Origin of the sequence: Nostoc sp. PCC 9305, assembly GCF_963920915.1 — a bacterium.
Lineage (GTDB): Bacteria > Cyanobacteriota > Cyanobacteriia > Cyanobacteriales > Nostocaceae > Nostoc.
In genome coordinates this window covers 1-115,343 of the sequence record NZ_CAWUDN010000005.1, presented here as the reverse complement: position 1 = coordinate 115,343, position 115,343 = coordinate 1, and the positions used below count along the sequence as shown (strand labels likewise).

Here is a 115,343-nt window from a genome sequence, read left to right as displayed (position 1 = left end):
AAAGTTGCCTTGCTGCTCGCTCTACATCACCTTTGTAACGATGCTCTGCTAAAGCGTGTAAATAGGTATCTCCGGTGTCTGATGTTGAATCGAGTTGGTAGCGGGACTGTAATGGTTTTTTTGGTAATAAATCTCCTGCTACAGCTTCTAAATAGTTGAGTAAATCCACTAAGGCTGCTGCTACTAACTGGTTATCGTAAGATGCTTCACCGATATCATCACAAATAGCTAATTTCAAGGCTGCATCTTGGTCTTCTAATCTTAGAGGAATGACACCAGGAGCATCTAGCAATTCTAAATGTTCTGAAATTCGCACCCAGCGTAGTTGGCGAGTTACCCCAGGGCGGGCTGCACTTTCCACGACTCGCTTTCCTAACAGGCGGTTAATTAAAGCTGATTTACCGACATTGGGAAAACCAATCACCACAGCCCGCACTGGACGGGGTAACATCCCGCGATCGCTTCTTCTTTGATTAACTTCTACCCCAGCGGCTTGCGCTGCCCGCGCTACTTCTGCTATACCTTTACCATGTTGAGCGTTGGTAAAATAGGGGACTTCTCCTTGACGTTTAAACCAATCAATCCATAGCGATCGCATTTGTGGTGTAATCATATCTACTCGGTTAAGTATCAACACCCGTGCCTTACCTTCTACCCACTCACCTATTTGGGGATGGTGAGTCGCTAAGGGAATCCGAGCATCTCGTACCTCAAACACCACGTCTACGCGCTTCAGCTGTTCTTTGAGCTTCCTTTCAGCTTTCGCAATGTGACCTGGATACCATTGAATCAGGTTTAATCTATAGTTTTGAGTTATAGCCATAGTTAATTACCAAATAAATTATTATCGCTTATCAATTATCATTCACTATGGCTTGATGTAAAATCAGACGGTTGCCATCAGGGTCATAAGCATATATTTCTCTGCCGTGGGAAGCAATGGAAATGTCTCCTGGTGGAGGATAGCCCAAAGCAGTTAGGTAAGCGATCGCATCTTCTAAGTTATTCACCTCTAAACACAAACTTATCTTACTTTTGGCAATCGCTTCAAATTCCGATTCGTTTGTGTTTTTTGGTTTAAAAATACCTAATCGCATACTAACTAAATTAAACTCAGCATAGACGTTCGGAACCAAAGGAACCGGCTTTTGCTCCAGCAATTTGGTATAGAAATTCACTAAATTCTCGAAATTAACCGATGCTATGGTGACAAATGCGTTAATGTATTGAACAACCATATGAGCTTGAAGTTATTTAATTTTTTTGAGACTCTCACTTTTCTAAAGTTCTTAGATTCAGCACTTGCGGCGGTGTCGAATCTGGTGGATAAATCACATCTATACAAAAATCTGCTGTAAATTTAAAACAAAACCAGGGAGAACATCTTCACCCGATAAACTTGTGGGAGATTGTAAAACTTCCGGTGCAAGATTTAGGCGATAAATTATTACTTGTTTATCTTTAGGATTAATTAACCAACCCAGTTGTAAACCATTTGCTAAGTATTCCACCATTTTGGCTTTAGTATCTTCCACATCATCAGTTTCAGAAACCAATTCCACTGCAAAATCAGGACACAAAGGGAGAAATTTCTTTCTTTGTTCTGGGGTAAGAGCATCCCATCTTTCTATGCTGATCCAAGAAGCATCAGGGGAACGAGTTGCCCCATTTGGCAATTTAAACCCAGTAGAAGAATCAAAAGCTTTTCCCAAATTATTTTGATTGCTCCAAAACCATATCTGACCTAATAAATCAAAATTACGGTTTCCCGTTTCTCCCCCAGTCGGTGACATGATAATTAATTCCCCTTCAGCAGTTAACTCTAGTCGTAATTCTTTATTCACGGCTACAATTTGTGCAAATTCCTCATCAGTAAATTGCAGATTAGAAGGTAATTGTAAGGTTAAAGCAGTCATAATTAATTGCGCTCCACAAAAATCCTAGTTGCATCAAACCCATGTGCTGCTAATAGGGAAGATTTAGCCTCTACTTCTACTTTAAGAATTCCCCCCAACAAATGCCCCATTGTTTTATTTTTTAAGACAATTTTGGGGTAGGTAATAGGGGTGAGAGACTGAATGAGAAAACAAAATCTCTAGTATAGTGTTATGTCAACCACCACATACGTACACTAATTTTTGTATTCCAGACTATCCGTTGCCATTCTTTCTCATGATGTAAACTAGGTTTATCCCATGAGAGAAAATAACCTCTCGATTTTGTGGTTAGTCTTGTAAAGGTGTCGATTGCCAAATTATTTGACCACTTGACAAATTAATGTCTTCAAATATATTTAACTTAAAACCCTTACTTGATAAGGGTTTTACTATTTTAGCCTGAAAATAGGCTACTAGAGGCTTGTTGCCAAAATACCTGTCCTCTTTTGGGATTTTGACAAAATATCTGTCCTTTCTTCAAAAACGCTGTGAGCCTACATTTTTATAAAAATTGACAAAATAAATGTCCCTGAAATAGTACAATACAACTACGTTTGTATTAAACAATTATGTAAAAATGCTGAACGATCATACCAATAGCGATCAAGAGGCAGAAAAGGATGAGATTGTGACGGAACTCTCAGCAGATGATAGGCATTTGCTGGATCTGATTCAGCAATTACTAGAACCGTGCGATCGCATCACCTACGGAGAAAAACAAAGGGAAGTAGCAGCCAAACTAGGCAAGTCTGTGCGGACGGTACGGCGGCTAGTAAAAAAATGGGAACAGGAGGGTTTAGCTGCACTCCAAAGCACGACACGGGCTGATAAAGGTAAACATCGAATAGATTCTGATTGGCAGCAGTTCATCATCAATACATATAAGGAAGGCAATAAAGGTAGTAAGCGAATTACTCCCCAACAAGTTGCGATCAGAGTACAAGCAAGGGCGAGTGAATTAGGACAAGAAAAATACCCCAGCGATCGGACTGTGTATCGAGTTCTACAACCAATTATTGAGGAGCAAGAGCAAAAAGCGAGTATTAGAAATCGGGGTTGGCATGGTTCTCGATTATCAGTTAAAACCCGTGATGGCAAAGACCTATCTGTGGAATACAGCAACCATATATGGCAGTGTGACCACACTCGTGTAGACCTATTGTTGGTAGATCAGCATGGTGAACTTTTGGGTCGTCCTTGGCTGACAACAGTTGTAGATACTTATTCTCGTTGCATCATTGGCATAAACTTGGGTTACGATGCACCAAGTTCGACTGTTGTGGCATTGGCATTGCGTCATGCAATTTTACCAAAGCAGTATGGGTCAGAATATGGACTCCATGAAGATTGGGGAACCTACGGCAAGCCAGAACACTTTTATACTGATGGCGGTAAAGATTTTCGCTCAAACCATTTGCAACAGATAGGTGTGCAGTTGGGGTTTGCTTGTCATTTACGCGATCGCCCAAGTGAAGGTGGTATTGTTGAGCGTCCTTTTGGCACTTTTAACACCGATTTATTTTCCACTTTCCCAGGATATACAGGGTCAAATGTACAGGAGCGTCCAGAGCAAGCTGAAAAAGAAGCTTGTCTTACTTTGAGGGAATTAGAACGTCTGCTGGTGCGCTACATCGTGGACAAATACAACCAACGTATTGATGCTCGATTAGGTGATCAAACTCGTTATCAACGTTGGGAAGCAGGGTTAATTGCTTCTCCTGATGTAATTTCAGAAGAAGAATTACGTATCTGTCTGATGAAGCAAACTCGACGCTCAATTTACAGAGGTGGGTATCTGCAATTTGAAAATCTGAGTTACCGGGGAGAAAACTTGGCAGGTTATGCAGGTGAAACCGTTGTACTGCGTTATGACCCTAAAGACATTACAACTGTGTTGGTTTACCGCCAGAAGGCTAATAAAGAAGAGTTTCTAGCCAGGGCATTTGCTCAGGATTTGGAGACTGAGCAATTATCTCTGGATGAGGCTAAAGCTAGTAGTCGCAAGATTCGGCAGGCAGGGAAGATGATTAGTAATCGCTCAATGTTGGCAGAAGTGCGCGATCGCGAAACCTTCGTTCCTCAAAAGAAAACTAAAAAGGAACGCCAAAAGGCAGAACAGACCATAGTTCAAAAGGCTAAACAACCATTAACAGTTGAACTAGAAGAAGAAATTGAAGTGGCATCTGTTGACAGTGAGGCAGAATACCAGATGCCGGAAGTCTTTGATTACGAACAAATGCGCGAAGATTACGGGTGGTAGAAAATGACTTCAAAACAAGCTCAAGCAGTTGCTCAACAGTTGGGTGACATTCCGGTAAATGATGAAAAATTACAAATAGAAATTCAACGATTGAACCGGAAGAGTTTTATTCCCCTGGAACAAGTGCAAATTCTCCATGATTGGTTAGACGGGAAGCGGCAATCAAAACAATCTGGTCGTGTTTTGGGAGAGTCAAGAACGGGTAAAACAATGGGCTGTGATGCTTACCGACTCAGGCATAAGCCCAAACAAGAAGCGGGAAAACCCCCAACTGTGCCTGTTGCTTATATCCAAATACCTCAAGAGTGCAGTGCTAAGGAGTTATTTGCAGCAATTATTGAGCATTTGAAGTATCAGATGACAAAGGGAACGGTAGCAGAGATTAGAGACAGAACGCTGCGAGTTCTCAAGGGGTGTGGAGTGGAAATGCTGATTATTGATGAAGCTGACCGCTTGAAACCCAAAACTTTTGCTGAAGTGCGAGATATTTTTGACAAGTTGGAAATTGCAGTGATTTTGGTGGGTACTGACAGATTAGACGCTGTAATCAAGCGAGATGAGCAAGTTTATAACCGTTTTCGTGCCTGTCATCGGTTTGGTAAGTTTTCTGGTGAAGATTTTAAGCGAACTGTGGAGATTTGGGAAAAACAAGTTTTAAAACTGCCAGTAGCTTCTAATCTTTACAGTAAGACAATGCTGAAAACCTTGGGTGAGGCAACAGGAGGTTACATTGGATTGCTGGATATGATTCTTAGAGAATCAGCAATCAGGGCATTAAAAAAAGGATTATCAAAGATTGATTTAGAAACCCTGAAGGAAGTAGCAGCAGAGTACAAATAATGGAAGCCCCAGAGATTCAACCTTGGCTGTTTCAAATAGAACCTTTAGAGGGAGAAAGTTTGAGTCACTTATTAGGGCGTTTTCGACAGGCAAATGATTTAACGCCTACTGGGTTAGGTAAAGCCGCAGGACTTGGGGGAGCGATCGCCCGATGGGAAAAATTTCGGTTTAATCCCCCACCGTCTCGCCAGCAATTAGAGGCATTGGCTAAGGTTGTAGAGGTTGATGCTGATAGGCTAGCGCAGATGTTACCGCCTGCTGGGGTGGGGATGAAGCTTGAGCCGATTCGGTTATGTGCAGCTTGTTATACTGAGTCGCCTTGTCACAAGATTGAGTGGCAGTTGAAGGTAAAGCAGGGGTGCGATCGCCACAAGTTAACATTACTTTCGGAATGCCCAAACTGTGGGGCTAGGTTCAAAATTCCAGCATTGTGGGTTGACGGTTGGTGTAGTTCCTGTTTTCTACCTTTTGGAGAAATGAGAAAATCACAGAAGATTATTTAGCAGCGATCGCTCGCGTTCTACAACTCCAGCAATAGTGAGAAGTTTTATAGTAAAAGCTTGACATAAATCGCACGTTGCTAGCAGTAATTTATCTATTCATTTATGTCAGGAATGCCAAGGCGTTGATATAATTCTTCCTGCTTAGGATAGAGGAAAGAGTCTTTATAAGTTTTGTGGGTTTGTGCAGCTAACTCTTTTAGCACATTATTAAATGTTTTTTGTCCTAAATTTTGAAGGACTTGAGATAAGTGAATTCCTTCTACCAGATGAGGTTGTAAACGTTCTAGCTCACCTATTGAAAGTATTTGCCAATCAAGATTAATGATGCCTTCATTTCTTAATAAATCATTAATATGATTACGAAACCAATCACTATTAATTAGATACACTTCCTCAAGAGAGACTAATACAGGCTTGAATTTGCTACATCCGTAAAATTTTTCAAGACCAGGCAATTTTTTTTGACAAGCTTTTATAAATTCATCTAATTGCTTCAAACCTTTTATTACTTGCTTCAAACTTTCATTTATGTCTTCCTCGGTAGCCATAGTCTTAGCATCTTTCTTTAACTTAACTGCCTTGCATTCAAAAAGAATAGTCATACTACCGTCAATAATTGCGTAGTCTGGCTTCTTGCCACTATAGGAGCTACTTATTTGATTCTCATCAAAAATTAGCTCAGAAGTAATACAATTATTTAATACAATCCCTAAATAATTTTCTAAAACATGACCAAAGTAATCGGAAAAGATATTAGTAAATTTATTAAATAGCTGGTAGTATATACCAATACAATTTCTTCTATCTATTAAATCAGGTATAGGCGCACTTATAATATTATTACCATAATCTGTAAATCCTGTACCTCTACAAGGATAGATTATGGGAAATTCTAAGAGTGGACTTATATCATACATTTTAAAACGACGGTCTCCTGCTTGTCGCTTTTCATAGAGGTTAGTTAACTGCTTTTGATCGCCTGCTATCTGACTAATAGCTAGAGATATACCCTGCTCATCTGGAATATTAATTCCCTTTATACGCGCTTGACGTACTATATCATCCAGCGAAAAAGTTGAATATTGGCGTAAATATGAAGATATAACGACCATCAAATTGATAAACTCAGGAACAGATACACCATTGAGATTCTCAAATTCTTTAATCAAATCAAACTTAGGTACTCCTTTCTTGCCAACTAAAGTAGGAGGAATTTCATGATATAGGAATATTGGTCTAGTAAATTGGCTATACTTAGAAATATTAAAGGGGAATTGCTGGTTTACTACTCTAATTAAGAGAAATATAGGATTGGAGGCATTGAAATCAGTGTGTAAGTCATTATCGAAAATTATTGGATCTATGCTCTGATATTTCCAGATAAGATTAATAAGTTTAGTTAGATTTCCTGAAGATATACCTTTTTTTTGCTGTATATTTTTGCTTGGCAGCGAGAATCTAATAGCAAATAAAGCTGCTCCTGCAATTACAAAAGGATGTTCTGCTGTTTTTCCATAAATATGTAACGAGTGTAAAATGTCTCCCAATCTAAATTTTCTGAATTCAGAACCTATTTTAGATTCAAACTTATCCAAATCATCTAAAGTGTTAATTTTCATCTTTTATTAACTTTTTTCTGTAACTGTTTTTCTGAATCTTCCCAATCACGTAGATAAGCTGACATGAAGCACTTAAACAACTTACCGTGATTGGGAACGAGTAAATGCACCAATTCATGAACAATCACAAACTCGCCTAGTTCTTTTGGTAAGTCTAACAGTTCAGTATTCAAGGTTAAGCGTCCTGTAGTGGAGATAGAAGCCCACTTGCGCTTCATAGGACGCAGTTGAATTTGGTTGATTGTAACTTGAATGCGATCGCACCATTCACCCACAGCATTTTTTAGTTCTTGTGCATCTTTCCAGTGTGGCTTATCGTTAGTTGAAATTATCATTAGACTTGTTCTAATTTCAGTAATTTGTAAATAATTTCAATCGTTATCCAAAAACGTTGTAATGGAGTTAACTATAAGCATATTAACTTGCATAAGCTTGACTCAGCAGCGTAAAAAGTTTATCAACAACTGCTGTTACTTGATCCAAATCATCGATTTCAGCAAAAATTGCAAAAGTCACTTCTTTCCGCAACTCTCTTAATTCTGCTTCACTAGTTCGCCAATTGGGATACTCGATGAAGGCTTGTTTAATTTGATTACTCACGGCTTCAGGATTATTAACGCCTGCATCCTGTAGGGTTTGAAAGACAAAAAACGTTAAACTATCAAAGCCTCGCCTAGCCTGTTCTTTCTTACGCTGCTCATTTTGGGTAATTTCTTCCAGTAGTGTCTCTAAAGATTCTTGAGTATTACTCTGGCGGTTCTCAAAATTTTCTTGAACGGTTTTGGCTCGTTCTGCCATTGCTATGAGGAAAGGGTCATCGGGGTTTTCGTCGGCAGCTTTTGCAATACTTTTGATGAGGTTGATGACTTTGGTGGTTTCTCCCCCTTGTTTGGCTTTGATGACTTCCAGGGTTTGAGCATTGATTTCAACGAAATCTGTTACAGTTGCGATCGCAGTTGTGCCAATATGTTTTTGTACGAGTTCATCGGTCTTGCGCTGCAATGCTTTATCGACGTAAACCCTTTTGCTGTAAGCTCTGCGGATTACTTCATAGATAGAGGACAGGGTAGCATAGTCGTCCATGTACGGGCGCAGAAAAGCATCAGGAGAGATAATTTCATAGAGCATTTCTAGCTCTTTATAAGCTTTAAAAAAGGCTTTTCTGCGTTCTTGATCACGAAAATTCTCAATGATATCATCTACGTCTTTATCGTTGAAATTGTGTTGAATCAAGCTCAAATAGGTTGGGGCTAACTGCTCCATTTTGTTTTTGAACAAGGTTTTGAGCAAGTGCAAATCTTTGATAATGGCATTAATCTCTTCGCTGTCGAAAGCAAGGGCTTTTTCTAGTTTGTCGAAAATACCCACAAAATCCAGCACAAAACCATGTGGTTTCACCATCTCCTGCGCTTCGCTTTCATAGGGGCGGTTTACACGAGCGATCGCTTGTAACAAGGTATGATCTCGCATGGGTTTGTCGAGATACATAGCATAGAGCAGAGGAGCATCAAACCCAGTCAGCAGTTTCTCGGTAACAATCAGTATTTTGGGATATTCCCCAAATTTGGTGAAGTTTTTACGAATTTGCTTTTCGGTTTTGTCATCGATGTGGTGGGCTTTGAGTTCTTGGGTATCGTTATTGTTTCCCGTATAAACAACTGCGGAGTATTCAGCAGGCAAATATTTATCTAAGGCTTGTTTATATTTAGCGCAGGCGGGACGGTCAACAGCGACTAAAAAGGCTTTATAACCAAGTGGTTCAACGTTTTGGGTGTAATGCTTGGCGACAGATTTCGCTACCTCATCTACTCGTTGGTCAGCTTTGAGGAAGTTTTTTAAATTGACGGCACGATCTAGAATTTTATTTAGCTCGGCAATATCATTAATGCCTTCGGTTGCTGCCAAGTTAAGAAATTCCTCTTCCATGATTTGGCTTGGTACAAGCATCTTGTTGGGAGCAACATTGTAGTAAAGAGGTAATGTTGTTCCGTCTTCGATACTTTCGGCAATAGAATATTTATGCAGATAGCCCTGTTCGTCATCTGTACCGAAGGTTTTAAATGTGCCTTTACCGTAGCTAGTTTTATCTACGGGTGTGCCAGTAAAGCCGATAAAGGTGGCATTAGGTAGTCCTGCCATCAAGAATGTTCCTAAATCACCCCCGGTGGTGCGGTGTGCTTCATCAATGAAAATATAAATATTTTTTCTCAGGTTAATCTTGGCGGGCATATCGCGGAATTTATGGATCATGGTAACGATAATGCCCCGATAATCATCTTTTAGTAGTTGATTAAGGGTGGTAATGCGATCAGCGTGTTGAACGTTATTCAGCCCCAAGTTACTGAGGTTCCTGAGCATTTGATCTTCCAGTTCGTTGCGGTCAATCATTAGCAAAATCGTCGGTTTATCGCTCTGTGGGGATTTAAAGAGCATTTCCGCCGTTTTAATCATGGTGAAGGTTTTACCACTGCCTTGGGTATGCCAGACAAGTCCTTTAGTGTGTTCAGGATCGTGACAGCGTTCAATGACATTCTCAACTGCGGTGGTTTGGTGTTGATGCAGAATAAATTTTTGCAGAGTTTCTTCTTTTTCTGCAAAGAGAATATAGTTTTGCAGGAGTTTGAGAATATAGTTAGGCTGACAAAAGCTCTTAATTTTTGCCTCTAGTTGACCGATTTGTTCTGCTTTCCAGTTAAAGATGTTGCGCCGTACAATATTCCATGTCACCCCGTAAGAAAAGCCAATAGCTTCGGTGGCGGTAAAAATCATTTGAGGGACGAATAACTCCGGGGTTTCGTCATGGTAGCGACGGATTTGGTCAATGCCTAATGCTATGGCTTCATCTTTAGTGGCGTTTTTGCATTCGATGACCAAGATAGGAATACCGTTGATCAAAAAAACTACATCTTCCCGTATGCCGTTTTTGCCATTATGAATATAGTATTCTTCGGTGATTTCGTAGGTGTTTGCGGTTAGGCTAGGGTCGTTATATTCAATCAGTTTTAGATCAAGTTCCCGATTTTCGGCAGCGTAGAAATATTTGCCTTGGTTACGGAGATAGGTGAGAAAGTCTCGATTTCCAAAGATGTCAGTAGGCAGGTTACTCAGTAGGGCAATAAGTACCCCTTGGGCTTCGCTGTACTTGGGGTTAAATTCGCGGACTTTTTGATAGAGGATATCGTTAAAATAGATAGAAGCTTGGGCAGCTTTGTCTTGAATCTTGCCACTGTGGTTATTAAAGCCTCTCCTGGTTTCGGCTTCGTGACGAGATACAAATTTCCAGCCGATTTCTTGGGCGTAAAGAATAATACGGCTTTGAACGGTCTTGTGTTCCCCTGGTTTGGGCATGATAGTAAATTTTAGGTTTAAGTTAATAAAAAAGCTTAATCTAGGTTGGTTTAGGTGGCTCTATATGTTTGTTGCGGACTATTGGAGGGCTTTTCTTGTTTTAGTTTTTCTGATCGCAGAAGTGGAGTTAAATATTGAGTTTGTAAATAATCCTGATTACGATCTAAAATTGTGGCGATCGCAGAAGAAGATAAGCTCTTCCAGCTACAAAGCTCTATAATGGCAGTTTTTACCTCATCATGATTTGAACGTCTACCCAGTTTTTGAATCTTAGTTCTTAACTGCTCAGGCATCTGTACAAGATAATTTTGACGCTCATCAGTCTTGGAATGGTCTTCCTGGTCTTCTAACGGTAGATTTATAACTAGCTGCTTATGCTCTTGATGTTGATTGTTATGTAGGGAGTGACTCCCTAGATTAGATTCCTCTGGCTTGGTTAACTCCCTAGATAAGCCGTTATCTAGGGAGTCACTTCCTAGATTAGATTTCTCTGGCTCGGTTAACTCCCTAAATAAGTCATTGTCCACTAATGCTGAAGCGAGAGTGTAGCAAGTAGCTGATCCTTTGCCTTGTTGTTCGAGTAGTCCAGCATCCCGTAAGCGTCTCAGGTGTTGACTGGCTGTGAGAGTATCAACATCATTGGTGACACGGTAAATCAAATTATTAATACTTCCAGCTTTTCTCAGCACGACCAATGCTTTGGCTTCATCATTGCTTAATCCATAGTCTTTAAATTGTTTCAGCCACTCAATATCTTCTGTGTCAAGCAGATGATGGGTGAAAAGGGTAACGTGAAAATAATCTCTATCTCGATTTGAAACAAACAGAGGTAGGGTCAAATTTGCTTCCAGCATTGTCTCTAGCATCACCTTTCCTCCAGATCCTTTCGTTTCTGCAATACCTACTTCATGGAGAACTGCGGCAATTTTTTCGTTACAGAGTTTTTGAGCCAGGTTGGTCAAGTTCATCTGTAGGTTTGAGAGAATAACCGGGATTACGAATTTCCAGACGATCAGAGAAACGAATAATCTGGACAGGACTCCGTTCTCGATAGTTACGGTGCATTAAGGCATTAACGATCGCCTCTCGGATAACTTTACGAGGAATAAGGGGGGTTTCTCGGCGGTGAATGCCATTTTCTGAAAGGTTGAAGGCTTTGGGAAGATCGTTAAGGATGAGGGTGGTTAATTTGGGAATGGCTAATAGTAGAGGTTCACGGATTTCGAGACTTTGATAACGCTTATCTGGATCTGAAACCCACTCTTTACCTTCTATAAGGATGTAGTCGATGCGGTGCATGGGAAAATAACGCCGCAGGGCGATTGCTTTCCCAAATAATATTAATCCAGCGATGGTAGGACAGTATTCTCCTTTTTGTGTTGGATGTCGGGCGATCGCATTTAGAGCATAGAGCAATTGCTGATCGTCAAAATTAAGTTCACTGGCATTGGAGTTTAGAGCTTGTCTTTCTCTGCGGTAAGTGGCGATCGCTTCTGGATCTAAATCGTCGAGGGTGGCATCTGGGAAAATTGTAGTGTCGTAGGTTTGGGCATTACGTTCTTGATAAAAAAGTTCAATATCTCTATCAGTGCATTTTTGATCTGTTGAAGCAATACGTCTAAATGCACCTTGGGGAAGTCCTCTTTTAGTAATATAGACAGGTTTTTCTGATGGTTGAACTTCTGGGATAAAAGCAACAATCACGATTTTTCCGTCTTTGTTAGCAGTTTCTGTTTGGGGACGAATAGTGATATTAAAGACTTCTCGGCATTGGGTGGCTAAATCTCGTTGTATTTTATCAGGATCTGCTATTCCTTCAATTTCATAATTATTGGTATCACTTTCTTCTGATGATTTGATACCAAGTATAAGATAACCCCCTCCTAGACTAGATTCATTAGAAAATGCGCTAATAGTTTCCCAGCAACTTTTACCAACCTCTGAGCATTTTTTTGCTTCTATTTCTACGCCTTCATCTTCGATAGTGAGGAGTTCCCAGAGTTCATCAAAGTTAAGCATTTTTATTAATCTCCTCCCTGTAGTTCGAGATTTAGGGTGGAAATATTAAGGTTATCAACTCGGATTTGGGCGGTCATGAGTTGATGGAGTAAAGTATAGAATAAGTCTTGTAATTGTTTTTTTATTAATAAATAGTTAGTAATTTGTGTGTCAAGCTTTGATAAAATATCAGCTATTTCTATCTGCTCATCTAAACTTGCTTGTGGGACAAGCATTCGCTGTAAAGTCCCTGAATTAATATTAAATTTTCCATCGGCTGTGCGAATTGCTTGGCCTGAAAGAAATGAAGTTCCGATATCAGTCCGTGTATATTCATCTAAAAAAGTAGGCAATAGTTTATCTTTATTAAGGCGAACCCGAATTAGGTATGATGCAAAATAGCAATCATTTCCAAGTTCATCTCGATATATTGAACATCTTCCCGAATTCTCTTTAGTGCCATTAGTCCTTACAAAAAGAAGATCACCATCAAGCAACTTAAGAGATTGAATTTCATTAGGCTTAGGCTGACCATACTTAAGATCAGATATATCTATATAACCACCAATTACATTAGGAATTCTTAAAACAGGTTTACCATCCTTATCGTAATCACATTTTACAGAAGTTCCATACTGAAATGATTCAGCAGTATCTTTAAGTTTAACAACATCCCAACTATGAGGAATAAAACCTATTTCAGTTTTCTTTTGCGGTTCACCACGAGTTCCTTCTGTGAATAGTTTCTGCATTAGAGCTTTTTTCAGTTCAGTTGTAAGGGTGATGAGTTGCTCTTGTTGTGCGATCGCATCCTGCACCAATGACAACACCCCCGCAATTTTTCGCTGTTCTTCTAGGGGAGGTTTTGGAAGATAAGCAGGTTCAAGGTCTTTTTTATTTAGTTGAGGTAAACAACCAGGCTCGGTAAACTTAATAAGATCAATTGTTAAGAAATAATGATATAAAAACTCTGGTATAAATTCTTCACTTGGAATCACAGCTATAAGATTCGGATCAAGAATTGCTATCTCTCCAAGTAAACGCTTTTTATTTGTTGCTATTGCAGCACCTCTTTTAGGGAAAATAATAGCTTTACGTGGGATACACTTCCCAAAATTAAATCTAGATGGATCTGGATAAAATTCAATATTAGATTTGGTTATAGTATATTTATTTACGTCTGAATTCATGTCAGAAACTTTAAGAGCTAGAACACGAGGAAAATCTGGATTTCTTGTGTCAATATTCTCAATCTCTTGAAATGATATTGAACTACTTTTTACCTGACATAACTTGCCTAATAGAACGAAATCCCAATTCTCTGGAATACAACTAATATCTGTTTGCTTTTTAGAGTCATTACAATTTATCTTCATATTTAAAAAAGCCTCAATCTCAATCTTTACCTAAACCTTCCCAAAACTTTTTTCAAAGCTTCATTAGTCGCTTCTGCTTCTTTCTCCAATACCTCCAACTCATCTAAAATCTCCGCAATCGGTCGAAACTCCTCCTCTTCCGCCACATGAATATAACGGGATGGCGAAATATTATAATCGTTACGGGCAATGTCATCCTTAGAAACAATGCAACTAAATTTATCCTCCTCCTGCCAACTTAAAAACGTGCTGGCAATACGCTCAATTCCCTCATCAGGAATGTAGTTTTTCGGATCGCCCTTGGCAAATACCAAACTTGCATTGATCAAAAATAGCTTACCTTGTCGTTCTTTGGGTTTAGCCCGATTCAAAAACAAAAGAACCCCTGGCGCAGAAGTGTTGTAGAACAGATTTTCTGGTAAATAAATCACTCCTTCAATCAAATCTTGCTCTACAAACCACTTCCTAACTTCCTTCTCTTTATTCTTATTGGCATTCCCCGAACCCCGTGACGCTGCACCTGTATCCAAAACGAACGATCGCCGCTTTTCCGGTTTTATCTAAAGATGCCGAAATATGCTGCACCCAACCCCAATCAGCCGATGAACCTGGATAACCTGCTCCCTTGGGGAAACGTCCCAACTCATCCCCGTCATAATCCTTCTCTATGAACCATTTTTGATTCCACATGGGATTAGCCACCACTCGCTCAAACTGAGCTAATTTCCCAGCTTGCATGAATTTTGGATGGCGAAAGGTATCCCCAATTTCGATTTTCCCCTCCATATCGTGGATAATCATATTCATGTTTGCCATTGCCCAAGTATTTCCCGTGTATTCTTGCCCATAAAGTTGCAAAGGTGCAAACTTTTCTGTTAAACCTTGGGATTCTTGCAATACCAACTGACACTTAATCAACAAACCCGCCGAACCACAACAGGGGTCATAAATCGCCATCCCTGGCTCTGGTTGCATAATCTTGGCCATGATTAGCCCCACTTCCTTGGGTGTGTAAAATTCCCCTGCTGACTGTCCCGAACCTTCGGCAAACTTGCGAATCAAATACTCATAACTGCGTCCAATGACATCTGGCTCTACGTCCTTTAACCCCAGACGCTTCTGTGAGATTTTTTCAATCAGGTTCGAGAGGCGATCGTCATCCAGGTCACGCTGTCCGTGAGTAGTGGCATTAAAATCAACGCGATTAATAATCCCATTCAATAAAGGATTAGCCTTAGCAATTTCGCGCAAATAATCCGTTAACTTCTCCCCAATCTTGTCCGAAAGCTTGCGAATCAAAGACCAAACTGGATCATCAGGATTCTGTGGTTGCAGTGGCAAATAAAACCTCACTAAATTATGATCCATTGCCACCAACTTAAACGCCTTGGCACGAGAACCTACCTTCTCGGCAATCCGATTTAGCTCATCATCGAACACATCACATAGTCGTTTAGTAAAAATCAACGGCAGAATAAAATCCTTATACTTCGCTGCTTCCTGCGCCCCGCGAATACTACAAGCGGCATCCCATATCCAGTTTTCCAGGGACTTATCCCCATTACCATTACGTTCAACCATCTATGTTTTCGTAGCTCCTTTAAGCTTTTAATTTTTGCTGTAGTTGCTGATAAATCTCATCCAACCACACCGGAATCACAGGCTGACCTTCATCCAAAGATGCGATCGCCTTTTTTCTGTCAAACTCCATAAGCTCAAGCGATCGCTCCTGTGCTTGGGACAACAACATAAACCGCTTACCTTTACCTGAAGTAAATAACTCCGGCTCTTGGTCTTTCAGCTTTTTCAGTGTGGTGCTGGCTATGTCAAAACTTAACCCCACAGATAGCCAATATGACATTGCAGCCAGTTCCAACAAATTAGACTTTGAGTAATAAATACTACGTCCTGTCCCAGTATCACTGATTACAGGAACAATCACCCCCCTCTCTCGCCAATACTGTAGCTGACGAAGGGTGCAGCCTGTGATTTCAGCAGCTTCCTTGCTTGTAAAAAATGTCTCCTGCATACAATTTATTTTACAGAAGACTTGTTTAATACAAATATGTTAGTATTAGACAATATTGTTTTAACCCGATGAGCCAAATCACTATTCAGTGTCGTCTTGTAGCCTCAGAATCATCACGCCACCAACTATGGAAGTTGATGGCAGATTTAAATACGCCACTGATTAATGAACTATTGCATCAGGTAAATCAACATCCAGAGTTTGAGACTTGGCGACAAAAGGGCAAACACCCCAATAGTGTCGTCAAAGAACTCTGCCAGCCCTTGAGAACTGACCCACGCTTCATCGGTCAGCCTGGACGGTTTTATACGAGTGCGATCGCATTGGTGAACTACATATATAAATCATGGTTTGCCCTGATGAAGCGATCACAGTTCCAACTAGAATGCAAAATTCGCTGGTTGGAAATGCTCAACAGTGATGTTGAATTGGTAAAAAGCAGTGGTGTCAGCTTAGATAGTCTTCGCATTAAAGCTGCTGAAATTTTGACTAAACTTGTTATCCTCGATAATGCTGACACTCAATCAACTAATGGGAAAAAAGCTAAAAAGCCCAAAAAAGCTCAAAATTCAGATAGCAACAGTTTATCAAAGAACTTATTTGAGTCCTATTTCAAGACAGAAAATAACTTGACTCGTTGTGCGATCAGCTATTTACTCAAAAATGGTTGCAAAATCAGCGAGAAAGAGGAAGACCCTAAAAAATTTGCTCAACGTCGCCGTAAAGTTGAAATTCAGATTGAACGCCTCAGAGAACAGCTAGAAACACGAATTCCCAAAGGTCGAGATTTAACTGATACTAAATGGCTTGCAACTCTTTTCACTGCTACTCACAACGTTCCAACCAATGAAGCCGAGGCAAAATCTTGGCAAGACAGTCTTTTAAGGCAATCTAGCAAAGTACCTTTCCCAGTAGCTTACGAAACCAACGAAGACATGACTTGGTTTAAAAACCAGTTTGGGCGCATCTGTGTAAAATTAAGCGGTTTGAGTGAGCATACTTTTCAAGTGTATTGTGATTCTCGCCAACTTCACTGGTTTCAACGCTTCCTAGAAGATCAACAAATTAAGAAAAATAGCAAAAATCAACACTCCAGTAGCTTGTTCACTCTGCGTAGTGGGCGTATTGCTTGGCAAGAAGAAGAACGCAAAGGTGATCCTTGGAAGGCTAACCACTTAACCCTCTACTGTTCTGTAGATACCCGCCTATGGACGACTGAAGGAACCAATCAAGTAAGAGAAGAGAAAGCCGAAGAAATCACTAAAACAATCACCAATACAAAAGCCAAAGGCAACCTCAATGAGAAACAGCAAGCTCACATAAAACGGAAAAACTCTACCTTAGACAGAATTAATAACCCTTTTCCTCGCCCCACTAAACCTTTATATAAAGGACAATCTCATATTCTTGTTGGTGTTAGCCTCGGTTTAGAAAAGCCTGCAACAGTAGCAATAGTAGACGGGACTACAGGTAAAGCCCTTACCTATCGCAGCATTAGACAACTACTTGGTGATAACTACAAACTGCTAAATCGACAGCGACAGCAAAAGCACTCTTTATCCCATCAAAGCCAAGTAGCTCAAACGCTTGCTGCACCAAATCAGTTTGGAGAATCGGAGTTAGGGGAATATATAGACAGATTAATAGCTCAAGAGATTGTGGCGATCGCCCAAACATACTCTGCTGGAAGTATTGTTCTACCTAACTTGGACAATATGCGTGAACAAGTTCAAAGTGAGGTTCAAGCCAAAGCTGAACAAAAATCAGACTTAATAGAAGTTCAAAAAAAGTATGCCAAACAGTACCGAGTTAGCGTTCATCAATGGAGTTACGGCAGATTGATAGCAAATATTCACTCGTCAGCTGCTAAAGCTGGAATTGTTATAGAGGAGTCAAAACAGCCAATTCGAGGTAGCCCACAGGAGAAAGCGAAAGAATTAGCGATCGCTGCTTACCATTGCCGCAAAATAAACTGATTGACAAAACACCGAACCTTGACAATAAAATAAGAATACTCAACAGCGCCGCAGTTCATGCTTGTTACAAGCCTCTGTGCTGTGTAAATGTGGGTTAGTTTGACTGCTGTTAAACAGTCTTGCTTTCTGACCCTGGTAGCTGCCCACCTTGATGCTGCTATCCCTTGTGGATAGGAATTAGGTGCGCCCCCAGTAATAGAGGTGCGGGTTTACCGCAGTGGTGGCTACTGAATCACCTCCGACCAAGGAGGAACCCACCTTAATTATTTTTTGGCGAATCGAAGCGGGGTCAATTTCCCTGGGGATCTGCCAAAACTTCAAATCGCTTATTGATTAAGGCTTGTAGCTTTTCTTGTGTCAGTTAATTTACTTTTTGAAGTGTTAACAGACAGGCGATTTTGGGAGACTTGCCAAAAATGCATTCAGAACTGTTGGCAAATCAAGGGTTTGGAGCGCAGGGTTTCAACACCCCTCCCAGCGAGAGGCGGGTTGAAAGGTCGAAGATTGGATAGCTCTATATCCCAACCTACTCAGTTTCAACACCCCTCCCAGCGAGAGGCGGGTTGAAAGTCGCTACGACTTTCGCTGTCAATGGGTATGTCCTAGTACATTAAAAGCTTTATTGAGTTTTGGAATTTTTCCAGTGTTCATAGCAAACACTTTTTAGGTGGGTTGAAAGGATAGAGCAACAGATTCTTTGTTTGAAGAGCTTGATTTTAGCTCTAATATTGAAACTGATTAATTACCCTATAAAAAAGAAGAGTTTTGCCATACTGTATGTATAGCAGGGTGTTGTAATGATGTACAATTTGTCAATGCGGACAATAATTTGGCACACGGACATTAATCTGTCAACGCGGACAAATAATTTGGCAATCGACATCAACGAGCGCGGAGGGATTTGAACCCCCGACCCACAGAACCGGAATCTGTTGCTCTATCCACTGAGCTACGCGCCCTTAATCTTTTGGATTATAGCACGTCTGTGATCAAATTTGTAGCTTTAAAGATAATTAGTTGGGTCTACAGGTGTACCATTCCGACGAACTTCAAAATGGAGGTGGGGCCCAGTCGATAAACCTGTGGAACCAACAGCAGCGATCGCTTGTCCGCGTTCAACTGCTTGTCCCTCAGAGACATACAACTCGCTGGTATGACCGTAGAGTGTAGTTATGCCATTACCGTGATCGATAATTACCGCTCTACCATAGCCACCATACCACCCAGCAAAAATTACTCTTCCCGAATCGGCTGCCCGAATTTTACTACCATAGCTAGCGGCAAAATCTAACCCGGCATGAAAGCGACGATAGCCAAGAATTGGGTGTATCCGCCAGCCGAAGGGACTGCTAGTAGAAGCATCGCTAGGATATGCCATTACACCAGTTCCCCGAATGATGATATTTGTCCGGCTGTTGGTTTTTCCTTGGGCTTCTGCTACCTTTTGTTGAATCAAGACTTCCAGATTTTTGGATTCTCTTTCTAGCTGATTTTGCGCAGCTTCTAAAGCGAGGCGATCGCTATTCAGGCGTTGAATCAATTCTGATTGCGATTGCGACTGGGTTTGATAATCGGCTTTTTGTGCTAATAGTTGCTCGCGAATTAAGCCAATTTCATTTTTTTGCTGTTCTACTTCCGTTTTTTGTTTATCGATTGAGTTTGCTTGAGTGTTGAGTTTTGCCAAAATTTTCTGATCTGCTTGAAACACTAACTTCAACTGATGACGACGGCTGAAAAAGTCGCTGATATTTTCACTTTCGAGCAAAACTGCCCATCCCGCAAAAGCAGGCGATCGCTGAAGATAACGCAATCGTGCTACTGTTGCAATTTGCCGCTCCTGATATGAACGTTCTGCCACATCTAAATCGGTTTCTAACTGCTGGAGGCGTTGGGTAGCAAGTTGTAATCGCGATTCGCTCTCTAGAAGATAGCTATCTGTAGTTTGCAGATTTTGCTTTAAACCAGTCAGGTGTTTTTGCGCCTCTTGTTGGAGATTATTTAAGCGATCGCGCTCTCCAACAACACCCTGACGCTGCTGGTTCATTTGTTGCTGCTGTTGTCGCAGAGTATCAATAGTCCCTGTAGACGTTGCGTGGGCTGGAATTAATGCCAAACAAATCCACAGAATACAGCAAAATGCAATAGATAAACAGCAATAAATCTGCTTTTTTTCTAGAAATCGCCCTCTCATAGTGCGAACCTAATCAAAACGATACTTTCAAACACTATGAGGATTATTCCCAAAATCTAGTTTATCCACGCCAACACATTATTAAATTGGTATGCCAAGTTGTAACACAAGGATTCCAGCTATGTCAGCATTGAGCAGGTATGTGAGTGGGTGAGATGTATGAACGCACGTATAGCAATTCTTTTAATTACCTTGGTTTTTCCAGGTTTGGCTGTGGTGGGAGTATCGTTGTATTGGTTTAATCTCGATTATGCAGCACTGATCAAAGCTGAAAAGTATGTGGAAAACTTGGTAGAGGTTGGAAAAGTAAATGATAGACAGTTAGAGTATGCCTATCATCGCACCTACATTCATCGCATCAACGTATTTGCCGATGGTACTTGGGGATTACTGGGAGGTGTAATTACAGCACTAGGCATACATGGATTAGTCACTATTAAAGAATAGATAGGAAGTGGAGACAAGGGGAGCAGGGGAGAAGTTGCAGTAGTTTTTCCCCTCTGCCCCTCTGCCCCTCTGCCCCTCTACCCAATCCCCATTAATTACGATTAGCTTTCCAGGTTGCCAAATCAGCTAAAGAGCGATCGCGGTAACGTCCATAACGCTCTGGTTTACTTTTGATTTTCATTCCTAAATCGGGGAAAATCCCAAAGTTAGGCGGCATTGGTTGGAAATGCTTCGGCGAAGCGGAACTAATAAATTCTAATAACGCACCCATCATTGTTGTTGGTGGTAAAACCAAAGCTTCTTTACCCAAGGCTAATCGCGCTGCATTAATTCCTGCCAAGCAACCACCCGCAGCCGCAGCAGTATAACCTTCAGTACCAATCAATTGTCCTGCGGCTAATAATGTCGGACGCTCTTTAAATTGCAAGGTAGGATGCATTAATTGGGGAGCATTAATAAAAGTGTTGCGGTGCATCACTCCCAGCCTGACAAACTCTGCTTTTTCTAAACTGGGAATTAACTGAAAGATTCGCTTTTGTTCGCCCCAACGCAGATTTGTTTGAAATCCTACCATGTTCCACAGCTGACCGGCTTTATCTTCCTGTCGTAATTGCACCACAGCATAAGGGCGTTCCCCTGTGCGAGTATCTGACAATCCCACTGGCTTTAGGGGGCCGTAGCGCATGGTATCTTCCCCGCGCTGGGCTAGTTCTTCTATGGGTAAGCAAGCTTCAAAAAATTTCGCCGTTTCCCGTTCAAAACCCTTGAGTTCTGTTTGTTCAGCTTTACAGAGTTCTTCCCGAAAGTGCAAGTACTGCTCTTTATTCATTGGGCAGTTGAGATAAGCGGCTTCACCTTTGTCATAACGTGATGCCATAAAAGCAATGTCACGATTAATCGATTCTCCCACGATAATCGGACTGGCTGCATCAAAAAAGCTGAGGTATTCCATCCCTGTAAAGCGTTGCAAATCTTCTGCTAGATCGGGACTAGTTAAAGGCCCGGTTGCTAAAACCACAATCCCTTCAGGAATCGCAGACACTTCACCCCGGCGAAACTCAACTAAAGGATGACTCGCTAAAGTTTCAGTTAAATCTTGGCCAAATTGTCCCCTGTCTACAGCTAGCGCCCCACCAGCCGGAACGGCGTGTTCATCAGCTTTTGAGATGACAATCGAACCGAGTTGGCGTAATTCTTCGTGCAATAATCCCGCCGCGCGATCGCTTGCCATTGCCCCAAAGGAATTACTACACACTAATTCTGCTAAATGTTCTGTATGATGAGCCGGACTAAATCGCTTTGGACGCATTTCATGCAGAATTACTGGCACTCCAGCTTGCGCTATTTGCCAAGCTGCTTCTGTCCCAGCTAGTCCACCTCCAATTACTTGTATCGGTTGTGTTTCCATAGTTAAATTTTAATTCCCATATTATAAGTATCCATCAGCATTACAGAAGTAAAATTAAATTAAAAGTCATGTTATACTACAACAATTACAAATCAAGTATTGGGCCAATTGTAACGTTGAGACTAGACTCTCAAGGTTTTTTACAATCTATTTTGCCATAACACAAAAAGCCCCTGTCAGCGCGGGGCTGAACATTTTCTAACTGGCACACTGCCAGGAAGTGCGTTAGCGTAGCTTACCGTAGGTATCCCGTCCTCAGCCCTTGCCTAATTGGATTAATCCAAAAAGTGGCAAAATTAGTTATTAAACTAGGCTTTTTAGGTATAAGCCCTTGATTTTTCCCTTTTCCAGATGATACATTCAGTATGCATTCAATAATTAGTTAACAATGCGTAATTGGGACGTGATTTATGACTAAAAACAAAATCAAAAATAAGGTCGCTTTAAATCTAGATCCAGTTATGTTTATTGAGGAAGTAACAGATGATGAGGAATTGAAAAGTGTATACGGTGGTGAAACGCCTCCTGATTCAGTACTCAACGCTAAGATTATTGCTGCTCTTGAAAATCGCGGTATTCTACCAATGTCTCCTTACGATCCTAACAACCCAAATACATTAACAGAAGAGACGGTATCTGCTTTCAAAGGAGTTTCGGTTAATGAGACGTAGTAGATTAAACGATTTCCATTCACTATAGCAATATGCAATACTAGGACGTGTTTTCAAACACACTGTATTCTCAAAAATAGGCTAATCTAAGTAATTCTGGAATGATACAAATGGCTTATCAAAGTCATTTGATATTGTAATCAAATCTTTGGCACTACCAAATAACAGCAGTTTTCACGAGTCCATGCTTGGGAGCGCGTTCAACTTTGGCAACAGACAATAGACTTCTTAACATTGTGGGGAAAAGCGGAAGGGGTAAAGGTATGGAATTTTCCCTTACCGTTTAACTTTTAACCTTTCCCCAATATCTTACAAAAGTTATTTTTGCAAGATGTCTAATCAACCCAACAAATTAACAAACACAACCTTATCTGAAAGAAAAGCGATCGCTATCCCCAAAAAAAATTAACATTAACCTTAGAAGTGTTAATTTTTCATCACATAAACTCATGGGTTACTACATCGCTCCCCGCTTTTTGGACAAACTTGCTGTCCACATCACCAAAAACTTCCTGAAGCTTCCTGGCGTGCGAGTTCCCGTGATTCTGGGTATTCATGGACGCAAAGGAGAAGGTAAAACATTTCAATGTCAATTAGTCTTCGAGAAAATGGGTATCGAAGTGACTCACGTATCTGGCGGCGAATTGGAAAGTCCAGATGCGGGAGATCCAGCGCGGTTGATTCGGTTGCGCTATCGGGAAACAGCTGAACTGATCAAAGTACGCGGCAAAATGTGTGTACTGATGATTAACGATTTAGATGCTGGTGCTGGACGCTTTGATGAAGGCACTCAATATACTGTAAACACCCAGTTGGTGAATGCCACACTGATGAATATTGCTGATAATCCCACAGATGTGCAGTTGCCGGGAAGCTATGATTCCACACCCTTACATCGCGTGCCGATTATTGTCACAGGTAATGATTTTTCTACCCTCTATGCACCGTTAATTCGGGATGGACGGATGGAGAAATTCTACTGGGAACCAGATAGAGACGATAAGGTGGGAATTGTCAAGGGGATTTTTGAACCAGATGGATTGTCACAAAAAGAAGTTGAACAGCTAGTTGATACTTTTGTCAATCAGTCTATTGACTTTTTTAGCGCTTTGCGATCGCGCATTTATGACGAACAAATCCGCAACTACATTCATAAAGTAGGTTTTGAGCAGATATCCTTGAATGTGGTTAACAGCACTCAAGGGCCACCAGAGTTTAAAAAGCCAGATTTCAGGCTGTCTCACTTAATCGAGTCTGGTAACTTCCTGGTTGGCGAACAAAAACGGGTAGAAAGTTCTCATTTGGTTGATGATTACAATCGACTCAATCGAGGTAGAAATTCTCAATCAGCACCACCTGCTGTTGTAACACCAATTAGTCAGCCGTCAAATGGCGCAACCAAAGAAGTAAAAACTAATCAATTCCAGAAACAGCAAGCATCAAGTGCCCATTTAACTTTAGAGACACAAGAACAGATTCGGCAATTATTATCTCAAGGCTACAAAATTAGTATCGAACACGTAGATGAGCGCCGCTTCCGCACAGGTTCTTGGCAAAGTTGTGTTCATAGCCACATTGATGCCGAGTCTGATGCCATCTCAAATTTAGAGGCAACTTTGTCAGAATATAGCGGTGAGTATGTGCGCTTAGTAGGTATCGATCCTAAAGCCAAGCGGCGAGTAGTAGAGACAATTATTCAGCGTCCCAATGGAAACAATTAGGGATAGATGCAGCAGAATCCGGGAGTTAGAAATCGGAAGCTAAATCGACGGTTAGCTCACCGGACGCAGACAACCTTGGCAACTCGACCGACCAACTTGTGGCGTTCCGGTGCAGCAACTTGTTAGGCGACGCTTTGGTAGCGCACCAAGCGAGAACATCGTCGGGCATTTCTACACAGCCGCACGCTGCGCGTACAAAAAGTATCTAGCAATCATTTCTAGTAAGGACTCGGAGTAGGTTCTCCCGCGCCATTAGTCCAGATGTCGTCTGGTAGCGATCGGTCGCGGTGACAAACCCGATCGAGGTCAGGATACGTGATTGTGTCTACTTCCGCTCTAGTGCCGACTATCAAGCATTGCGTTGCCTTGGAGCTACGATTCTCGAGAAAGTGGCCTATTGGCACTCCTGCTTGAAAAGTTGCGGCGTCGCCAGGACGTAGTACAGTCTCCGCGTCTCCTTCGATGAGCGCGATCTCGCCTTCGAGGACATAGACCATTTCATCCTCAGCACTATGCCAATGTTTGATCGACGAACGAGAGCCAGGCTGCAAGACTTCGATGAACGCGCCGAACTGGGTAAGTCCTCCTGCTTCGCTGATCCAAAGCGTACGATTTGGTTCGTGCGCGGCGTGAGAAGGGCTTTCCTCCACGATGAGACTATTAGGAGTGATGACAGTCATGTTGGCACCTTTGGGAATTCTGGAGCAATAGCTATTCCATTGTGTCTAGAGCACGAATCGAAAGTAACGCTTCGTTTGTGTACCCAAATGAAGCGTTACTTTCAATTCGGTTAAGGCAAGAGACGCGATGAATCGCCGTTTCTACAAAGCCAATTTTAAATCATTTGCGAACAACCAGAAAACCTTAAATCCCCAACTTCTTAGAGATTTAAGGTTGCAAATTCGATTCCCAGGGTTGTTGTTAATTCTTAAACAACTAGAAACAGTATGTTTCCTGAATTTGAAAGCTGAACTTTTCCCTTTTACCTACAAGTACTAGCTGAAGCTGAGGTCATCGTTCTTAAATCGCCTGTAAACGCAGCTGTGTATTGATAAGGTGATGCACCATAGCAATTCATGGAATTTGTATTAGTGCCACGAGGACTCCACCATGACTGAGCTTTCACAGTTAAATTTGCACCATCCCATGATAGATAATTGACAAGTAAAGAGTTAGTTTGTCCATTATCTGGCTTTTTAGAAGATAAAAATGTGGCATAATCAATCTGGCCATTAGCGGGATTAATCCGAGCTATAACTGCGGCTTTTGGCCCGCCTCCATAACCATAGCTAGGCAACCATCGACCACTGGCAAAACGGCTAAAATCATTACCTGTTTGAGTGCCTGTAGAAGAGTAAATGCCATATAAAACATCACTTCCATTCCAATACAATCCGTAACCTGTACCATCGTCACCTGTTGTCTCGTAATCATTACGACACCATGCTTTTATCCCATTATTAAAGCGGATAGTTACAGGGTTTTTGTTATTTGATAATTGCTGATAACCAATGTAAATTCTTGCTGTTCCATTAACTACTTTGGGGCCATTCTTAGATGCAATTGTCGCTTCACTATCAGTGCAACTGAATGTCACAGCATTGCCAACCGATGTATTTATGGTTTGAGCTAAAACTGGAGCAGTTTTTTGTGTGAGAACTAAGTTACCTACTAAAATTACAGACAAAGAAATGCCCGCAAAATACTTTTGTAATTTGCCAGAATAAATCATGTTATGAATCTGCCGAGACAAGGAACGGAAAACACCGTATCACTATAAACTCTAATCAGTGTTTAGACAAGCAAAATCGTTGAAAATACTATGCAGCAAGACTCTCAGTATTACAAAATATTAGTTATGACTACAAAATGCCCGATCTAATATGCATGATAATGCATGATAGTAGCTGTATATAATTGTTGTTTATCAAAGAGCATTAGTAAATATAAAAAATTGCAATAGGTTATGCTTTACCATAAACAATTGCAGTAATTGAGAAAATAATTTTAATCAGCCGAGTGCCTTTGTTCGTTCCCTACATCCCTTATAGGGACATTGTTTTCCCTCTGTTTTATATTTTTATCTGGGCTGTATTAGGTAGTTTTAGGATTTTTATCTGATGCTTCTCCAGCAGCAGCTTTCAGACGACTCAATCTGCTTTTGCGAATCCGTTCACTCTCGCGAACCCCACCCGCCATTTCATATTCGCTGCTATCTTTGCCATATTTAAAAGCAACCCCTCTTACTATTTTGTCTGTAAGATTACTTAGAGTTTTCTCCATCGCATCAATTTTAGTTTTAGAAGAATCAATTACAGTTAAAGCAGTGTTATAAGCATCAAGCATGGTTCTTAGCTGTTCAATTGCTTGACTCAAGTTTTGCAAATCGCAATCATCACCAAAACTCATATTTGAATCAATTGCTTTTAGTCCAGCGGATCTCAACTCAGCTTTTTCGAGAACACGGGATGTACGTTTTTTACGAGACATCAATATATTCCTTAGTGAGGTTTATAAAGCTACTTTGGCTTACTAAAGCTGTTTTTTGGTTCAGTAAAATTAGTGATAATTATATTTGTTAAAAAAATTCCAACTAATCTGGGTAATTTCTCTATATTTCCAGTTTTTACCTGTTTTTCTTTGTAATTGCTTTAATATTGATGAGGAATATTGCAATGTTGATGAGGAATATTGCAATGTTGATGAGGAACGTTGCAATGTTGATGAGGAACGTTGCAATATTGATGAGGAACATTGTAATGTTGATGAGGAACGTTGCAATGTTGATGAGAAATATTGCAATATTGATGAAGAATATTGCAATATTGATGCGAATACAACCGACAGAATCTAGAAGTACAAAGTACAAAACTCAGACATTAGACATACAGCAGATTGCAACTCATATCATCAGGACTTACGCAAAATCATGAAAAAACGAACCACAGAGGGCGCAGAGGACACGGAGAAATAAGAGTTTCAGAAAGCTCTTGCGTAAGTCCTAATCATGTCTGCTTGGTTGTACTAACTCAATTAATGATTGCAACACATGCTTGGCTAAAGACGCGATGAATCGCGTCTCTACAAATAGTCTATTTGTCGCATTCTTTTTTCAAACTGGTATTACTTAATTAAACCTCAAGAACCCCACCCCGCACGCGGATTGGGAGTGATTTGCAAAACGCCTGTCCGATATAGCTTTCGGCTTAAGTTGACACCAATGAACATATTGTGCGCCTACCCGTGTATTTCCTGCCTCAAAATGTAGAAAAAAACTTATGAGCGCAAGGCTTTTACTGGATCGATCTGGCTAGCCCGCATGGCGGGAAGCAAACTAGCTCCCACCCCCACCAGTAGCGCTGAACCCACTGCTAGGACTGCAATTCTGCTATCAAACTTATAGGGCAAGCTAAAAGTATCGGTAATTACAACAGTCAATCCATGCACTACTCCTAGAGCCGCTGTTCCTCCTATTAAACTTAAAAGCATCGCCTCTAGAATAAATTGCAGCATGATTTCGCGTTGGGTTGCACCTATGGCCCGTCTCAAACCTATTTCAGCGGTTCGTTCATTTACTGAGGCAATCATAATATTCGCAATCCCAACACCGCCAACTAACAGCGCGATCGCTCCTACTGCTGTTAAACCTTGAGAAGCCATCTCTAGAGTTTTCTGCTGCTGTATAATATCTGATACATTATTCCAAAATTTAAATTTGTAACCTGGGAATCTTTGTAACAGTAACTCCTCTGCCTGGTGGCTTAAGTCTTCGATATCTGCAAGTGCATAAGGGCGCATTTGGATGCTCCCAATGTCGCGGCTACCAGTCGAAGCGTTGTAAATAGACATCGGCACATACAGTTGACCCGCCGGAGGTGCATTTTCACTTAGAATAGTTGCTACCACCCCGATAACAATATAGGGTCTGTCCCCAGCATAAATCAGCTGCCCCACAGGTTCTTGCTTTTGAAAAAGTTGTTCTGCCAGCAATTGATCGATTACGATTACTGGGCGGTAGTTGGCAAAATCTTCAGACGTGAAAAACCGTCCTGATACTAAAGATATCCCTGAAGTCAACAAAAAATCTTGGGAAACAGGTGACAAGGTTGGAGTAAATTCCTTGTCGCGAAATATAGTTGGTGTAGAACCAGCCCAATTAAAAGAACTGATCGCTTGCAAGCCCACCATTCGCTGTCGTAAGAATTCCATATCTTCCAACTTGAGTTGAGTAGCTTGACCACCAGAATCCCAATTTGGATAAACTGAAACTTGAGGTGCGCCTCGTTTTGCTAATTGTTGAGCGATCGCATCTCGGCTAATATTACCAACTTGAAGTGTAGCGCTGACAGCAGCCACACCCATAAATACCCCCAGAGTAGTCAGAGCCGAACGCAAGGGGTTTCTACCTAAAGAGTGAAAGGTAATATTTAATAAATCAAAAGCTGAAAGAGCCATAATAAGCTGTTCCACATTTAAATTGCATAATTACGGCGGGCAAGATGCCCACCCCACAAGAGTTATATAAATTTTAGATATGCAAACTAGATGTAGTTTAGCTTAATAGTCGCTTTGCTCTAGCTTGGGGATTGGGCAGAGGGGCAGAGGGGCGGAGGGGCGGAGGGGAAAAACTTACTGCAACTTCTCCCCTGCTCCCCTGCTCCCCTGCCTTAACTGGCGTTCCTGGCTTGAGTTCTGACTCAACGGGTGGCAGTATAACTTGTTCGCCGGGATGCAAACCAGAGGTTACTTCTACATTCATTAACCCCTCCAATCCCAGATTAATGGTGCGTTTTTGGGCTTGATTTTGGCTATCCAGAACCCATACAAAGGGGCGTGGTTGCGATCGCACAATTGCCTCTGTCTTCAAAACTACTACGTTCTGCCGTTGCTGCAACACAACCTCGACATTTACCTTGCTACCAGGGAGCAGTGTGCGAGTCGGGCTATCAAGCTCAACGGTTGCGGGTACTGTTGGTTGCTCTGATTGTTTTGAACTGCTACCATCTTGTTTTTGGGCTTCAGGGCTGAGTGCTTGAGGATACAAGCTTTTGACGCGTCCAGAAAATCTCTTGGCATTCGGCCCGATCGCATTAATGCGAACAAGTTGGTGGACGCGAACTTGAGCAGCGTTGAGGGTAGAAAGCTGGAGTTTCACCAGGACTTTTTTGGGATCGCCTAAAGTGAGCAGATTGGTACGCAACTCAACCCCATCACCGTTTTCTACATTCACACCCAAGACTACGCCATTCAATGGTGCAGTCACAATATTATCCTGGAGTTGCTGCTGAATAAGTTGGCGCTCTAATTGCAAAGTCTGAATTTTGAGAGCGGTGGTACGTGCCTCTGCCTGACTATCTCGCAGGCTAGCGCGAGCAACGCGTACAGTGTCTTCCTGCGTTTTGGCTTGTTCTTGGGCAATAGCTCCTTCTCGCACCAAGGGAGCAAGCCTCTGGAGTTGTTTTTCTTCGGCTGTTAGTCGTTCTTGGGCTTCAATAATTTTCTCGCGACTACGTGCTAGGTTGAGTTGCTCTTGTTGAATTTGTAACTGCTGATTGGTAAGAGCAACTTTTCGCTCAGGGTAGCGCAGGGTCAGCAACACTTGACCAAGTTTTACCCTCTCACCAGGTTTGACCATAACTCGTTCTACTGCACCCTCTTTTGGGGATTTCAAGATTCGCTGATCTTGCAACTCAACAGTACCGCTCTCATTGATTGTAGTTTCAACATTACCTCGCTCCACGGTTAACAAGCGTACTGCTACCGGTTCGGGAGGTTGATTTAGAGCTAAGAAGTAGGTTAGCCAACCGCCAGCACCGGCTAAAGCCAAAACTCCTGACCAGGCTAGCCATCGACTTGGGATATTAAATTTATCTTTTTCATATTTCCAGTTCATGACAACTCGATCCAGTGAGTTTGCAACCAGGGAGGGGGCAGGAGAGAAGAGGGTTTTATTCTGACGACATAATTAATTAGGACTTACGCAAGAGCTTTCTGAAACTCTTATTTCTCCGTGTCCTCTGCGCCCTCTGTGGTTCGTTTTTTCATGATTTTGCGTAAGTCCTGTTAATGTTGGAAAATCTCATAGCGAGAGATCGAAGACGACGAGACGACTGTTGTCCAAAACGCGGCGGAAATTTGAACTGAGATAATTTCGCAAACCAGAGTAATAATCAAGCCACCAGAAAGCAGTCCAGGCAATGACCATGAAACTTGCTCCCGCTTGACGCATTCGTTCCAGTTCCCGGATGGCAATCTCGTCATTTAGTGGCGCTCCCCAGTATTGACCGTCCTGTTCTAAAAAGGGCAGAGCGTCGAATTGTGGCAAAATCTCGCAGCCCCATTGATTTTCATCGACCAAAATCAAATGCTTCCCGGCTGGAATCACAGATGCAATTTCCTGCATAGCAATTTGCAAGCGTTCTGACCAACTCAAATTAAGTTTAGGTATTAGTTCAGACGTGAACTGACTGCGGCGCATACTTATATGCAACAAGCGCTCTGCTAGCCACTGCCGATAAGATACATCTTCTGCACGCGGCGACTTTAACAAATAAGCGATCGCATCAGTACGTTCTGCTACCACAGCCAGCGAACCTGTTCCCCCTGGAGAATGGAAGGTAATCTGGGAATCTTGTTCGACGTGAAACCTGACTTGGGCTAACTCTTGAGCAATAAAGAAAATGTCGAATTGCGCCGCTATCCGCAAGTATAAGTTCAGGTCTAGCATATATCTAGAGTGCGGTATATCAAATGTGCCAACTGCTGCAAGTGCATAAGCACGAAACATGACGGCTGAAGTACGCAAAATCCATTTTTGCCCATCAACAATTTGGTGGATGAACTCTAGCCCGTCGATCGCTCCTACTGGCAAGTTGTCGGAAAGTTCCGTCTTTGTGACATCCACTCGGACATTATAAATATCAATAAATCCAGCTTGGGCAACAGAGAAACCAACATCTGGATGGTTATCTAATGCTAAGACAGATTCACGGATAAAGTTGGGTAGCAAAATGTCATCGTCCGACAAGACGCTGAGATAAGGGCTAGAATTTAGCTCAACAGCCAGCTGCCAATTCCGAAACATTCCAACATTAGTTTCGTGGCGGACATAAGTGATTCGGGGATCTGCGAATGAGCGGACAAGCGCCTCTGTATCATCATTAGAAGCATTATCCAATACAAGAACTTGGTAATCTCGATAGTCCTGTGCCAATGCGCTCTCAAGGCTAGCTTTTAGTAACTCCGAGCGATTGTAAGTTGGGATTGCGATCGTAACTTTGCTTTCAGGTTTCATATCGTTTGGTAATAACGGCCAGGTAGTTCAAGCTAAAATCCGTAAATCAAAGACCTGACTTTTCACGTTATGTGGAAAAGTTAACGATTGACCTAACCCCCTAACCCCCTTCCCGACGCGGGAAGGGGGAAAATTCAAAGTATCTCTCCTCTTAGGCTACGGTGTACACACAAATCATCTGATCCCCCTAAATCCCCCTTAAAAAGGGGGACTTGAAGAAATTTCCCCCCTTTTTAAGGGGGGTTAGGGGGGATCGAAACACTGTTAGACAACTTTATAAGACTTGTGTGTACTCCGTAGCCTCTTAGGAGAGAGATTTAGAGAGAGGTTTTCCACATACCGTGAAAAGTCAGCTTGAATCACCAGGTTTTTTGCCTGGTTAGGCATTAAATAACGATCCGCGTGCAGGATTTTTACATTACTACGCCCTTCTAACACCTGTTCCATCTGCTGCCAATATACCTTTGGGGTGTTGCCGTCCACCACAATCAGGTTAAAGGGGATATAAGTGTAATCAAAAATTCGCTGCAAACATTCAGCAGCCAGAGAAAACTGTTCGCGACGAGAAAAGCCGATAGTTACTGTTGACATCATAATATCTCCGAAACTCAATGGCAGTTAGTTCATTGCCGCCTCTAGCAGAGACGAAAGAACTTTATCTGAATCAAAATATTCCTCTGCTAACCTCCGTGCTGCATACTGATGTTGCTTATAATCAGCGTTGATGGCTTCTACACCTTTAATTACCTCCTGTTGGTCGCGGAAAGTTAAAATCCCTTCTCCGATGGGCAGCCAATCGCTTAAGCCTGTGTCTTGAACTAAAATGGGCTTACCAGAGGCGAGATAACAAACGCTGCGATCGCTAAACCAGCCACCTTTGGTAGCAACATAGCCCTGTTTTGCGACTCCAAACTCAGCGCGGGATGCTTGGACGAATTTCTGATAAGATTCTGGTGTAAAAGATGCCAGCCATCCGGGAATCACCTCCCAGCCCGACTGCGATAGTTCATTAGGAAAGCCGCCGCTTAAGGCAATCCGAAACTGCTGTTTGGTAAGTTGTGGTATATCAATAAACTTTAAAAACTCTTTATCCTTGTTACCGTAAGTGACTCCTTCGTATACCACCTCGCGATAACTGTGCCACTGCATAATCGAACTGAAATGGGTGGAGTTATCGTTATCATTCACTGGCCAGTAAGGCAGTACTACAAGAGGTAATGTCTTGAGCCAATGCCTACCGTTTGTGGGAATGAGACAGTCTTTAGCATCAATGCGTTGTCCAATCGTGAACAAGCGATCGCAATGTTCAATCGTCTGTACTAATTCCCCATGCCCGCAAGCAATGTTAATCTGAGTGAAACCGGGATCGGCATCAATATAACTACGGCGCTGCGGCAGCCTATATTCTTCTCTCCAGAGAGAAATTGGTGAGCCACGGACAATCATCAAATCAGCTTGGGAGCAGATGTCTTTAAACTTGTCAACCTGCATCCCGACAGAGCGATCGCCTGCGCGGTAAATCCATTTGTTTGCAAAGCCAAGCGGTTCCAGGCAGTTTCTTACATAATTGGTGGGATAGTCTAACTCGGTTGTGAATTCCTCAGTCTGCCAGTTATAAACCCACGACTCTGAACCGCATTCTTCCAAATAGAAAATATCATGCCCAAGGGCACGCAGACCCAGAAGGTATTGTAGGTCAGACCAGGCGTTGCCCCCGATGGGAAATCGACCGATAGCACTAGCAAAAATTATAATCATCCGACCTCAACTCTTTCTAACTCGTTTGGAACTGTAAATTCCAGTTCGCGCTGGAGATTGAATACGACAAAATAATTGTTTTCTAGGATGCAGTCGAACTTCGATCTTAGATAGTCGTAAAACTGGGAATAGTGATCGAACCACCAAAAGGAAGACCAAGCAAAAACAATAAAGTTGGTTTTCAATTGGCGCAACCGCTCTAACTCTTGAATGGCAGTGCTATCATCCGCAGGTAAACCCCAGTATTTCCCTTCGCGTTCCAGAAAAGGTATAGTTCTCCACTGGGCAAAAGTCTCTTTACCAAGTCTGTTCTCATCAACGAGAATAAAGGTTTCTTCTTTGGAGATAACGGTTTCCAATTGTTTTACCGATTGTCTAACCTGCTTTAGCCAGCGTGCTTCAGAGCCTTTGCGATAAGCTTTGGCAAGTTTTGCACCAATCACAGGTAAGTATTCAGTGGCAACAATCAAATCGCGCCCCAAATTTTGTTGATGATTTTTTGCCCATTTGGCTAGTTCACTGTAGCAAAGTAAGCGATCGCGCCAACTCAAAGGCGCTCGATTGATGCCTGCCATATATTCGGCAAACATCCTCCAGGAAGGGAAAATCAGCTTTCCAGCCATTTTGGGGTCGAACCAGACAATAGCTTTATGAGGTTGGCGATAATCAAAGGCACGCGATCCTCGCTGACTGTGGTCTCGACTGTAGAAAAGATACTCAGGAATCTGATAACATCTTCCATGAAGACTTAATTCCGCAAGTAAGGGCAGATCGTGGGCCGGATAATTTCCCAGCAAAGGAGTTTTGTTTAAAACATCAGCCCGAATTAACCCTGATATCGGATTAGATGACTGGAAAATTTCCTCGCTAATAAACTCTCGAAATCTTTTGTAGGGAATTGTTGAATTGATCTCTGCGTTAGATTTTAACTGTTGGAAAGGTTTTCCTTGAGCATTAATAGTAATTGTCCTGGCATGACACAAGATGATTGTCGGTTCTCGATCGAGAACTTTGACACATTCGGCTATAAAAGTAGGCGCACACACATCATCATGAGCTGCCCATTTGAAATATTCGCCAGTAGCCGCTCGAAACACACGGTTAAAATTGTTGGCAGCTCCAAGGTTTTCTAAATTACGAAAGTAACGAACTCGCCGATCTTGGGTTACATAGAGCTGACAAATTGCTTCAGTGCGATCGCTCGAAGCGTTATCCGAGATAATTAATTCAAAATCCTCAAATGTTTGATTCAGGATAGAATCAATCGCCTCTTTGATAAAATTTTCTCCGTTGTAAACAGGAAGACCAATACTTACTTTTGGTGATTGAATGTTCATTTTTGATTAAACTCTCATCTTTATTTTAAATTTGTTAAATGTTTTGATTAGCTGATGATTTCTCCTTCTTTATAGGCAGTCAGGGAAATGAAGATATATCAGGTATATTCGTGGTTAAAACTGTCTCCAGTAGTCGAGGTAGTACCACTTTGTAACTAAAGAATTGCTCGGCTAATTCCCTTGCTGCCTGACAGTGAGCCTGATAATTTGTATTGACGCGCTCGATGCAATCTACCGCTTCCTCCAAAGATGAAAACGCCAATACACCTTGCCCTGTCGGCAACCAATCGCTAAATCCGGTATCTTGTAAGATCGCGGGACGACCAGCAGCGAGATAACAAACACTGCGATCGCTAAACCAACCGCTATGGGTTTTGACATAAGCCTGTTTCGCCACGCTAAATTCTCCGCGTGAGTTGATTAAATACGTTTGATAGGTTGATAAATCTACGCTTACCGCTCCACCGTCTCGTATCAGCCATCCCTCTGTTAAAAATTGTGTTTGAATTTCCGAACTTGCTCCAGAAAGCGCCAGTTCCAAAGGTTGTGCGGTATGGTTTGGCAGGTTCAGCAACCGCAAGAATTCTTCACTCTTTTGCCCGTAATACTCCCCTGCATACGCGATCCCTCCATAAGCATTCCAGTTAGCGATTGTCGTGAAGGGAGCATCTGTAACACTTTCTACAATGGGTTGTTCGTTCGCAGCCACCTGTTTCTGCCAAATTTCAGGCACCACAGGCGGAACCGTAGGATGCCAATCAATTCCGCGCGTCGGAACCGTACAATCAGACTTACCAATATTGCCACCATAGCTAAAATACATCTGATATTCGTCCAAATCTTCAACCGCGAAGCGCCCGATCTGGGTGAAAAATGGGTCTAGATCGATCAGAGTACGCCGATGACACAGACGAAACTCAGGCAACCAGCAAACTCCCCCAATATTCAGTAGCAGATCGGCTCCTTTTAGCATCTCCTTTAAGTCGTCCCAGGTTGCCCCCCAACTCTGTCCAGACTCGCGATTGACATAGCATATTGGGATTTGTAAACCGAATTTAGCCATCACGGCGTGAATAATCTCAAATCCTGGTCGCGGATCGTCACTGTACTCCTGGCGCACGGGATTGTAACAGGATTGCGACCAGCCACTTTCTTCCAAATACAGCACGTCATGCCCCAGCCGTGCCAACCCCAGCACATAGTGAAAGAAGACAAAGAGCATTCCTGCCACGGGATATCGAATCATATAGCCACAAACCACAATGCGTGCCATGCTTATAATCCTGCTCGTTCCATAAGACTGCCAATCACTTTCTCTGCGGCAAAGTACTCTAAGGCAATTTCGCGGGCTGCCCGACAATTGCCTTCGTAGTTGCTTTCGATCGCGTCCACTGCTGCGAGAATATCTTCCATAGTGTTGAATGCAAATAATCCCTTCCCCGTGGGCAAGAATTTGCTAAACCCTGTTTCTTGGGTGATCGCCGGACGGCCTGCTGCCAAATAACAGGCAGAGCGATCGCTAAACCAGCCACTATGTAGTCGCGTGTATTGATCTTTTGCTACAGTAAATTCACCGCGCGATCGCTGAATATAACTGCGATAAGAATTCAGATTTTGGGAGAGTTCTATTGAATCTACCTGGCTCCAACCGTATTTTTGCAGCAGGTATCGGACATCTGGACTTATATCAGCCGCCGCAATCTCGAATTGCACTGAGCGCTGCTGCGGCAGATCGATAAATTTTTCAAACTCGCGTGCCTTTCGCCAGTAATAGGTTTCACCCTGATAGGTAATATCTTTACCTCCCTTGTTGTCCCAGGTGGTAATGGTGTTGTAAGCGATGCCTGGCGTGTTATCTGAGGTGTACCACAAGTCTGTTGCGATCGGTTGACGAGTCGGCAACCATTGAAAGCGGGAAGTTGGGATTCCACAATCAGGCGCACCCAGATTTTCCCCAAAGCTAAAGTGTGTATCATGAGCTTCCAGATCGGCGATTAAGGTTTCGTCTCCCTGAACAACCCGAATCTGAGAGCCAACTGGATCGGACTCAACATAGATGCGGCGACGACAAGCTAAATGCTCTTCACGGATTTCTTGAGCGCCAGTTACATTCAAAAATGCGTCTGCTTCCTTATATAGGTTGAGAATTTGGGTTTCGCTCATTCCATAACACTCACCCCCTGGATAGTGCCCGCGAAATGCCCAACGCTCTTTAAAGCCATAGTCCTCCAAAATTGGTGCGACTCGCTTAATGTTCTCAGTAGCATCTGGAGATAGGTCGTTGATTAAGGGGTTGTAAACCCAGCGTCCTGAATCTTCGATGTAGTAGGGGTCATAGCCAAGCTGACGCAGCCCCAACATATAGTGGAGAAATTGATAGGTTACTCCTGCTAGGGGATACCAAAACAAAATCCCGAAGACAATAATTTTTCCCTTACTGGGGGGTTTACGATTCATGCTCGCTACCTCCTACCTTCTGCCTCCTGCCTCCTGCCTCCTGCCTCCTGCCTCCTTCTAACTGCCTCCTTCTAACTGCCACCTGCCTCCTACCTCCTTCTAACTGCCGAACGATCCGGGCAGGATTGCCAGCCACAACGGTGTATGGTGGAACATCTTGGCTAACAACAGATCGCGCACCAACGATCGCTCCTTCACCGATTGTCACCCCTGGCAAAATACAGGCATCAAATCCAATCCAGACGTTATCTTGAATCCAAATTGGTTGGGCTGGGACATCGGCGCTAGGGTATCGAGAAGCTTGACACGATGCTTGTTCTAAAATTTTTCGTCGCTTGGCAATGTCGAACGGTAAGCGGTAGGTATCCATGAAGACGACTTGCCAGGAGATTAAAGCATAATTGCCAATCTTCAATTCGGCATCGCAGACAATGCGGGCACCATGAATCAATGCATATTCCCCCACCTTTACCTGAGCGCGGGAACCCAGGTCGAACATAGTATCTTTATATACAGCAGATGCTTTGCCCAATCGTAGCCCTACTGGCAATTGGCTGCGGTAAAGTTTAAAGCTGAGGCTAGTTTCAATGTAAGTGTCGTCTTCTAAAACAACATTATCGGGAATTGTTCCCGGATACCAATCCCAAGGTAATGTTCGTGTGGCTTCCATTAGGCTTCTACCTCCCCAATCACCTGGGCTGGATTGCCCATCACTCTGCTACGGGGCGGTATATTCCGTGTCACCAATGCCCCAGCCTCAATCCAAGCTCCCGCACCGATGCGAACTCCTTTGAGAATTGTGACATTGGGGCCAACCCAAACATCATCCTCGATAATCACCGGCTGGCGGATCACAGGAGGGCGGAGCCGTCCTTTTCCCAGAGGAGAGCAAGCGATCGCATCTGCAATTCGTTCTGCTGGTGCGATTGGATGAAAGTCAGTGTCAGCGATCGTGGTATTCCATCCCAAAACCACATAGTTGCCGATGCAAATTTCCTGTTCGCAAAGCAGGATAACACTAGTCAAATAGCAATAGTTTCCAATTTCAACCCTAGCAGTTTCGCCTAGCGCCAAGTGGACATAATCCAACGTGCAGTTTTCACCGACGAGCAGCGCGGGATTAACGCGGCTTTGAAAGCGAGCAAAACAGCGCTCATCATGGTTGATAACACTGTTGAGTCCCACCTGGACATTGGGTGGAAGAGCTATTGTTTGGCTGGGTAAATCATTCACAAATTCAGAGGAGCGCTGCATGTTGTAATGCGAATCAAAGTGGGTTGGTAAACGGTCGGTTAGAGTGCAATACGGTTCAGTTAAGCATTTTTTTCCTCTCTCTGTTCCCTCTGTGCCTCTGCGGTTCGTTAAAAAAATTGACTTTAATAAAGAGTTTTAGCCTTAACTGAACCGTATTGGGTTAGAGTGTGAAAAATCAGTATAATTTCGTTATTAAATTAATCAATATATCAGTGTTTTAATCCTCGGATAGTTTGGGTAATTGCTGTGTGTATCTCTTTTAAATGCTTCCAGTTTCTAAGCTGATGCTGGTTGAGTTGAGCCGAAGTGTAGTTTATACAACCTCTTGTAATAGCCACTAACCGCTAGCAACTCCTCATGAGTTCCTATCTCTACTACTTTCCCCCGATCCAAAACTACGATTCGGTTGGCTCGTTGAATTGTCGAGAGGCGATGGGCAATGATAAACGTAGTCCGTCCTGCCATCAATCGCTCTAAAGCTTCCAGCAGCAGAAACTCGGTTTGAGCATCCAGGGCGGAGGTAGGTTCATCCAGAATTAGCACTGGAGCATCCTTGAGCAGGGCGCGGGCGATCGCTAACCGTTGCTTCTCTCCTCCTGAAAGTGTGGCTCCGCGCTCACCAATTACCGTGTCATAACCTTGGGGTAATCGTTGAATAAAGGTGTCAGCATTGGCAGCTTGGGCGGCTTTGACAATCGCTTCGCGGCTGGCATTAAAGCAGCCATAGGCAATGTTCTCAGCAATAGTTATCGGCAGCAAAAACGGCTCTTGCAGCACTAGGGCAATTTGCTTGCGCAGGCTTTTCAGTTGCACCTCTCGTACATCTACCCCATCAAAAAGAACTCGTCCCTGCCAGGGGTCAAAAAACCTGAGAATTAGAGAGACTAGGGTAGTTTTGCCAGCACCCGTTGCTCCTACCAGTGCGATCGTTTCTCCCGGTCGCGCTTCTAGGGTAATTTCTTGAAGGACGGGATAGTTCGGTTTGTAACCGAAGGTGACTTTCTCTAAACATACGTGTCCGCGTCCTCCCACTGGACGAACTGGCAATGGTCTAACATTAGGAGCATCCTGCACCCCATCTTGAGCATCCAAAACCTCTAACACTCTCCGAGCACTAGCAGCCGCTGCCGCAAAACTGGACGACATATAAGCTAGAGTTGCCATCGGCACGTACAAGGAGGCGAGATAAGAGAGGAAAACTAGTAAAGAACCAATTGAGAGCGATCCATCCAAAACCTGGCAGCCACCGTAAGCCATGATTGCTGCGGTTCCAACTGCTGTTACCCCGCCCACCCCAACTTTAAATTGCATCTGGGCAAGGATGGAGCGTACATAAGCTTGCAGGGCTTTTTGAGACAGGTAGCGAAAGCGCTCATCTTCGTGTGCTTCACGTCCGAATGCTTGAATAATCGGTAGCGCTGTCAAGGTCTGCTCGCTGAGTGCGACGATCTCACCTTCAAATTGCTGATACTGATAGGTTCGTTCAGTCATGGGCTGGTTAAAGACCCAAATTAGTAAGATTATTAAAGGAGCAATCATCAGCGAGAGCAGTGAAAGCAAGTGATTAATCTGCCACATCACAGCGAACATTGCGACCAAATTCACCAGAGAAGTAAGCACGGGCAGAAAAACCCCCATTGCCAGATTCTGAATACAGATGCTGTCGGTCATCACCCGCCTAACCAAATCGCCAGCACGCTGTTGGTTGTGGAATCTCAAAGAAAGATGCTGTAAGCGATCGAACAGTGCTGCTCCCAAGTCATAAACCATCTGGCTGCCAACACCAGCTCCAATATATTCCTGTATCAGCCGAACTCCCTCACCAGATAAAAATAGAACGATTGTGGCACCTGCTAACCAACCGAGCAACTGCATATCGGATTCACTAACAGGCAAGGTTTTGAGCCAAACAACGCTATTTGGCAGCGATTGCTTGTTCAGGACGCAATCAACGATCAACTTCAAAGGCCAAGGCTTGAGTACATTTAGACCTACATTAATCAGCATTAGCAGCATGACAAACGTAAGCCCGCGCCAACGAACCAGGGCGTAACGTGCCAATCGCAACCACCACAGTTTCATAGAACGACCTCCTGCGTCGGTTTGGAAAACTGCAAGGAGTGCAAACGATAATAGAAACCACCAACAGCCAGCAACTCTTGGTGCGTTCCCATCTCCACAACCTTTCCCTGTTCCAGAACCACAATCCGATCTGCTCGTTGAATCGTGGAAAGTCGATGGGCAATAATAAACGTAGTCCGTCCTTCGATCAGGCGATCTAAAGCTTCCAATAGTAAAGTCTCAGTCTGGGCATCCAGGGCAGAAGTAGGTTCATCAAGAATCAGTACTGGTGCATCCTTGAGCAGGGCGCGGGCGATCGCTATTCGCTGTTTCTGTCCTCCAGAGAGGAGTGCCCCTCTTTCACCGATTGAGGTGTCATACCCTTGGGGCAACTGTTGGATGAAGTCGTCCGCCTTGGCCGCTTTGGCTGCTGCGACAATCTTCGCTAGGCTTGCTTCTGGACGCCCGTAGGCAATGTTCTCTGCCACCGAGAGCGGCAGTAAAAACGGCTCTTGCAGCACCAAAGCAATTTGCTCGCGCAAGCTTTTCAGTTGCACATCTCGGACATCCACCCCATCAAAGAGGACTCGTCCCTGCCAAGGGTCAAAAAAGCGGGGAATCAGGGAAACCAGTGTACTCTTACCAGCACCTGTCGCGCCTACTAGTGCGATCGTTTCTCCCGGTCGCGCTTCTAGGGTAATTTCTTTGAGAACGGGATAGTTAGGTTCGTAACCAAAGGTGACTTTCTCTAAACATACATACCCGCGTTCTCCCGGCGAACGAACTGGCAATGGTCTGGCAGTAGGGGCATCTTGTACCCCATCTTGAGCATCCAAAACCTCTAACACTCTATCTATATTGGCATCTACAGACTTCAGGCTCCCGTATATGCCAAATAGACCCTTAAATGCTCCTTGTATAGATTGTAGATATGCTAAGAAGACAAGCAAGCTGCCGATACTCATAGCGCCCAATAACACCTGCTGCCCGCCCACATACAGAACGATCGCAGTACCAATGGTTGTCACAGTACCATTCGCCACACCGTAAACACTCTTGAGCAGAGTTTCGCGTTGTGAGAGAACAACTGCGTCTGCCGCTAAATGCTCAAACTGCCGGGTATTGTAACTCTCTCTACCAAATGCCTGAATCATGGGGATTGCTGTTACCGTTTGGTGGACAAAGCTGGTGAGGCGGGACTGGGCTTCGCGGTTAAGTTTTGTCCGGCGCTTGAGTCGGGAACCAAAAACAAGGGCTGAACCACCCATCATTGGGGCTACAAAAAGCGAAAGCAGTGTTAGTAAAGGACTCAGATTCCAGGCGACGATGCTAATAGTTGCTAGCGTCAGTAGGTATTGCACAGGTGAAATCAGCAAAGCACCGCTCAAGGTGTAAACGCAATAGGTATCTCCGGTCAGACGGCTGAGGGAATCACCGACAGTCCGTTGGCTATGGAACAGCAGTGAAAGGCGTTGCAAACGATAGAACAGTTTCTGGGCCAGTTCGTAGACCATACCTTGCCCGGCAGCACTCCAGGCCCAGCTAAGGCTAGTTTCCAAGGTAGCGTTTAGAGCATAAAGTCCAAAGCTACAAACAGCGGCGACAATGACCAGCAGTGATGGTGTAAGCGCCAGGTTCAAAGTCCCCAGGAATGAGCGAACCGGCGGCGGGATGACTGCCTGGCCGAAAGCATAATCCACCAGGATTTTCATTGGCCAAGGTTGAAGTGTGGTGGTGGCTGAAGCGCCAGCCGTGAGACCGAGGATTGCGATTAAGGTACGCCACTGGCGCAGCGGATATCGGAGCATCTGCCCATATCGATGCATTATTGCTTTGATCTCTTGCCTCATTTGCAGATTTACCTCCCGTCTGGCCATTTGCTTACTGGAGTACCAAGACGTTTGTCATGGCTGTAATATTACACTTTCTGCGACAGACTGGTTGTTGGTGGTTTGTATTGGCAGCAAGTAAATTCTTTTGGCAACAATCTCCAGTACTTGGTAAAGAACACGTCCCAACTGGAAGTTCTGATATAAGATGACAGTGGCGTTGAGCGTACCGAGTGCAATTGTTAGTTTTGCTACTTCTGGCATTCCCAGAACGATCGCCACAATTGCGAACAGACAATAGCCAACCATCGCCATAATGGCTAACTGTGACATTCTCAGGGCACACCGCACTCTCAAAACTCTTTTCTTCCCTCCATGATTTTCAGTACATACTTTCAGCTGAACTTTTGACCAAATTCCCTGGTAAACCTCTAAATCCCAGTCGCTCCAGCCTCGATCGATCGCAATGAAATATTTGTGGGCTAAGAGTAAATCCATCACTTTTTGCAGCAGGTTCTCCTTCTCGATTCCTGCTTCTGTCCAATAGGACAACTCATAGGTGCGATCAGACCAGGAAATATTTACTCTGTGCGCTGGCAAATCAAACTGAATTAAATCTGCTTGAGTTAGTGTTTGAGTCATTTTTTTAATGCTTTTATTTTTATTTACAGATCGTCAAACTTTATCGGCTCGGCTTTCTTAAGTTCTTTGATTCGCCACTTATAGCGCTCTATACTACGTACAATCGGCCCCAGGTAAATCAATAGCGCCACCAGCAACCGTGCCCTTCTTTTGAGAAAACGAGAGTCAATCCGCGCTTGTATAGCACCAGCTACACACCAGCTAAAAGAGATAAAGAACATTGCTGCACCGAACCACGGGCGATCGCCAGACAAAAGCGCAGAGACAAATAGGATCAATGCTGCGACATTCCACTCCAGTGTCAGAGGGAGGTAAGAAATGAGAGATGAGGAAGGCTCGTACAACGTTTGAAACAGACCCCGACCAAACACCCCGGAGTAGATAATTGGTTGACCAATACGAAGAAATGTAGATAAATCTCCGTAGATTCTCCCCAACCAAGAAGGCTGTCCCAGAAGGTTAAAGCGGTAAGGATGCTGAAAATAAACGAGTGCTTCTGCTTTGCCATAACCTTGCTGTTGTTTGAGATAGGCAGCTACAGTGTTACGGCGAAAGTGCCATACGATTGCTGTTGGGCTAAAACCAATGGTGTAACCTCGATCTTGCAGTCGCCAGCAGATATCGACATCATCCCCAGCAGTACGAAATATCGGGTTGAAGCCGTTAATTTCTTGTAGAACCTCCCGACGAAAAGCCATGTTACAGCCAGCAATATGTTCGGCTACCTCATCACTCAAAAGTATGTGGGTAGGTACGCCAGGAGAGACGGCAACGCAGGCGGGAACAAGAGAGTCCTCTGGGGGAGATAAGTTTGGCCCGCCTACTGCAGCTAGTCCAGAGGAGAGAAACTTGGCGATCAGATAGGTGAGCCAGTCTGGATCTGCCATACAATCAGAATCGGTATAGGCGACAATCTCGCCAGTTGCGGCGGTCATACCGACGTTGCGGGCGACGCTTAATCCCTTGTTTTCTTGGTTAATTAGGCGTACATAGTCGTAATGTTGAGTAATTTCGAGAGTGCGATCGCTCGATCCATCATTAACTACAATGACTTCATAGTTGGGATAGTTGAGTTCTTTGAGAGAAGCTAGACAACTATCCATCGTGCGTTCAGCATTGTAAGCGCAGACAATCACTGAGACTTTGGGATAATCAGGTAGCACTGGCGGTAGAGGTGCTGTGTAATACTCCTGAACTGTCTCAAAGGCGGGCTTTTTGAGCCGTTCGGCGTCAACTAGACCAAAAGCCCAATCCTGTATGGCATATCCGCCAGTAAACCATTCATCCGTCCAAGAAAATATTATTGTCCCGGCTGCTCCCATCTCAAAACTAGATGACAGCTTTTGAGAGAGAATTTCGGCTTGGGCTTGGGTTCCTTCACGCATTGAGTCAACACCAAACTCACTCAGTACTAGAGGTTTATCCTCGGCAAGGTTATGGAGTCGTGAGAGGTAGCGACGAAAATCTGTTTCCCGATGCAAGTAAACGTTAAAGCATGAGAAATCAGTAAAGTCAATATTTAAATACTCTGTAGAGGGGTAATTGGCATAACTCACCAAACCTTCGGGATCGCTGTCTTTTGCTACCGCCATTAACTCTTTAATAAAAGCCCGAACTGGTTTTGCTCCATGCCATCGGACAATATCTGGAGGAATCTCATTGCCCACCAAATAGGCAAAGGTGGCGGGATGATTCCGGCAAACTTTAACTCCTTGAACAATGCAGTTACGGATTTCTGCTTTGACAACAGAAGAGTTGAGGAAGGCAATATGCTGAGACCAAGGTATACCAATTAACAGCCTCAGACCATAGATTGCAGCTAGATCCAACAGCCAATCAGGTGGAACAGTATAGGTACGCAGACAGTTCGCCCCCATTTCTGCTATCATGGCGAAATCTTTTTCCACAACTGATTTTTCTGGAAAAGACTCACCGTGGCTACCGATGGAAAAAGGGCCGTAACTCACTCCTTTAAGAAAAAACTTTTGATCTCTAATAAAGAAAAACTTACCTCTTACTGTGACTACCTCGCTTTTTGCAAGTGGTTCAGCACAGAAGCCAGAGGGTGTTGAAGTCAAGTTTTGCAAATTACCCCCGACGATTGACTGCAAATTTATTTCCTTGCTGCTGAAACGCTACGTCAGTTTGCTCAAAAACAGAAACACACATATACTTAGCTCATTAATGCATTCGCAGCATATTTGGCGTTAGTACCACCATAATCGCTGTTAATTAACAATTTAGTAATACTTAATACTGTGTCAGCAGTACGTTTGCGATCGCGTTTATGCAAATGTATGAATTAACGTATACTTTCAGTCTAGTTTTGTATGCAGTTGGTCAATTATGGTTTATAAACTTGCTCTCTGCTTTAACGGTAGGTAACAATAACGTTGCTAAAATACTTTCTGGTACGGTTGGAGTTACTTTACAAGCACTATTGAGGCAATCTACCAATAACTGGCTAGCAGTATAGTACTGTTTGAGTATTTCTTTCTGTTGCTCGCTAAACTGCCATTGATGTCCAATATTGCGACACCGAACTATCACCAACCTCAATTCATTAGCCCAAGTTTGACCATTAGTATTCCACCATTCTTTTAAGTTTTCTCTGCCTTGAACTGGGGTCGGTAATTGTTCTTTGAGTTTTTGCAAAGAACTTTGTAACTCAGGATTACAGACAAGAGTTTGGCGATCTGGGAGAGTATAGCTTAAAGCCAAAACTCGATCCAATGTCGGTTCGTAAGCCAGGGCAAGGCTTAAGTGAAGGGCACAATGAAGAGCTATATCTAGAGCTAAATCAGGGGTAAGATTACTAGTCAGCCTGAGATCGATGCCAAGCGAAAAAGCCAAGTCATTATTCAAGCTCAGGTCGTCGAGAAGTTCTAGTGTTAGATAAAAGGCACGAATAGCGACTCTTTTATGAGTAGACTGAACTGAAAGAGACTTATGGTTAAGCCAGTTGAAGAACTTTTGTAATTGCCGATCGAAGGCGACAAGCCGATCGATATGTTGCTTCATTAATTGCAACAGACAAGTGGGACTATCCAACATACCAGCGGTTAGTAAAAAGATTTTGTGCCAACGTGGTTTAGTTAAATGGCTAACCAGATTGACTAATTTTTTTTCTAATATTTGTGGGTTGGGGCTATTAATAATATTTTTAGCTGTTAAATACTCCTGAAAAGCTATATGCGAGAACGAGTAAATTCCCTGCGCCTGCTCTATCAGTAATCCATGTGTCTCAAGCAATTTCAGTACTGCTTCACTGTTGAGTTGCAGTATCTCAGGCTCAGTTTGGGCTATGGGTAAGTTACAGAGGTAGTCCGTAATGTATTGCTCGACAATACTTTGTGTGAAAAAGTAATGATCTTGCTTAAAGGTAATAGCAGCAATTTGACTCAGCAGTTCAAGCTTTTGAGCTAAAGACAAATGAAAATAAATTTCATCTCGTTTAATGTTCCTCACTTTATCCCAGCGATTGAGCAAAATGTCCAATCCTTGGTTGTAAAATTCGACCCTTCTAATTGGAAAGTCCGAGCAAGCTTGAAACACACAACAAGCCAAATTAAGCAAAAGTGGTCTGACAGCTAGTTCTCGAATTTGTTGATTCTCTAATAACTGTAATTTTTGCACGAACTGACAAGCTAAGGCTTTTCCTTTTGGGATGGAATTCTTGCTAACGTTGACAAACCAATTTTGCACAAAAGCCTCAATTTGAGAACAATCAAAATCAGCAATTTCAACATCGCTAAATTCCTCGAACTGATACTGTTGATAACCGATACGACATGTTAGGATCAACTTATTTTGGTAATAGTTTGCAGAAAAACTGCGAATTTTAGTGATGATTTTGGCGTTATCATATTCTGGAATTTCATCTAAGCCATCCAGTAGAATTAATATTTTGCCACTAACTAGTAATGTTTGAATTTCTTGGTCTGAAGCTCCGCAGTTGGCAAGCTCTTGACTAATATAGTTCAATAAACTGTAATTTCCAGATTCTCTAGCATCCTCGGCAAAGTTTTTCAAGCGAATAAAAATTGGTATCCGGTCTGATAATAATTTGCCTTGATTGCATTGCATAGCAATATACTGTAAAAACGTGGTTTTACCAGACCCTGGTTTACCTAGTACCATGAGTTTGGGATAGGTGATAACTGCTTGGATTGCAGAAACTCGTTCTTGATAAAGTTGATTAGAAGCAAAAGAGTTGAACTCTTCAGGAATGAAGCTTTGTAGCTCGAGGATGTCTATCCATCTTCGACTTGTAATATTATTCAGAATATTGGTGCTGACATAAATTTCTTCTAGTTGAATTGGTTGATCGATATCTAACAACCGCGTAGTGGCACATTGAGATTTAATCTTATCACTTAGACGCGATCGCAACATTTGCACTAAGCTTTCGACATCTTGGCAGTCTTCCCATTCCTGGTTGTTTTCTATCAGTAGCCTCTGATTGGGTAGTTCAGCAATGTCTTGCCAATCTAAACCAAGTCGGAAGCATATCTCCATAAAGTTCTGACGCTCAATCGGTTTACCTGTAAAAAATTTCCAGATTGGCTGTCGAGTCTCAAGTCCTACCTCACTAGCTAAATACTCTTGTGTCCATTCTCTGATTTTAAAAGCCCTTTTTGCTTTCTCAATACCTACAGTAGATGCTTTTAACGAACGTCGTGCCATAGACCAGTTTTTGAATCTCCAGTTATCAATTTAAGGAAGCTTTTAATAAATTAATTATTAATTTATGATTATGTCATTTTAAAGTTGGAGTTATATCAAGTTTTTTCTAAAATCTAAATCCAATATTGTAATTAGCGTAATTAATGTAGTGTAATTAATATTCATTAATACGAGCAGTTTTATTATTGGCTTTTAAAAATAACTAATTTATTTCGGGGCTTTCCTCCTCCTTATGGCTTACATTTTAGCTTTTTCTGGGAAAAACAATATTTTTTAGTATTGCGTTATTTTCAATACGTAATTTAATTAAAAGTAGGAAAAGTAGGAAAAGTAGGAAAGGTAGGATAGATATACAAATAAAAGCAAACTTAAGTGATATAACTTATACGTTAAGTCATACATTCTGCTGAATGCGATCGCAGACAGACTTATTGCACTCATCGCTTATTTACAAGAACCTTGCTATTGGGTATGCCAAAAGATAGTTGCTAGTTTTACCAGTACTCAATACAAACTTTCAGATTGCGATCGCCCAAGTTGATAAAATTCTCAAAGGTTTTACCTTAAAAAGCTACGTCAACGCCATCTTTAGCAGTGCTATTCGCGAAACTTTGTACCAAAAGAGGGAAGCAGAAAGCCCAAAAAACTCTCCCATCTGCATCTGTGCGATTTTAATGATAAGTTTTTAAGCGGACATGGTATCAACTAGCTACACCTACGCAGGTATAATTTATATGACCGAGAAATACTCAGATTTTAACTCTGGTTTGGCTTTTTTATAGATAATTATAGTGAGTAATTATCAGCTAAATCCACTTACAAATAAAAAGCCATGAAAGAAAAAACTAAACAACAAATGCGTATATGGGCAATGTTTTGTCATCTCTCGGCTTTGCTAGGGTGGATATTATTGTGTTTTTTGGTATTTCTTGGTATTCCTTTATATTTACCTTTAAATGTTTTGTCTCCACTCCTAATTTGGCGCTTTAAAAAATCTCAATATCCTTGGATTGATTTACAATGTAAGGAGTCATTAAATTTTCAAATTTCTTTAACTTTCTACACTTTTATTATGATAACGGTATCTTTGATTGTAATATTAATTAGCTTTAGTTTAGCAATGACTAATAATGGTTCAATCAATGGCATAAAAAATACTTTAGATAGCTTATTGATTATACTTGTGTCATTAATTTTATTCAAACTATTACTACAATCTTTTGTAGTGACTTTTGCTGCTGTTAAAGCTTACAATGGGGAGCATTATCGTTATCCCTTTACAATTAGAGTTTTACGATAATCCTATCTGATAGTATACTAGATTAAAAAAGCGATCGCTAGATGTTCTAACTCAATAGCAACCGCCAAACAGGAGGAAAAAGATTATCTACGAAGTTTGATATAACTACACATTAGATATGAATTCTCAAAGGATATTAAGTAAATAATAAGTTGCATAAAAATGAGGATAAAAACTAGATGATTGGAGTTGCGATCGCAGGCACTGGATTTGGTCAAAAAGTCCACATACCGGGATTCCAAGCACATCCTCGCACTGAGGTAGTTGCTGTTTATAATCGAGATATAAATAAAGCCAAAGCCATAGCAGAATCCCATAATATCCCCCACGCTTGCGACTCACTCGCAGATATTGTGGCATTACCAGAAGTGCAAGCCGTCAGCATTTCGACACCGCCCTTTTTGCACTATGAAATGGCAAAAACCGTATTGCAAGCTGGAAAACATTTATTACTAGAAAAACCGACAACTTTAAATGCATTTGAAGCAAAAGAACTTTATCAGTTAGCTAAAGCAAAAAGCGTTATTGCAACTGTAGACTTTGAATTTCGCTTTGTACCAGCATGGCAATTGTTTGCAGAGTTATTGTCAGAAAAGTATGTGGGTGAGTTACGTCTAATTAAAATTGATTGGTTAGGTTCTTCTCGTGCTGATGTTTCACGCCCTTGGAATTGGTATTCTGATAAAGAGAAAGGAGGCGGTGCATTGGGATCTTTAGGTTCTCACGCCTTCGATTATATTCACTGGTTATTTGGGCCAGTGCGTAGATTAAACGCTCATTTAACTACTGCTATTCCTACACGAATTGACCCGATTAGCGGGGAATCTAAGGCAGTGAATACAGATGACAATTGTATATTAACGTTGGAATTAGCCAATGGTACACCTTGCCAACTTTCTATCAGCGCAGTGGTTCATGCAGCAAGAACTCATTGGGTAGAAGTATATGGCGATCGCGGTACATTAATTGTAGGCAGTGAAAATCAAAAAGATTATATACATGGTTTTCGTGTTTGGGGTTCCCAGCCAGGTAAACCTCTAACAGAAATAGAAATACCGAATCGGTTAATTTTTTCCAAAAATTATGCTGATGGCCGGATTTCGGCATTTATCCGCGTAGTAGAGCAATGGGTGCAAGGAATTGAACGCAATCAGGAAATTACACCATCACTACGCGAAGGAATTTATTCTCAGTTGTTGATGGATTTATCTCATGAATCGCATCAAAAAGCAAGTTGGTTAGATGTACCTAGTTTGGAAGAATTTCTGAGTAACTAGAAAACAAATGAGCAAAACTCCTCGCATTCGTATCCCACCAGAAGTCAAAAAATATGTTTTTCAACGCGACCAATATCAATGCCGAAGTTGCGGTAAAACTAATGTAGAAACTAACCTCAGTATCGATCATATTATTCCCCTTGCTCGTGGGGGTCAAAATGATATCAGTAACCTCCAAACTCTCTGTTTTACCTGTAATCAGCAGAAAACAGATAATATCGATCCGCGTTTTCGGCGATATTTTCAGCTTTAGGTTACGATGGTATGAGCTATTAGTTTCTCCTCATTTCTATGCCTCAAAATCACAATAGCAATTCCCGAAGATTTCCCAACATTAAAACTACAATTATTTACCTCTTCGCTATCACAGCTATGTTAGTAGTAGCCTTTCCCTGGTTATATGAGATTAAAACTAAAGCTGGGATCGATATATCACCTGGACGCCATGCAGGAACATTTTTTGAAAAACATACCCGTGGACTCTTTAAGTGTGAGTGGCTTTATCCCTACCATTGCGATCGCTCCCACGTTAGGTAAAGAAAGTTACAGCAGAATTCAGGAGTCAGAATGGGCTACGCCCCGCTGCGCTAACATGAGTAAAACAAGCTTTATTACCTGGACTTGAGATGAATCGTTGTGTACTTCACTAACTTGTAATTCATTGTAAAAATCAAAGGGGATAATTATCCCCTTCTCTCTGTATGAAATTTTAATCCAAATATATTTACCTCGTTCCCAATCTTTAGCTGGCAACTAGGTTTTGACTTAAGTTGAAAACTATATCGGATAGGCGTTTTGCAAATCCCTCACGCCCTCATCCTCTAACCCCTTCTCCCAAAGGAGCTACGGTGTACACACAAGTCCTAAAAACCTTGTTTGATAGGACTTTTCCTCGTTCCCAGTCTCCGACTGGGAATGCATTCCTTGAGTCAGAGACTCAATGCCAGATTGGAGGCAGAGCCTCAACGAGGAGCATTCCCACGCAGAGCTTGTGTTCGAGATAAACGAGAGAACAATGGAAAATCAAGCTTTTTTCTACTTGTGTGTACACCGTAGCCCCAAGGGAGAGGGGCTGGGGGTGAGGGCAAAACGTTGACACCAATGTACTGCTGTGCGCCACTACATCTATCCCAACTGATTTGAGATCGAGCTAACATCAACGGCTAACTTTTTGCCCAACTTGAGCAACTGAAGACACTGATTATCTCCTTCATTACCAAGGTTAGTAATACACACCGGTGCTATCTGACTTTGCAGACAACTAAAATATAGTTCCTGCGATCGCTGTAGGGAAATGTCAATATTTAGTTGATCCCCGACATCAATCAATCGCTCCAATAGTTGGATATCTGCATTAAAACTACCATTGGCATCGTGCAACAATTGCCAGAGCGATCGCGCAATTAACTGTTCTAACATTTGCTTACCGTCGGGAATATTCAGCCGACAACGCAGATGTTTTGCTTCAGTAGCGATCGCCTCTAATTCTAAGATGTGATTCCAACTCTTTTGGGGATCGGCAATCTCTTGTTCAAGCGATCGCAATGTCATCAGACAGCGATGCCCTAAAGCAATATCTGCTGCTACCTGCAACTCTTGTGGTACTGCTATTTCATCTCGATGAAATGCCATTAGTACACCATAATTATCGCGGTAGGCTTGAGTATACAACTGTCCTAAACGTGTCAGTGTTTCCTGACTAAGCAGCCCCATAATCCGGTGGCGTTCTTCAGCAAATAGATTCTGTAAGCTGAAAGCTTCTTCACCAAATAGCTGTGTCATCGCCAAGATCGTATGAGCTGCACTAGCTTGTTGTAGTGCCCCAAACAGTTTTTCTTTTAATTGGCTGTAGTCACGTCGCCCAGTAAATTGTTGAATACAGCAGTGAAAATCCCAGCCTCCCAAATGGAGAACCGCAAATACCAAATTCTCACTTTCCCAAGTAATCTCTGATACCAACTTTAAGCTTCCGACAGCCAGAGTTAGCGATCCCATGCGTTGCAGTTGGTAATCTAGCTCATTAGCAGCATAGCAATAAACTTTTTTGTGGTAACGCTGAGACTGTTTGTCAGCCACATCTTTTCTAGGCAAAGAATTGTGCGTCTGTGCTGGTTTCTGATTAGTAAACAGGGAAGTAATGGCGTAATGGGCTGCTACTTGCTTAAAGCCAAGCTGGGCAGTTAACACGAGTTGCCGATAAATTTCTGCACCGTGTTTGAACTGCTCCACATTACTGGGAGCTAAACCAAGACGTTTGACAAAGCCTTTTTCTAACTGCACACCAGCCACTTCCCCCGCCAATTCCAACGCACGGGAAGCGTAGCGCAGAATTTGTGTCCCCTCTGGACGGGAAATTTCTTCAAAAAACCAACCGCAACTAGTGAACATCAGCAAAGCGTGACGCTGCATTTCCAATAGGCGCAGGGCGTCTACTTGTTCGGCTGCGGTTAGTTTGTGGGTTTGATGACGGGCGAGGAAACGGTTGACATTGCTAGCAGAGCGATCGCGCAATACTTGGATATATTCATCTCGCGCTAGCCAAGGATCGCGAAATAACTGTCTACCATGTTCTTCATACACTTCAGTTAGCTGATCCCGCAGCCAATTGAGGGCATCCCGCAAGGGACGACGCCATTTCTGATGCCAAACACCGCCCTCTCCACCACAACCACAGTCATCCTCCCATCTGCCGACACCGTGGGCGCAACTCCAGGCTGTGACTGACTTTAATTCCACTTCCCAACTGGGAGAATTTAAGCTCAAGTAGTGGGCGAAGTTCGTCACCGTCCAACCTTGTTGAGGAAACTCTTTGGTAAAGGCGTAGGCTAAAGTTTTCTCTGTTCCCTTTTTGTGGTGTCCAAAGGTTTCCCCATCTGTCGCCACAGAAATTAGCTGTGCTGGACGATGATCCCCACGCACCGCCGAACCAATCCGGCCGGCAAAGTGACTGGAATTATAAACGACATCACTAAAACCCATATCCCGCGATATCGGCCCATCGTAGAAGAAGATATCAATGTAGGGTAATTCTTCTGTACTACTATCGTTGGGGCTAGTGGCGATCGCCTCCGGCGGGGCGTAGCCCAACGCACTCAGAGGTGAAGATGAAGTGTCTAGTGTGGGCTTCAAATAACAACGATAGGGACGGGTGGAATCAATCTGACTACCACCGACTTCGATCCATTCAGAATGGGAACGATCTTCTGTGGGGAGGGGACGGCAACGCAGTGCTTGAGATGGTGCAAGGACGATGAAGCGAATACCTTCAGCCACAAGAGCTTCTAAGGTTGCGTAGTCTACAGCCGTTTCTGCTAGCCACATTCCTTCGGGATCGCGGCCAAAGCGGGAGCGGAAGTCTTCTTTACCCCAGCGAATTTGGGTATATTTGTCGCGCTCGTTCGCCAGAGGCATGATGATGTGATTGTATACTTGCGCGATCGCATTGCCGTGACCATGTAAGCGATCGCTACTCTTGGCATCCGCCTCTAAAATCCGCTGATAAACTTCCACATCGTAGCGTTCTAGCCACGACATCAGCGTTGGGCCAATATTAAAACTGAAATACTCGTAATTATTAACGATCCCCACCACTTCACCTTGGTCATTTAAGACTCTGGCAAAGGCGTTTGGACGATAGCATTCCCAATGAATCCGCTCATTCCAATCATGGAAAGGTGCAGCGCTCGGTTGGCGTTCAATTGCGTCCAGATAAGGGTTTTCCCTTGGTGGCTGGTAAAAATGACCATGCACCGTCACATAAACACCATTAGCCTTGTTCAGGGGATCGGTTTCTTTGGTGTTATTGGGATCTGAATGTAATGTTAACGTTGAGCCAGAGCTAGCTGGCATTTCAGCAGCAGAAGTCATGTATATTTATCCAAAACAAAAAACTTGCATTTGCACCGAAGTAATTGTGCATAAACCTTTCTCCAATAGTTTGAACACAAAATCCGGTATAAACAACAACTATGAAATCCAACTAAATTTTTGACAAAGCGGTTTAATTAGACCTCTTGCAAAAGTCCCTAATACCCCACCCCCAACCCCTCCCCGCTTGCGGGGAGGGGAGACAAAGCGTAGCTTTGGCGGGGTGGGGTTCTTTCTTATTTTTGATTTATGCAAGAGGTCTATTGTAGTGGGAAATCTGCGTTATCGCACAGCCCTTTCCCTGAAGGCTTAAAATAATTAGCCATTGAACAAAGCCTCAGTTAGGGGTTTTTTCTTCTTTAGCGCCAATCAAAATTTTAATTGTCTTTTAATATATTAAACCCCATTTTTGATGTAATACTTTGGCTCAGATTCATACTTTTGCAACAAAAGATTACGAGAACTCATTATATCGCAATTTTGCTTTACACAACATCCACAGCGGCGAACGGAAAACAGTACAATCTCTGAATTGTTCTACAAGCGGTTGAGAGTATCCTATGGGAGTGCTGAGTGAAAGTGATTGTTAATTCAACACTCCAAATTTGAAACTTAGGATTGCTCGCTGTGAATGATACCCTCAACTTAAGACAACAAATGTCAACCAAAAACATTATTCTTTTCGCTTTACTACTGTTTATCCCGGTTTCTGTAGCAGCCCACTTTCTGGAATGGGGAGAATTGACAGTTTTCATTACAGCTGGATTAGCAATTCTGCCTTTAGCAGCTTGGATGGGTACAGCGACAGAAGAAATTGCTGTCGTAGTGGGGCCATCATTAGGGGGCTTGTTAAATGCCACCTTTGGCAATGCTACAGAATTAATCATTGCCTTAGTAGCCCTGAACGCTGGGTTAATAGATGTAGTCAAAGCTAGTATCACGGGATCGATTATTAGCAACTTACTACTGGTGATGGGTTTTTCCATGCTTTTGGGAGGATTGCGCTACAAAGAACAGACATTTCAGCCAATTGTGGCGCGGGTGAATGCTGCTTCGATGAATTTGGCAGTGATTGCCATTTTGATGCCAACGGCAATGAATTATACTTCTCAAGGAATTAACGAAGAAACACTGCAAAATCTTTCTATTGCTGTTGCCGTAGTCTTAATCTTGGTTTATGCCTTAACGCTGCTATTTTCGATGAAAACCCACTCCTATTTGTATGATGTAGGTGTAGCAGAGACAGAAGAACAAGAAGAAACCCCTCACGCAAAACCAAATATGATGTTATGGGTTGGTGTGCTGCTAATATGCACCTTACTAGTGGCAATTGAGTCAGAAATGCTAGTAGATTCTCTAGAAGTGGCCACATCTCAGCTAGGTTTGACGGCGCTGTTTACAGGGGTGATATTGGTTCCCATCGTCGGTAACGCGGCTGAACACGCTACAGCAGTCACCGTGGCAATGAAAAATAAGATGGATCTTTCCCTTTCGGTAGCCGTGGGATCGAGTATGCAGATTGCCCTATTTGTTGCACCCGTGTTGGTGATAGCAGGGCGGGTATTAGGTAAACCAATGGATTTGGATTTCAAACCCTTTGAATTAGTCGCTGTGGTTGTGTCAGTGTTGATTGCCAACAGTATTAGTTCCGATGGTAAGTCCAATTGGCTAGAAGGTACTTTGTTATTAGCTGCTTATACAGTATTGGGGTTCGCCTTCTACTTCCACCCAGTGATGGAAGGTATGGGTTAGTACCGCAAGGCGGAAATCAAAAGGAGCCAGTGCGTTGGGCGGCTCTGCCGACTTGAAGCAACTGGCGTTCAAAAGCTTGTATATCAAGGCTTTTGCTTGTTTAAAATGGTGGCTTGATTTCCGCCGCGCTGTACTAGTTAGTAAGTAGTGCGACGCCGAGTAGCCCATCGTAGAGATCGCTCATATTTTAACGGATTCGCAAAAGTCTCCACCCTTAACGCCAGTAAAATAAAGAGATATAAGAGCGATCGCCTGTATGAGCTACTGCCTTAATCCCCATTGTCCCAAGCCGGAAAATCCTGATGATGTTAAGTTTTGCCGGACTTGCGGTACCAAATTACTCCTCAAAGAACGTTACCGTGCTATCAAACCAATCGGACAAGGTGGTTTTGGCAAAACTTTCTTAGCTGTAGATGAGGATAAACCCTCAAAACCACGCTGCGTAATTAAGCAATTTTATCCCCAATCCCAAGGCACTAGCACTCTTGCCAAAGCCGTAGAGTTATTTAACCAAGAAGCAGTGCAGTTAGATGAATTGGGCAAGCATCCCCAAATTCCCGAACTACTGGCATATTTTACTCAAGAAAATCGGCAGTATCTTGTACAAGAATTTATCGACGGGCAAAACTTAGCCCAGGAATTGGCACATAAAGGTGCTTTTAATGAAACACAAATTTGGCAACTATTAAACGATTTATTGTCAGTTTTGCAATTTTGCCACGCCAGACACGTCATTCACCGCGATATCAAGCCAGAAAATATTATTCGTGAGAGCAATGTCGAACGCAAACTAGTATTAGTAGATTTTGGTGCTGCTAAATCTACCACTGGCGCTGCCTTAAATAAGACTGGTACTAGTATTGGTAGTCCAGAATATGTTGCTCCTGAACAAATGAGAGGTAGGGCTGTATTTGCCAGCGATATTTACAGTTTGGGTGCGACTTGTATTAATTTATTAACAGTGCGATCGCCCTTCGATTCTTATGATACCAACAACGATACTTGGGTATGGCAACAATACTTGCAAACTCCCGTCAGTAATGAATTGAGTCGCATTCTCAACAAGATGCTAGCAAGTATCCCCATTCGGCGTTATCAAACAGTAGACGAAGTTCTCAAAGACTTAAATAAATACTCGCCAGCAGCAGCAAAACCAGCAATAGCACCAAAGCCTATCCCTCAATCACCACCAAATTCTCCACCCAATTTTGTATCGAAATCTCCTAGTCAACTGGAGCGGGAATTAGAAGAAATGAAAACCCAATTTATGGGTAACAGCAAACCTCAACCAAATAAAATACAGCCACAAAACCCCACGCCTCAGCCTTCTAGTACAAACAAAATAGATGAAGAATTAGAAGAATTAAAAGCCAAATATCTTGGTAATAATAACCCTTAAAATAAATAAAAATAAAGAATTGCTATTATCCTCTGCGTTCTCTGCGCCTCTGCGGTTCGTTAAAAAAGTGGCTCTGAAACTCAGAGCCACTTCTAAATCTGTATTTTGAAATTAACTAACCTTTCAGAATATCCTCATACAGATAAGCGAAACCTTACTTCTCCGCTTCAGCAATAGGAACCCATTCAGTGTGGAAACTTCCGGGCTTATCAAGACGCAGGTAGGTATGTGCGCCGAAGTAGTCGCGTTGTGCTTGAGTTAGATTTTGAGGCAAGCGATCGCGGCGATAGCTGTCAAAATAATCCAAGGATGCGCTAAATGCGGGTACTGGAATTCCCACTGTTGCAGCTGTCGCAATCACTTCCCGCCAAGCAGTCTGTCTGTCGAGAATTGTCTGCTTAAATTCGGGAGCTAACAGCAAGTTAGGCAAAGCTGGATTTTCGCTAAAAGCCTTCTTAATCTTATTCAAGAAGCGAGCGCGAATAATACAACCGCCTTTCCAAATCCGTGCCATTTCGCCCAGATTCAAATTCCAGTTATATGTTTTGGAAGCTGTGGATAGCAACGCCATCCCTTGAGCATAAGAACAGATTTTTGAGCAATAGAGAGCATCGCGTACTTTGTTGATAAAGTCCTTGGTTTGCCCGTCATACTTGACACTTGGGCCTGTGAGGACTTTCGATGCTGCTACCCGCTCCTCTTTAATCGAAGATATAATCCGGGCATTAACTGCTGCTGTAATTGTAGGAATAGAGACTCCTAATTCCAAGGCAGTTTGCACAGTCCAGCGTCCAGTTCCCTTTTGACCGGCAGCGTCAACAATCAAATCGACCAGGGGTTGATTTGTGTCTGGATCAATATATGGGAAGATATTCTTCGTAATCTCAATCAAAAATGAATCGAGTTCATCGGTGGTGTTCCATTCAGCAAACACGTCATGTAGCTGACTGGGGTTTAATCCAGCGACATTTTTCAGCAAGTCGTAGGCTTCAGCAATTAGCTGCATATCGCCATACTCAATGCCGTTGTGTACCATTTTCACATAGTGGCCAGAACCACCAGGGCCAATATAGGTTACACAAGGGCCATCATCGACTTGGGCAGCAATTTTGTTGAAAATTGGTGATAGAAACTCGTAAGAGCTTGTTGTACCTCCAGGCATCAGAGATGGGCCATTCAACGCCCCTTCTTCACCGCCACTGACACCCATACCAAGATACCGAAGCCCAGTAGGTTCTAATTCCTGAGTGCGGCGTTCCGTATCTTCAAACCAAGAGTTGCCACCGTCGATAATGATATCGCCTTCTTCTAACAAGGGTTTGAGTTGAGCAATCACCGCATCCACTGGCTTACCAGCTTGCACCATTACTAGAATTTTGCGGGGACGTTCCAATAAGGCAACGAATTCTTCTAGAGTAAAGGCGGCTTTGACGTTCCGTCCTGTAGCACGCTGCGCCATAAACGCATCCGTTTTTTCGCGGGAGCGGTTGTAAACTGCAATTGGGAAGCCATTGCGCTCCACGTTGAGAGCGATGTTCTCACCCATAACGGCTAATCCAATCACACCAAAGCTTTGTAGTGTCATAAAAAATTTCTGGCTAACTCTTGCAGATCCTTTACCTATAAGGGTAGTCCGATATTTTCCGTTCTCCCCTAAAGAAGACCTTAAGACTTGATATAAACGACAAAAATCCACAACTAACATGGATAATTAATTTTAAATTGTATCTAAATCAACAATTGACTGGCAAAATTTGCAAAATTGAAATAATTAAAGGACGCAGTAAGGAGTAACCAAATAATGCTGGCATTTGTCCTAGCTTTGGTAGTGGGTCTTGGTAGTTTAGCCATTTATATAGCAGCTTTCTTTTTCCCAGAAATCCACCGCAAGAATGACTTTATCTGGAGTGGCGTAGGATTATTCTACGCTTTAGTTTTATGGGTGTTTGCACCACGCATTACTGGAGGTTTGTTGCTGGGTCATGTGGCTAGTGTGGCTCTTTTGGTCTGGTTTGGCTGGCAAACTCTATCATTACGTCGGCAATTGACCCCACAGGCACAACAAACCCAAGTACCCAGTGCTGAGACGGTAAAAACTGGCATTCAAGAACAGGTGAATAAGTTGTCCCTTCAGGAACGGCTGGGCCAGTTGCAAAAAGGTCTTGGTAGCACCTTCAGTGGCGCGAAAGACAAGGTGCAGCAGACTGTGAGTAAAAAAACACCCACAACCCCCAAACCTGAAGATATTACCTCTGTACTCTCAGAGAAACCTACTATTGAGATTATTGACAAAACTATTGTCATACCAGAACCACCAGCAGAGGAGACAGTTACTACCGACACCGAAGGAAAAACCGAAAGTGTACCGGAAGCGATTCCCCCACATCCCCCATCTCCTGAATTGGTGGAAGCAGCGCAACCAGATTTTGAAATTGAGGATAAGCAACCGATTCCCGTAGAAGACATTGCGCCAGATGCGGTACTCGCTCCCCCAGCGGAAACGCCACCGGAACAAATACCGCCTAATCAAGCTAGTTGAATGTAGTGAAACCCAACGTTAACCTAATATAATGTTGGGTTTCACTATTTCCATCAGGCTATTTTAGGGCTAATTTCAAACGCTAAATCAGAACGATAGAAGCACACATCAAACGCTAAAAAGAAATTCATGTGTCCTAAAATCAATGGGGCGTTTCTATCTCTTGTCCAAGCAAAAGCTAGCTCTACTGTCGGAAATTTCTCAACATTTGCCATCAACACCAATGCCCTCGCCTCAAACCTAGCCAAATTACCACCCAATGGAACAGAGAGTCTTTGACTTTCCCAAACTGCTCCCAGCCTTAAACCAATTTCGTAGGGCAATACGTTGACAGTAGAACCAGTATCTAGTAAGCCTGATACACTTACCGAACGATTTTCATCAGTGAGAATTAGCGGTAGATAAGGCAGCGTACTTAATGCACCGAGTTCTGGATTTACCTCAGTAAATGCAAATCTAACTTTATCAACCATGTGTTGCCGCTTTTTCTTCTGCTAATGCCTTCGCTAAAACAGCAGCAGCTTCAAAAGAATCATATAAGCCAAGACTTGCTACTTTATCCTCAGCATCCAATGGAACTAAACTTGATTCCTTTAACAATTCGGCTGCCAGGAAATGTATTAGTAAGAGTTTATCAGTGTGGGATAATTCTTTAACTAGCGGTATGAGTTCGGTAAGAAGCATAAGTTAAGGCTTTAATGAATTTAGATAAATTTTAGAGCATAGTTTGGGGAATACCCTTAGAGGATGTTTGAAAAGTCATCTTCTCGGTAACAAAAGGTTTTAGATCCCCCTAAATCCCCCTTAAAAAGGGGGACTTTGATTCCGGTTCCCTTTTTAAGGGGGGCTAGGGGGGATCAATAAGTGCCTAAAATCACAGCAAATTACTTTTAAAACATCCTCTTAGATGGCTACATTATTTTTTATCGAGTTTTTGAAGATAGTGTTGTGATTGTGCGGGTAATTAGCGGTTATCGGGATTTAAAATCTATATTTACAGATGTGGACAATCAATAGATTTTTGAGTTGTCCACCTGCCAAACCAGAAAAATTCGGATTACCTACGGATACAGAGATATCCCTGAAAGACTATCATCTTGTGTTCTCTCTACGGGTTTTCTCTACATGGGCTTTACGTGTCAGCAATTGCAAATTATCTATAGTAGTTAAACCACCTTGAGACATAGGTTTAATGTGATCAATTTGAAAATCTCTCCGCATCTGAGTTTTAACTCCACTGGCTGCACAAGTTATAAACCCTTTTGTATCTGTTTGCTTGGCGAATACAGCATTTTTAATTTTTCTGTATTCAAGAATATCTCGCTCTTTGATTTCATATAGAGTTAACTTCTCTATTGGTACAGTGTCAGGAATTACACTTGGTATTGATATGGATACATTACCGTATATATCTGGATTAGTAATCTTCCTAATTTCATCGTCCAATTGCTTCATGAAATATAACTGGTTGTAGCTGAATATAACTTGCCAAAAAGACTTTTCATCATTCCAAATTGAGTTGATATAGTCAGACTCTGCTCTACGACCTAACGAATTATCGTAGATATGTCTTGCTACGATAGATAAATCACACTTTCTTCTCTCGCTAAAAGCTAGAAATGCTGGTGGGATTTGCTTTTGAGCATAGAAACGCAAGATATTTTTTACATCTTCATCTCTGTAACCAAGCAAAGTTTGATAGTCATGAAAATAAATTTGCTTTGCAGTTTGCCAAAGCTTTTCAAGTTCTGGTTCGGTCAATATTTCCCTATCTTGTAAATCAATACTTTGGAATAGAGTCTTCAAATCGTTAACAAAATTGTCGTATGCTTCTTCTGTATCGTCATACAACAAGACATCATAAGGTCTAGGATTAGGCTCATATCCTTCGGATGGTTCGAGAATGGAAAAATGATAAATTCCAATAGGAATCCTCTTCAAAAAGTCTAGTTTTTCTAAACCACTAGTATCAATGGAGTTATCCATGATACGAGCGAATTCTTCGATCATCTCAATAGATATCAGCCGAGCAGTTCTATTACTTGATGGAATTCCTTTTACAATAAATTCTGCATCTTCTTCAAAATGAAGTTTTTCTGGGTTGACCCAGTTAATTTTGTTTTCCCAGTCATCAATAAAGCTAACTACATAAGCTTTTTCTGTACCGCCTGCTCTTTGCCCACGCAAAGCCCGACCAATCATTTGTGTCATTAGTATTGTAGAGGCGGTCGGTCGTGTGAGAAAAACAGTTTGTACGTTAGGTAAATCTATTCCCTCGGTTAATATTTCTACATTGATTAATACTTCAAGCTCTCCATTTCTAAATTTTTGTATTTTTTCTTTATTGTCTGTTGCATTAACTGCTGCCACAATAAAATCAGAATTAATTCCTTTATCCTTAAAAACTTTGTTCAATGCAACTGCGTGTATAACATTGATAGCAAATACTAAAAGAGGTTTGTATCTCTCCCGATTTTCGATATAGTGGTCAACAATTTGCCTGTTACGTTCAATAGACTGAGCAATCTCTTCAGCAATGTCCTTTGGCAGCCTGTCAAAATCTTCGATATTTTTGATTTGCCTTGCATTCAATGCATTCAACTTTTGCTTGATTTCTATCTTCGTTTTGAGATTTTCAAAAATCGGTTCAGCAAGGATTCCCCTGGCGATTAAATTTCTCAGGTGTTCTGAGAAGATAATATCATTTGGAAAAACTAACTTTAGCAAACTCTTCTCACTCTCATCTGTTCTGAACGGGGTAGCCGTTAGCCCCAGCATTTTAAAGCCGTTATCATGTCCTCGCTTCTTTAGATTATCCTTGACAGTATTAATTACCTTACGATAGGTCTTAGCTGTTGCATGGTGTGCTTCATCTACAACTAAAAGAACTTCCTGAAAATCACAAATCCAGTTGTTTAACAAGTAATCAAGCCCGCTGTTTAGACTATCTTTACTGGCAATGATAATGTCATCAGTCTTTTCAATATTTACAGGTCGATCGTGTTTAGGATGACCTGAAATAATGCGGTATCTAAATCCTGATATATTGCTTAACAATGATGAATAGGCACTAAGTTGAAGTGTCTCAAGTGCTTGGTCAAGTAGTTCATGGCGATGAGCAATCCACAGAACCTTTTTGTTGTTGTTAATAAAATTACGTAGTAGCCAGTGAACTGCTGTTAAAGTTTTTCCGCCACCCGTGGGTAGAACTAGCAAACCTTCAAAGGCATCTTCATTAGTTTTATTCAGCGCCTTGATTGCTTCGTTCTGGTGGGAGTATAGCTCTTTGGGAGCCTCACCCCTGGTTACTTTGATTAGACCTGCGTATGTAACTTGAACAGTTGTCATAATATCTAAAATCCTAGAAAGACAGTGCTTTAGGGGAAAGGCTGGAACTATTGCTAAATCAACGGATTGCAGCAATCCATTACCCTAATTGTCAGTATTCCCAAACCTATATGCTGTCTAACTAATTACCAAGATATTTATATAGAATTAAATGTATGAATAAAGACTTTAATTTAAGCGATCGCACTTTTGAAAGTACGATTAATGTCAAATAAGATTCCCAACTTCTTTTAAGAAGAAACAGCTTTCAAATGTGAGCCATGATGAGATAGGTAGTTCGAGTTAATCACTCGATTACGCCCAGAATTTTTAGCCTGTAACAAACATTGATCGGCACGATATAGCAAACTCTCTCCTTTCTCATCATCCTCAGCTTGCAGAGAGGCTGTACCCAAACTAATGGTGACATTAATTGTCAGTTTATTGTTGAGTGCAAATGGTTCGTCGCTAACTACGCGATTGAGACGACGGGCTACTAATAGTGCTTCCTCATCGGTAGTGTTAGCTAGAAGAATTACAAATTCTTCGCCACCATAGCGGAATGCTGTATCTTGACAGCGCAGATTGTGGCGCAAACGCTGACATAATACTTGCAAGATGCGATCGCCTACTAAATGCCCATGAGTATCGTTAACTTTCTTGAAATGATCTACATCCAGAATAATCAAACTCAGGGAAGTTTTTTGGGCCCTGGCTCTTTGAATTTGTCTGGGTAAGTCCCATTCTAAAGCACGACGATTATTTAATTCTGTCAACGAATCGGCTAAGGCGATCGCAGATAACATATCATTTGTCCGAATCAAATCTCGGTATTTTTGCGCTTTCCGCAAACCAACTGTCAATTGAGCAAGTATTAGTCCATGATTGGCAGTCAACTCTGCCAAGCTATAGTCTGTTTTTTCTTCAATAAGATGCCAAATATATGCATCGGCTCCTTGCTTTAGAGCCGCAGCACTCATTTCCAATTCCCTATACCAACCTTTATTTCGATCGGTAAGCTGCTGGGAACGATCCTCGAAAAGAATACAATATATCCACGATAGTTTTGTCTGATCTTTCAACCAACCGCAGAGTTCCATACTACTATCCAGGCTAGCCTGCACCAGGATTATATCGGGGGGTGTTGTTTTAATCCGCGACACTGCTCGATCTAAATTGTCTATAATTTCTACACTAAAAGCAGTCGCATAACGGATCTGATCTGGAAGTGTGGCGATAAAATTATTTTTTCCAAAGATCAGAATAGAAATATTCATTGCTTTATTTTTTATCCTATTTAAATTTTAAATAAATTCACTTGTGTCACTACTGCTCTTGTGTCTAATACTAAATATGATGTTTTAGGCTAAATTATATTTTTTTACATCTTGTTTTTTAAGCATCTATTAGATAGTGAACTTCCAAATTTAATCTCATTTTAAGACTTTAGATTTACTACTACCGTTTGGGAAATATTCATTTCTAACAACTAATGTCTTCTTTACAGTTTATTTTTAAAACAGTAAAAATACTGAATATTATTTAAATGCATAAAAACTATTGCTGTGGTTTCTTAAGTACTATTTCCATGATGGAATTACCGAAACAAATAGTTTGTAATAACCATTTCATTAGGTAGACAAATTTATTCCCAAGTAGAAAAATAAAGAAAATATAAAGTTTATTGATTGAATTATCAAATCCGAAATTTTATTATGCAACTCAAAATATTATTTTCCATAAAAAATTTTAGCCTTTTTCTTTATAAGCTAGGCTTAGATCGCATATTAAGAAAGTGTTTAAAATATATATAATATACACAGCAAAACTACCTACGGCTATGTACAGTCGCTTTTTGGGGCTTACCTATCATCTAAATAAAGACAGAATTTGTCGGGTTAAATTTTATAATTTAAGTAAAATTTAAACTCTAAAAAACAATGCGTTAGCAGAAGAAATAAAATATTTCCGCCTATCTTTTATCGAGATTTTCCTATTTACTTAATTCACTTCTTTTTTATTTGCTGTAATATCATAAATTTAGAAAACAAAGCTAAATAAAAAAATTATGTCAAAACCTGTTACTAATTTGAGGAAGTTATTTCTATTCCGCCTTTCTACAGGTGGAAAATATAAAAAATTTTGTTAGCGTCGCTTGAGATATTAAAGTCTAAACTTCTTCTGTGAAAAGCTGGAATCCGAACGATAACCTTCTCCAGCGTAACCAGCAGCAACAATTACCTGTTTGATTGACTCCTCAGAAGTTTTGAACCCACCGTGACAGTTTTAGCGTTAATATCGACATCCATTTTGACTTCAGGTTCCGTAACCTAGTAATTATTTTTGCACATCCCTCAAAAGCAATATTTGATACTTTCAGTTTTAGTGCCTTTTGTTACCTCAGTATGGGAATTTTAAAGTATTTCTTAATGATTAATTTTAAGCATCGAAATGCGATGTCTACGACGGGCTACGCCTATGCACATCCCGCCAAAGTCAGGTAGTAGCGCAAAAGCATCTTATTAGCTGCATATGTCTCACCCAATGGCAGAATTCGCTGGCAGTAATATGAAACAAAATGCAAGAATATATAAAGCTATTTATGAAAATACACCTACCTAGTGCCGCTACGCCTAAGTCGAAAGTCTAAAGTCTAAAGTTAAAAATACCTATGTCTTCAAATCCCCAGTACCTAAGCGGTAACGAAATTCGCAACATATTTCTCGACTTCTTTGCTCAACGGGAACACCAAATTCTCCCAAGTGCCTCCCTCGTGCCAGAAGACCCAACTGTACTGCTGACGATCGCGGGGATGCTACCATTTAAGCCAATATTCTTGGGGCAGCGCACACCAGAATTTAAACGGGCTACGACTTCGCAAAAGTGTATCCGTACCAACGACATTGAGAATGTTGGACGCACCAAACGGCATCACACCTTTTTTGAGATGCTGGGCAATTTCAGCTTTGGTGATTATTTTAAAGAACAAGCGATCTCTTGGGGTTGGGAAATCTCTACGCAAGTCTTTGGCTTTTCCCCCCAAAATCTTGTCGTCAGCGTTTTTAAAGATGATGATGAAGCCTTTGGAATTTGGCGCGATCAAATCGGTGTGCCGATAGCAAGAATTAAACGCTTGGGTGAAGACGATAACTTTTGGGTATCTGGCCCGACTGGCCCTTGTGGCCCTTGTTCCGAAATTTATTATGACTTCCACCCAGAACGGGGTGATGAAAATATAGATTTAGAAGACGATTCTCGGTTCATCGAGTTTTACAACCTCGTCTTTATGCAATATAACCGGGATGCTTCTGGGAATTTAACGCCGCTGCAAAACAAGAACATCGACACCGGTATGGGTTTGGAGAGAATGGCGCAAATTCTCCAAAAAGTGCCCAATAACTACGAAACTGACCTGATTTTCCCAATTATCCAAACAGCAGCGCAAATTGCTGGCATCGACTACCACAAAAGTGATGAAAAAACCAAAGTCTCTCTAAAAGTTATTGGCGATCACGTTCGTTCTGTTGTCCACATGATTGCTGATGAAATTCGCGCTTCCAACGTGGGACGGGGTTATGTGCTGCGGCGATTAATTAGGCGGGTGGTGCGTCATGGGCGATTAATTGGGATTTCTGGCGAATTTACTACCCAAGTTGCCGAAACTGCGATCGCTCTTTCCGAATCAGCTTACCCCAATGTGCGTCAGCGAGAAGCAGCAATTAAAGCTGAGTTGCAACGAGAAGAATCGAATTTCCTCAGAACTCTGGATAGAGGCGAAAAACTCTTGGAGGAGGTTATAAATCGTATATCTCCAATACGGGATGAGCAGTATCGTCCATCTTCTTCACCAGAACCAAAAGTTTCCGGTTTGCCAGAATCAAAAGTTTCCGGTTTGCCAGAACCAAAAGTTTCCGGTTTGCCAGAACTAAAAGTTTCTGGTTTGCCAGAACCAAAAGTTTCCGGTTCACCAAAACAAAAAATTTCTGGAATCGATGCTTTTACCCTCTACGATACTTACGGCTTCCCCTTGGAACTGACACAGGAGATTGCAGAAGAACAGGGACTAGAAGTGGATGTTGAGGGATTCAATACCGAAATGCAAAAGCAGGTGGAACGTGCCAAAGCAGCACATGAAACCATCGATTTAACTGTACAAGGTTCCCTCGACAAACTAGCAGAACACATTAAAGTCACCGAATTTATAGGTTATACCCAACCTGCTGCAACTGCTAAAGTCGAAGCGATTTTGGTAGAAGGTGTTTGCCAAGAGGAAGCAGAAGCGGGGACAGAGGTGCAAATTGTCCTTGACAAAACACCATTTTATGCTGAATCTGGGGGACAAATCGGCGATCGCGGTTATATCTCCGGTGATGGTATCGTAGTTCGGGTAGAAGACGTGAAGAAAGAATCTGATTTCTTTGTTCACTTCGGACGCATCGAACGCGGTACACTGCGCGTAGGCGATCGCGTCACCGCTCAAATCGATCCGGCTTGTCGCCGTCGCGCCCAAGCAAACCATACCGCAACGCACCTATTGCAAGCGGCATTGAAGAAAATTGTTGATGAGGGCATATCTCAAGCTGGTTCTCTGGTTTCCTTTGATAGGTTGCGCTTTGACTTCAACTGTCCCCGCGCGTTGACAGCAGAGGAAGTTCAACAAGTTGAGGAACAGGTGAACACTTGGATTGCTGAGGCTCATGCTGCCAAGGTGGAAGTATTACCTTTAGCAGAGGCGAAAGCTAGGGGTGCTGTTGCCATGTTCGGCGAAAAATACGGAGATGAAGTCCGCGTGATTGACTTCCCTAGCGTATCAATGGAACTCTGCGGTGGAACTCATGTCAGCAATACTGCTGAGATTGGCGTGTTCAAGATTATCTCGGAAGCTGGTGTGGCTTCTGGGGTGCGGCGCATTGAAGCCGTTTCGGGGCCAGCAATCCTAGATTACCTGAATCTGCGGGATAAAGTAGTTAAAGATTTGAGCGATCGCTTTAAAGTGAAACCTGAAGAATTACCAGACAGAATCACAAGTCTGCAAAGCGAACTGAGAAATAGCCAGAAAGAATTAGAAACCTTGAAGGTACAGTTAGCGATCGCAAAATCAGACAGCTTGCTACAAACAGCCCAAACCGTAGGCGATTCTAAAATTATTGTCGCCCAATTAGAAGATGTCGATCCAGAATCATTGAAAACCGCAGCCGAACGCTTGTTGCAAAAAATCGGTAACGGTGCAGTGGTGCTGGGTTCTGTTCCTGAAGAGGGGAAAGTAAGTATAGTTGCAGCTTTTAGTCCAGAAGTGAACAAAAAAGGTTTGCAAGCTGGTAAATTTGTGGGTGCGATCGCTAAAATTTGCGGCGGCGGCGGCGGCGGAAGACCAAACCTAGCCCAAGCTGGCGGACGCGATGCAAGTAAATTACCAGATGCATTGGGACAAGCGGAAAGTGATTTAAAGTCCGCGTTGGGTTAACCAAACCGAACGGTAACTCTTAGTAGGGGCAGAATTTTAGGCGTTGCATATTTACGGGATGATTTAGCAACTCCCAAAATTCACCTCTACCCCTCTGCCTCCCCCACCCGCTACTTCCTCCCCATTCCCCAGATATGCTTCAGACTTTTCTATAATAATTAAGTCATTCCCGTCATCAAAAACAGCCTGTGACTACCACTCCTCTATCTCCAATTTCAACTGCTCAGGTTCCAGATACGCTAGGCCGCTTCGGACGCTTTGGCGGTAAGTATGTACCTGAAACGCTCATGCCTGCCTTGGCTGAATTAGAAACAGCTTATCAGCAATACCGCAATGACCCTGGTTTTCAAGCAGAACTACAGCAGTTGTTACGAGACTATGTAGGACGTGCCACACCATTGTATTTTGCTGAACGCCTGACTGCTCATTATGCCCGACCCGATCGCACCGGGCCACAAATTTATTTAAAACGTGAAGATTTAAATCATACTGGCGCTCACAAAATCAATAATGCCCTTGGTCAGGTATTGTTGGCGAAACGCATGGGTAAGCAGCGAATTATTGCTGAAACAGGTGCCGGACAACATGGAGTTGCTACAGCCACAGTTTGCGCTCGTTTTGGGCTGGAATGCATAATTTACATGGGCGTTCAGGATATGGAACGCCAAGCTTTGAATGTTTTTAGAATGCGGTTGATGGGGGCAGAAGTTCGTCCGGTGGAAGCGGGAACGGGAACCTTGAAGGATGCCACTTCTGAAGCAATCCGCGATTGGGTAACAAATGTGGAAACAACTCACTACATCCTGGGTTCGGTAGCAGGGCCTCATCCTTACCCAATGATGGTACGTGATTTCCATGCAGTAATCGGCGAAGAAACCCGCGCCCAAGCAATGGAAAAGTGGGGTGGATTACCTGATATTCTCTTGGCTTGTGTCGGTGGTGGTTCCAATGCGATGGGACTATTCTATGAGTTTATGAAGGAATCTTCTGTACGCTTCATTGGAATTGAGGCAGCCGGCGAAGGTGTCAATACCGAAAAACACGCAGCTACCTTGACAAAAGGACGAATTGGTGTATTGCATGGAGCTATGAGCTACCTACTCCAAGATGAAGATGGGCAAATTATTGAGGCACACTCAATTAGTGCGGGGTTAGATTATCCCGGTGTGGGGCCAGAACACAGCTATTTAAAGGATACTGGTCGCGCCGAATATTATAGTGTGACAGATGCAGAGGCTTTGGAGGCATTTCAGCGATTATCGAAATTGGAAGGGATTATCCCGGCATTGGAAACAGCCCATGCGATCGCTTACCTCGAAACCCTCTGTCCTCAACTAACCGGCAGTCCTCGGATTGTAATTAACTGCTCTGGACGTGGTGACAAAGATGTACAAACGGTAGCCAAGTTATTGTATCCAGCGTAAATCTACATAAAATATTTGGGAGAAAACAATAATGGGTCAACAATTCCAACACCCAATGTTACCGCAACCCACTCACGACGAGTTGGCACGCCAAAACTTTGTGCAAACTATGAAAATGCACATTTTCAAGAATGTCACTCCTGGTAATAAAGAAATTTATGAAAAACTAGCCAAGCCGAAGTTTGAACAAGAACATCAGCGCCCTCCCCAGAATCGTCATGAAATTCGGGAAGTAATGCAGCACCAACCCTACTATCGCTGGACTGGTGCCCTAAAGCGCATTAACCAGGAAATGTTATGGGATGCAGTAAATGCCAACGTTGACAGACAACTACCAGAGTTGATTGAGCGTGCCAAAGATAAGGGTGGTGAACTGGGTACTTTAACCCTAGATCCAAATTTTCAAATACCTAATTATCAAAAGGCTGTAGACATTCACTGTATGCCCGGAGGATATCACAGTGAATTCACTGCCGATGATGTCGCAGCCGGTGCAACCTACGATCGCGGCGCTTACGTTTATGGACTCGGTTGGTTGGGGCCGCTCAACGATGATATGGGGCTATCTATAGTCCAAAACTACCTTTTAGCAGAGTTTCCCAACTTTCGACCGAGAAAAATCCTCGATATGGGATGTTCTATTGGCAATAGCACATTACCTTATGTGGATGGTTTCCCAGATGCAGAAGTTCATGCTATAGATATAGGCGCATCTATACTGCGTTATGCTCATGCAAGAGCCGAAGCCTTGGGAAAACGGGTACACTTCTCTCAGCAAAATGCCGAACATACTAACTTCCCCGATGAATCATTTGACTTAGTGGTTTCTCACATTTTGCTGCATGAAATCCCCCCGTCATCTGTGCGTAAAGTTATGCAAGAGTCTTATCGTCTACTGGCTCCTGGTGGCATGATGATTCATTTAGAAGCACCCCTGTATCATCACATGGATCTTTATACACAGTTTATTTATGATTGGGAAACCGCTAACAACAACGAACCCTTCTGGAGTGCTGTACGCGATTTAGATTTGGTGCCGCTAGTTACTGAAGCTGGTTTTGCAGCAGATAAGACATTCGAGAAATTTGTCCCGAATGGGGCATGGAAAGCAAAAGAAACTAATGGTATGTTTCAAAATCGTAACTCAGCCACCCAAGGCACTTGGTTTATGGTTGCTGCAACCAAGTAAGAATTCGTAATTCGTAATGACGCTCGCGGACTCGCTACCGCTACGCTAACGTAATTCGTAATTTAGGAAGTCAATTTAGGAAGTCAGATTTTATCTGGCTTTCCTCGTTTTGTATGTCTACGTCTTATTTTGGGAGAATTGGTATTAGGATGACAAAAATAGCCAAGGGTAAACGACCTGTTTACTTAGAAAATCCGCAGACTGATAAATTGTTAGCGATCGTCATGGCTTTGACTGGTGAAGTGTCCGTGCTGCATGAGCGGCTAGACACCATTGAACGATTGCTAGAGATGAAAGGTATTTTATCGGCTAGTGAGATTGAAGCTTACGAGCCGGATGTCAAAGTAACCAAGGAACGGGAACAGTGGCGTGCAGAATATATTGCACGGGTGTTGCGTGTGATACAGGAAGAGTTAGAACCTCTGAAATAAGTCTAGTTGAAATCACGTAGAATTTGGCTGAATAAATCCAGCCATTTTTTATCTGAAATTCCGCATCTTCAACTATCACAATCGGTTTTTACTGCTTTTTTGACATAAAAAAGCCATTTAATATACTTAAGTACAGTAAAATAGCTGAATTTATGAAGATAAATAAGCATAATCTGGAACTCATAAATTCAAAAAAATCTAGTAATTACACTATGTGACAGTCTAGATGCGGAATAGGGGATAAAAAGAATCATACTAATGGTAGAAGACAACTATTGACTAAATAGTAATATTTTTGCGTTAAATCGTGAATTTAAACGTTTGCTAGTAGTTTTTGAGCAAAAAAGCCTACAAATAGAGCTATTTAGACCTATAAGCAATTTGTCACATTGACATTCGTTGGTTACATTGTCTAAAACTTTACTGCCAACAAATGATCAAACAAATAATTTACAGCGTTACTTTAGGCACTATTGCTCTCAGTAGTGGAGCGATCGCTACTTCTGTAACAAATCCAGCTTGTACGCCAGTACCTTCAAACGTATCGAATAATACTAATCAAATTGCAGCATATAGCATGGACACTGCTGCTCTAGAACAGTCGATTTTTAACCAAATCAATAACTACAGAGCTTCTCAAGGGCTACCAGCGCTGACTCGTAATTCTGCCATCGATAATCAAGTTAGGCTTCACAGTAAGAACATGGCTAATGGTAGTGTTCCCTTTGGCCATAATGGATTTTCACAACGTCTTAATGCAACTGGTGTTTCTTACAGATCGGCTGCTGAAAATGTCGCTTATAACCAGGGATATGGCGATCCTGCCACAATAGCTGTTCAAGGCTGGCTCAAAAGTCCAGGGCATCTTGCCAATATCAGAGGTAATTATAATTTGACGGGGATTGGTGTCGCCAAAAACAGTCAAGGTGTAATCTACTTCACACAAATGTTCATTCGCTCATAGGTTTGACGCGATGTGCAACTTAATATTCTGACCTCACTTCCATTGCTCTTTCCTGCAAAGAGAGAAAGGCATTGAGTTAATACGCTTGGTTAGCGCCAAAAACCTTAAGTTGGGTTACGCTTTGCTTAACCCAACCTACAATTTTTCTTGACTGAACTGTATTGGGCTTTGAATTCTACCTATTCCTTATTATTAAGCAAGGAGATTAGGTTTGAGTAAAAATTGCACACAGCGTTAGATTTGGTAAAGTTTAGGTTTTTTCTTAAATTCCCCAGACTTTAACCTGTTAGCAAAGCTTTTGCTTAATAATTCATGAAAATCTGAAATTATGAGCAAAATTAACCATGATTTTCATGAAGCTGACCTATTGAAATACTGACAATTAGAAATGATTGCTTGTGTTACTTGTAAAGGATATAGCCAAATTGCCGAAATTCATCATTACTTAATAGTATTGTGGTATATATCTTCGGAACAATAAGGTAGAGTAGAAGTCTTATATCTCTACACATTACGCAATTCTCCATGTTCCGACAAACTGCTTTTGGCATCGCTTTAAGTGCGCTTGTCCTTGCTAGTGGATTAACGACTGCTCCGATACCAAATCATACTTCTACAAATACATCCACCCGTAATAAGCTGTTGTCGCTTTTTTCTAGTCAGGTTGCAATATCGACTCCTACTTTTAAAACTACTGAGTTAGAAAAATCAGTATTTGACCAAATTAATCGATATCGGGTTTCTAAAGGGCTGCCAAAGTTGACTTTAAATACAAATTTAACTCGACAGGCTAGAATTCATAGTCAAAATATGGCTAAAGGCAAAACCCCATTTAGCCATCAGGGATTTGAAGGGCGAGTCAAAGCTATCCCGATTCGCTACAACAGTGCCGCGGAAAATGTTGCTTTTAACCGGGGATATAGCAACCCCGTGGAGGAAGCTGTTACTGGCTGGATCAAAAGTCCTGGACACCTAAAGAACCTTAAAGGAAATTACAACCTGACTGGAATTGGTGTTGCGACTAATAATCAAGGCGAAGTCTACCTGACACAAATGTTTTTTCGCACTAGGTAGATTTAATTTCTGATTTTTTTGCACAATAATAATGTAGTGTCTGACAAGACTTTTTTCTGCTGGGCACTGCTATTATTTTTGAACAATTAATGACATTACCAGATTTTCAGGTGAGCGATCGCGACCTCAGTGACGCAACCCTTAGCCAGTATTTAGAATCTACAGCGATCGCAGTTGATACAGAAACGATGGGATTATTGCCGCTGCGCGATCGCTTGTGTCTCGTCCAGCTGTGCAATCCAGAAGGGAAAGTGACTGCAATCCGCATAGCCAAAGGACAAGCTGACGCCCCCAACTTAAAAAAACTTTTGGAAGCAGTCAATGTTGTAAAAGTGTTTCACTTTGCTAGATTTGACTTGGCCACTTTGCGAGCCAATCTGGGGATTCAGGTAGAACCGATTTTTTGCACCAAAATTGCCAGTAAATTAGCCCGTACTTACACAAATCGCCACGGACTCAAAGACGTTGTACAAGAGTTAGAACAAGTGGAACTAGATAAAAGCTCTCAAAGTTCTGATTGGGGTAACGCCGTTAGCTTATCTGAAGCTCAACTAAGTTATGCTGCCAATGATGTGCGCTACTTACTTAGCGTGCAACAGAAGTTAATACAAATGCTCAAACGAGAAGAACGTTGGCAAATTGCTCAAGAATGTTTTGAGTTTCTACCAACGATAGTTTCCTTAGATTTGTTGCAATTCAAGGATCTATTTGAACACTAATCGAATAGGTAATGGGGAGTAGAGAATAATGACAAGAAATTTTTATTGCTCGTCAATCCCAACTAATTATATGTCAAGTTGAAATTGATAGGTAAGCAAGTTCGTAGTAAGGACTAAAGTCGTTATTTTCCAAGCACTAAAGTGCTTACTACAAACCCTCATACTAAGTTACAGCAGATTTCAAGGAAAGTGTTGTACACAAAGATTCGTTTAAAAGCCAGGTATGTATAAAGCCTGTTTTACTTCTGGATTCTGACTTCTGAATTCTGAATTCTGCTGTATTTTTTGCCTAAGAGCCAACATTGGAATCATTAGTGTCTCTAGGAGTTTTAGATTCACTAGCAGCTTCCTTGAGGTTACTTGCTCCCTCTTGAATGCCTTCCTTAAGGTTACTTGCTTGCTCTTGAATACCTTCTTTAAGGTTACTAGCTCCTTCTTGAATGCCTTCCTTAAGGTTACTTGCTCCCTGTTTAATGGATTCTGTGGCGCTAGTACCGCCCTTTTGCAGATTTTCTTGGTGGTTTTTCAGCCGATCTACAACATTGTAGTCATCTGCACCAGGGGGAGTTTTTGATTCAACAATCCCTTCTGTTGGGCCACCGATCGCTTTCCATGCGCCAAGACCACCTTTGAGTTGGGAGACATGCTCAAATCCATTAGAACGCAGTTGTTGTGCGGCTTGGGCAGTGTCTTGTTCGTTAGCACCGTAAACGTAAATATCACGGCTCTTATCTAAAGAAGGTACTGCGCGTTGTACCAATTCATCTGCTGGCATTGGCATTGCTCCCATAATGTGACCTTCGTTGTAGGTCGAGCGATCGCGTACATCCAGAATTGTAAAAGCTGGTTCACCCCATTCCAAACGACTCTTCAGGACATGAGCATCAGTTTGTGCTTCTATTGGTGGTTGTGGAGGAATGATGCCGCCTACTAAATTATTAACCATAATTTTTCCTTGCTGACGATATTAATAGCAATTTAGCGAACTGAAGATATTTAATTGATCTTTCTCTGGTATGAGTATTCTTAAACTCTCTCCTCAGATAGACTGAGTATTTTCCAGAAAATCAACCAATTAATCAATTGTAAATAATGCCATTTGATAGTATTGAGATAAAATATTTTCTTTAAAAAGAATCCAATATATTTAAAGAAAATATTTTAGTCATCTGAGATATTTTAGGTTTTACGTAATTCTTCATGAATCAAGAAAACGTTAGTTTGAAATGAAAAATATTTAGCGATCAATATAGTAATTGATACCTTTCTAATATCAGCGATCGCTAATAATAATGTCTCCTCAATTTTCTGCCATACTTATAGCGTTATATACAGGATATCAGAAGTTTGTGAGGTACATACGCTAAATCTGTTAGCCAAATATAAAGGGTGTTTTACTTCTGAATTCTGCTGTCAGCAGTACTATTGAAACAAGCTCCCAGCAATTTATTGACATCATGATATTGCTAGAGCAATTCTGCTTTTGTTTGTTAAAGCTGGTTTTGACGCCCTATATACCTTCTGGCGATGCTTTCAGTCCTTGGCTTGTCATAGCTCAGGCTCAAACTTGTAGTATAGTATATGCTTAAGAGGGCAGCTACATGTAAATGCACCAGGGTAGATTTTCGTAGACCTTCTTCAAGAGAACATATCTATTGGTTATAGTACAGTCGAGTAAGTAGGAGTTGAGAATCTAGATTCGCTGATAAGTTAGTTTATTAGCCTTTGTAGAGACCTAATTAATCAGGGAGTGCGTTACTCTTTTCAAGTTGTATCAATTGCCATCGCTTCTGGATGTGTCTTTTGACTATTTGCGATTACGGAGATGGTTTTTAATTATACTTATTCCAAATGTAAAAATTTAATATTATACAATACAAATTCAAAATTATGCAAAAATTATGCAATAATAATAAATTTTATCGGCATGATGATTGCTGAGGTTGCGATCGGCTTCATAGAAAATTAAATGTATACAAGTACTACAGTAGCAATGGTACTCAACAAAAATACGTAAAGTAAAGCTTGCGCAACAGCAAATCGCCTAATCTACAATAGACAGCATTATGGTTATGGTTACTGCTACTACTCCCAAAATTCTGATCGTTGATGACGACTTCGGTGTCCGAAATCTCGTCTATCGTTTTTTAAGTCGGAAATATCAAATAGAGTCCGCAGCAGATGGTAAGACTGCCTTATCGTTGTTTGAGCAATTCAACCCAGCTTTAGTAATTCTGGATTGGAATTTGCCGGATGTTACTGGTTATAGCCTTTGCCAAGAAATGCAGAGTCGTACTAATGTTTTAGTGCTGATACTGACTAGTAGGACTGACGAGGCTGATAAAATTAAAATCTTAAGCGCAGGTGCTGATGATTTCATGACTAAACCATTTAGTCTTGCAGAAGTTGAAGTTAGAGTAGAAGCTCTTTTGAGGCGGATACGCTACATCAATCCCTCCCCAACACAACGTATCGTTTTCAAGCAGCTAGTAATTAATCCAGAGGGCCGCGAGGTAACACTTAATGATAAAACTCTTGCCTTAACAGCACTAGAATTTAATATCTTACATTTTTTGGCAAGTCATCCTAATCAGGCTTGGAGTCGCCCACAGCTAATCCAAAAAATCTGGGGTTGCGACTACATAGGAGATGGCCGGGTAGTTGATGTGCATATTGGTCAGCTTCGCAAAAAGATGGAAGTCGATCCCAGCATACCGGAGTTTATTAAAACTGTGCGAGGCTATGGTTACAAGTTTGAAGCGCCCGATGATAATACTAATTTGTAATTAATCAGTACTTGCACTATTGTTTACTAATGGAGACAAAAAAGCGCATTTAGGCATGGGGTAATAATTAGAAATTATCATGACATCTGACTTACCTAAATACTTTTACTGAGGCTTGACTGTATAACTTGCGTTAATTTGGGACGTTGATACAAACTGATTTGGTGATTTCGTGTCTGCTCAAGCTTCAGACAGTAACTTTATTGCTTTTAATATATCGTCTCGAGATAAGTTCCAAAAAAATCAAAATGTACAAAGCTTATCCGAAGTTTCTTCTATAGGTAAAATTTGGGACAAGCATAGAGCTAATACTGATAAAGTGTTGTATTATTACGCCAAAGCAGACGAAGATTATTTTCAGCAGTATGCTTGGCGGATGAGAATGTGTTCCGAGTTGCTGGAATTTCAATTAGTGCCAAACGAATCGGAAGGTATTCTCAAGTTAAAGCTATCAGATACCCGATTCTGTAGGGTTCGTCATTGTCCGATTTGTCAGTGGCGGCGATCGCTGATGTGGAAAGCAAGAGCTTACAAGATTCTCCCACAAGTTGTCACTGATTACCCTAAGCACCGTTGGCTATTTGTTACCTTGACTGTAAAGAATTGCCCGATTGAGGAACTCAGGGAAAACTTGGATTCGATGAATAAGGCTTTTAAGCGATTGACTGAATTGAAGGTATGGCCTGCGAAAGGCTGGGTGAAGTCTACAGAAGTGACTAAAGGTAGAGATGGAGTCTCAGCACACCCGCATTTACATATTTTGGCAATGGTGGTCTAAGCTAATGGTTGCAAAGCCTTTAAGTTTCCGCCACCGTCCTGAACCATAAGTTTTACGCAAGCGTTCGACTTCACGAATGGAGTTACCAACAGCAATTATTTCAATATTAGTGATGTCTCCGATAATTTAAAAATTCAAGTAAGCATTACTCCTAGTAAATATTGCAACAAAGAACTTTTAACCACAACCCACCGCCAATCTTTGACTAACCAACTCAGCCGCTAAATGTATTGCTGCTTTCATACTCATAGCATCAGCAATTCCCTTACCTGCAATATCAAACGCTGTTCCGTGATCGGGTGAAGTCCGAACGAAAGGAAGACCTATAGAAGTATTAACTGCCCGATCGAACGCCATCAGCTTCACAGGAATTAAGCCTTGGTCGTGGTAAAGTGCCAAGTAAGCATCAGCGGGATTTTGTACTAAAAAATTTCCATACCAAGCTTGACCAGGTTTAACCCACATCGTATCTGGCGGTATCGGCCCATCTAGTTGCAATTGTGGTCGGTTTTGTCGCTCTTGCTCCAACCAGGGAATTAACCAATCTTGTTCTTCATGTCCAAGTTGTCCCTGTTCGCCACTGTGGGGATTCAAACCTGCGATCGCAATTCTCCCTCTATATATACCAAAATCTTTCTCTAAACACTCCACTAGCAAATCTAGTTTTTGTGTCAACAACTGCGGTGTCAACACATCGGCTACTTGACGTAGGGGAATATGTGTGGTTGCTAGTAAAGCGCGGAGTGTCCAACCAGTATGAGGCGATCGCGCTACAAATAACATCCCAAAACGGTCAACACCTGATTTTTGTGCCAAAAGTTCCGTTTGCCCTGGATAATTATATCCTGCGGCTTTCCAAGCAGATTTAGCGATCGGCCCTGTGACAATACCATCAAATTTACCAGCCAGTGTTTGAGCGATCGCATATTCCATATACGCAAAACTAGCCGCACCACTGGCTGCATTACCTATTCCTGAAATAATTTGATCTTTAATTTTTCCATCCAATTGCACATCGCTGACTGACAAATCATCTGGATTTGCCAAAGCTACTAAATTCTCAGTTAAATTCAGTTTGTGATAAATCTCTGCCAGCAAATCTCCGTTACCCACTACTGTAACGTCATATTTTTGACGAATTTCTGGATCGGCTAAAGCTTTCAAAATCACCTCCGGCCCAATCCCCGCGGGATCTCCGAGCGTCAGCGCCAAACGCGGACGATGCTCTTTCACAAATATTAAACTACCTTGATTATTTTGATACATAAAAATTCTTCATAATTATTATCATCAAAATTTTCCAATTTACCCATCTTCTCTTCTGCCAATAGTAGGGATTGCCCCCCAAGCCAGTAGGGATTACCTGCTAAACTAGTTTAAAATTGTTTACACAGGTCTAATCCTAGCAACTGTTGAAAAGCTTCTAATAGACCTAGTTTACACACCAATTTGCATAAGGAGAATCACTCTAATGGGCGGCGAAATTTTGAATGCAGCTCTATTGTCTTTCGGTTTAATCTTCGTAGGCTGGGGCTTAGGCGCGTTGTTACTGAAAATTCAAGGCACAGAAGAATAATTGAGTGCTGAGTTAGGAGTTAAGAGTTAAGAGTTATTATTCTCCCCATTCTCTACTCCCTACTCCCTTTTTCATCGAAATGAGAAAAAAGCTTGTCCGTTAATCGGACAGCTATTTTCTCATGAGTCTATCCAAATAAATGGATTTTCTGAGAAAAGATGTAAACTTTTGTTTGCATAGGTTATTCTGATAACATTCTTTTCATAAAACATTAAAATTTATTACAACCCTCATGACATTATTAATCGTCGGTGCCACTGGCACCTTAGGAAGACAAGTGGCTCGTCGTGCTATCGATGAGGGATATAAAGTACGCTGTCTTGTCCGCAGCAGTAAAAAAGCAGCTTTTCTTAAAGAATGGGGTGCAGAACTCGTCCCCGGAAATTTACGTTACCCCGATACCCTAGCGGAAGCTTTAGTTGGTGTAACCCAAGTTATTGATGCCTCAACCTCTCGCCCTACAGATTCATTGAGTATCAAACAAGTGGACTGGGAAGGCAAAGTAGCATTGATTCAAGCAGCAAAAGCCGCGGGTGTAGAGCGTTTTATCTTCTTTTCAATTTTAGATGCTGATAAATACCCAGAAGTGCCGCTAATGGAAATTAAGCGGTGTACAGAACTATTCTTGGCTGAGTCAGGCTTGAATTATACCATCTTGCGGCTAGCCGGGTTTATGCAAGGTTTAATCGGTCAGTATGGGATTCCCATTTTGGAAGGACAGCCAGTTTGGGTAACAGGTAATTCTTCTCCCATCGCCTATATGGACACTCAGGACATTGCTAAGTTTGCAATCCGGGCATTGAGTGTACCAGAAACGGAAAACCAAGCTTTTCCTGTAGTCGGTACTCGTGCATGGAGTGCAGAAGAAATTATCAACCTGTGCGAACGCTTATCTGGAAAAGATGCCAGAGTAACGCGGATGCCAATAAACTTACTGCGTGCTGTACGAGGCATAATGCGATTTTTTCAGTGGGGATGGAACGTAGCAGACAGGCTGGCGTTTACAGAAGTATTGGCTAGTGGTAAACAGTTAAATTCTTCAATGGATGAAGTATACACAGTGTTTGGTTTAGATCCGCAACAAACCACAACCCTAGAAAGTTATCTCCAAGAGTACTTCAGTCGAATCATGAAGAAGCTCAAAGAAGTAGACTACCAGAAAAATAAAAATAAAAAGCAAAAACCTAAAAAAACTCCTTTTAAACAGTCTTCAAAAGCCAACAGTCAATAGTCATTACACAACAGATATTAGTCGTCAAACTCTAGACTCTGGATATTTGACTCTAGATTAATGACTACATGACCAAAAATGTGTAAGGATTAACAGAATACAAAGCATCGCCTAAACTTGGATATTTGAGTGTGCCGAAAGCAGGCATTATCTACAATGACGTTAAACCGATAGCGGGCCGTGTCGCTATCGAGTTGAAAGACAAGCTAACCGCAGCCGGTTGGAATGTATGTATCACATCGAGTATCGGTGGTATACTGGGCTACCCTAATCCGGAGAGTCCTGTGTGCCACACCCCCATTGACGGTCTGACACCCCCTGGTTTTGACTCAGATATGGAGTTTGCAGTGGTATTAGGGGGAGACGGCACTGTTCTAGCAGCGTCTCGTCAAGTAGCCCCTTGTGGTATTCCACTGCTAACAGTGAATACCGGCCACATGGGGTTTTTGACGGAAACTTTCCTAAATCAATTGCCTCAAGCACTAGAACAGGCGATGGCAGGTGAGTATGAAATTGAAGAACGAGCTATGCTCACTGTCAAAGTGTTTCGCGATGATTCAGTACTGTGGGAAGCTTTATGCTTGAATGAAATGGTGCTACACCGGGAACCTTTGACCTCTATGTGCCACTTTGAAATTGCCATAGGGCGTCATGCGCCAGTAGATATTGCGGCAGATGGCGTAATTGTTTCTACACCTACTGGTTCTACAGCTTATTCATTGAGTGCTGGTGGCCCAGTGGTAACTCCTGGCGTACCTGTTTTACAGCTAGTACCCATTTGTCCCCATTCCCTAGCTTCTAGAGCATTGGTATTTCCAGATACTGAATCGGTGAATATCTACCCAGTCAATATTCCTCGGCTGGTAATGGTAGTAGATGGTAATGGAGGGTGCTATATTTTACCAGAAGATAGAGTATATATGGAGCGATCGCAATATAGTGCCCGATTTATTCGCCTACAACCGCCTGAGTTTTTCCGAATTTTGCGAGAAAAATTAGGTTGGGGTTTGCCACATATCGCTAAACCAACTTCGGTAGAATTGCCGTAAGCATTGGGCAGGAGGCAGGAGGCAGGAGGCAGAAGTTTTTAAATTTGAATTGATTTCTCCCTCATCTTCTCACTCCCTACTCCCCAACTTATTGATTTCCTTCCAGAATTACGGTATGGAGATTGAATTTGGAGTTAGTTATTAAGATTGCATCCGAGAATTCCATAGCTGACACCTGAACGTGCTAAAACATCCTTAGCAGCGCGTCAAATCAGAATTGCTACATCACTAAAAGCTCGTAATTGCACTTTATAACTGATGTAAAGATTTTCTCTAGAATATCTTTACAATCCCAAATCCCATATCCCAAATTGTTATGACAGTTGCTCAAAGTCCTTGTGTTTTGGTGATTGAAACCGATGAGAGCCTTGCAAATCAGCTTTCTTGCGATTTGCAAGAAGCTGGTTATGAATCAATTTTGGCTCATGATGCAACGAGTGGTTTACAACACTGTCGCGATCGCCAACCTGCTTTAATTGTTTTAGACCGGATGTTAGCAGGAGAATCAGGACTCTCATTGTGCAAAAATATGAGAAGCACTGGTATGCGATCGCCTGTATTGATTTTAATGGCAAGGGATACAGTTGACGATCGTGTAGCTTGTCTAGAAGCTGGAGCGGATGATTATATCCTCAAACCTTACCGCTCAGAAGACTTTTTAAAGTTGATTCGACTCTACTTAAAACCCGATGTGGATACCACAGAGCAATTACGCTTTGGGGATTTAATTTTAGACATAGCAACTCGCCGTGCCATACACAACGGTCGACCAATTGACTTGACAATGAAGGAATTTGAACTATTAAAATTCTTAATGGAACATCCCCGTGAGGTATTAACCCGCGAACAAATTCTAGAAAATGTTTGGGGTTACGACTTTCTAGGTGAGTCGAATGTAATTGAAGTGTACATCCGTTACTTGCGGTTAAAAATCGAAGATGAAGGTCAAAAGCGCCTCATTCAAACAGTGCGAGGCGTAGGGTACGTTTTAAGAGAATCCTAGTATACTGTAGCGGGAGTTTGCCTATCTCCTTGCCTCATTCCCAGTTTCGGATTGGGAATGTAAATTTGGGTGCTACTGCCTCCCAGCCAAGGGATTTTTCTGGCTACAACACTGTAAAATTGAAGTCTAAATTACAAAATCGAAAAGCTATATGACTCGTCGGCTAAGTTTGCTCTCGATAGTGCTGAGTATTTTTCTGATGGGTTGTTCTGTGCCAACAACTGCTAAATCTCCTAGCCCCACCTCTGGTTCTAAAACTCCAGTACCAGAAAGTTTAGGTCAAAAATTACCAATTTCTGCGAAAGCCATTGTGCCTAATGGTACAACAATTCAATTAGAGGTAGCACAGACACCAAAACAGCAAGCGATGGGATTGATGTATCGACCAGCTTTACCAGATGACCGGGGGATGCTGTTTGGATTCCCTTCAGCACAACCAGTCAGTTTCTGGATGAAGAATGTACCGGTACCCCTGGATATGGTATTTCTACATAAAGGTGTAGTTAAATATATTCAGGTTGCTGCACCTCCTTGTGCAAGTGAGCCTTGTCCTACCTATGGTCCCAATACACCAATTGATAAGGTGATTGAACTTCGTTCTGGAAGAGCTGCCGAATTGAAGTTGAAAGTAGGCGATATTCTCAAAATTGAGTTTTGAAACTCTGGTACTTTGCGGGGATATAAATTTGGGTAATTACTCGGTTGAAAACCTATACGGTCGAAATATATGTTTTTTCTGTAAAAAATGTCACTGTGTGTGGTCAAACAGCACTTGTAACGCTACTATTTAAAAACTGTAGTAATAATGTAAAATTCTACTGTATCAAACCTGAAATCGCAGTCTTCAGGTTTAGTCTCAAAAATATTCCCTTGGGCGTAAGTGTAAATAGTCGCCAATAAGAGAGTATAGGCTATGGAATCTTTATTACTAGCTGTGTAATTAAATAAAACACAAAGGTAAATAAGATGAAGCCAATTTAATTAGGTAAAAATACTAGTTAATAGTCAAGTCGATGATTTGTATGAGAATTTTTATTTCTCAGACCATCTATGGGAAGCCTCTGTTGAAGGCAGATTAACAAAAACTGTGCTGGGGTGTATAGCCGATAACGGCACAGTGACAGATGAAATACTGGCTACTGTCTACCGAGTAATGGTGAACTGATATATGACAATACATTCTGCACAAGGAGGTGAGATACAAATGTCACCATCAAAATATTCCCGACTGATTCATTTTTTGCAAGAAGATTTGGCAATTTCCACAGCATCACTAGCGGTGGCACTTCGGCATCGGGAGCAAGACCCAGGCCCTTTGGCAATGATTCTTTGGCAATATGGGTTAATTACTCTAGAGCAATTAGAACAAATTTATGATTGGCTGGAGACGGCGTAGACTATACCAATTTTGGATTGGAGATTTTAGACTTTGGATTAAAAGTTTCTACCAAATGCCTATTAGCAGAATCCTAAACAATATTATTGATGCCAATTTGGTATGATACTAAGTTGCCAAAGTTATTCTTGTTTGGTGTCAAAGATACAGTGCGACTTTCTTCAAAGCAAATAATACTATCTAGGGCAACTTGGTGTCATTTAGGAGAATTGAGGTATGTCACATCAACTCCACCTTATGCAAAGGTTGAGACATATCTCTCTTGACTCTGACGGTTTCTACTCTATATACAAATTAAAAGAGCGAGTTGATAATTTAACTCGCTCTTTTGATTTAGTACTCAGGACTGACTAAACACTTTAACTGCTGCTGCTATACCAGAACCAGGAGTAAAGTCTTCGTAGCCAAGTTGTGTGAGGGTAACTTCTAAGGATGCTATGCAGCTAAGGATATCGCGATCGCTCACAAAACCCAAGTGACCAATACGGAATATTTTATTACTCAAATGGTCTTGACCGCCTGCTAGGGCAATATCAAAGCGTTTTTTCATCAATGACCGAATTTTATCCGGTTCAATTCCCTGTGGTGCTACAGCCGTAATCGCTGGACTAGCAGAGTTATCTGCTGCAAGCAGGGGTAAATTTAACCCTTTAATGGCGGCACGGGTAGCATTCTTCAGCCGCTCATGTCGAGCAAATATTGATTCTAAGCCTTCTTCCTTCATGATTCGTAACGTGGTGTGTAACGCTACAATCAAGTTCACAGGCGGAGTAAATGGAGTTGTATTTTTGGCTGTAGCTTTGCGATATTTGCCTAAATCCAAATAATATTTCGGTAGCTTCGCAGTTTTGTAAGCTTCCCAAGCTTTGGCACTGACAGAGACAAAACCCAATCCCGGCGGAATCATATAACCTTTTTGGGAACCAGAGGCGACGATATCCAAGCCCCAAGCATCCACGGGTAGATTGAATGCACCCAAGCTCGTGACAGCATCAACGATAATTAAAGCTTCACCGTGTTCTTTAACGTGGCGGTTGATAGTTTCTAGGTCATTCAACACACCCGTCGAGGTTTCACTGTGGGTAATAATTACAGCTTTGATTTGCTTTTGGGTATCTGCTTGGAGTTTTTCAGCAAATACTGCGGGGTCTAAGGGTTTTCCCCATTCCACCTTAACTTCTTCTACATTCAAACCGTAGGCTTGACCAACTTCTACCCAGCGTTCGCCAAATTTACCATTAGAACCAACTAAAATGCGATCGCCTGGAGAGAGAAAATTAATTATACCTGCTTCTACAGCACCCGTACCACTGACATTCAGCGTCAGCACATCACTTTGAGTTTGGTGCAGCCACTTCAGGTTTTCCGTCACCTCTGCCAATATGTTGCTAAATTCACTAGTACGGTGTCCAATCGGATGCTTGGCTAATGCCAGTAAGGCAGCTTCTGGCACCGGAGTTGGGCCTGGAATCATCAGCATCAGCTTATCGTTCATGTGTCTATCCTAAAAGTCAAATAAAAGTCAAAATTGTGGAAAGTTGGTTAAGTTTGATAGCAAATCCTTAGATATTCATCTACAAATTCCACTCAGATCGTCACCAGCCTTGTTGTATATTTTCCAAATTCATAGGAAAAGTATCATGGGAGTTAATCGGTAAGCTTGACCTTTGCAATTTATACCAGACTCTAACTCAAATCAAACCTTTGTTCCAGGCAATCTTACCACACACCTAGACGCCAGGTTAAGGTGTCTGCTCGTAGGCGAACGGCTATTTTAGCCAAGGATGAAATGTCTATCTATATCTCAGTTGTTTTTATAGAAAAACGCGAAATCGTTTTGAACATCGCAGTAATTCTCGGTGAAAAAGCTGTGTTTTGCTTCCAGGAAAGAAGTAACCTCCTACACTATACGGAAAAATTGGATGTCACCGTTTGCTAAGAGATAGAAGATACCCAACCCAAACTTTTCAATCTATTTGGGTCAAAGATTTGTTTTTGGATTTCCATTGTCTAAAAAATACCTTCATCTATGATTTATTTGAGTCAAAATCGCTTCAATGCCAATATCCAAGCCTTTTCTGGTTTATTTGATAGCGACTAATTTGACGCAGAACTTGAGATATCTATGCTACTAATTGCTGCATTTTTTGATACTGCACTTAGTGGTAAGCGATGCCGACGGCAGACTACGCCTATGATAATAAACTATAAGTTTTTATACTATACTTACAAAATTGTTACAATCGTGCTTAGTCTCCTTAGTTACTATTCACGGTGAGTCGTTTTTAACTAGTGTTCAGTTCATAAACTGTCACTCACTAGATCCCCGGTATTCTTGTAAAAGAGATATTCTTAGTTAGTGCAAGGAGTGATACCATTTCACCACATGTTTGTCACAAGTTATCCTCGTAATACTCTCTCCTCAGAGAGTGTTGCAGATTTCAAATGTTGCATCAAACGAGTGAGTTGGTATAAGCTTTTACGGAAAAGCGCTTGAGTGAGCAAAACTCTCAAGCGCTTTTTTGTGTATAAATAAAACAGTCCTACTCTCTGGACAGCTATACATGTGTGTTTAAATACACATTTATCAGAGGAATAGACTACTGCTATAAAAATTGTGACAACATATACTTGATGACTTTAAAATTTGTGCGTTCCGTCAAAACCTTTTTAAGTGACTGAACGTACCACACGAATTAGTTTTCCTTGCAAAGGTTCTTCTGTTGCCACAGCCTCATCTATTCGTGCTGCAAATTGTTCCCAATTACGATTATTCGTGCAAACAAAAATACCGAAGTGGTTAGAATGACCACGATGCAAACGGATAAAATCAACTCTGTTGATAGTTAATATTGAGCGTTATTGACTGATGGCAAATGCTAGCACTTCCTCATCAGAGATACCTTGGTCTGCATTTTCTGCTTCTTGAACTGTCAAAACATCATGCCCCAAAGCGCGTAATAATTCCACAACTCAAAAAGGAAAACTGCTCATCTGCGTAAAAACGTGCCATCCATTAGGCTACCTCATTACGCTCAATTGCCAATTCGATTTCATCGGGATGAGCTTCTGCATATACCCAAGCATTAGCTAAATCTGTAGCTGTAATAGTTGGATAGCTCGTCAAAAGATCAGCATTACTATATCCAAGACCGTGAGCTTCCACAAGTACCCAAACAGGAATACGAGTTTTAGCGATGCGAGCCTCTCCACCACAGACTCTAGGAGTTTTTTCAATTCCTTGCCAATTGTTGCCGAGACTTTGAGAAAGTAACTGTATAGCCTGCAATTTTTCACGCTTGTCTGAGGGCAAGCAGTTGTTGTTCTAATTCTTTGAGTGTCACGGATGTAAATCCTCTGATGTTTTGTCAGGCTAAATTTACAATTTTATCAATTGCTAAGTACAACATTTCATTAATTCGTAGCGAATTCCCTGCGGGAAGACGTACCACTTCGTGGAAGCAAGCTACGCGTAGCGTCTCGTAGAGAAGCGCATCTGCATTTAAATTTCAACCCTCAATTCGCCACGATTTTACACAAAGCCGTACTTAGCTAACTACAAAGTTCACCAACTTTCCAGGCACCACAATTACCTTTTTAATCTCTTTGCCTTCGATGTAACGCTTGGCAATTTCTGATTCACGAGCATATTTTTCTAACGCTGCTTTATCTGCTTGTGCTGGTACTTGAATCGAGCCGCGAGTTTTACCCATAACTTGAATCACTAAAGTGATTTCATCAGCTACTAAAGCAGCCGGGTCAAATGATGGCCAAGTTTGAGTATGAACTGAATCACTTTCACCCAATAAATGCCACAATTCATCAGCAATATGTGGTGCAAATGGTGCTAGTAACACCACTAAAGTCCAAATACCTTCTGCGTAAATTGGTGAATTTTTGCCGTCAGCATCAGTTAAGGCATTACTCAACTTCATTAATTCTGAAATAGCGGTGTTGAATTGATATTCGTCTTCCACATCTTCTGTCACCGCTTGAATCGCCGTGTGAATCGCCCGCCGCAATTCCTTTTCTACCTTAGTTAAATCAGATTGAGCTTTTTTACGGGATACCCCAGCCGCAATATAATCTGTCACCAAACGCCAAACCCGATTTAAAAAACGGAATTGTCCTTCCACATCGGCTTCATCCCATTCCAAATCTTTTTCTGGCGGCGCTTTGAACAAAATGAACATCCGCGCTGTATCTACACCGTATTTGGAAATTACATCTTCTGGCGCTACACCGTTGCCCTTTGATTTAGACATAGTGGCATAGAGACGTTGCAACGGTTCACCTGTCTGGGGGTCGCGCGGGTCGGCTGAATTTACCAGATTAGAAGGAATCCATTTATCTTTACCACCCTTATTAGGATTTAGATAAGTTAAACCCTGCACCATACCTTGCGTTAAAAGGCGTTGGAAAGGTTCGTCAAAATTTAACAAGCCTCTGTCCCGCAGAACCTTAGTAAAGAACCGCGAATACAACAAATGTAAAATCGCGTGTTCAATCCCACCCACATACTGGTCAACTGGCATCCAGTCGTTTATTTTACTAGAATCGAAAACTTGTTGTTCATTCTTAGCGTCAGGGAAGCGCAAGTAATACCACGAGGAATCAATAAAAGTATCCATCGTGTCGGTTTCCCGCTTTGCTGGAGTGCCACAAGTTGGACAAGGTACATTTACCCAACTCTCTAACTGAGTCAAAGGTGAACCGCCACGTCCAGTAAATTCCACCTCTTCTGGCAACTGCACTGGCAAATCTCGATCGGGAACTGGTACTATCCCACAGTTAGGACAGTGAATTACAGGTATCGGTGCGCCCCAGTAACGCTGCCGCGAAATCAACCAATCCCGCAAACGATATTGCACCCGCACTTTACCAAAACCTTGTTGTTCGGCGTATTCAATTATTGCTTGTTTAGCATCTGTGGATGTCATACCAGTAAAAGCCCCAGAATTAATTAAAATTCCTGGTTCAGTATATGCCTGGTTATATTCAATTTGGATGAGTTGTGTGACTTCATCAATGTCTGATGTTGGGGTTAAGTCAAAACCTGCAACATCATCTGGGGAAACGATGACAAAATCAGCCGGCAAATCGTAATTTTTGGCAAACTTAAAATCCCGGATATCGTGTGCTGGTACACCCATCACTGCTCCAGTACCATACTCATACAGTACATAGTCAGCAATCCAAATCGGCACTTCTTCCCCTGAAAATGGGTTAATTGCCTTACCACCCGTAGGTATACCCCGCTTAGGTTTGTCTTCAGCAGTACGTTCCAACTCACTTTGATTGGAAACCTCTTTAATAAAGGCTTCTACAGCTGCTTGTTGTTCTTTTGTAGTGACGCGCTTTGTTAAGGGATGTTCTGGTGCTAACACTAGATAGCTAACACCATAAACTGTATCTGGGCGTGTGGTGTACACGCCGATTTTTTCATCTATCCCAATGATGGGAAATTCTAAGTAAGCGCCTGTAGATTTGCCAATCCAGTTTGCCTGCATAGACTTGACGCGTTCCGGCCAACCTGTCAATTTATGCAAGTCATTGAGTAATTCTTCGGCGTAGTCGGTAATCTTGAAAAACCACTGGCGTAATAATTTGCGCTCAACTATTGCCCCACTGCGCCAAGAACGTCCTTCATTATCAACTTGCTCATTTGCCAGTACAGTTTGATCGATAGGGTCCCAGTTTACAGCTGCTTCTTTTTGATAAGCTAATCCTGCTTGCAAAAACTGCAAGAAAATCCATTGTGTCCATTTGTAATAATCTGGCGAACAGGTAGCAAGTTCGCATTCCCAATCAATAGATAAACCAAGACGCTGCAATTGTTGCCGCATCTGAGCCATATTCTGATAAGTCCACTTTGCTGGCGGTACACCACGGTCAATGGCGGCGTTTTCTGCTGGCAAGCCAAAGGCATCCCAACCCATTGGGTGTATTACCCGATACCCTTGCATTCGCTTGAGGCGGGCAATCACATCGGTAATCGTATAATTACGGACGTGACCCATGTGTAGGCTGCCCGATGGATAAGGGAACATGGAAAGAGCGTAGAATTTTGGCTTCTTGCTAACTGTCGGTGTCTTATCTAAGCCAAGTTCTACCCATGTTTTTTGCCATTTTTCCTCAATTGCTGCTGGGTTATATCGGGAATCCACCAAAAATTCTCCTACTGGGTCTACGTCTATTTACTATGTCAAGCTATCTATGTCAACATAGCAGGTTAATCTAAATATTGTAGGTCAACTACTCACAGATTTATATATATTCAGTGCGGTTGAGGAGCAGCCTAATTATGCTCAAACTGCGACCCTTTTAGATATCGCAAGAATTATTTGATCGAGGTTTAGGGACTTTCAGTTAAAAAAACATCCCATCCTTGCGGGACGCTCCGCGAAGTTAGGGGCACAAGGTATTGCGCCCCTACAAATCTACAAATAATTTGGGATAATTTATTTTTTGGAAGTCCCTTAAATGGTTGAATCAAATATAAAATTGTCTGGTTTGGTGCGGGTTTTTGTCTACGGCACGCTCAAACCAGGTGAAGCTAACTATAAAAGATACTGTGCTGGCAAAGTAGTTGATTTCAAAAGAGCCTTTGTACAAGGCAAATTATTTGCTCTGCCAATGGGCTACCCAGCGATGACACCAGGGGATAGCCAAGTTTATGGATATTTACTTTCTTTTTCCCACCCAAAGATTTTAAATGAGCTAGATGTACTGGAAGATTACCAGCCCAATAGACAAACGCCAGAAAACCTCTATAATCGACAAATTATCGAGGTTTATGAGCCACAGTCGCTCTCTCTGGGTTGGGCTTGGATTTATTTAATGACTTTAGAACAAGTTGATCGATTAGGCGGCTTCCTCCAACCTGGGGGCTGGTGGAGCGGCTGTGGTTTAACCCCAAAGTACAATTACAATCTTTAAGCTGTTAACTTTGCGATTAGTTTATGTCCTGTTTGGGGTCGTGTCGTTGCGGTTGTACCTGATAAATTGAATTTTCTGGAGAGGCTACTGCTGCTTTCGGAATTTCAATTACCGGGTTATTTAGTCCCACCATCAGCGGCGAAGGGGGAACTATGGACGCTGAGGACGTTTGTATAGGTTCTCTTTGCGGTCGTTGTGCCAGTTGCGGCACCATCGAACCACCACCTACTAAGCCAGATACTGCGCCGATTACACAAGCAGCAACGGCTGCACTGCCCACCATCCAGTTTAAACGGGAGCGGTGGCGTAAACGTGACAATACTTGCTGAACTGTCTCTTCTGGCGACTGTTGGGCTGCTGGCACTGGGAGCGTCCGCAAGCCTTGGCGCAGCTTTAACAGTCGGGCATACAAACATTGAACTGAGGCATCATTTGCCAGCCATTCTTCTACTTGCCTGCGTTCGGTGGCTGTGACTTCACCATCGAGGTAAGCACTCAATAACTCGAAGCGATCGCGCTTCACCATATCCATAAGACCCGTTGATTCATTGGTATGCTTGGCCATTCCATCTGACAAATCTTGAGGAAGTTGCAAAGGAGAACGGTCGTAAAACTGAGAATCAGTAGTCATCTTAACATTATTACCAATTCATACACGGGTAAACTGGGCGGGGATTTCGGGAAAATTAGCCAATTTTCGTCCTCAAGGCAGAAACAATCTACCTCTTTCTAGGAATTCTTAATCTATGCTTAAATTCTGCCATTGGGCAGAGGCAAGATACTGTAAATTAAAAACATTAGGAGTCTAGATAATTCTGCAAGTGGGCTTGCAGCCTCGATCTAGCTCTGGCTATTCTGGATTTCACAGTTCCTAGAGAAACTCCAGTGATTTCGGCAATTTCTTCATAAGCCATGCCTTCGATTTCTCTGAGGACAATGGTAGTACGGAAGACTTCTGGTAAATCCGCGATCGCTTCCCGCAATTGCTCGTAAAATTCTCTAGTTGTCAGTTCTTCCTCTGGGCCTGGGGTATCGCCAGCGATTTCCCAATCCATCTCGCCGTCCTCTAAGGAACGGGGAGCATCCAGTGACAAAGGACTCATTACCCGCTTGCGTTTGCGTAACTCGTCGTAAAATAAGTTCGTAGCAATGCGGCTTAACCAGCCCCGAAATTTGGCAGGCTCTTGTAATCGGTTAATATTCCGATACACTCGAATCCAAACTTCTTGAGCCAAATCGGCTCTGTCAGGCCAATCTGGAGCCAGGTGGTATAGAACTCGATCGACTTGACTTTGATAGCGGCGTAATAGTTCCGCAAAAGCAGCACGATCTGGTCGCAGTCCGGCTTGACAGCGCAAAATTAAATCGTGGTTAGGGAGTTTGTCAACTTGCACTGATGCTTCTGGATACTTTGCATCAACCGTTGACCAGGATACAGTAATCGATTGACTCATAGATCGTACTGGCTCTAAATCATCCCTATCTATTAGACCTGCTAATGGGACAGAAGTTCCATGCTCAGGTGACGGATTTATGACTGGAACACTGAAGCATACAATTTTGGATACATTTATAGCAATAAGCAGAGCCACTTTTCCTTATACTGCTCCCATAGTTGCCTAAGACCCATCAACAAACAAATGCGCGATACAATGCACATTTGAGTACTTTTAGCAACTGGGTATATACGCTTGATCGAGATCATTAAATTTAGCTATAAAAATGAAGATAAAATTTTGTAATTCTAACTTCTTCATACCTTTAAAATTCGGGTAATAATTTCTGGAAGTTAGGTTGCTGTGGTTGCTAAGATGGTGATTTAATTTTTTGATTTCGTTACCAGAATAGTTGCTGATTGTTCTGGTTGTGACCCGAAGGCAGCACTAGAGTTATGTTGCTCTGGTACGCGAACTTGAAAAAATAAATTGAGGGAAAATGTAATTGTTACCGCTAGCAATAGTTTTTCAAACATGGTTTTTCATCCACCTACACCATTAATGATTGATTGCTACATTTCAAGAGTTCCACTAAAAAGTCCGAGGAGAGGCTTACGACCCTCAGAACGTTTGAGGAATGAGGTTGCTCACTTGGAATTTTGCCGCTGGGACAATTTGTATAGTCTTAGTTTGCCCAGAGGTGTTGGCAGATTTACAGCGGAAATGATAAGTATTGATAAATTTTTGATAATCGGATGATGAACTCATCCAATTGCTCGGCTGGATATGTCAGGGATAAACAATAGGCGATGGCAATGGTAAGAAACGAATCTGTAGGGCGTATGGTAATGCTGCTTTGTTTTGGCACAGCATTTTTATCCTTAGCTGTCCATTGGCGCATTAGTACGGCGGAACGGCAGTATGAGAAGTCTGCATCTACTTCGATGCGGCGAGATTCTACCCGAACCAATCTTAAGGGAAGCCGGCCAGAGGCAGTCTACAAGAATCTTTCCCAAGTGAGTTTGGGGGAAATTGCACTGGGTGGATCTGTGCCACCTGATGAAGTTACCCAAGGCTCGACTGCCCAGAGGACGTTTACACCAAAGTCCTCTGCTATTAAACCTAAAACTAAATCAAAAATAATTAAGAAAAATCTAGCTAAAACAACTACTCGTAGGGCTTCTACACTCAAGTCTTCTACCATTAAATCGCAAATAATTAAGAAGAATCTAGCGAAAGCAACTATTCGTAGGGCTTCTAAACTCAAGCCTGCTACCATTAAGCCTCAAATTAAGCCCCAAATTATTAAGAATAATGTAGCTAAAGCCAACGACCTACCAACTCAAACAGAGTTAGCGGCGAAAGTAGAAAGACAAAATCCAGTTGCAGATAGTTGGCCAAAAGGTCTGTGGTCTCAGGCTTCAGCCCAACAAGTACCATCTAGTAGGCTGGCAAATGCCAAGACGCAAGTGGTGGTTGATTTAAGCGATCGCCGCACTTATGTATACGCAGGAGATGAGGTGATAGCGAGCTACCCGATTGCTGTCGGCAAGAAAGGTTGGGAAACACCCACAGGTTCTTTCCAGGTGATCCATATGCGACACTATCCAATCTGGCGTCACCCGATTACTGGCAAAGTATTTGAGGCTGGTACGGATAGTCCCTTGGGAGATAGATGGATTGGTTTTTGGTCAGATGGGCGGAATGAAATTGGCTTTCATGGCACACCGGATGTTGACCTGGTAGGAACGGCTGTATCCCACGGCTGCTTAAGAATGCGTAATTCTGATGTCCGATTATTATATGAGCAAGTGAGTTTAGGGACAACAGTGTTAGTACGTGATTAATTAGTTAAGAGTCATTAGTCCTTTGTCTAAAACAAATAACTAATGACTAATGACCAATGACTAAGTAACTCTGAAAATTATAATTTTTGCTCAAAGTTAGGTGCGTATGTTTGGAGTAAAGCACTAACTTGGCGTACAACCTCGTTACCAGTATTTTTACCCAAGGCTTGACGTTCTGGGAAGAAATTGGGTCGATCGAGATAACGGTTAATCGCTTCACTTATTTGTTGAGAAATTAAGTCTTGCAGCTGTGCCTGAGCCGTTTGGCGCTGGAAGTTAGCACCCTCTTCTGTGGTAGCATACAAAGGCGGTAGCCGATTGAGAGCGTAAGCGGCAATATCCCCAACATCTAAAGAACTTTCGCTGGTGGCTTCAATTTCTGCGACTCGTGCGATCGCTTCCGTCAGCACCAATTCTTCCATAACGTTAATGAATTGTTTGCGAGGTACCGCCACTACCTCACCAGTCAATAGCGCACCCATCAGCCGATCCAACGCCATATACTCTTCAATTGAGAGTTCCGAGGCGTTATCACAGATTCTACCGACTTCTGCTTCCATTGCTGGTGTCAAATAACCATCCTGGAGAGCTTGTTCTACAATTTTTTCGATACTCATAACGCTTATCATCATTTATGTTGGCCAAGCAAGGTAGGGACGGTATCAATCCAATTTATTTTGCCTAATTCTCAGCAAAAAATACACAAATTATGCCAAGGACACGATCAATTCTGCCTCTACTAGTTAACGACCTTAGTTCGCCAAGGTGTTGGATCGACAGATTGTCCGTTGACATACAGACCCCAATGCAAATGTGGCCCCGTGGCTGCACCTGTTGAACCTACTGCACCAATTAGTTGACCAGCTTTCACAAAATCACCTTCTTTAACGTTAATACGACTCAGGTGCATGAAAATACTGGTTACTCCTTGACCGTGGTCAATGCCAACTACGTTACCGTGTATCCGAAACCCTTGGGATACCCTACCTACCAAAGCAACTCGCCCAGAGGCTGGGGCAATTACTGGTGAACCGGCAGCACCAGCGTAGTCAAGACCACGATGATAGTAGTCCTTTGCAAATGTACCATTATAGTAGCGACGTACACCATAGTTTGTACTCATCCGCCCTGCATTTGGCTTCAGGAATACTCCATTCCAATACTTTTCTGGTGTTTGTAGCGCCTTAAAAGCCGCCACACGCTTAAGTTCATACTCTGTGGCATCCACTCCAGCTTTGCCAGGTGGCAAAGTAATGCGTTGTACGGGGAATTTGCGATTCAGCACATTCACTGCCAAGTTTTGCACTTGACCATCCCCTGCAACCCGAAGTGTTCTAGTTCCAGCTTTTTCTAATGGAGTTGTGGGAACAAAAGCTCGATATTGATTGGGCGCAATTTCAAAGGCTGGGTATGTATTCTTACCACTGGCTACTGTTGGATTTGTACCATTGTCTGGTTTATCTAAATTAACCTCCACCGAGAGTGTATCCCCTAATTTAGGATTCGTTGGAGTCACCTTTACTTGTAAAGCATCTACAGGTAATGCCAAGGCGATCGGAAGAACAGCAAATATTCCCTTTAACACATTTATTCCACGGCGATTGGCTGTCAACGTTTTGACATCAAAACCGAGCAACTTTTTGTTTGAACTACTAGTGCTATTCTCAATAATCATAGAATTACAAAAAAACCCTTGCTTGTATTGGAAAATAGATTAGCTTATTATCGCTAGTGTTTCCTGTTTGAAGCCGATGTTGTTGACAACCATAAATTCTCGGAAATTCTCCAGGTACTTATGGATTGCAAGGGCAAATCATTTTATCTGTAATTTTAGGAACTTGGTCTTAACTTTAATAACCAAGGTGTATGACATTGGCAATGAGCATAAAATTTAACTTTCATTACATAAATAATACTTGAAGGAAATCTTGGAATCAACTGGACACTTTTTCAACTGGACACTAATATCACATTGTTAGGTTGAAATCGGTATGGGGAAATTACTTAAACTAGGTAAGTCAGTTAGTGAAGATAAATTAAATCATAACTAGATAGATAGGACTAGTCGTAAATATTTTAAAATTTGGTGATAGTAGAGCTTTATTCGCCAAAAAACTATGATATTAAGGTAAAATGTGAGTCTGCCACTCCATACTTAAGATTTACTTGATAAATCAACTCTGAATGAGGGAATACGCTAATTAGCTTGAGACTGATAGTATTACTTTTGACTTGAGTTTGCCATCTTCCATCTGAACGATGCGATCGGCAATATCTAGGATACGGTTGTCATGAGTAACCATCAAGATGGTACAACCTTGTTCTTTTGCTAGTTTTTGCATGAGATTGACTACATCTCGTCCCGATTGACTGTCAAGGGCGGCGGTGGGTTCATCCGCAAGAATTATTTGAGGATGACTGACTAAAGCACGAGCGATCGCTACTCTTTGTTTTTGTCCTCCAGACAGTTGATCGGGGTAATAATGCAAATGATTTCCTAATCCTACTTGCTCTAACATTTGGGCTGACCTAGCTCGCATCTTTTTTAACCCAAGATGCTTGTGTAATTCTAAAGCCATTTTGACGTTTTGGAGTGCTGTCAAACTACCATGCAAGTTATGTCCTTGGAAAATATAACCATTACGGCGTCGCGCTTGCACTAATTGTTCAGCGCTGGCACCATAAAGTTCTCGTCCCAACACTCGCAAACTACCAGATTGAGCAGAACGCAATCCACCCACTAAGGTCAACAAGGTAGTCTTTCCAGAACCAGAGGGCCCAGTCATGATAATAATTTCACCGACGTTAATCTCTAAGTTGATATTGCATAAAACTTGCTTGCGGAGTGAGCCGTGACCAAAGTGGTGGTCGAGATTATGGATGGAGATGATGGATTGACTAGTCATAAATAGATTGATTACTCGTGACGAGCGTCATTGGTCATTTGTCCTTTGCAAATGACAAATGACCAATGACGAATGACAAATTTAAAACATATCAGCAGGATCGGTGGCTTGGAGTTTGCGGGTGGCGATCGCACCAGAAATGGTACACATAATGATGGTCAGCACTAATACCTGCAATGCCCGAATCGCAGTCATGTACATAGGCAAATTTGTGGCACTGCGAGTCAGTTGGTAAAGTGCTAAAGACACCCCCAATCCGGGGAAGAAGCCCAGTGCTGCTAATATCAATGATTCTTCAAGCACCACACCTAGCAAGTAGTAATTGCGATATCCCATTGCTTTGAAGGTGGCGTATTCTCGAACGTGGGCATTAACATCGGTGGAGAGAACTTGATAAACAATTATCACGCCCACCACAAACCCCATCGATACACCCAGGCTGAAGATAAACCCAATTGGGGAATTTGTTCTCCAGAAATTGTTCTCAAATTCAATAAATTCAGCGTGGGTGAATACTCTGACATCATCTTTGAGGTAGGCTTTGAGCATTGCGGCTACTTTTTTCGGTTCATAACCTGGTTTGAGAACAATCAAACCTAGACTGACACTGTTGGACTGTCGCCCAGAAAATAGCCGCAAAAAATTTTGATCGCTGGTAATCAGGTTGCCATCAAAGCCAAAGGAAGCCCCGACTTGGAATAAGCCACTAATGGTAATTGTGCGCCGTTCTATTTCGGCAGTCAGGGTTTTACCTTGGTCAATTTGAGCGATCGCTTTTTGATAATCTCCTCTTGCACCACGGTCAAATAACACGGTATCCGGCATTTTGATCGCTTGCAATTGCTGGTTAACATCGGGTAAGTCAAAGGCTGGCTTGTCTGGGTTCAAGCCGATAACTAACACCCCTGTCTCACGATGTGTTTGCGGATTCTTCCAGATTGTATTGTTGAAATACATTGCTTCGGCCGACTTCACCCCTGGTATATCCATTGCTTGGTAAAGTCGCCGCCGAGAAAATGTAGACAAGCTTGGCAAGTTACGGGCTTGGGGACTGGTTAAAACAATGTCTGCTTGCAAACTGCGATGTAGTCTGGTGTTACTGTCATACAGCGCAGTCTGAAAACCTAGCTGCATGAACATGAGAAGATCCGCAAAGGCAATGCCTGATAATGCCACTAAAAGACGGCTTTTTTCATGATTAAGTTGCAGCCATCCTAGAGGGGTTCGCCGTCGCAGTTGTTTGAGCAATCCCATGATCAGAAGTGGTGAGTGGGGGATGAGGGGACAAGGGAGATGAGGGAGTAAGGAAGAAGAATTAATAACCAATGACTAATACTTCTGAGGCTGCGCCCGAAGCGTAGCTATGCCGCAGGCTTTACGACTACGCTCAGTACAAGTGACTAATGACAAATTTCACAATTCAATTACTGCCTTAACTTGCATATTGGTTAAGGTGGCGGCTTTTTGGCTGGAAGTTTCATCTAGTCGGATGTGGACTTCTACTACTCTGTTGTCGATATTGCTGACGGGATCTGTGTTAATGACATTCTGTCGTCGCACTTGTAAACCTTTGCGATCTACGATTCCCTGCAATTCAATCGGGAGGTTATCACCAAAGATTCGCACTTGTTGCCCTGAATGTACTTTGCCGATATCGCTTTCGTAGACTTCGGCGATGACATACATCTGGCTGGTTTGTCCAATATCTGCAATACCATCATTTGAGACTAATTCCCCAGGATGGGTATGGATCTCAAATACCTGTCCATTTTGGGGCGATCGCACCTCAGCCTGTTCGAGATTGACTTTTGCCAGATTCATGGCTGCTACAGCACGATTAATTTCTGCCTGGGCAGCTTCTACATCCACTCCCCGCACTTCAGCGATTTCATCGAGTGTTGCTGTGGCTTGTTTAACTTGTTGCTGACTAGTTGATTGGGTACGATTTAACTGTGCCTGGGCTTCTTGCAAGCTTTTTTGGGCAGTTTCCAAGTTTAAACGCTTGCTATCCCTTTGCGAGGCGGAAATTGCACCCTGTTGATATAGTTGCTGATAGCGTTCGTCTTCTGCTTGGGCGTTACGCACTTCGGCCTGGAATCGCTCAATTGTCGCGGCTTGGGCATTAATATCACCTTGGCGTTCGGCTTCTAGACGAGCGATCGCAGCTTTTTGGGCGGCAATTTCACCGCGTTTAGCACCTGCTTGGGTGCGGTTTAGGTTTGCCTGGGCTACTTTTACTTGTTCCTGGGCCTCTTTGAATGCTGCTTGGAGGCGATCGCGGCTGTTTAAAATTGCGATCGCTTGTCCTGCTTTTACCCTATCCCCCTCTTTCACCAACAACTTTTCTACTCGACTTCCTTCCGCAGACACCGCAGCAGAGAGTTTAATTACCTTTCCCTGTGGTTCGAGTCGCCCTAAAGCTGTTACCGTTTTTAACTTTGGTAATTGTGTTTCTGGTACTTGTGCCTCTTGATTGGCATAATTTTGCCCGCGTTTTACTATATAAAAACTTATTCCGCCAACTAATAAAGATATAGTTATACCTATAGCAACGGATGGACGCAGAATCGACTTAGGGAACGTTCTGTACCCTAGCTTTGAGTTTCGCACCATAGATTACCTCTTAACTAGTGGCGCAGAAAAAAGAACAGATTAGGCTTTTCTCCGTACTTGTTTGCTAATTCCTACTTCTTGAGTCAGTGATTGTTGATTTATCACTTCCAAGTCCATAAAATAATTTGGAAATTGTTGAGCTTTTACTTAGATAAAGTGATTTAGCTGGCTAGGATAACAACGAATATCTTTACCAAATTAGAGGTTTATGTTTTTAGCAAACTACTTTTGTTTTATGAAAGTACTCAGGTATAGTAAACGCTTTTAAAATTCCGGGTTGTAACAGCGCCAACAATCATAATCAAATTAAGTAAATAACAAAAAATATTTGGTGTGATTAAGATCGGTGGAAATTTATATCAAATTTTGATGATTATTGCTTTTCCTAATCATATTAGGTAGATCGTATTCCCCTCTTCGCTTGCGGGGTGGGGTTCTTATACCTCACAAGAGCCGAGAACCGCTATAATCCCATTCAAAGATAAAACCTTAACCAAACTGGATTGAGACACCTGTGGCTTGCAATTCTCACAAATCAAATAGGATTACTGTATTAAGTCTGTTTGCTATTGGGAATTATAAAGATAGGGATACAAAACTTTCACAATAGTTTTGATGTATTCCTTTTATAGTATAAATGTACTATTAATTTTAGTTGTACAGCCATGCAGCCTCTTCAGCCCGTTAGCGGATCGGATTTGCAAAGATTTTTGTCAGCACCAGAGGAGTTATTGCAACAGTCAGTAGAGTTGCAGTTAGCCGTTGCCAGTTTCCACCAGACACCGCGAAGTCTTTTAGAGATTTTAGTTAATAGCCCTGATGCACAGGTAGCAGAAGCAGCAAGTTTACACGTGAATTTGGCAGGAGAAATAACAGACGGGTGGCAGCAAGCAGTTGATGAAATCCTGCAACAGCGTCAGCTAGGGCAAAACGACCGATTGGCGATAGAACTACTCAAAATCGGGACTGTACCTCCTTGCTTCCTCAGCGAATGGGTTCCATCTGAGCCACTAATTCAAGGATTGCGAAATCCCCAAATGCCATTGCGTTATCGGTTGCAATTATTACAACGACTATCACAAGAAGCAACTTTAGAACCAAGGTTAGAGGTAGCAGAGTCGCCAGAAACGCCGTCAGCAGTGTTGGAACAGTTAGCGGGTGATTTAGAATTACCAGTGCGGTTGGCGGTGAAGTTTAATCCCAGTTGTCCACCACCATTAATTGAACTGGTGGAAGGACAGTATGCCGTTGCATCTGACTGGAATACCGATAGCGAACAATTAGCGATGCTGGGGCAGAGTCGCTGGGCGTGGGTGCGGTTGGCTGTGGCGCAAAATCCCTCAGCGACAGCAGAGACGCTAATGCAATTGGCTGAGGATGCGGTGTACAAAATTCAGTTAGCGGTAGCGAATAATCCAGAAACACCTGCACTGACACTGATGCAGTTGGCTGGGGATGCAGTATATGCAATTCAATTAGCGGTAGCGAAGAATCCTTTCACTCCAACAGAAGCACTCAATTTGCTTGCAAACCATACTGATAACGAAATTCAAACGGCTCTAGCAAAACATCCAAAGACTTCAGAGCAAGCATTATTAAAACTATATCCCAAACACAAACGTACAATTATTACTCAAAGGAAAAATTTACCCCTAAGTATTATAGAGCAACTGGTACGCGATCGCAGTGAAAAAAATTTTTACTATTACGTTAATTCGGTAATCAATCAGCCAAACATATCAGGAGAAATTCTCGAACTTTTAGCAAATGATTCATTAGAGTCAATGCGAATTAATATTGCTAAACATCCACAAGTATTAGGAACTACACTCAAGCAATTGGCTCAAGATTCAAGCTTTCAAGTACGGGAAGCAGTTCTCAGCAATCCGAAAACACCGAAAGCTATCAAAAAGCGTGTATTAGCAACAAAGTCAACTGACCATGTTTATCATATTTCATCAGGATCTAGACCACAAGATAAACAGCAAAGCTTAGAGCAACAAAGCCGAGATCCAAACACATCAACTAACACCTTGGTAGAACTGGCAAAATCATCAGATAGCATCATCCGCTGTTATGTAGCGAAAAATCCCTCGATCCCTGCGGAAGTTTTGATTGAGCTAGTGAAAGATAGTGACATACAAGTACGGAAATGCGCGTTGATAAATATCAACTTACCTTACTTAGATGAACATCAAAAAATGCTGATAGCAAAAGAATACAAGCAAATTATTTTGGGATATTACCGTTTGCTTTTAGCTCAATCAGAAGCAGAAGAAACTGCAAAAGCAAACGAACTAATAGCACGTCGTCCCGACAGTCCTCATGCTTTAACGCAGGTTGTGCAAAAGGGAGATCAAAAAGCTAAATTGACCGCAGCACGTAGTAATAAAACTCCGATTCAAGTCTTGGAACAACTGGCAAAAGATGCAGATGACACTGTGCGTCAAGTTGTTTTACAAAATGCCAATTTACCACTCCAAAGTTTGCTAGAACTGGCGCGAGATAAAAGCTTGAATGTGCGTTTATGGCTTCTCCATAAATCATCTCATAATAAAACACCAACACCTATTCAACTATTAGAAATATTGGCGCAAGATGAATCTGAGCAAGTCAGAGCCAAAGTTGCAGAACATCCCGATTCATCTGTTGAAATTTTGACGCGGTTAGCCAACGATACCAGCCGTGAAGTCAAATCAAGACTGACTGCTAACCCCAATACTCCTGTTACAATACTCACTCGCTTAGGCTTAGAAGAAAATCTCGTAAATCAACGTAATCCTAATACACCAGGAATTGTGCTTGCTCAGGCGGTTAAAAGCATGAGTAGCAAAAATCTTGCTGATTTTATTAAACATCCTGTCAAAGGTTCACAAATGCCTGCTGAAACTTTGTCACAGTTAGCAAGTCACACCGATAGTTCAGTGCGTTATCGAGTCGCATCTCACCCTAATACACCAGCCACCGTTTTAAGACAGTTAGCTAGAGACTCTTATGTAGCTACAGTTCGTGCTGTCGCCAGTAATGCTAATACATTTCCTGAAACTTTAGAAGTGCTAGCTAGTCACCCAGATTTTACAACTCGTTTGGAAGTTGTTCGCAATCCCAACACACCGCCTCGCGCACTTGCTCAAATTGTTCTGAGTACCCAAAATTCAGGAAATACGCCAAATCAAACAGTAGATATGCTCAAAAGTGCATTTCCGGGCGATCATAATGATGTGCTGCGTTCAATAGCTGGTAATCCTCGCACACCTATAGAAGCACTGGAGATTTTAGCAAGAAGAGAATTTATTGGTGCAACACCCGATCCTCGCTCGTTTATTCCACCCACAACTGATGATAGTATAGTGCGATCGCTTGCGTACAACCCCAGCTTAACACCGCAATTGCTGGGTATTCTTGTCCAAGATCCTTGTGTAGAAGTGCGTGTTTGTTTAGTTCGGCATCCCAATTTGACAGAGGCTTTGTGGTTGCGTTTGGCAGAAGATACAGAAATCTCAGTGCGTGAAGTTGCTGCTACAATCAACGCACCTGTAAGCGTTTTGGAATTACTAGCACAGGATGAACAAGTAGAGGTGCGAATCAAAGTAGCGACTAACCCCAATACACCAATTAGTGTTTTACAACTTCTCGCAGGTGACGAAAACTCCAGTGTCCGCACTGCTGCGGCTAGCAATTCTCAGCTACCTGAAACAATACTGACACAATTGGCAAACGATGAAAAAGTCGAAGTCCGCCGCGCAGTTGCTCAAAATCCCAACACCCCTGCACCCATCCGCGAAACCCTCCACGATTTGATTGTACAACCCACCACCCGCCAAACTAGTTCTACGTTGCGCGGACTCAACCGCCTCTACAACCCCAGCACTGATGATTTAGTAAGCATACTTGCAGAATACGCGAGTTCAGAAAATGCCTTTGTGCGGTTTGTGACACTCCTCCACCCGCTAACTCCCCATGAAGTGCTGACTCAAGCAGCGCAGTCTGCATCCTGGCTGGAACGCTACGCCGTTGCTGATAATTCTGGAACTCCAAGCGTTTTACGCCAGCAACTTGCTCAAGATAGCAACCGGATTGTCCGCGCAGCCGCTAGAGTTTAGTTGGGAATAATTGAGGATGTTGCAGATGGCATACAGCGATTTCACACTTGCCAAAGTTCGAGAAACGTTTCAACTTGTAATTGATGAAAAGCGCAATCTATTCAAAGATGTGTCGCCTATTCAACCTTCCACTACTTTAACAACGCTCTTAGAAGAATATACTCAACTAGCAACTGCTATCAACACTGAAAAAGCCCGTTCCGAATTACTAATTATGCCAGTTCTTACGGAAGTTAGACGGCAGTTAAATTATCAAATATCATTGTTTTCTGGAACAGATTTTGATGTAGATAGTAATAAAGGTTTGAATGGATTTTGTGATTTCATTCTCTGCGGTTCTGAAGAACAGTTTTACATAAAAGCGCCTGTACTTACAATTATTGAGGCGAAAAATGAAAATATCAAAGGTGGTTTAGGACAATGTATTGCCACTATGATAGCTGCCCAATTATTCAATCAAAATACTCAACAAGAAGTTAAGACAATCTATGGAGTTGTCACTAGTGGAACCAACTGGCGATTTTTAATGTTGGAAGGATTAACAGCATACATTGACATAGTTGAATACTACATCAATGATGTTGATAAGATTCTCGGTATTCTGTTGCAACCATTTCAATCTGCTTTGCTACAACCATCGTTATGATAATCATCGAAAATTTATCAATCACATAACTGTAATTAAATTGCACCTAATATACTATGCACACTGAAACAGAACGCATTTTTGGAACTCTACAAGTTCTTGTTGAGCCTTACTTAACTGTTCGTTTACCAGGTCATGAAGACGGCGGTACTATTGTTCCATTTGTTTGGGACGTATCTGAACAAGGAGAATTTAATATTATCAATCTCTGTCTGGCTAATGGTTGGCTACAGCTTACAGATGTAGATATTATAATTAAAAGTTGGCAAGAATTAGAATATCTGGAATTTTTTCCCAAAATCAATTTAAGTTTGCTTGAGAAAAATATTAGAAACAATAAATTAGCAGCTTTATTTCAGTTATTGCAGACCAATTTACAAGAATTAGAATCATTTAGATTAAAGAAAGTTTATTATCCTACATCGTCTTTTGTAATTGGGAAAACAGAAGAAGGGAATTGGATTTGTATTTGTCCAACTGTTTATACAGAAACAGGAATTCCGCAAGAGCTAATTTCTCGTTCTTCTCTATCTCAATCAACCTCTAGTCAATTATACGGTCAAAACACACTAAATTTCATTTCACAAATTGAAGCAATTACCTCAGAAATAGGCACAATTTCCTTAGAAGGTGATTTTGGTGGTGGTTATTACTATAGCTACGATCATCAAATTGTTTATGGTGTTGCTGTATCTAAAGAACTAGCATTTGAACAGGCTTTTCAAAAGGCTAGACTTCTAGAACTAAAACAATTTCATAGCTTTTATACTGATAAAAACTACTTAAGCGACTACTACGAGGAAGATTATGAAGAAGTTTCTGCAAAATATGAGCAAGTTAATAAATTTTTTAACCAGAGATTTCCTGAAGTAATTATGTATAGATTCAGTTTTTTTACTCAGGAACATATATACATAATAGGTCAAAGTAACCCTGGAGATTGGGTTGGACTATATCTAAAAAGTGAATTTGTTTACAATCCCTAAACTTATTAATATCAAAAATGAAACTCGAAACAGAACAACTTCTTGCTACACTAGAATTACTCTGCTCAAGTTCGTTTGTTTGGGAAACTATAACCCGAGGTGAATTTAACCTATGGAATCTGATGATTTCCGAAGGCTTTGTTAATCTCACTGACATAGAACTTGCTTTTCAACATTGGCAAAAAATTGAAGAATGGGGAACTCCTACTAATCAGGAAGCTTCTGATTATGAATATGCCCCGCCGCGTTCTGAACGCAAGGACAACACTTGGAACGAAAATATTGCTAATGAACGCCAAGGTTACTATCAACAACTCCAGCAGTTAGTTAAAAAACATCTGCAAAATATTCAAGCATATAATTTATCTTTTCCCAAAACAGCACATCAAAGCTTTGAGTGGGGACATCCATATTTTTCCGTTTCCATTGTGGTTGGTGAAACTAGCGATCGCCATTATTTTTGTCTTGCCCCCACTGTCCCCGATCAACTAAACTATTATCGCCGCGATCGCCATCAACGCACAACACAAATTATCTGCGAAGAATCGCCAACCCAAGCAACTCAAAATCTGATCGCTGAAGTTCAAATTCTCTTAGATAAACTCGCCACAATTACCAACTACGGCTACTACCACGGCGGATACAACTACACTTACCAACATCAAATTGTCGGTGCATTAGCCAAAACTAAAACAACAGCAATTCAACTCGCATTACAAGCAGCAACGATGGTTTTTTTGGAGAAGCGAACAGTTGAATATGCTGATGATGGCTACAATAGCCGTAAACTCAGCCAGTTTATGAACCAGTGTTTGCGCGATCGCACTTGTTACAGTATCAGCTTTTGGGATGTTGGCTACACCTACGAGGTCGGACAAACCCCAGCAGGAGATTGGCTAGGAAAGCGATCGCAAAGCGAATTTGAGTACAATCCTTAGAAAGAGTAGCAAAAACCTAATGTCTAAAAAGTCTGATTCGCAGTTCCAAAATCTCTTTACTTCACAAATTTGATTTGTGAGAATTGCTCAAAAAGAATCTGCTTAAGATGCTGCAACAGCAGCACGGTCATTTACTAACTTGCCATCTTCCATATAGACGATGCGATCGGCAATATCTAAAATGCGGTTGTCATGAGTAACCAAAAGAATGGTACAGTCTTGTTCTTTAGCTAATTTTTGCATAAGGTTGACCACATCTCGTCCCGATTTACTGTCAAGGGCGGCGGTGGGTTCATCTGCTAAGACTATTTTAGGACGACCAACCAAAGCACGAGCGATCGCAACTCTTTGTTTTTGTCCCCCAGATAAATCATCAGGATAATAATTCAAGCGTTCTCCTAATCCTACCTCCTCTAATATTTGGGCTGACCGGGTTTTCATTTCTGCTGGTGAAATATTATTATGCACTTCCAAGCCCATTCTGACGTTTTGGAGTGCCGTTAAACTACCATGCAAGTTATGTGCTTGGAAAATATAACCGTTACTGCGTCGCACCTGGGTAAGTTGTCGTTTGTTAGCGCCACACAGTTCTTGTTCCAATATCTGCAAACTGCCGGATTGAGCAGAACGCAAGCCGCCTGCTAAGGTGAGAAGTGTAGTCTTACCAGAACCAGAAGGCCCTGTCATAATAATAATTTCGCCGGCGTTAATATCCAGGTTGATATCAAAGAGAACTTGCTTGCGGAGTTGACCATGACCAAAATAGTGGTCGAGATTTTTAATAGAGATTACAGAAGGCATACTAATTTTAGATTTTAGATTTTAGATTTTAGATTAGGGATTTCCCAATCCCCAGTCCCCATTACCCCTTATCCCCAGAGGGGGCCCCACCTTCCCCAGTCCCCATTTTCTAAAACATATCTGCGGGGTCAGCAGACTGTAATTTACGGGTGGCGATCGCACCAGAAATTACACACATAATCATAGTCAGTGTTAATACCGTCAAGGCTCGTCCTACGGTCATATAAAGTGGTAAATTGGTGGCATTACGAGTTAAAGCATAAAGTCCTAAAGGTGCGATCGCTCCTGGGATAAAGCCCAAGATAGCTAAAATAATCGCCTCTTCAAACACCACACCTAATAAATAAAGATTGTTATACCCCATTGCCTTGAAAGTGGCGTATTCTTTGATATGAGAATTCACATCTGTAGAAAGAACTTGATAGACGATAATCACGCCCACCATAAATCCCATTGCTACACCCAGGCTGAAGATAAATCCGATGGCTGTATTTGTTTTCCAGTAATTTATTTCAAATTCGATAAATTCTGCTCTGGTTAAAACTTTGACATCATCATCTAAATGAGCTTCTAAAGCTGCTTTCATCTGCTTTGGGTCGTAGCCTGGTTGTAGTTGCACTAAACCGAGACTGACACCGCTGGCTTCTCGTCTAGGAAATAGTCGCAGAAAGTTCTGGTCGTTGGTGATTAAAGTACCATCGGCGATGAAGGAAGCCCCGACTGAAAATAAGCCGCTAATGGTAATTGTCCGGCGTTCTATTTCGGTTGTGACAGTTTTACCTTGGTCAATTTTAGCGATCGCATCATTATAATCTCCCCTTGAGGCGCGATCGAACAAAACGGTATCTGGTAGTTTAACAGCATCTATCTGGCGGTTCACATCTGCTAAGTTAAACACTTGCCGATCGGGATTGAACCCCATAACTAATATTGTCGTCTTCTGTTGTGTTTGGGGATTTTTCCAATCAACAATGTTGACATACATTCCTTCTGCCGACTTTACACCGGGTATATCCATTGCTTGATACAGCCGTCGCCGCGTAAAGCTAGACATATTTGCTAGGTTACGTGCTTGGGGACTGATGACAAACATATCAGCCTGCATACTCCGATGCAGGATTGTGTTACTTTCAAACAGGGCAGTCTGAAACCCTAGCTGCATGAACATCAGAACATCGGCAAAGGCAATGCCTGACAATGCTACCAAAAGACGGCCTTTTTCATGACTCAGTTGCAGCCATCCTAAAGGCGTTCGCCGCCGCAGTTGCTGGATAAATCCAATCACAGTTCAATTACCGCCTTGACTTGCAAATTAGTTAAGCTAGAAGCATTTTGGCTAGATAGTTTATTCAGTTGCACATGGACTTCCACTACTCTGGCATCAATATTGCTAGAGGGATCGGCGTTAATCAGATTTTGCCGCTTTACCTGCATACCAATCCAATCCACTCTTCCCTCTAATTCATTGCGGAGGGAATCACTGCTTACCAGCACCTCTTGTCCCGGACGGACTTTCTTGATATCACTTTGGTAGACTTCTACTACTGCATACATCTGGTCGGTTTGACCTAGAGCCACAATTCCTTCATCGCCAACAGTTTCTCCGGCTCGTGTATTAATCTCCAAAATTCGACCAGCTTTAGGAGCTACAACGTATGCCTGTGCCAGTTCTGCTCTAATTTTCTCCACGGTGGCTTGAGCGCTGTCTACCTCTGCTTGTGCATTTGCTATATCTGTGGGACGGACTTCAGCAGTTTGATTCAGGTTAGCTTTTGCTTCGTTAATCTGCTGTTGCAAGCTGGCGAGGGTTTGATCTTGGTTAGCTTTTGCTTCGTTAATCTGCTGTTGTAGGGTTGCGACAGTTCTTGTCTGAGTGGCTTGGCTTTCAATTAACGCTTGAGTGGAAGTTTCGGCACTTAAACGTCTGCTATCAACTTCCTGACTAGAAATTGCTCCTGCTTTATATAAAGTCTCGTAGCGCTGTACCTCAGCTTGGGCATTACGTCTCTCGGCTGCTACGCGAGCCACTGTTGCTTGCAAGCTGCGTTGTTGCCCTTGCAATTCTGCTTCTAAACGATTAATTGTGGCTTGCTGAGTTTTAATGTTTCCTTGTAGTTCTACTTGCACGCGATTCACGGTTGCTTGACGCGCTCCAATTTCTCCCTGTTTGGCTCCAGCTTTTACCTGGTTAAGGCGGGATTTGGCAACTTGAACTTGTTTTTGGGCCTCACCTAAAGTACCTTGTAGGCGATCGCGGTTGTCCATAATCGCAACTACCTGCCCGGCTTTGACGCGATCGCCTTCTTTCACCAATAGTTGCTCTACCCGATTTCCTTCATTAGAAGAAGGCGCTGACAGTTTTATTATTTCTCCCTTTGGTTCCAACCGCCCTAATGCTGTTACTGTTTTTACCACTGGCTGAACTGCTACTGGTGCTGTTTGCTTTTCATTAGCTGTAGCCTGAAGCTTCATCAACGTATAAACACTGATTCCACCTATTGCTAGAGATGTAAGTATTGCAAGTAGAAGTGGCGATCGTAAAAGATTCTGAGAAGACCTCAAACCCTCTGAATTCGTGTTTTCCCTCATACTATTTCCCCCTTACCACCAGTAGCAAACTGTACTAAACTGTCCAGTTCAATTTATGCTAAACTAAACGGACTAGTTTAGTCAATAGGACACAACTAAACTTGTCAATCAATTTGCTTGGCATTAGGGACTTGCAAAAAATAAATTATCCCAAATCATTTTTAGATTTGTAGAGACGCAAGGTCTTGTGTCCCTAGACGGGGTATTTTTTAACAGGAAATCTCTTATGCTGCGGAATGCTGTTTCCTATTGGGATTGATTGTCTATTACAAAAAAGTACAAGCTAGAAAAGCTGATAATAGCGGCTTTAGGACTTTATCAAAGGGTATATTTATTTTCGCAATTTTGTACTAAAGCATTTTGCAGCATCTATTAATATTGTTGAGAAGAAAGGATAATTAATAAATGGTACGCATCAAAACTGACGAAGTCGATCGAGATAATTCTGTTGATAAAGTAGAGCAAATTCTGCAAGGTGCAATGCAAGAGTTTCTCCAAAATGGCTATGCTGGTACGAGCATGGATCGGGTAGCAGTAGCAGCAGGTGTTTCTAAAGCGACAGTCTACAGCCACTTTCAAGATAAAGAAGGACTATTTAAAGTACTGTTAGAGCAGCTGACAAGTAAAAAGAATAGCTCCATTTTTGGCACAGAACCGATTGAGGGAGAACCAGCCACTATAGTGCGCCAGGTAGTAACTAAAGCATTAGATCAGATGCTTAACGACAAAGAACATAGTGCATTTATGCGAGTCTTAATCGGGGAATCTGGGCGTTTTCCTGAGTTAGCTCAAATTTGTATTCGGGTGATGATTAAGCCAGTAGCGGAAACTCTCACTCACTACTTGGCGGCTCCAGAATTAAAGATACCCGATCCAGAGGCGACAGCGAGAATTCTCTTAGGAGCATTGGTACATTTCCATATTACTCAAAATGTGATGCATGGACAGGATATTATTCCAATGGAAAGCGATCGCTTGATTGATGCCTTGACACACCTGATCGCAAAATGCGCCGATTGATTGGTTATATCCCGGCGCGTGGCGCTTGTTTGGTCGGAAAGTCAAATTCACCTTGAATAACAGTTGACTGTTTTTTCCATAGAAGCTACAGTACTGTGTCCGGCTTTTTTCGTTCCTTACAAGCTGCCACCAATACATCCTCTAGCGATCGCCAGATAACTAAGCAGGAATAACTTGAACAACTAGAGCGCGTTTATCCAGCGACTGGATTTTACCTACTTGACTGAGATCGTTTGCAATTCGGTCTAGCAGTTCTCCTGCTTTGTCACGATATTGATGTTCTCGGCCTCGTAAACGAATGGCAAACTTGACAGAATCGCCTTTACTCAACCACTGACCTGCTTGTTCGATGCGTAAATTGTAATCAGCCATACCCACGTTTAGACCGAATCGAACTTCTTTTACCGTGGGTCTAGCACTCTGGCTCTGACGTTTTTTCTTTTGATATTGTAGCTTGCCATAGTTGAGAATCTTCGCGATTGGAGCGTCTTTACCTTGAGAGACTACAACTAAGTCAAGCTCTAAGCTTTCAGCTAGCTGTAACGCCTCATTGGTGTCGATTAGACCACGATTGTTATTCTCATGGTCAATCAAGAAGACGCTAGGTGATTTGATTTGTGAATTAATCAGTTGCTTTTGGATTGCGATAATGAATTTCTCCCATTTGTTCAATACTTTGCTTTACAAGCAGGTAATGCCAATTTAACACAACACTGAATCAGAGCAACTTTAAACAACACAATAGACGGCGATCTGATAGAATGAGGGACTGCGGCACTCGCTCTCAGTCTTTGCGCTACTGCCCATCCAGCTTTTCAATGATTTTTATCCGTCCGCCTAAGACTGACGCCATCATTGGCGACAGGCCGATGTTATTTTTGGAGTCTTATGTCTTTTTCCGATCTCGGCTTGTCCAATGAAATTATCCGTGCTGTTACCGAACGAGGGTACACGGAACCCACGCCAATCCAGATGCAGTCCATTCCTGCTGTCTTGTCGGGTAAAGATTTATTAGCTGGGGCACAAACTGGCACTGGCAAGACCGCTAGTTTTACACTGCCACTCTTGCATCGATTGTCGTCTAATAAGAGCAAAGGTACGCCTAATGGATACCCACCAATCCGGGCGCTGATTCTCACCCCGACTCGCGAACTCGCTGCCCAAGTGGAAGAAAGCGTGCGTGAGTACGGCAAGTACTTAAATCTTAACTCAATGGTGATGTTTGGCGGAGTCAGTATTAATCTGCAAAAACAGCGTTTGAGGAGTCGAGTGGATATTTTGGTCGCGACTCCAGGGCGACTGCTAGATCACGTACAGCAGGGTACGCTGAATTTATCGCAGATTGAGGTTTTAGTGCTGGATGAAGCCGATCGGATGCTGGATATGGGTTTTATTAATGATATCCGCCGCATCCTCTCACTCTTGCCCAAACAGCGACAGAATTTGCTATTCTTCGCTACTTTCTCAGACAAAATTAAGGCACTGGCCGCCGGGCTACTCAATAACCCGACGATGATTGAGGTAGCACGCCGCAACGTTACTGCCGACACGATCGCCCAGAAAGTTTATCAAGTAGACCGTGACAAGAAACGCCAATTACTTGCTCATTTGATTCGGCGAGATAATTGGTATCAAGTACTAGTATTCACTCGCACCAAGTATGGCGCTGACCGTTTGGTGAAACAGTTGGGCGAAGACCGCATTCAAGCATTGGCAATCCACGGTAATAAGAGCCAGCCCGTGCGTACTAACGCTCTGGCCAAGTTCAAAAATGGCACCTTACAAGTATTGGTGGCGACAGACATAGCTGCTAGGGGTCTTGACATCAGCGAACTGCCCCATGTTGTTAACTTTGATTTGCCCAATGTACCAGAAGATTATGTTCATCGTATTGGTCGCACCGGTCGCGCTGGCGCATCAGGTGAAGCTGTATCGCTAGTGTGCATCGATGAACAGCATCTATTGAAAGATATCGAAAAACTGATTGAGCAACGCTTGCCGAAGGAAGTGGTTGCTGGTTTTGCGCCCAACCCCGATATCAACCCCGAACCAATTACAAATGTACGGCAACACAGAGCCAAGCCCGGAAGTGAGAAGCGTCAGGCTCGTACTCCTAAACCGTTACCACAGACATCGGCTAAACGTAAAGCAGCGCCACCTGCCACTAATGGCGAGAAACCTGGCGCTCGTTCGTCAGCATCGCGCCGTTCTACTAAACGCGATCGCTAATATTCGTTAGCTGTTCAATAGACCTCTTTCATAAATCAAAAATAAGAAAGAACCCCACCCGAAGAGCGGGGAGGGGTTGCGGGTGGGATGTTAGGGACTTTTGCAAGAGGTCTAATAGATTGATTTTGCACGGGTTCTGGAAAACATTCAATGTAATATCTGTCACATACAGTTGTCGGAATGCAGTTAACAGTGTCATAAAGAAAAGGTGAAGGTTAACCTGTAGGGTATAACTTACCTTAGACTTGCTTGACCCCTAGCTTCGATGGATCTATCACACTCATGACTGAACTCACGTTACGCCTACAAGAGGGAGATACCGAGACAACGATCGCAGTTGACCAAGATGTATTTACAATTGGTCGTTTGCCGGAATGTAATTTGTACTTACCTTTTGGTGGAGTATCCCGCAACCATGCTCGGCTGGTAAAAACGGCTGATGGTGTGTGGACTATTGAGGATCTGGGCAGCAAAAACGGGACGCAAGTCAATAAATATCTGGTTAACTATCCTCAAGAGTTACATCACGGCGATATCGTTTGGCTGGGCAATGTCAGCCTGATAGTGCTGCTCACAACCCCTGTTTCTCAACCGACACCAGAGTATTCCGGAATTTTGGACATTAATGAGCAAAGAACAATCCTTCATAATGTCGAACAATTACAACAGCAATGGATTGCAGCTGATAGTAAAGATGGCAACATCAGCAATAAGGACAAAACTATTGCCCGTCTCAAAGATTTAGTGGACATAGCGAAAAATCTTTGTGCAGCCGCATCTATAGAAGAGATTTTTTCTCAGGTGCAGCAAGTAGTTTTTCGTTATCTTGATAGTATCGATCGCTTGGCATTATTAATTGATGTCAATGGTTGCGGCCAGTTAGAATTAATGAATGCTGCTACTAGAAATGTTTCCCAACAGAAACATCTCCCCTCTGATGGTAGTTGGATTAGTCGTAGTATCTGTCAAAAAGTCTTTGACGAAAAAGTAGTCATTCAAACAGGTGATACTCATCAGGATGAACGGTTTGCTAGCGAACAGAGTATTTTGGTCAAAGGCATTCGTAGCGCGATGGCAGTGCCTTTATGGGATGAAAATAAAGTTGTGGGCGTATTGTATGCCGATGCCAATTTTTCTTCTTATCATTGGGCAAATGAAGGTGAAGAAGAATTGAGCTTTTTTTCAGCTTTAGCAAACCTTGTAGCTTCTAGCGTGCAGCGTTGGTTATTAGTAGAAAAACTCAAAACGGAAGAGATGATTCGTCACCGACTAGAACGCTATCATTCTCCAGCAGTTGTACAACAGTTGATATCTGTAGGCGGATTACCAGGTGGTCGTTTAGCTCCCGCCGAGAGCGAAATCAGTATTTTGTTTGCGGATTTAGTGGGCTTTACGGCGATTTCTGAAAGGTTAACACCAACTGCGATCGCTCAACTATTAAATAATTTATTTGAAGAAATGCTAAAAGAAGTGTTTGGTTGCGGCGGCACTTTAGATAAATATATTGGCGATTGTATTATGGCATTTTTTGGCGCTCCAGAACCGCAAGCAGATCATGCCGAGCGCGCTGTTACTGCTGCCAAGGGAATGCTCACTCGTCTGGAACATCTGAATGCCAATGGTTTTTGGCACGAACCCCTGCAATTACGTATTGCGATTAATAGCGGTAAAGCTGTGGTGGGAGATGTCGGTAGTTCCCAAAGGGTAGACTATACAGCATTAGGCGCTACAATTAATCTTGCTGCTCGGATGGAAGCAGTTTGTCCCCCTAGTGAATGCGTGATTAGTGAAGCCACCCATAAAATGCTTTCAGAACCCTCAGACTTCCAAGAAATGGGAGATTATCGTTTCAAAGGTATTGAGCGATTAGTTAAGGTTTATCAGACAAAATTGCAACCAGTGCCAACAATAATTGCTCCAATCATTAATTTTTAGGGATTGGCATGGGCTTTGAGGTCTAGATTCTGTAATCCATCTAGTGATATTCCTATATATGGCAGTATGTCACTAAGTGACATACTCCTATAAAGATGAATGGGGAATGCTAGCAATTACGAATTACGAATTACGAATTACGAATTACGAATTACGAATTACGAATTA

At 42.3% G+C, this 115,343-nt stretch carries 94 protein-coding genes, 1 tRNA gene and 3 pseudogenes (1 of these 98 running past the window's edge); 41 read left to right on the top strand and 57 right to left on the bottom strand.

The annotated features are described in order from the left end of the window. The 3 genes from ylqF to ACM0OX_RS03540 form a co-directional block, all read right to left on the bottom strand. Nucleotides 1-823, bottom strand: partial view of a ribosome biogenesis GTPase YlqF gene (gene ylqF, locus ACM0OX_RS03550; protein WP_334838814.1) — the 5' portion only. 59 nt of this gene lie to the left of the window's left edge; the window shows 823 of its 882 coding nt (coding positions 1-823); its start codon is at nucleotides 821-823; its stop codon lies off the left edge, out of view. Between the two features lie 31 nt (nucleotides 824-854). Further along, a complete protein-coding gene (locus ACM0OX_RS03545) occupies nucleotides 855-1,238 on the bottom strand; it encodes a VOC family protein (protein WP_414513128.1) in 384 nt (127 codons plus the stop codon). A gap of 99 nt (nucleotides 1,239-1,337) precedes the next feature. Next, nucleotides 1,338-1,916, bottom strand: a complete 579-nt coding sequence (locus tag ACM0OX_RS03540; RefSeq protein WP_414513126.1) for a Uma2 family endonuclease — start codon at nucleotides 1,914-1,916, stop codon at nucleotides 1,338-1,340. 598 nt (nucleotides 1,917-2,514) lie between these two features. Between ACM0OX_RS03540 and ACM0OX_RS03535 the strand changes: the two genes are divergently transcribed. Genes ACM0OX_RS03535 through ACM0OX_RS03525 form a run of 3 tightly spaced genes read left to right on the top strand, consistent with a single transcriptional unit; the run spans nucleotide 2,515 to nucleotide 5,540 of the window. Beyond that, nucleotides 2,515-4,197 carry a Mu transposase C-terminal domain-containing protein gene (locus ACM0OX_RS03535; RefSeq protein WP_414513124.1) on the top strand — a complete coding sequence of 561 codons (1,683 nt, stop codon included), beginning with the start codon at nucleotides 2,515-2,517 and terminating at the stop codon, nucleotides 4,195-4,197. Between the two features lie 3 nt (nucleotides 4,198-4,200). Next, nucleotides 4,201-5,037: a TniB family NTP-binding protein gene (locus ACM0OX_RS03530; RefSeq protein WP_190881881.1), complete on the top strand. Its 837-nt coding sequence runs from the start codon at nucleotides 4,201-4,203 to the stop codon at nucleotides 5,035-5,037. Beyond that, a complete protein-coding gene (locus ACM0OX_RS03525; RefSeq protein WP_414513121.1) occupies nucleotides 5,037-5,540 on the top strand; it encodes a TniQ family protein in 504 nt (167 codons plus the stop codon). The genes ACM0OX_RS03530 and ACM0OX_RS03525 overlap by 1 nt, the downstream gene beginning before the upstream one ends. Before the next feature lie 92 nt (nucleotides 5,541-5,632). Here ACM0OX_RS03525 and ACM0OX_RS03520 read toward each other — a convergent pair whose 3' ends face one another. The 9 genes from ACM0OX_RS03520 to ACM0OX_RS03480 all read right to left on the bottom strand — a co-directional run bounded on the left by ACM0OX_RS03520 (nucleotide 5,633) and on the right by ACM0OX_RS03480 (nucleotide 15,910). Beyond that, the gene (locus ACM0OX_RS03520) at nucleotides 5,633-7,159 is read right to left on the bottom strand and encodes a hypothetical protein (RefSeq protein ID WP_414513119.1); all 1,527 of its coding nucleotides are present in this window, start codon (nucleotides 7,157-7,159) and stop codon (nucleotides 5,633-5,635) included. After that, on the bottom strand, nucleotides 7,156-7,494 hold the full coding sequence (locus tag ACM0OX_RS03515) for a M48 family metallopeptidase (RefSeq protein WP_414513117.1): 339 nt from the start codon (nucleotides 7,492-7,494) through the stop codon (nucleotides 7,156-7,158). Before ACM0OX_RS03515 ends, ACM0OX_RS03520 begins: the two co-directional genes overlap by 4 nt. Nucleotides 7,495-7,576: 82 nt before the next feature. Beyond that, a complete protein-coding gene (locus tag ACM0OX_RS03510; RefSeq protein ID WP_414513115.1) occupies nucleotides 7,577-10,507 on the bottom strand; it encodes a type I restriction endonuclease subunit R in 2,931 nt (976 codons plus the stop codon). 50 nt (nucleotides 10,508-10,557) lie between these two features. Continuing rightward, nucleotides 10,558-11,475, bottom strand: a complete 918-nt coding sequence (locus tag ACM0OX_RS03505; RefSeq protein WP_414513113.1) for an ATP-binding protein — start codon at nucleotides 11,473-11,475, stop codon at nucleotides 10,558-10,560. Beyond that, nucleotides 11,441-12,526 (bottom strand): RNA-binding domain-containing protein, encoded by a 1,086-nt coding sequence (locus tag ACM0OX_RS03500; protein ID WP_414513111.1) that lies wholly within the window; start codon nucleotides 12,524-12,526, stop codon nucleotides 11,441-11,443. The genes ACM0OX_RS03505 and ACM0OX_RS03500 overlap by 35 nt, the downstream gene beginning before the upstream one ends. Nucleotides 12,527-12,531: 5 nt before the next feature. Beyond that, nucleotides 12,532-13,881 (bottom strand): restriction endonuclease subunit S, encoded by a 1,350-nt coding sequence (locus ACM0OX_RS03495; protein WP_414513109.1) that lies wholly within the window; start codon nucleotides 13,879-13,881, stop codon nucleotides 12,532-12,534. A 26-nt stretch (nucleotides 13,882-13,907) separates the two neighbouring features. Next, nucleotides 13,908-14,411, bottom strand: a complete 504-nt coding sequence (locus ACM0OX_RS03490; protein WP_414513107.1) for an N-6 DNA methylase — start codon at nucleotides 14,409-14,411, stop codon at nucleotides 13,908-13,910. Further along, nucleotides 14,368-15,462 (bottom strand): type I restriction-modification system subunit M, encoded by a 1,095-nt coding sequence (locus ACM0OX_RS03485; protein WP_414513105.1) that lies wholly within the window; start codon nucleotides 15,460-15,462, stop codon nucleotides 14,368-14,370. Before ACM0OX_RS03485 ends, ACM0OX_RS03490 begins: the two co-directional genes overlap by 44 nt. A 19-nt stretch (nucleotides 15,463-15,481) precedes the next feature. After that, nucleotides 15,482-15,910 (bottom strand): MerR family transcriptional regulator, encoded by a 429-nt coding sequence (locus ACM0OX_RS03480; protein ID WP_414513103.1) that lies wholly within the window; start codon nucleotides 15,908-15,910, stop codon nucleotides 15,482-15,484. A gap of 68 nt (nucleotides 15,911-15,978) precedes the next feature. Here ACM0OX_RS03480 and cas12k point away from each other — a divergent pair, with 68 nt between their 5' ends. Next, nucleotides 15,979-17,886 carry a type V CRISPR-associated protein Cas12k gene (gene cas12k / locus ACM0OX_RS03475; protein ID WP_414513101.1) on the top strand — a complete coding sequence of 636 codons (1,908 nt, stop codon included), beginning with the start codon at nucleotides 15,979-15,981 and terminating at the stop codon, nucleotides 17,884-17,886. Nucleotides 17,887-18,772: 886 nt separating this feature from the next. Here the strand turns inward: cas12k and ACM0OX_RS03470 are convergent. Together ACM0OX_RS03470 and ACM0OX_RS03465 are read right to left on the bottom strand one after the other, a co-directional pair. Then, nucleotides 18,773-18,845: transfer RNA gene (locus ACM0OX_RS03470), tRNA-Arg, on the bottom strand. Between the two features lie 44 nt (nucleotides 18,846-18,889). Then, nucleotides 18,890-20,077: a murein hydrolase activator EnvC family protein gene (locus ACM0OX_RS03465; protein ID WP_414513099.1), complete on the bottom strand. Its 1,188-nt coding sequence runs from the start codon at nucleotides 20,075-20,077 to the stop codon at nucleotides 18,890-18,892. 159 nt (nucleotides 20,078-20,236) lie between these two features. Here ACM0OX_RS03465 and ACM0OX_RS03460 point away from each other — a divergent pair, with 159 nt between their 5' ends. Then, the gene (locus tag ACM0OX_RS03460; protein ID WP_414513097.1) at nucleotides 20,237-20,524 is read left to right on the top strand and encodes a hypothetical protein; all 288 of its coding nucleotides are present in this window, start codon (nucleotides 20,237-20,239) and stop codon (nucleotides 20,522-20,524) included. Between the two features lie 91 nt (nucleotides 20,525-20,615). On the opposite strand, the gene trmFO is transcribed toward ACM0OX_RS03460, so the two are convergent. Beyond that, nucleotides 20,616-21,932, bottom strand: a complete 1,317-nt coding sequence (trmFO, locus tag ACM0OX_RS03455; RefSeq protein WP_069067843.1) for an FADH(2)-oxidizing methylenetetrahydrofolate--tRNA-(uracil(54)-C(5))-methyltransferase TrmFO — start codon at nucleotides 21,930-21,932, stop codon at nucleotides 20,616-20,618. A gap of 410 nt (nucleotides 21,933-22,342) precedes the next feature. Here trmFO and ACM0OX_RS03450 point away from each other — a divergent pair, with 410 nt between their 5' ends. Next, nucleotides 22,343-22,603, top strand: a complete 261-nt coding sequence (locus ACM0OX_RS03450; protein WP_414513095.1) for a hypothetical protein — start codon at nucleotides 22,343-22,345, stop codon at nucleotides 22,601-22,603. A 449-nt stretch (nucleotides 22,604-23,052) separates the two neighbouring features. After that, nucleotides 23,053-24,324, top strand: coding sequence for a ribulose bisphosphate carboxylase small subunit (locus ACM0OX_RS03445; protein ID WP_414513093.1), 1,272 nt, complete (start codon nucleotides 23,053-23,055; stop codon nucleotides 24,322-24,324). A gap of 218 nt (nucleotides 24,325-24,542) precedes the next feature. Here ACM0OX_RS03445 and ACM0OX_RS03440 read toward each other — a convergent pair whose 3' ends face one another. The 3 genes from ACM0OX_RS03440 to ACM0OX_RS03430 all read right to left on the bottom strand — a co-directional run bounded on the left by ACM0OX_RS03440 (nucleotide 24,543) and on the right by ACM0OX_RS03430 (nucleotide 26,814). Continuing rightward, nucleotides 24,543-25,004 carry a cupin domain-containing protein gene (locus ACM0OX_RS03440; protein WP_414513092.1) on the bottom strand — a complete coding sequence of 154 codons (462 nt, stop codon included), beginning with the start codon at nucleotides 25,002-25,004 and terminating at the stop codon, nucleotides 24,543-24,545. Nucleotides 25,005-25,306: 302 nt separating this feature from the next. Next, on the bottom strand, nucleotides 25,307-26,056 hold the full coding sequence (locus tag ACM0OX_RS03435) for a hypothetical protein (protein WP_414513090.1): 750 nt from the start codon (nucleotides 26,054-26,056) through the stop codon (nucleotides 25,307-25,309). A 362-nt stretch (nucleotides 26,057-26,418) separates the two neighbouring features. Next, nucleotides 26,419-26,814 (bottom strand): hypothetical protein, encoded by a 396-nt coding sequence (locus tag ACM0OX_RS03430; RefSeq protein ID WP_414513088.1) that lies wholly within the window; start codon nucleotides 26,812-26,814, stop codon nucleotides 26,419-26,421. 85 nt (nucleotides 26,815-26,899) lie between these two features. Between ACM0OX_RS03430 and ACM0OX_RS03425 the strand changes: the two genes are divergently transcribed. Continuing rightward, nucleotides 26,900-27,178 (top strand): hypothetical protein, encoded by a 279-nt coding sequence (locus ACM0OX_RS03425; RefSeq protein ID WP_414513086.1) that lies wholly within the window; start codon nucleotides 26,900-26,902, stop codon nucleotides 27,176-27,178. A 422-nt stretch (nucleotides 27,179-27,600) separates the two neighbouring features. On the opposite strand, the gene ACM0OX_RS03420 is transcribed toward ACM0OX_RS03425, so the two are convergent. The 15 genes from ACM0OX_RS03420 to ACM0OX_RS03350 all read right to left on the bottom strand — a co-directional run bounded on the left by ACM0OX_RS03420 (nucleotide 27,601) and on the right by ACM0OX_RS03350 (nucleotide 47,642). Beyond that, nucleotides 27,601-28,794, bottom strand: coding sequence for an ABC transporter permease (locus ACM0OX_RS03420; protein ID WP_414513084.1), 1,194 nt, complete (start codon nucleotides 28,792-28,794; stop codon nucleotides 27,601-27,603). A gap of 82 nt (nucleotides 28,795-28,876) precedes the next feature. After that, nucleotides 28,877-30,217 (bottom strand): efflux RND transporter periplasmic adaptor subunit, encoded by a 1,341-nt coding sequence (locus ACM0OX_RS03415; protein ID WP_414513083.1) that lies wholly within the window; start codon nucleotides 30,215-30,217, stop codon nucleotides 28,877-28,879. A 186-nt stretch (nucleotides 30,218-30,403) separates the two neighbouring features. Continuing rightward, a complete protein-coding gene (locus ACM0OX_RS03410) occupies nucleotides 30,404-31,618 on the bottom strand; it encodes a glycosyltransferase family 2 protein (protein WP_414513081.1) in 1,215 nt (404 codons plus the stop codon). 264 nt (nucleotides 31,619-31,882) lie between these two features. Beyond that, nucleotides 31,883-32,212: a hypothetical protein gene (locus ACM0OX_RS03405; protein WP_414513079.1), complete on the bottom strand. Its 330-nt coding sequence runs from the start codon at nucleotides 32,210-32,212 to the stop codon at nucleotides 31,883-31,885. A 24-nt stretch (nucleotides 32,213-32,236) separates the two neighbouring features. Beyond that, on the bottom strand, nucleotides 32,237-33,376 hold the full coding sequence (locus ACM0OX_RS03400; protein ID WP_414513077.1) for a glycosyltransferase: 1,140 nt from the start codon (nucleotides 33,374-33,376) through the stop codon (nucleotides 32,237-32,239). After that, the gene (locus tag ACM0OX_RS03395; RefSeq protein ID WP_414513076.1) at nucleotides 33,373-34,713 is read right to left on the bottom strand and encodes a glycosyltransferase family 2 protein; all 1,341 of its coding nucleotides are present in this window, start codon (nucleotides 34,711-34,713) and stop codon (nucleotides 33,373-33,375) included. Before ACM0OX_RS03395 ends, ACM0OX_RS03400 begins: the two co-directional genes overlap by 4 nt. Nucleotides 34,714-34,792: 79 nt before the next feature. Continuing rightward, nucleotides 34,793-35,986, bottom strand: coding sequence for a hypothetical protein (locus tag ACM0OX_RS03390; RefSeq protein ID WP_414513074.1), 1,194 nt, complete (start codon nucleotides 35,984-35,986; stop codon nucleotides 34,793-34,795). A gap of 2 nt (nucleotides 35,987-35,988) precedes the next feature. Continuing rightward, nucleotides 35,989-37,170, bottom strand: a complete 1,182-nt coding sequence (locus ACM0OX_RS03385) for a hypothetical protein (RefSeq protein ID WP_414513073.1) — start codon at nucleotides 37,168-37,170, stop codon at nucleotides 35,989-35,991. Then, complete coding sequence (locus ACM0OX_RS03380; protein WP_414513071.1) at nucleotides 37,160-37,840, bottom strand: acyltransferase; 681 nt, start codon at nucleotides 37,838-37,840, stop codon at nucleotides 37,160-37,162. Before ACM0OX_RS03380 ends, ACM0OX_RS03385 begins: the two co-directional genes overlap by 11 nt. Continuing rightward, nucleotides 37,840-38,424 carry an acyltransferase gene (locus tag ACM0OX_RS03375; protein ID WP_414513069.1) on the bottom strand — a complete coding sequence of 195 codons (585 nt, stop codon included), beginning with the start codon at nucleotides 38,422-38,424 and terminating at the stop codon, nucleotides 37,840-37,842. The genes ACM0OX_RS03380 and ACM0OX_RS03375 overlap by 1 nt, the downstream gene beginning before the upstream one ends. A 276-nt stretch (nucleotides 38,425-38,700) precedes the next feature. After that, nucleotides 38,701-40,506, bottom strand: coding sequence for an ABC transporter ATP-binding protein (locus ACM0OX_RS03370; protein ID WP_414513067.1), 1,806 nt, complete (start codon nucleotides 40,504-40,506; stop codon nucleotides 38,701-38,703). Then, nucleotides 40,503-42,335 (bottom strand): ABC transporter ATP-binding protein, encoded by a 1,833-nt coding sequence (locus ACM0OX_RS03365; RefSeq protein ID WP_414513065.1) that lies wholly within the window; start codon nucleotides 42,333-42,335, stop codon nucleotides 40,503-40,505. The genes ACM0OX_RS03370 and ACM0OX_RS03365 overlap by 4 nt, the downstream gene beginning before the upstream one ends. A 54-nt stretch (nucleotides 42,336-42,389) precedes the next feature. Continuing rightward, on the bottom strand, nucleotides 42,390-42,956 hold the full coding sequence (locus ACM0OX_RS03360; protein WP_414513063.1) for a hypothetical protein: 567 nt from the start codon (nucleotides 42,954-42,956) through the stop codon (nucleotides 42,390-42,392). Between the two features lie 23 nt (nucleotides 42,957-42,979). After that, nucleotides 42,980-45,067: a glycosyltransferase gene (locus tag ACM0OX_RS03355; protein ID WP_414513061.1), complete on the bottom strand. Its 2,088-nt coding sequence runs from the start codon at nucleotides 45,065-45,067 to the stop codon at nucleotides 42,980-42,982. A 229-nt stretch (nucleotides 45,068-45,296) separates the two neighbouring features. Continuing rightward, on the bottom strand, nucleotides 45,297-47,642 hold the full coding sequence (locus ACM0OX_RS03350; protein ID WP_414513059.1) for an NACHT domain-containing protein: 2,346 nt from the start codon (nucleotides 47,640-47,642) through the stop codon (nucleotides 45,297-45,299). Between the two features lie 436 nt (nucleotides 47,643-48,078). On the opposite strand from ACM0OX_RS03350, the pseudogene ACM0OX_RS03345 reads away from it, so the two are divergent. The 6 genes and pseudogenes from ACM0OX_RS03345 to ACM0OX_RS03320 all read left to right on the top strand — a co-directional run. Further along, nucleotides 48,079-48,277: pseudogene (locus ACM0OX_RS03345) on the top strand (sigma-70 family RNA polymerase sigma factor); the annotation flags it as partial. A gap of 197 nt (nucleotides 48,278-48,474) precedes the next feature. Next, nucleotides 48,475-48,942, top strand: coding sequence for a DUF4870 domain-containing protein (locus ACM0OX_RS03340; RefSeq protein WP_414513057.1), 468 nt, complete (start codon nucleotides 48,475-48,477; stop codon nucleotides 48,940-48,942). A 179-nt stretch (nucleotides 48,943-49,121) separates the two neighbouring features. Then, nucleotides 49,122-50,219, top strand: coding sequence for a Gfo/Idh/MocA family protein (locus ACM0OX_RS03335; RefSeq protein WP_414513055.1), 1,098 nt, complete (start codon nucleotides 49,122-49,124; stop codon nucleotides 50,217-50,219). A 7-nt stretch (nucleotides 50,220-50,226) separates the two neighbouring features. Then, nucleotides 50,227-50,472, top strand: a complete 246-nt coding sequence (locus ACM0OX_RS03330) for an HNH endonuclease (protein ID WP_094352587.1) — start codon at nucleotides 50,227-50,229, stop codon at nucleotides 50,470-50,472. Between the two features lie 38 nt (nucleotides 50,473-50,510). Then, nucleotides 50,511-50,756, top strand: coding sequence for a hypothetical protein (locus tag ACM0OX_RS03325; protein ID WP_414513053.1), 246 nt, complete (start codon nucleotides 50,511-50,513; stop codon nucleotides 50,754-50,756). After that, the gene (locus ACM0OX_RS03320; protein ID WP_414513182.1) at nucleotides 50,680-50,844 is read left to right on the top strand and encodes a hypothetical protein; all 165 of its coding nucleotides are present in this window, start codon (nucleotides 50,680-50,682) and stop codon (nucleotides 50,842-50,844) included. Before ACM0OX_RS03325 ends, ACM0OX_RS03320 begins: the two co-directional genes overlap by 77 nt. A gap of 500 nt (nucleotides 50,845-51,344) precedes the next feature. On the opposite strand, the gene ACM0OX_RS03315 is transcribed toward ACM0OX_RS03320, so the two are convergent. Then, a complete protein-coding gene (locus ACM0OX_RS03315) occupies nucleotides 51,345-54,086 on the bottom strand; it encodes a DUF3536 domain-containing protein (protein ID WP_414513051.1) in 2,742 nt (913 codons plus the stop codon). Between the two features lie 657 nt (nucleotides 54,087-54,743). On the opposite strand from ACM0OX_RS03315, the gene cax reads away from it, so the two are divergent. Next, complete coding sequence (gene cax, locus ACM0OX_RS03310) at nucleotides 54,744-55,838, top strand: calcium/proton exchanger (RefSeq protein ID WP_414513049.1); 1,095 nt, start codon at nucleotides 54,744-54,746, stop codon at nucleotides 55,836-55,838. 256 nt (nucleotides 55,839-56,094) lie between these two features. Next, nucleotides 56,095-57,237 carry a protein kinase domain-containing protein gene (locus ACM0OX_RS03305; RefSeq protein ID WP_414513048.1) on the top strand — a complete coding sequence of 381 codons (1,143 nt, stop codon included), beginning with the start codon at nucleotides 56,095-56,097 and terminating at the stop codon, nucleotides 57,235-57,237. A 154-nt stretch (nucleotides 57,238-57,391) separates the two neighbouring features. Here the strand turns inward: ACM0OX_RS03305 and gndA are convergent, their stop codons facing one another. Then, on the bottom strand, nucleotides 57,392-58,822 hold the full coding sequence (gene gndA / locus ACM0OX_RS03300) for an NADP-dependent phosphogluconate dehydrogenase (protein WP_414513046.1): 1,431 nt from the start codon (nucleotides 58,820-58,822) through the stop codon (nucleotides 57,392-57,394). Nucleotides 58,823-59,038: 216 nt separating this feature from the next. Here gndA and ACM0OX_RS03295 point away from each other — a divergent pair, with 216 nt between their 5' ends. Continuing rightward, complete coding sequence (locus ACM0OX_RS03295) at nucleotides 59,039-59,776, top strand: Ycf66 family protein (protein ID WP_414513044.1); 738 nt, start codon at nucleotides 59,039-59,041, stop codon at nucleotides 59,774-59,776. Between the two features lie 53 nt (nucleotides 59,777-59,829). Here the strand turns inward: ACM0OX_RS03295 and ACM0OX_RS03290 are convergent, their stop codons facing one another. From ACM0OX_RS03290 to ACM0OX_RS03275, 4 genes are all read right to left on the bottom strand, one after another. Continuing rightward, nucleotides 59,830-60,249 (bottom strand): hypothetical protein, encoded by a 420-nt coding sequence (locus ACM0OX_RS03290; RefSeq protein ID WP_414513042.1) that lies wholly within the window; start codon nucleotides 60,247-60,249, stop codon nucleotides 59,830-59,832. Continuing rightward, complete coding sequence (locus ACM0OX_RS03285) at nucleotides 60,242-60,460, bottom strand: hypothetical protein (RefSeq protein WP_069067808.1); 219 nt, start codon at nucleotides 60,458-60,460, stop codon at nucleotides 60,242-60,244. Before ACM0OX_RS03285 ends, ACM0OX_RS03290 begins: the two co-directional genes overlap by 8 nt. A 408-nt stretch (nucleotides 60,461-60,868) precedes the next feature. Beyond that, nucleotides 60,869-63,124 carry a DEAD/DEAH box helicase family protein gene (locus ACM0OX_RS03280; protein WP_414513040.1) on the bottom strand — a complete coding sequence of 752 codons (2,256 nt, stop codon included), beginning with the start codon at nucleotides 63,122-63,124 and terminating at the stop codon, nucleotides 60,869-60,871. A gap of 230 nt (nucleotides 63,125-63,354) precedes the next feature. After that, entirely contained in the window at nucleotides 63,355-64,380 is a 1,026-nt protein-coding gene (locus ACM0OX_RS03275; protein WP_414513038.1) for a GGDEF domain-containing protein, read from the bottom strand. A 1,394-nt stretch (nucleotides 64,381-65,774) separates the two neighbouring features. Here ACM0OX_RS03275 and alaS point away from each other — a divergent pair. The 7 genes from alaS to ACM0OX_RS03240 all read left to right on the top strand — a co-directional run bounded on the left by alaS (nucleotide 65,775) and on the right by ACM0OX_RS03240 (nucleotide 74,368). Then, nucleotides 65,775-68,567 carry an alanine--tRNA ligase gene (gene alaS / locus ACM0OX_RS03270; protein WP_414513036.1) on the top strand — a complete coding sequence of 931 codons (2,793 nt, stop codon included), beginning with the start codon at nucleotides 65,775-65,777 and terminating at the stop codon, nucleotides 68,565-68,567. Between the two features lie 188 nt (nucleotides 68,568-68,755). Then, entirely contained in the window at nucleotides 68,756-69,991 is a 1,236-nt protein-coding gene (gene trpB / locus ACM0OX_RS03265; RefSeq protein WP_414513035.1) for a tryptophan synthase subunit beta, read from the top strand. Between the two features lie 31 nt (nucleotides 69,992-70,022). Beyond that, on the top strand, nucleotides 70,023-71,180 hold the full coding sequence (locus ACM0OX_RS03260) for a class I SAM-dependent methyltransferase (RefSeq protein WP_414513033.1): 1,158 nt from the start codon (nucleotides 70,023-70,025) through the stop codon (nucleotides 71,178-71,180). 149 nt (nucleotides 71,181-71,329) lie between these two features. Further along, nucleotides 71,330-71,611, top strand: a complete 282-nt coding sequence (locus ACM0OX_RS03255; protein ID WP_414513031.1) for a hypothetical protein — start codon at nucleotides 71,330-71,332, stop codon at nucleotides 71,609-71,611. 433 nt (nucleotides 71,612-72,044) lie between these two features. Further along, on the top strand, nucleotides 72,045-72,575 hold the full coding sequence (locus tag ACM0OX_RS03250) for a CAP domain-containing protein (protein ID WP_414513029.1): 531 nt from the start codon (nucleotides 72,045-72,047) through the stop codon (nucleotides 72,573-72,575). A gap of 525 nt (nucleotides 72,576-73,100) precedes the next feature. Beyond that, nucleotides 73,101-73,649 carry a CAP domain-containing protein gene (locus ACM0OX_RS03245; protein WP_094352573.1) on the top strand — a complete coding sequence of 183 codons (549 nt, stop codon included), beginning with the start codon at nucleotides 73,101-73,103 and terminating at the stop codon, nucleotides 73,647-73,649. Between the two features lie 89 nt (nucleotides 73,650-73,738). After that, nucleotides 73,739-74,368, top strand: a complete 630-nt coding sequence (locus ACM0OX_RS03240; protein WP_414513026.1) for a ribonuclease D — start codon at nucleotides 73,739-73,741, stop codon at nucleotides 74,366-74,368. Nucleotides 74,369-74,867: 499 nt separating this feature from the next. Here ACM0OX_RS03240 and ACM0OX_RS03235 read toward each other — a convergent pair. After that, nucleotides 74,868-75,314, bottom strand: a pseudogene (locus tag ACM0OX_RS03235) (rhodanese-like domain-containing protein); the annotation flags it as partial. Nucleotides 75,315-76,434: 1,120 nt separating this feature from the next. Between ACM0OX_RS03235 and ACM0OX_RS03230 the strand changes: the two are divergent. Together ACM0OX_RS03230 and ACM0OX_RS03225 are read left to right on the top strand one after the other, a co-directional pair. Further along, entirely contained in the window at nucleotides 76,435-77,154 is a 720-nt protein-coding gene (locus tag ACM0OX_RS03230) for a response regulator transcription factor (RefSeq protein ID WP_414513024.1), read from the top strand. A 172-nt stretch (nucleotides 77,155-77,326) separates the two neighbouring features. Beyond that, the gene (locus ACM0OX_RS03225) at nucleotides 77,327-77,932 is read left to right on the top strand and encodes a protein rep (protein ID WP_414513023.1); all 606 of its coding nucleotides are present in this window, start codon (nucleotides 77,327-77,329) and stop codon (nucleotides 77,930-77,932) included. Nucleotides 77,933-78,109: 177 nt separating this feature from the next. On the opposite strand, the gene pdxA is transcribed toward ACM0OX_RS03225, so the two are convergent. After that, entirely contained in the window at nucleotides 78,110-79,198 is a 1,089-nt protein-coding gene (pdxA, locus tag ACM0OX_RS03220; RefSeq protein ID WP_414513021.1) for a 4-hydroxythreonine-4-phosphate dehydrogenase PdxA, read from the bottom strand. A gap of 205 nt (nucleotides 79,199-79,403) precedes the next feature. Between pdxA and ACM0OX_RS03215 the strand changes: the two genes are divergently transcribed. From ACM0OX_RS03215 to ACM0OX_RS03190, 6 genes are all read left to right on the top strand, one after another. Then, nucleotides 79,404-79,508 carry a PetM family cytochrome b6-f complex subunit 7 gene (locus tag ACM0OX_RS03215; protein WP_094344256.1) on the top strand — a complete coding sequence of 35 codons (105 nt, stop codon included), beginning with the start codon at nucleotides 79,404-79,406 and terminating at the stop codon, nucleotides 79,506-79,508. A 232-nt stretch (nucleotides 79,509-79,740) separates the two neighbouring features. Continuing rightward, nucleotides 79,741-80,739 carry an SDR family oxidoreductase gene (locus ACM0OX_RS03210; protein WP_414513019.1) on the top strand — a complete coding sequence of 333 codons (999 nt, stop codon included), beginning with the start codon at nucleotides 79,741-79,743 and terminating at the stop codon, nucleotides 80,737-80,739. Between the two features lie 131 nt (nucleotides 80,740-80,870). Next, nucleotides 80,871-81,788: an NAD(+) kinase gene (locus tag ACM0OX_RS03205; protein WP_292858358.1), complete on the top strand. Its 918-nt coding sequence runs from the start codon at nucleotides 80,871-80,873 to the stop codon at nucleotides 81,786-81,788. Between the two features lie 316 nt (nucleotides 81,789-82,104). Continuing rightward, the gene (gene nblR / locus ACM0OX_RS03200) at nucleotides 82,105-82,791 is read left to right on the top strand and encodes a response regulator transcription factor NblR (RefSeq protein WP_099103317.1); all 687 of its coding nucleotides are present in this window, start codon (nucleotides 82,105-82,107) and stop codon (nucleotides 82,789-82,791) included. 151 nt (nucleotides 82,792-82,942) lie between these two features. Then, the gene (locus tag ACM0OX_RS03195; protein ID WP_414513016.1) at nucleotides 82,943-83,449 is read left to right on the top strand and encodes a DUF192 domain-containing protein; all 507 of its coding nucleotides are present in this window, start codon (nucleotides 82,943-82,945) and stop codon (nucleotides 83,447-83,449) included. Nucleotides 83,450-83,959: 510 nt separating this feature from the next. Continuing rightward, nucleotides 83,960-84,187: a DUF2949 domain-containing protein gene (locus tag ACM0OX_RS03190; protein ID WP_012410503.1), complete on the top strand. Its 228-nt coding sequence runs from the start codon at nucleotides 83,960-83,962 to the stop codon at nucleotides 84,185-84,187. Between the two features lie 340 nt (nucleotides 84,188-84,527). Here ACM0OX_RS03190 and ACM0OX_RS03185 read toward each other — a convergent pair whose 3' ends face one another. The 4 genes and pseudogenes from ACM0OX_RS03185 to leuS form a co-directional block, all read right to left on the bottom strand. Continuing rightward, a complete protein-coding gene (locus ACM0OX_RS03185) occupies nucleotides 84,528-85,682 on the bottom strand; it encodes a pyridoxal-phosphate-dependent aminotransferase family protein (RefSeq protein WP_414513014.1) in 1,155 nt (384 codons plus the stop codon). A 1,175-nt stretch (nucleotides 85,683-86,857) separates the two neighbouring features. Then, nucleotides 86,858-87,157 (bottom strand): annotated as a pseudogene (locus ACM0OX_RS03180) (DUF5615 family PIN-like protein). 46 nt (nucleotides 87,158-87,203) lie between these two features. Then, nucleotides 87,204-87,500, bottom strand: coding sequence for a DUF433 domain-containing protein (locus ACM0OX_RS03175; protein WP_414513012.1), 297 nt, complete (start codon nucleotides 87,498-87,500; stop codon nucleotides 87,204-87,206). A gap of 235 nt (nucleotides 87,501-87,735) precedes the next feature. Further along, nucleotides 87,736-90,354: a leucine--tRNA ligase gene (gene leuS, locus ACM0OX_RS03170; RefSeq protein WP_414513010.1), complete on the bottom strand. Its 2,619-nt coding sequence runs from the start codon at nucleotides 90,352-90,354 to the stop codon at nucleotides 87,736-87,738. A gap of 316 nt (nucleotides 90,355-90,670) precedes the next feature. Here leuS and ACM0OX_RS03165 point away from each other — a divergent pair, with 316 nt between their 5' ends. Continuing rightward, entirely contained in the window at nucleotides 90,671-91,126 is a 456-nt protein-coding gene (locus ACM0OX_RS03165) for a gamma-glutamylcyclotransferase (protein ID WP_414513008.1), read from the top strand. 16 nt (nucleotides 91,127-91,142) lie between these two features. Here the strand turns inward: ACM0OX_RS03165 and ACM0OX_RS03160 are convergent, their stop codons facing one another. The 3 genes from ACM0OX_RS03160 to ACM0OX_RS03150 all read right to left on the bottom strand — a co-directional run bounded on the left by ACM0OX_RS03160 (nucleotide 91,143) and on the right by ACM0OX_RS03150 (nucleotide 93,098). Then, nucleotides 91,143-91,757 (bottom strand): anti-sigma factor family protein, encoded by a 615-nt coding sequence (locus tag ACM0OX_RS03160; RefSeq protein WP_414513006.1) that lies wholly within the window; start codon nucleotides 91,755-91,757, stop codon nucleotides 91,143-91,145. A 166-nt stretch (nucleotides 91,758-91,923) separates the two neighbouring features. After that, nucleotides 91,924-92,580: a sigma-70 family RNA polymerase sigma factor gene (locus tag ACM0OX_RS03155; RefSeq protein ID WP_094352725.1), complete on the bottom strand. Its 657-nt coding sequence runs from the start codon at nucleotides 92,578-92,580 to the stop codon at nucleotides 91,924-91,926. A 365-nt stretch (nucleotides 92,581-92,945) separates the two neighbouring features. After that, nucleotides 92,946-93,098, bottom strand: coding sequence for a hypothetical protein (locus ACM0OX_RS03150; RefSeq protein ID WP_334999345.1), 153 nt, complete (start codon nucleotides 93,096-93,098; stop codon nucleotides 92,946-92,948). Between the two features lie 666 nt (nucleotides 93,099-93,764). Here ACM0OX_RS03150 and ACM0OX_RS03145 point away from each other — a divergent pair. Continuing rightward, nucleotides 93,765-94,409, top strand: coding sequence for a L,D-transpeptidase (locus ACM0OX_RS03145; protein WP_414513176.1), 645 nt, complete (start codon nucleotides 93,765-93,767; stop codon nucleotides 94,407-94,409). A 77-nt stretch (nucleotides 94,410-94,486) separates the two neighbouring features. Here ACM0OX_RS03145 and ACM0OX_RS03140 read toward each other — a convergent pair whose 3' ends face one another. From ACM0OX_RS03140 to ACM0OX_RS03120, 5 genes are all read right to left on the bottom strand, one after another. Further along, nucleotides 94,487-95,026: a late competence development ComFB family protein gene (locus ACM0OX_RS03140; RefSeq protein WP_190909652.1), complete on the bottom strand. Its 540-nt coding sequence runs from the start codon at nucleotides 95,024-95,026 to the stop codon at nucleotides 94,487-94,489. A 122-nt stretch (nucleotides 95,027-95,148) separates the two neighbouring features. Continuing rightward, entirely contained in the window at nucleotides 95,149-96,084 is a 936-nt protein-coding gene (locus ACM0OX_RS03135; protein ID WP_414513003.1) for a M23 family metallopeptidase, read from the bottom strand. A 526-nt stretch (nucleotides 96,085-96,610) separates the two neighbouring features. Next, nucleotides 96,611-97,315 carry a DevA family ABC transporter ATP-binding protein gene (locus ACM0OX_RS03130; RefSeq protein WP_414513002.1) on the bottom strand — a complete coding sequence of 235 codons (705 nt, stop codon included), beginning with the start codon at nucleotides 97,313-97,315 and terminating at the stop codon, nucleotides 96,611-96,613. Between the two features lie 81 nt (nucleotides 97,316-97,396). After that, nucleotides 97,397-98,569 (bottom strand): ABC transporter permease DevC, encoded by a 1,173-nt coding sequence (gene devC / locus ACM0OX_RS03125; protein ID WP_414513000.1) that lies wholly within the window; start codon nucleotides 98,567-98,569, stop codon nucleotides 97,397-97,399. A gap of 159 nt (nucleotides 98,570-98,728) precedes the next feature. Beyond that, complete coding sequence (locus ACM0OX_RS03120) at nucleotides 98,729-99,925, bottom strand: ABC exporter membrane fusion protein (RefSeq protein WP_414513174.1); 1,197 nt, start codon at nucleotides 99,923-99,925, stop codon at nucleotides 98,729-98,731. A gap of 668 nt (nucleotides 99,926-100,593) precedes the next feature. Between ACM0OX_RS03120 and ACM0OX_RS03115 the strand changes: the two genes are divergently transcribed. From ACM0OX_RS03115 to ACM0OX_RS03100, 4 genes are read left to right on the top strand one after another with little or no spacing between them, the layout of a single operon-like run. Further along, nucleotides 100,594-104,031, top strand: coding sequence for a hypothetical protein (locus ACM0OX_RS03115; RefSeq protein ID WP_414512998.1), 3,438 nt, complete (start codon nucleotides 100,594-100,596; stop codon nucleotides 104,029-104,031). A 25-nt stretch (nucleotides 104,032-104,056) separates the two neighbouring features. Next, nucleotides 104,057-104,677, top strand: coding sequence for a hypothetical protein (locus ACM0OX_RS03110; protein ID WP_414512996.1), 621 nt, complete (start codon nucleotides 104,057-104,059; stop codon nucleotides 104,675-104,677). Nucleotides 104,678-104,733: 56 nt separating this feature from the next. Then, nucleotides 104,734-105,663, top strand: coding sequence for a nuclease A inhibitor family protein (locus ACM0OX_RS03105; RefSeq protein WP_414512994.1), 930 nt, complete (start codon nucleotides 104,734-104,736; stop codon nucleotides 105,661-105,663). Between the two features lie 17 nt (nucleotides 105,664-105,680). Further along, entirely contained in the window at nucleotides 105,681-106,601 is a 921-nt protein-coding gene (locus ACM0OX_RS03100) for a hypothetical protein (protein WP_414512992.1), read from the top strand. 102 nt (nucleotides 106,602-106,703) lie between these two features. Here the strand turns inward: ACM0OX_RS03100 and ACM0OX_RS03095 are convergent, their stop codons facing one another. The 3 genes from ACM0OX_RS03095 to ACM0OX_RS03085 all read right to left on the bottom strand — a co-directional run bounded on the left by ACM0OX_RS03095 (nucleotide 106,704) and on the right by ACM0OX_RS03085 (nucleotide 109,991). Beyond that, nucleotides 106,704-107,402, bottom strand: coding sequence for a DevA family ABC transporter ATP-binding protein (locus ACM0OX_RS03095; protein WP_414512990.1), 699 nt, complete (start codon nucleotides 107,400-107,402; stop codon nucleotides 106,704-106,706). 109 nt (nucleotides 107,403-107,511) lie between these two features. Further along, nucleotides 107,512-108,687, bottom strand: a complete 1,176-nt coding sequence (gene devC, locus ACM0OX_RS03090; protein ID WP_414512988.1) for an ABC transporter permease DevC — start codon at nucleotides 108,685-108,687, stop codon at nucleotides 107,512-107,514. Beyond that, nucleotides 108,684-109,991, bottom strand: coding sequence for an HlyD family efflux transporter periplasmic adaptor subunit (locus tag ACM0OX_RS03085; RefSeq protein ID WP_414512987.1), 1,308 nt, complete (start codon nucleotides 109,989-109,991; stop codon nucleotides 108,684-108,686). Before ACM0OX_RS03085 ends, devC (ACM0OX_RS03090) begins: the two co-directional genes overlap by 4 nt. A gap of 405 nt (nucleotides 109,992-110,396) precedes the next feature. Between ACM0OX_RS03085 and ACM0OX_RS03080 the strand changes: the two genes are divergently transcribed. Further along, the gene (locus ACM0OX_RS03080) at nucleotides 110,397-111,011 is read left to right on the top strand and encodes a TetR/AcrR family transcriptional regulator (protein ID WP_414512985.1); all 615 of its coding nucleotides are present in this window, start codon (nucleotides 110,397-110,399) and stop codon (nucleotides 111,009-111,011) included. Nucleotides 111,012-111,170: 159 nt separating this feature from the next. Here ACM0OX_RS03080 and infC read toward each other — a convergent pair whose 3' ends face one another. After that, nucleotides 111,171-111,683 (bottom strand): translation initiation factor IF-3, encoded by a 513-nt coding sequence (infC, locus tag ACM0OX_RS03075; protein ID WP_094352543.1) that lies wholly within the window; start codon nucleotides 111,681-111,683, stop codon nucleotides 111,171-111,173. 216 nt (nucleotides 111,684-111,899) lie between these two features. On the opposite strand from infC, the gene ACM0OX_RS03070 reads away from it, so the two are divergent. After that, nucleotides 111,900-113,240, top strand: coding sequence for a DEAD/DEAH box helicase (locus tag ACM0OX_RS03070; RefSeq protein ID WP_414512983.1), 1,341 nt, complete (start codon nucleotides 111,900-111,902; stop codon nucleotides 113,238-113,240). 282 nt (nucleotides 113,241-113,522) lie between these two features. Further along, nucleotides 113,523-115,175, top strand: a complete 1,653-nt coding sequence (locus ACM0OX_RS03065) for an adenylate/guanylate cyclase domain-containing protein (RefSeq protein ID WP_414512981.1) — start codon at nucleotides 113,523-113,525, stop codon at nucleotides 115,173-115,175. The last annotated feature ends 168 nt before the right edge of the window (nucleotides 115,176-115,343 follow it).

Bases quoted from the DNA above. Each gene is read 5' to 3' on its own strand.
- ACM0OX_RS03545 (WP_414513128.1), bottom strand. From the start codon at position 1,238: ATGGTTGTTCAATACATTAACGCATTTGTCACCATAGCATCGGTTAAT.
- ACM0OX_RS03540 (WP_414513126.1), bottom strand. From the start codon at position 1,916: ATGACTGCTTTAACCTTACAATTACCTTCTAATCTGCAATTTACTGAT.
- ACM0OX_RS03535 (WP_414513124.1), top strand. From the start codon at position 2,515: ATGCTGAACGATCATACCAATAGCGATCAAGAGGCAGAAAAGGATGAG.
- ACM0OX_RS03530 (WP_190881881.1), top strand. From the start codon at position 4,201: ATGACTTCAAAACAAGCTCAAGCAGTTGCTCAACAGTTGGGTGACATT.
- ACM0OX_RS03525 (WP_414513121.1), top strand. From the start codon at position 5,037: ATGGAAGCCCCAGAGATTCAACCTTGGCTGTTTCAAATAGAACCTTTA.
- ACM0OX_RS03520 (WP_414513119.1), bottom strand. From the start codon at position 7,159: ATGAAAATTAACACTTTAGATGATTTGGATAAGTTTGAATCTAAAATA.
- ACM0OX_RS03515 (WP_414513117.1), bottom strand. From the start codon at position 7,494: ATGATAATTTCAACTAACGATAAGCCACACTGGAAAGATGCACAAGAA.
- ACM0OX_RS03510 (WP_414513115.1), bottom strand. From the start codon at position 10,507: ATGCCCAAACCAGGGGAACACAAGACCGTTCAAAGCCGTATTATTCTT.
- ACM0OX_RS03505 (WP_414513113.1), bottom strand. From the start codon at position 11,475: ATGAACTTGACCAACCTGGCTCAAAAACTCTGTAACGAAAAAATTGCC.
- ACM0OX_RS03500 (WP_414513111.1), bottom strand. From the start codon at position 12,526: ATGCTTAACTTTGATGAACTCTGGGAACTCCTCACTATCGAAGATGAA.
- ACM0OX_RS03495 (WP_414513109.1), bottom strand. From the start codon at position 13,881: ATGAAGATAAATTGTAATGACTCTAAAAAGCAAACAGATATTAGTTGT.
- ACM0OX_RS03485 (WP_414513105.1), bottom strand. From the start codon at position 15,462: ATGGTTGAACGTAATGGTAATGGGGATAAGTCCCTGGAAAACTGGATA.
- ACM0OX_RS03480 (WP_414513103.1), bottom strand. From the start codon at position 15,910: ATGCAGGAGACATTTTTTACAAGCAAGGAAGCTGCTGAAATCACAGGC.
- cas12k (WP_414513101.1), top strand. From the start codon at position 15,979: ATGAGCCAAATCACTATTCAGTGTCGTCTTGTAGCCTCAGAATCATCA.
- ACM0OX_RS03465 (WP_414513099.1), bottom strand. From the start codon at position 20,077: ATGAGAGGGCGATTTCTAGAAAAAAAGCAGATTTATTGCTGTTTATCT.
- ACM0OX_RS03460 (WP_414513097.1), top strand. From the start codon at position 20,237: ATGAACGCACGTATAGCAATTCTTTTAATTACCTTGGTTTTTCCAGGT.
- trmFO (WP_069067843.1), bottom strand. From the start codon at position 21,932: ATGGAAACACAACCGATACAAGTAATTGGAGGTGGACTAGCTGGGACA.
- ACM0OX_RS03450 (WP_414513095.1), top strand. From the start codon at position 22,343: ATGACTAAAAACAAAATCAAAAATAAGGTCGCTTTAAATCTAGATCCA.
- ACM0OX_RS03445 (WP_414513093.1), top strand. From the start codon at position 23,053: ATGGGTTACTACATCGCTCCCCGCTTTTTGGACAAACTTGCTGTCCAC.
- ACM0OX_RS03440 (WP_414513092.1), bottom strand. From the start codon at position 25,004: ATGACTGTCATCACTCCTAATAGTCTCATCGTGGAGGAAAGCCCTTCT.
- ACM0OX_RS03435 (WP_414513090.1), bottom strand. From the start codon at position 26,056: ATGATTTATTCTGGCAAATTACAAAAGTATTTTGCGGGCATTTCTTTG.
- ACM0OX_RS03430 (WP_414513088.1), bottom strand. From the start codon at position 26,814: ATGTCTCGTAAAAAACGTACATCCCGTGTTCTCGAAAAAGCTGAGTTG.
- ACM0OX_RS03415 (WP_414513083.1), bottom strand. From the start codon at position 30,217: ATGAACTGGAAATATGAAAAAGATAAATTTAATATCCCAAGTCGATGG.
- ACM0OX_RS03410 (WP_414513081.1), bottom strand. From the start codon at position 31,618: ATGAAACCTGAAAGCAAAGTTACGATCGCAATCCCAACTTACAATCGC.
- ACM0OX_RS03405 (WP_414513079.1), bottom strand. From the start codon at position 32,212: ATGATGTCAACAGTAACTATCGGCTTTTCTCGTCGCGAACAGTTTTCT.
- ACM0OX_RS03400 (WP_414513077.1), bottom strand. From the start codon at position 33,376: ATGATTATAATTTTTGCTAGTGCTATCGGTCGATTTCCCATCGGGGGC.
- ACM0OX_RS03395 (WP_414513076.1), bottom strand. From the start codon at position 34,713: ATGAACATTCAATCACCAAAAGTAAGTATTGGTCTTCCTGTTTACAAC.
- ACM0OX_RS03390 (WP_414513074.1), bottom strand. From the start codon at position 35,986: ATGGCACGCATTGTGGTTTGTGGCTATATGATTCGATATCCCGTGGCA.
- ACM0OX_RS03385 (WP_414513073.1), bottom strand. From the start codon at position 37,170: ATGAATCGTAAACCCCCCAGTAAGGGAAAAATTATTGTCTTCGGGATT.
- ACM0OX_RS03380 (WP_414513071.1), bottom strand. From the start codon at position 37,840: ATGGAAGCCACACGAACATTACCTTGGGATTGGTATCCGGGAACAATT.
- ACM0OX_RS03375 (WP_414513069.1), bottom strand. From the start codon at position 38,424: ATGCAGCGCTCCTCTGAATTTGTGAATGATTTACCCAGCCAAACAATA.
- ACM0OX_RS03370 (WP_414513067.1), bottom strand. From the start codon at position 40,506: ATGAAACTGTGGTGGTTGCGATTGGCACGTTACGCCCTGGTTCGTTGG.
- ACM0OX_RS03365 (WP_414513065.1), bottom strand. From the start codon at position 42,335: ATGAGGCAAGAGATCAAAGCAATAATGCATCGATATGGGCAGATGCTC.
- ACM0OX_RS03360 (WP_414513063.1), bottom strand. From the start codon at position 42,956: ATGACTCAAACACTAACTCAAGCAGATTTAATTCAGTTTGATTTGCCA.
- ACM0OX_RS03350 (WP_414513059.1), bottom strand. From the start codon at position 47,642: ATGGCACGACGTTCGTTAAAAGCATCTACTGTAGGTATTGAGAAAGCA.
- ACM0OX_RS03340 (WP_414513057.1), top strand. From the start codon at position 48,475: ATGAAAGAAAAAACTAAACAACAAATGCGTATATGGGCAATGTTTTGT.
- ACM0OX_RS03335 (WP_414513055.1), top strand. From the start codon at position 49,122: ATGATTGGAGTTGCGATCGCAGGCACTGGATTTGGTCAAAAAGTCCAC.
- ACM0OX_RS03330 (WP_094352587.1), top strand. From the start codon at position 50,227: ATGAGCAAAACTCCTCGCATTCGTATCCCACCAGAAGTCAAAAAATAT.
- ACM0OX_RS03325 (WP_414513053.1), top strand. From the start codon at position 50,511: ATGCCTCAAAATCACAATAGCAATTCCCGAAGATTTCCCAACATTAAA.
- ACM0OX_RS03315 (WP_414513051.1), bottom strand. From the start codon at position 54,086: ATGACTTCTGCTGCTGAAATGCCAGCTAGCTCTGGCTCAACGTTAACA.
- cax (WP_414513049.1), top strand. From the start codon at position 54,744: ATGTCAACCAAAAACATTATTCTTTTCGCTTTACTACTGTTTATCCCG.
- ACM0OX_RS03305 (WP_414513048.1), top strand. From the start codon at position 56,095: ATGAGCTACTGCCTTAATCCCCATTGTCCCAAGCCGGAAAATCCTGAT.
- gndA (WP_414513046.1), bottom strand. From the start codon at position 58,822: ATGACACTACAAAGCTTTGGTGTGATTGGATTAGCCGTTATGGGTGAG.
- ACM0OX_RS03295 (WP_414513044.1), top strand. From the start codon at position 59,039: ATGCTGGCATTTGTCCTAGCTTTGGTAGTGGGTCTTGGTAGTTTAGCC.
- ACM0OX_RS03290 (WP_414513042.1), bottom strand. From the start codon at position 60,249: ATGGTTGATAAAGTTAGATTTGCATTTACTGAGGTAAATCCAGAACTC.
- ACM0OX_RS03285 (WP_069067808.1), bottom strand. From the start codon at position 60,460: ATGCTTCTTACCGAACTCATACCGCTAGTTAAAGAATTATCCCACACT.
- ACM0OX_RS03280 (WP_414513040.1), bottom strand. From the start codon at position 63,124: ATGACAACTGTTCAAGTTACATACGCAGGTCTAATCAAAGTAACCAGG.
- ACM0OX_RS03275 (WP_414513038.1), bottom strand. From the start codon at position 64,380: ATGAATATTTCTATTCTGATCTTTGGAAAAAATAATTTTATCGCCACA.
- alaS (WP_414513036.1), top strand. From the start codon at position 65,775: ATGTCTTCAAATCCCCAGTACCTAAGCGGTAACGAAATTCGCAACATA.
- ACM0OX_RS03260 (WP_414513033.1), top strand. From the start codon at position 70,023: ATGGGTCAACAATTCCAACACCCAATGTTACCGCAACCCACTCACGAC.
- ACM0OX_RS03255 (WP_414513031.1), top strand. From the start codon at position 71,330: ATGACAAAAATAGCCAAGGGTAAACGACCTGTTTACTTAGAAAATCCG.
- ACM0OX_RS03250 (WP_414513029.1), top strand. From the start codon at position 72,045: ATGATCAAACAAATAATTTACAGCGTTACTTTAGGCACTATTGCTCTC.
- ACM0OX_RS03245 (WP_094352573.1), top strand. From the start codon at position 73,101: ATGTTCCGACAAACTGCTTTTGGCATCGCTTTAAGTGCGCTTGTCCTT.
- ACM0OX_RS03240 (WP_414513026.1), top strand. From the start codon at position 73,739: ATGACATTACCAGATTTTCAGGTGAGCGATCGCGACCTCAGTGACGCA.
- ACM0OX_RS03230 (WP_414513024.1), top strand. From the start codon at position 76,435: ATGGTTATGGTTACTGCTACTACTCCCAAAATTCTGATCGTTGATGAC.
- pdxA (WP_414513021.1), bottom strand. From the start codon at position 79,198: ATGTATCAAAATAATCAAGGTAGTTTAATATTTGTGAAAGAGCATCGT.
- ACM0OX_RS03215 (WP_094344256.1), top strand. From the start codon at position 79,404: ATGGGCGGCGAAATTTTGAATGCAGCTCTATTGTCTTTCGGTTTAATC.
- ACM0OX_RS03210 (WP_414513019.1), top strand. From the start codon at position 79,741: ATGACATTATTAATCGTCGGTGCCACTGGCACCTTAGGAAGACAAGTG.
- nblR (WP_099103317.1), top strand. From the start codon at position 82,105: ATGACAGTTGCTCAAAGTCCTTGTGTTTTGGTGATTGAAACCGATGAG.
- ACM0OX_RS03195 (WP_414513016.1), top strand. From the start codon at position 82,943: ATGACTCGTCGGCTAAGTTTGCTCTCGATAGTGCTGAGTATTTTTCTG.
- ACM0OX_RS03190 (WP_012410503.1), top strand. From the start codon at position 83,960: ATGACAATACATTCTGCACAAGGAGGTGAGATACAAATGTCACCATCA.
- ACM0OX_RS03185 (WP_414513014.1), bottom strand. From the start codon at position 85,682: ATGAACGATAAGCTGATGCTGATGATTCCAGGCCCAACTCCGGTGCCA.
- ACM0OX_RS03165 (WP_414513008.1), top strand. From the start codon at position 90,671: ATGGTTGAATCAAATATAAAATTGTCTGGTTTGGTGCGGGTTTTTGTC.
- ACM0OX_RS03160 (WP_414513006.1), bottom strand. From the start codon at position 91,757: ATGACTACTGATTCTCAGTTTTACGACCGTTCTCCTTTGCAACTTCCT.
- ACM0OX_RS03155 (WP_094352725.1), bottom strand. From the start codon at position 92,580: ATGAGTCAATCGATTACTGTATCCTGGTCAACGGTTGATGCAAAGTAT.
- ACM0OX_RS03150 (WP_334999345.1), bottom strand. From the start codon at position 93,098: ATGTTTGAAAAACTATTGCTAGCGGTAACAATTACATTTTCCCTCAAT.
- ACM0OX_RS03140 (WP_190909652.1), bottom strand. From the start codon at position 95,026: ATGAGTATCGAAAAAATTGTAGAACAAGCTCTCCAGGATGGTTATTTG.
- ACM0OX_RS03135 (WP_414513003.1), bottom strand. From the start codon at position 96,084: ATGATTATTGAGAATAGCACTAGTAGTTCAAACAAAAAGTTGCTCGGT.
- ACM0OX_RS03130 (WP_414513002.1), bottom strand. From the start codon at position 97,315: ATGACTAGTCAATCCATCATCTCCATCCATAATCTCGACCACCACTTT.
- devC (WP_414513000.1), bottom strand. From the start codon at position 98,569: ATGGGATTGCTCAAACAACTGCGACGGCGAACCCCTCTAGGATGGCTG.
- ACM0OX_RS03115 (WP_414512998.1), top strand. From the start codon at position 100,594: ATGCAGCCTCTTCAGCCCGTTAGCGGATCGGATTTGCAAAGATTTTTG.
- ACM0OX_RS03110 (WP_414512996.1), top strand. From the start codon at position 104,057: ATGGCATACAGCGATTTCACACTTGCCAAAGTTCGAGAAACGTTTCAA.
- ACM0OX_RS03105 (WP_414512994.1), top strand. From the start codon at position 104,734: ATGCACACTGAAACAGAACGCATTTTTGGAACTCTACAAGTTCTTGTT.
- ACM0OX_RS03100 (WP_414512992.1), top strand. From the start codon at position 105,681: ATGAAACTCGAAACAGAACAACTTCTTGCTACACTAGAATTACTCTGC.
- ACM0OX_RS03095 (WP_414512990.1), bottom strand. From the start codon at position 107,402: ATGCCTTCTGTAATCTCTATTAAAAATCTCGACCACTATTTTGGTCAT.
- ACM0OX_RS03085 (WP_414512987.1), bottom strand. From the start codon at position 109,991: ATGAGGGAAAACACGAATTCAGAGGGTTTGAGGTCTTCTCAGAATCTT.
- ACM0OX_RS03080 (WP_414512985.1), top strand. From the start codon at position 110,397: ATGGTACGCATCAAAACTGACGAAGTCGATCGAGATAATTCTGTTGAT.
- ACM0OX_RS03070 (WP_414512983.1), top strand. From the start codon at position 111,900: ATGTCTTTTTCCGATCTCGGCTTGTCCAATGAAATTATCCGTGCTGTT.
- ACM0OX_RS03065 (WP_414512981.1), top strand. From the start codon at position 113,523: ATGACTGAACTCACGTTACGCCTACAAGAGGGAGATACCGAGACAACG.